The sequence below is a fragment of the Bradyrhizobium embrapense genome (genome assembly GCF_001189235.2).
Lineage (GTDB): Bacteria > Pseudomonadota > Alphaproteobacteria > Rhizobiales > Xanthobacteraceae > Bradyrhizobium > Bradyrhizobium embrapense.
In genome coordinates, this window is the sequence record NZ_LFIP02000003.1 from 793,174 (window position 1) to 908,516 (window position 115,343).

98 protein-coding genes (2 of these 98 only partly in view) are annotated in these 115,343 nt (G+C 64.0%); 68 read left to right on the forward strand and 30 right to left on the reverse strand.

The window, feature by feature from the left end; translation table 11 throughout:
* From AKN83_RS17770 to AKN83_RS17885, 24 genes are all read left to right on the forward strand, one after another.
* Positions 1–52 carry the final stretch of an NAD-dependent epimerase/dehydratase family protein gene (locus AKN83_RS17770; protein WP_050403612.1) on the forward strand. 944 nt of this gene lie to the left of the window's left edge, so the window shows 52 of its 996 coding nt (coding positions 945–996); its start codon lies off the left edge, out of view; it ends in the stop codon at positions 50–52.
* A 73-nt stretch (positions 53–125) separates the two neighbouring features.
* Positions 126–1,997 carry an asparagine synthase (glutamine-hydrolyzing) gene (asnB, locus tag AKN83_RS17775; protein WP_050403611.1) on the forward strand — a complete coding sequence of 624 codons (1,872 nt, stop codon included), beginning with the start codon at positions 126–128 and terminating at the stop codon, positions 1,995–1,997.
* Between the two features lie 56 nt (positions 1,998–2,053).
* Complete coding sequence (locus AKN83_RS17780; protein ID WP_050403610.1) at positions 2,054–2,887, forward strand: ABC transporter permease; 834 nt, start codon at positions 2,054–2,056, stop codon at positions 2,885–2,887.
* On the forward strand, positions 2,871–4,193 hold the full coding sequence (locus tag AKN83_RS17785; protein ID WP_083992104.1) for an ABC transporter ATP-binding protein: 1,323 nt from the start codon (positions 2,871–2,873) through the stop codon (positions 4,191–4,193). The genes AKN83_RS17780 and AKN83_RS17785 overlap by 17 nt, the downstream gene beginning before the upstream one ends.
* Positions 4,190–5,029: a class I SAM-dependent methyltransferase gene (locus tag AKN83_RS17790; RefSeq protein ID WP_083992105.1), complete on the forward strand. Its 840-nt coding sequence runs from the start codon at positions 4,190–4,192 to the stop codon at positions 5,027–5,029. Before AKN83_RS17785 ends, AKN83_RS17790 begins: the two co-directional genes overlap by 4 nt.
* Positions 5,026–7,545: a lipid II:glycine glycyltransferase FemX gene (locus AKN83_RS17795; RefSeq protein ID WP_050403607.1), complete on the forward strand. Its 2,520-nt coding sequence runs from the start codon at positions 5,026–5,028 to the stop codon at positions 7,543–7,545. Before AKN83_RS17790 ends, AKN83_RS17795 begins: the two co-directional genes overlap by 4 nt.
* Positions 7,527–8,216, forward strand: a complete 690-nt coding sequence (locus tag AKN83_RS17800; RefSeq protein ID WP_050403606.1) for an LbetaH domain-containing protein — start codon at positions 7,527–7,529, stop codon at positions 8,214–8,216. Before AKN83_RS17795 ends, AKN83_RS17800 begins: the two co-directional genes overlap by 19 nt.
* Positions 8,217–8,300: 84 nt before the next feature.
* Complete coding sequence (locus AKN83_RS17805) at positions 8,301–8,543, forward strand: acyl carrier protein (RefSeq protein ID WP_021080477.1); 243 nt, start codon at positions 8,301–8,303, stop codon at positions 8,541–8,543.
* Positions 8,544–8,554: 11 nt separating this feature from the next.
* Positions 8,555–9,010 carry a MaoC/PaaZ C-terminal domain-containing protein gene (locus tag AKN83_RS38365; protein ID WP_172803568.1) on the forward strand — a complete coding sequence of 152 codons (456 nt, stop codon included), beginning with the start codon at positions 8,555–8,557 and terminating at the stop codon, positions 9,008–9,010.
* Entirely contained in the window at positions 8,995–10,383 is a 1,389-nt protein-coding gene (locus tag AKN83_RS17815; RefSeq protein WP_050403604.1) for an ANL family adenylate-forming protein, read from the forward strand. The genes AKN83_RS38365 and AKN83_RS17815 overlap by 16 nt, the downstream gene beginning before the upstream one ends.
* A gap of 24 nt (positions 10,384–10,407) precedes the next feature.
* Positions 10,408–11,139 carry an SDR family NAD(P)-dependent oxidoreductase gene (locus AKN83_RS17820; RefSeq protein ID WP_063695420.1) on the forward strand — a complete coding sequence of 244 codons (732 nt, stop codon included), beginning with the start codon at positions 10,408–10,410 and terminating at the stop codon, positions 11,137–11,139.
* A 5-nt stretch (positions 11,140–11,144) separates the two neighbouring features.
* A complete protein-coding gene (locus tag AKN83_RS17825; protein ID WP_050403602.1) occupies positions 11,145–11,744 on the forward strand; it encodes a hypothetical protein in 600 nt (199 codons plus the stop codon).
* 59 nt (positions 11,745–11,803) lie between these two features.
* A complete protein-coding gene (locus tag AKN83_RS17830) occupies positions 11,804–12,937 on the forward strand; it encodes a DegT/DnrJ/EryC1/StrS family aminotransferase (protein WP_050403601.1) in 1,134 nt (377 codons plus the stop codon).
* 159 nt (positions 12,938–13,096) lie between these two features.
* Positions 13,097–14,419 carry a glycosyltransferase gene (locus tag AKN83_RS17835; RefSeq protein ID WP_050403600.1) on the forward strand — a complete coding sequence of 441 codons (1,323 nt, stop codon included), beginning with the start codon at positions 13,097–13,099 and terminating at the stop codon, positions 14,417–14,419.
* A gap of 78 nt (positions 14,420–14,497) precedes the next feature.
* Positions 14,498–16,444, forward strand: coding sequence for a glycosyltransferase (locus AKN83_RS17840; protein WP_050403599.1), 1,947 nt, complete (start codon positions 14,498–14,500; stop codon positions 16,442–16,444).
* Between the two features lie 47 nt (positions 16,445–16,491).
* Positions 16,492–17,910 (forward strand): glycosyltransferase family 4 protein, encoded by a 1,419-nt coding sequence (locus tag AKN83_RS17845; RefSeq protein WP_050403598.1) that lies wholly within the window; start codon positions 16,492–16,494, stop codon positions 17,908–17,910.
* A 56-nt stretch (positions 17,911–17,966) separates the two neighbouring features.
* A complete protein-coding gene (locus tag AKN83_RS40585) occupies positions 17,967–19,361 on the forward strand; it encodes a glycosyltransferase (protein ID WP_172803569.1) in 1,395 nt (464 codons plus the stop codon).
* 25 nt (positions 19,362–19,386) lie between these two features.
* Entirely contained in the window at positions 19,387–20,934 is a 1,548-nt protein-coding gene (locus tag AKN83_RS17855; protein ID WP_050403596.1) for a glycosyltransferase family 4 protein, read from the forward strand.
* Positions 20,935–20,946: 12 nt separating this feature from the next.
* Positions 20,947–22,125, forward strand: coding sequence for a glycosyltransferase (locus AKN83_RS17860; protein WP_050403595.1), 1,179 nt, complete (start codon positions 20,947–20,949; stop codon positions 22,123–22,125).
* Between the two features lie 5 nt (positions 22,126–22,130).
* Positions 22,131–23,993, forward strand: a complete 1,863-nt coding sequence (gene asnB, locus AKN83_RS17865; protein WP_083992110.1) for an asparagine synthase (glutamine-hydrolyzing) — start codon at positions 22,131–22,133, stop codon at positions 23,991–23,993.
* 62 nt (positions 23,994–24,055) lie between these two features.
* Positions 24,056–25,141, forward strand: coding sequence for a class I SAM-dependent methyltransferase (locus tag AKN83_RS17870; RefSeq protein WP_050403593.1), 1,086 nt, complete (start codon positions 24,056–24,058; stop codon positions 25,139–25,141).
* A 7-nt stretch (positions 25,142–25,148) separates the two neighbouring features.
* Positions 25,149–26,060 carry an NAD-dependent epimerase/dehydratase family protein gene (locus AKN83_RS17875; protein WP_050403592.1) on the forward strand — a complete coding sequence of 304 codons (912 nt, stop codon included), beginning with the start codon at positions 25,149–25,151 and terminating at the stop codon, positions 26,058–26,060.
* A gap of 8 nt (positions 26,061–26,068) precedes the next feature.
* Positions 26,069–27,118 (forward strand): non-hydrolyzing UDP-N-acetylglucosamine 2-epimerase, encoded by a 1,050-nt coding sequence (gene wecB, locus AKN83_RS17880; RefSeq protein ID WP_172803571.1) that lies wholly within the window; start codon positions 26,069–26,071, stop codon positions 27,116–27,118.
* Positions 27,119–27,374: 256 nt separating this feature from the next.
* The gene (locus tag AKN83_RS17885; protein WP_050403591.1) at positions 27,375–28,679 is read left to right on the forward strand and encodes a nucleotide sugar dehydrogenase; all 1,305 of its coding nucleotides are present in this window, start codon (positions 27,375–27,377) and stop codon (positions 28,677–28,679) included.
* Here the strand turns inward: AKN83_RS17885 and AKN83_RS17890 are convergent.
* Entirely contained in the window at positions 28,676–30,037 is a 1,362-nt protein-coding gene (locus tag AKN83_RS17890; protein WP_083992112.1) for a hypothetical protein, read from the reverse strand. The two genes, AKN83_RS17885 and AKN83_RS17890, sit on opposite strands and share 4 nt — an antisense overlap.
* A 399-nt stretch (positions 30,038–30,436) precedes the next feature.
* Here AKN83_RS17890 and AKN83_RS17895 point away from each other — a divergent pair, with 399 nt between their 5' ends.
* From AKN83_RS17895 to AKN83_RS17905, 3 genes are read left to right on the forward strand one after another with little or no spacing between them, the layout of a single operon-like run.
* A complete protein-coding gene (locus AKN83_RS17895) occupies positions 30,437–31,498 on the forward strand; it encodes a Gfo/Idh/MocA family protein (RefSeq protein WP_050403589.1) in 1,062 nt (353 codons plus the stop codon).
* The gene (locus AKN83_RS17900) at positions 31,495–31,962 is read left to right on the forward strand and encodes an acyltransferase (RefSeq protein ID WP_050403588.1); all 468 of its coding nucleotides are present in this window, start codon (positions 31,495–31,497) and stop codon (positions 31,960–31,962) included. The genes AKN83_RS17895 and AKN83_RS17900 overlap by 4 nt, the downstream gene beginning before the upstream one ends.
* 10 nt (positions 31,963–31,972) lie before the next feature.
* The gene (locus AKN83_RS17905; protein ID WP_050403587.1) at positions 31,973–33,070 is read left to right on the forward strand and encodes a DegT/DnrJ/EryC1/StrS family aminotransferase; all 1,098 of its coding nucleotides are present in this window, start codon (positions 31,973–31,975) and stop codon (positions 33,068–33,070) included.
* Between the two features lie 32 nt (positions 33,071–33,102).
* Here AKN83_RS17905 and AKN83_RS17910 read toward each other — a convergent pair whose 3' ends face one another.
* The gene (locus AKN83_RS17910) at positions 33,103–33,633 is read right to left on the reverse strand and encodes an HAD family hydrolase (RefSeq protein ID WP_050403586.1); all 531 of its coding nucleotides are present in this window, start codon (positions 33,631–33,633) and stop codon (positions 33,103–33,105) included.
* 95 nt (positions 33,634–33,728) lie between these two features.
* A complete protein-coding gene (locus AKN83_RS17915; protein WP_050403585.1) occupies positions 33,729–34,952 on the reverse strand; it encodes a phenylacetate--CoA ligase family protein in 1,224 nt (407 codons plus the stop codon).
* Between the two features lie 95 nt (positions 34,953–35,047).
* Between AKN83_RS17915 and AKN83_RS17920 the strand changes: the two genes are divergently transcribed.
* Complete coding sequence (locus AKN83_RS17920) at positions 35,048–36,196, forward strand: AGE family epimerase/isomerase (RefSeq protein ID WP_050403584.1); 1,149 nt, start codon at positions 35,048–35,050, stop codon at positions 36,194–36,196.
* Positions 36,197–36,261: 65 nt separating this feature from the next.
* On the opposite strand, the gene AKN83_RS17925 is transcribed toward AKN83_RS17920, so the two are convergent.
* The 4 genes from AKN83_RS17925 to AKN83_RS17940 all read right to left on the reverse strand — a co-directional run bounded on the left by AKN83_RS17925 (position 36,262) and on the right by AKN83_RS17940 (position 40,569).
* Entirely contained in the window at positions 36,262–37,101 is an 840-nt protein-coding gene (locus AKN83_RS17925; RefSeq protein ID WP_050403667.1) for an ABC transporter ATP-binding protein, read from the reverse strand.
* Positions 37,102–37,264: 163 nt separating this feature from the next.
* Positions 37,265–38,548, reverse strand: a complete 1,284-nt coding sequence (locus AKN83_RS17930; protein ID WP_050403583.1) for an ABC transporter substrate-binding protein — start codon at positions 38,546–38,548, stop codon at positions 37,265–37,267.
* A gap of 50 nt (positions 38,549–38,598) precedes the next feature.
* Entirely contained in the window at positions 38,599–39,672 is a 1,074-nt protein-coding gene (locus AKN83_RS17935) for a branched-chain amino acid ABC transporter permease (RefSeq protein ID WP_050403582.1), read from the reverse strand.
* Positions 39,673–39,675: 3 nt separating this feature from the next.
* Positions 39,676–40,569, reverse strand: coding sequence for a branched-chain amino acid ABC transporter permease (locus AKN83_RS17940; protein WP_050403581.1), 894 nt, complete (start codon positions 40,567–40,569; stop codon positions 39,676–39,678).
* Positions 40,570–40,652: 83 nt separating this feature from the next.
* Between AKN83_RS17940 and AKN83_RS17945 the strand changes: the two genes are divergently transcribed.
* Positions 40,653–41,018, forward strand: coding sequence for an endonuclease domain-containing protein (locus AKN83_RS17945; protein WP_050403580.1), 366 nt, complete (start codon positions 40,653–40,655; stop codon positions 41,016–41,018).
* Between the two features lie 62 nt (positions 41,019–41,080).
* Here AKN83_RS17945 and AKN83_RS17950 read toward each other — a convergent pair whose 3' ends face one another.
* Together AKN83_RS17950 and AKN83_RS17955 are read right to left on the reverse strand one after the other, a co-directional pair.
* Positions 41,081–43,009, reverse strand: coding sequence for a long-chain fatty acid--CoA ligase (locus AKN83_RS17950; RefSeq protein WP_050403579.1), 1,929 nt, complete (start codon positions 43,007–43,009; stop codon positions 41,081–41,083).
* Complete coding sequence (locus tag AKN83_RS17955) at positions 43,006–43,827, reverse strand: ABC transporter ATP-binding protein (RefSeq protein WP_063695393.1); 822 nt, start codon at positions 43,825–43,827, stop codon at positions 43,006–43,008. The genes AKN83_RS17950 and AKN83_RS17955 overlap by 4 nt, the downstream gene beginning before the upstream one ends.
* A gap of 402 nt (positions 43,828–44,229) precedes the next feature.
* Here AKN83_RS17955 and AKN83_RS17960 point away from each other — a divergent pair, with 402 nt between their 5' ends.
* The 3 genes from AKN83_RS17960 to fcl all read left to right on the forward strand — a co-directional run bounded on the left by AKN83_RS17960 (position 44,230) and on the right by fcl (position 47,173).
* Positions 44,230–44,904, forward strand: a complete 675-nt coding sequence (locus AKN83_RS17960) for a Crp/Fnr family transcriptional regulator (RefSeq protein ID WP_050403578.1) — start codon at positions 44,230–44,232, stop codon at positions 44,902–44,904.
* Between the two features lie 231 nt (positions 44,905–45,135).
* Complete coding sequence (gene gmd / locus AKN83_RS17965) at positions 45,136–46,236, forward strand: GDP-mannose 4,6-dehydratase (protein ID WP_063695394.1); 1,101 nt, start codon at positions 45,136–45,138, stop codon at positions 46,234–46,236.
* The gene (fcl, locus tag AKN83_RS17970; protein ID WP_063695395.1) at positions 46,217–47,173 is read left to right on the forward strand and encodes a GDP-L-fucose synthase; all 957 of its coding nucleotides are present in this window, start codon (positions 46,217–46,219) and stop codon (positions 47,171–47,173) included. The genes gmd and fcl overlap by 20 nt, the downstream gene beginning before the upstream one ends.
* A 176-nt stretch (positions 47,174–47,349) precedes the next feature.
* Here fcl and AKN83_RS17975 read toward each other — a convergent pair whose 3' ends face one another.
* Positions 47,350–48,192 carry a uroporphyrinogen-III synthase gene (locus AKN83_RS17975; protein WP_050403577.1) on the reverse strand — a complete coding sequence of 281 codons (843 nt, stop codon included), beginning with the start codon at positions 48,190–48,192 and terminating at the stop codon, positions 47,350–47,352.
* Positions 48,193–48,327: 135 nt separating this feature from the next.
* Here AKN83_RS17975 and purU point away from each other — a divergent pair, with 135 nt between their 5' ends.
* Positions 48,328–49,191 carry a formyltetrahydrofolate deformylase gene (purU, locus tag AKN83_RS17980; RefSeq protein WP_050403576.1) on the forward strand — a complete coding sequence of 288 codons (864 nt, stop codon included), beginning with the start codon at positions 48,328–48,330 and terminating at the stop codon, positions 49,189–49,191.
* 54 nt (positions 49,192–49,245) lie between these two features.
* Here the strand turns inward: purU and AKN83_RS17985 are convergent, their stop codons facing one another.
* Complete coding sequence (locus tag AKN83_RS17985) at positions 49,246–49,524, reverse strand: hypothetical protein (protein ID WP_050403666.1); 279 nt, start codon at positions 49,522–49,524, stop codon at positions 49,246–49,248.
* Positions 49,525–49,897: 373 nt separating this feature from the next.
* Here AKN83_RS17985 and AKN83_RS17990 point away from each other — a divergent pair, with 373 nt between their 5' ends.
* The 6 genes from AKN83_RS17990 to AKN83_RS18015 all read left to right on the forward strand — a co-directional run bounded on the left by AKN83_RS17990 (position 49,898) and on the right by AKN83_RS18015 (position 55,687).
* Positions 49,898–51,079 (forward strand): ABC transporter substrate-binding protein, encoded by a 1,182-nt coding sequence (locus tag AKN83_RS17990; protein WP_050403575.1) that lies wholly within the window; start codon positions 49,898–49,900, stop codon positions 51,077–51,079.
* Between the two features lie 103 nt (positions 51,080–51,182).
* Complete coding sequence (locus AKN83_RS17995) at positions 51,183–52,052, forward strand: branched-chain amino acid ABC transporter permease (protein WP_050403574.1); 870 nt, start codon at positions 51,183–51,185, stop codon at positions 52,050–52,052.
* Between the two features lie 7 nt (positions 52,053–52,059).
* On the forward strand, positions 52,060–53,091 hold the full coding sequence (locus tag AKN83_RS18000; RefSeq protein WP_050403573.1) for a branched-chain amino acid ABC transporter permease: 1,032 nt from the start codon (positions 52,060–52,062) through the stop codon (positions 53,089–53,091).
* The gene (locus AKN83_RS18005; protein ID WP_050403572.1) at positions 53,088–53,840 is read left to right on the forward strand and encodes an ABC transporter ATP-binding protein; all 753 of its coding nucleotides are present in this window, start codon (positions 53,088–53,090) and stop codon (positions 53,838–53,840) included. The genes AKN83_RS18000 and AKN83_RS18005 overlap by 4 nt, the downstream gene beginning before the upstream one ends.
* Complete coding sequence (locus AKN83_RS18010) at positions 53,833–54,549, forward strand: ABC transporter ATP-binding protein (RefSeq protein ID WP_050403571.1); 717 nt, start codon at positions 53,833–53,835, stop codon at positions 54,547–54,549. Before AKN83_RS18005 ends, AKN83_RS18010 begins: the two co-directional genes overlap by 8 nt.
* Positions 54,550–54,568: 19 nt before the next feature.
* Complete coding sequence (locus AKN83_RS18015; protein ID WP_050403570.1) at positions 54,569–55,687, forward strand: cobalamin-independent methionine synthase II family protein; 1,119 nt, start codon at positions 54,569–54,571, stop codon at positions 55,685–55,687.
* A gap of 109 nt (positions 55,688–55,796) precedes the next feature.
* Here AKN83_RS18015 and AKN83_RS18020 read toward each other — a convergent pair whose 3' ends face one another.
* Positions 55,797–57,512 carry a caspase family protein gene (locus AKN83_RS18020; protein WP_050403569.1) on the reverse strand — a complete coding sequence of 572 codons (1,716 nt, stop codon included), beginning with the start codon at positions 57,510–57,512 and terminating at the stop codon, positions 55,797–55,799.
* Between the two features lie 196 nt (positions 57,513–57,708).
* On the opposite strand from AKN83_RS18020, the gene AKN83_RS18025 reads away from it, so the two are divergent.
* The 3 genes from AKN83_RS18025 to ahcY all read left to right on the forward strand — a co-directional run bounded on the left by AKN83_RS18025 (position 57,709) and on the right by ahcY (position 61,952).
* Positions 57,709–59,064, forward strand: a complete 1,356-nt coding sequence (locus AKN83_RS18025; protein ID WP_050403568.1) for a hypothetical protein — start codon at positions 57,709–57,711, stop codon at positions 59,062–59,064.
* Between the two features lie 60 nt (positions 59,065–59,124).
* The gene (gene metK, locus AKN83_RS18030) at positions 59,125–60,321 is read left to right on the forward strand and encodes a methionine adenosyltransferase (RefSeq protein WP_050403567.1); all 1,197 of its coding nucleotides are present in this window, start codon (positions 59,125–59,127) and stop codon (positions 60,319–60,321) included.
* 203 nt (positions 60,322–60,524) lie between these two features.
* The gene (gene ahcY / locus AKN83_RS18035) at positions 60,525–61,952 is read left to right on the forward strand and encodes an adenosylhomocysteinase (protein ID WP_050403566.1); all 1,428 of its coding nucleotides are present in this window, start codon (positions 60,525–60,527) and stop codon (positions 61,950–61,952) included.
* A 120-nt stretch (positions 61,953–62,072) separates the two neighbouring features.
* On the opposite strand, the gene AKN83_RS18040 is transcribed toward ahcY, so the two are convergent.
* The 3 genes from AKN83_RS18040 to AKN83_RS18050 form a co-directional block, all read right to left on the reverse strand.
* Positions 62,073–62,867, reverse strand: a complete 795-nt coding sequence (locus AKN83_RS18040; RefSeq protein ID WP_050403565.1) for an IclR family transcriptional regulator — start codon at positions 62,865–62,867, stop codon at positions 62,073–62,075.
* 172 nt (positions 62,868–63,039) lie between these two features.
* Entirely contained in the window at positions 63,040–64,767 is a 1,728-nt protein-coding gene (locus AKN83_RS18045) for an FAD-dependent oxidoreductase (RefSeq protein ID WP_050403564.1), read from the reverse strand.
* A 10-nt stretch (positions 64,768–64,777) separates the two neighbouring features.
* Positions 64,778–65,980 (reverse strand): ABC transporter substrate-binding protein, encoded by a 1,203-nt coding sequence (locus AKN83_RS18050; RefSeq protein WP_430641562.1) that lies wholly within the window; start codon positions 65,978–65,980, stop codon positions 64,778–64,780.
* A 355-nt stretch (positions 65,981–66,335) separates the two neighbouring features.
* Here AKN83_RS18050 and AKN83_RS18055 point away from each other — a divergent pair, with 355 nt between their 5' ends.
* Entirely contained in the window at positions 66,336–67,265 is a 930-nt protein-coding gene (locus tag AKN83_RS18055; protein WP_050403563.1) for an aspartyl/asparaginyl beta-hydroxylase domain-containing protein, read from the forward strand.
* A gap of 87 nt (positions 67,266–67,352) precedes the next feature.
* On the opposite strand, the gene AKN83_RS40590 is transcribed toward AKN83_RS18055, so the two are convergent.
* Both AKN83_RS40590 and AKN83_RS18060 read right to left on the reverse strand, forming a co-directional pair.
* Positions 67,353–67,508 (reverse strand): hypothetical protein, encoded by a 156-nt coding sequence (locus tag AKN83_RS40590; RefSeq protein WP_167350189.1) that lies wholly within the window; start codon positions 67,506–67,508, stop codon positions 67,353–67,355.
* Between the two features lie 264 nt (positions 67,509–67,772).
* Positions 67,773–69,110 (reverse strand): MFS transporter, encoded by a 1,338-nt coding sequence (locus AKN83_RS18060; protein WP_172803572.1) that lies wholly within the window; start codon positions 69,108–69,110, stop codon positions 67,773–67,775.
* A 261-nt stretch (positions 69,111–69,371) separates the two neighbouring features.
* On the opposite strand from AKN83_RS18060, the gene AKN83_RS18065 reads away from it, so the two are divergent.
* The gene (locus tag AKN83_RS18065; RefSeq protein WP_050403562.1) at positions 69,372–71,075 is read left to right on the forward strand and encodes an NAD-dependent malic enzyme; all 1,704 of its coding nucleotides are present in this window, start codon (positions 69,372–69,374) and stop codon (positions 71,073–71,075) included.
* A gap of 36 nt (positions 71,076–71,111) precedes the next feature.
* Here the strand turns inward: AKN83_RS18065 and AKN83_RS18070 are convergent, their stop codons facing one another.
* Positions 71,112–71,381: a hypothetical protein gene (locus tag AKN83_RS18070; protein ID WP_244522012.1), complete on the reverse strand. Its 270-nt coding sequence runs from the start codon at positions 71,379–71,381 to the stop codon at positions 71,112–71,114.
* A gap of 204 nt (positions 71,382–71,585) precedes the next feature.
* Between AKN83_RS18070 and AKN83_RS38375 the strand changes: the two genes are divergently transcribed.
* A complete protein-coding gene (locus AKN83_RS38375; protein WP_083992114.1) occupies positions 71,586–71,819 on the forward strand; it encodes a hypothetical protein in 234 nt (77 codons plus the stop codon).
* A 180-nt stretch (positions 71,820–71,999) separates the two neighbouring features.
* The gene (locus tag AKN83_RS18075; protein WP_050403560.1) at positions 72,000–72,266 is read left to right on the forward strand and encodes a hypothetical protein; all 267 of its coding nucleotides are present in this window, start codon (positions 72,000–72,002) and stop codon (positions 72,264–72,266) included.
* A 60-nt stretch (positions 72,267–72,326) separates the two neighbouring features.
* Here the strand turns inward: AKN83_RS18075 and AKN83_RS18080 are convergent, their stop codons facing one another.
* From AKN83_RS18080 to galE, 3 genes are all read right to left on the reverse strand, one after another.
* A complete protein-coding gene (locus AKN83_RS18080; protein WP_050403559.1) occupies positions 72,327–73,028 on the reverse strand; it encodes a fumarylacetoacetate hydrolase family protein in 702 nt (233 codons plus the stop codon).
* Between the two features lie 36 nt (positions 73,029–73,064).
* Entirely contained in the window at positions 73,065–74,876 is a 1,812-nt protein-coding gene (locus AKN83_RS18085) for an ABC transporter ATP-binding protein (RefSeq protein ID WP_050403558.1), read from the reverse strand.
* Positions 74,877–74,973: 97 nt separating this feature from the next.
* Positions 74,974–75,987: a UDP-glucose 4-epimerase GalE gene (gene galE / locus AKN83_RS18090; protein ID WP_050403557.1), complete on the reverse strand. Its 1,014-nt coding sequence runs from the start codon at positions 75,985–75,987 to the stop codon at positions 74,974–74,976.
* 131 nt (positions 75,988–76,118) lie between these two features.
* On the opposite strand from galE, the gene AKN83_RS18095 reads away from it, so the two are divergent.
* Positions 76,119–77,165 (forward strand): glycosyltransferase family 4 protein, encoded by a 1,047-nt coding sequence (locus tag AKN83_RS18095; RefSeq protein WP_050403556.1) that lies wholly within the window; start codon positions 76,119–76,121, stop codon positions 77,163–77,165.
* Here the strand turns inward: AKN83_RS18095 and waaF are convergent.
* A complete protein-coding gene (waaF, locus tag AKN83_RS18100) occupies positions 77,147–78,211 on the reverse strand; it encodes a lipopolysaccharide heptosyltransferase II (RefSeq protein ID WP_050403555.1) in 1,065 nt (354 codons plus the stop codon). The genes AKN83_RS18095 and waaF overlap by 19 nt on opposite strands.
* Before the next feature lie 135 nt (positions 78,212–78,346).
* Between waaF and rfaD the strand changes: the two genes are divergently transcribed.
* From rfaD to AKN83_RS18130, 6 genes are all read left to right on the forward strand, one after another.
* Positions 78,347–79,327: an ADP-glyceromanno-heptose 6-epimerase gene (gene rfaD, locus AKN83_RS18105; RefSeq protein WP_050403554.1), complete on the forward strand. Its 981-nt coding sequence runs from the start codon at positions 78,347–78,349 to the stop codon at positions 79,325–79,327.
* An 18-nt stretch (positions 79,328–79,345) separates the two neighbouring features.
* Positions 79,346–80,818, forward strand: a complete 1,473-nt coding sequence (rfaE1, locus tag AKN83_RS18110) for a D-glycero-beta-D-manno-heptose-7-phosphate kinase (protein WP_050403553.1) — start codon at positions 79,346–79,348, stop codon at positions 80,816–80,818.
* An 8-nt stretch (positions 80,819–80,826) separates the two neighbouring features.
* On the forward strand, positions 80,827–82,107 hold the full coding sequence (locus tag AKN83_RS18115) for an O-antigen ligase family protein (protein WP_050403552.1): 1,281 nt from the start codon (positions 80,827–80,829) through the stop codon (positions 82,105–82,107).
* Between the two features lie 83 nt (positions 82,108–82,190).
* Positions 82,191–84,104 carry a nucleoside-diphosphate sugar epimerase/dehydratase gene (locus tag AKN83_RS18120; protein ID WP_050403551.1) on the forward strand — a complete coding sequence of 638 codons (1,914 nt, stop codon included), beginning with the start codon at positions 82,191–82,193 and terminating at the stop codon, positions 84,102–84,104.
* A gap of 49 nt (positions 84,105–84,153) precedes the next feature.
* On the forward strand, positions 84,154–85,368 hold the full coding sequence (locus AKN83_RS18125) for a glycosyltransferase family 4 protein (protein ID WP_050403550.1): 1,215 nt from the start codon (positions 84,154–84,156) through the stop codon (positions 85,366–85,368).
* Entirely contained in the window at positions 85,365–86,306 is a 942-nt protein-coding gene (locus AKN83_RS18130) for an NAD-dependent epimerase/dehydratase family protein (protein ID WP_050403549.1), read from the forward strand. The genes AKN83_RS18125 and AKN83_RS18130 overlap by 4 nt, the downstream gene beginning before the upstream one ends.
* A gap of 51 nt (positions 86,307–86,357) precedes the next feature.
* Here the strand turns inward: AKN83_RS18130 and AKN83_RS18135 are convergent, their stop codons facing one another.
* Both AKN83_RS18135 and AKN83_RS18140 read right to left on the reverse strand, forming a co-directional pair.
* Positions 86,358–87,368 (reverse strand): MraY family glycosyltransferase, encoded by a 1,011-nt coding sequence (locus AKN83_RS18135; RefSeq protein ID WP_050403548.1) that lies wholly within the window; start codon positions 87,366–87,368, stop codon positions 86,358–86,360.
* Positions 87,369–87,378: 10 nt separating this feature from the next.
* Positions 87,379–88,344: a lysylphosphatidylglycerol synthase transmembrane domain-containing protein gene (locus AKN83_RS18140; RefSeq protein WP_050403547.1), complete on the reverse strand. Its 966-nt coding sequence runs from the start codon at positions 88,342–88,344 to the stop codon at positions 87,379–87,381.
* Between the two features lie 334 nt (positions 88,345–88,678).
* Here AKN83_RS18140 and AKN83_RS18145 point away from each other — a divergent pair, with 334 nt between their 5' ends.
* The 6 genes from AKN83_RS18145 (at position 88,679) to AKN83_RS18170 (ending at position 97,177) form a co-directional block, all read left to right on the forward strand.
* Positions 88,679–90,091, forward strand: coding sequence for a mannose-1-phosphate guanylyltransferase/mannose-6-phosphate isomerase (locus AKN83_RS18145; RefSeq protein WP_050403546.1), 1,413 nt, complete (start codon positions 88,679–88,681; stop codon positions 90,089–90,091).
* A gap of 249 nt (positions 90,092–90,340) precedes the next feature.
* Positions 90,341–91,357 carry a Gfo/Idh/MocA family protein gene (locus AKN83_RS18150; protein ID WP_050403545.1) on the forward strand — a complete coding sequence of 339 codons (1,017 nt, stop codon included), beginning with the start codon at positions 90,341–90,343 and terminating at the stop codon, positions 91,355–91,357.
* 50 nt (positions 91,358–91,407) lie between these two features.
* Positions 91,408–92,559 (forward strand): DegT/DnrJ/EryC1/StrS family aminotransferase, encoded by a 1,152-nt coding sequence (locus AKN83_RS18155; protein ID WP_050403544.1) that lies wholly within the window; start codon positions 91,408–91,410, stop codon positions 92,557–92,559.
* A 100-nt stretch (positions 92,560–92,659) separates the two neighbouring features.
* Positions 92,660–94,189 (forward strand): murein biosynthesis integral membrane protein MurJ, encoded by a 1,530-nt coding sequence (gene murJ / locus AKN83_RS18160; RefSeq protein WP_050403543.1) that lies wholly within the window; start codon positions 92,660–92,662, stop codon positions 94,187–94,189.
* Between the two features lie 128 nt (positions 94,190–94,317).
* Positions 94,318–96,627 (forward strand): xanthine dehydrogenase family protein molybdopterin-binding subunit, encoded by a 2,310-nt coding sequence (locus AKN83_RS18165; protein WP_050403663.1) that lies wholly within the window; start codon positions 94,318–94,320, stop codon positions 96,625–96,627.
* Between the two features lie 103 nt (positions 96,628–96,730).
* Positions 96,731–97,177: a c-type cytochrome gene (locus AKN83_RS18170; RefSeq protein ID WP_050403542.1), complete on the forward strand. Its 447-nt coding sequence runs from the start codon at positions 96,731–96,733 to the stop codon at positions 97,175–97,177.
* Between the two features lie 82 nt (positions 97,178–97,259).
* On the opposite strand, the gene AKN83_RS18175 is transcribed toward AKN83_RS18170, so the two are convergent.
* Positions 97,260–97,682 (reverse strand): CHRD domain-containing protein, encoded by a 423-nt coding sequence (locus tag AKN83_RS18175; protein ID WP_050403541.1) that lies wholly within the window; start codon positions 97,680–97,682, stop codon positions 97,260–97,262.
* Positions 97,683–97,848: 166 nt separating this feature from the next.
* On the opposite strand from AKN83_RS18175, the gene AKN83_RS18180 reads away from it, so the two are divergent.
* The gene (locus tag AKN83_RS18180) at positions 97,849–98,778 is read left to right on the forward strand and encodes a c-type cytochrome (RefSeq protein ID WP_050403540.1); all 930 of its coding nucleotides are present in this window, start codon (positions 97,849–97,851) and stop codon (positions 98,776–98,778) included.
* Between the two features lie 8 nt (positions 98,779–98,786).
* Here the strand turns inward: AKN83_RS18180 and AKN83_RS18185 are convergent, their stop codons facing one another.
* A complete protein-coding gene (locus tag AKN83_RS18185; RefSeq protein ID WP_016845986.1) occupies positions 98,787–99,032 on the reverse strand; it encodes an Lrp/AsnC ligand binding domain-containing protein in 246 nt (81 codons plus the stop codon).
* Between the two features lie 181 nt (positions 99,033–99,213).
* On the opposite strand from AKN83_RS18185, the gene thiD reads away from it, so the two are divergent.
* From thiD to AKN83_RS18205, 4 genes are all read left to right on the forward strand, one after another.
* Positions 99,214–100,011, forward strand: a complete 798-nt coding sequence (gene thiD / locus AKN83_RS18190; RefSeq protein ID WP_050403539.1) for a bifunctional hydroxymethylpyrimidine kinase/phosphomethylpyrimidine kinase — start codon at positions 99,214–99,216, stop codon at positions 100,009–100,011.
* Positions 100,012–100,322: 311 nt separating this feature from the next.
* A complete protein-coding gene (locus tag AKN83_RS18195; RefSeq protein WP_050403538.1) occupies positions 100,323–101,135 on the forward strand; it encodes a UDP-2,3-diacylglucosamine diphosphatase in 813 nt (270 codons plus the stop codon).
* The gene (locus AKN83_RS18200; protein WP_050403537.1) at positions 101,132–102,223 is read left to right on the forward strand and encodes a glycosyltransferase family 4 protein; all 1,092 of its coding nucleotides are present in this window, start codon (positions 101,132–101,134) and stop codon (positions 102,221–102,223) included. Before AKN83_RS18195 ends, AKN83_RS18200 begins: the two co-directional genes overlap by 4 nt.
* A gap of 42 nt (positions 102,224–102,265) precedes the next feature.
* A complete protein-coding gene (locus AKN83_RS18205; RefSeq protein ID WP_050403536.1) occupies positions 102,266–103,255 on the forward strand; it encodes a threonine/serine dehydratase family protein in 990 nt (329 codons plus the stop codon).
* A 73-nt stretch (positions 103,256–103,328) separates the two neighbouring features.
* On the opposite strand, the gene AKN83_RS18210 is transcribed toward AKN83_RS18205, so the two are convergent.
* Together AKN83_RS18210 and AKN83_RS18215 are read right to left on the reverse strand one after the other, a co-directional pair.
* On the reverse strand, positions 103,329–104,888 hold the full coding sequence (locus AKN83_RS18210; RefSeq protein WP_430641563.1) for a caspase family protein: 1,560 nt from the start codon (positions 104,886–104,888) through the stop codon (positions 103,329–103,331).
* A 138-nt stretch (positions 104,889–105,026) separates the two neighbouring features.
* Positions 105,027–106,316 carry a hypothetical protein gene (locus AKN83_RS18215; RefSeq protein WP_050403535.1) on the reverse strand — a complete coding sequence of 430 codons (1,290 nt, stop codon included), beginning with the start codon at positions 106,314–106,316 and terminating at the stop codon, positions 105,027–105,029.
* A gap of 75 nt (positions 106,317–106,391) precedes the next feature.
* On the opposite strand from AKN83_RS18215, the gene AKN83_RS18220 reads away from it, so the two are divergent.
* Positions 106,392–107,564 carry an MFS transporter gene (locus AKN83_RS18220; protein ID WP_050403534.1) on the forward strand — a complete coding sequence of 391 codons (1,173 nt, stop codon included), beginning with the start codon at positions 106,392–106,394 and terminating at the stop codon, positions 107,562–107,564.
* 96 nt (positions 107,565–107,660) lie between these two features.
* Here AKN83_RS18220 and dgcA read toward each other — a convergent pair whose 3' ends face one another.
* Complete coding sequence (gene dgcA, locus AKN83_RS18225; protein ID WP_050403533.1) at positions 107,661–108,662, reverse strand: N-acetyl-D-Glu racemase DgcA; 1,002 nt, start codon at positions 108,660–108,662, stop codon at positions 107,661–107,663.
* Between the two features lie 141 nt (positions 108,663–108,803).
* Here dgcA and AKN83_RS18230 point away from each other — a divergent pair, with 141 nt between their 5' ends.
* From AKN83_RS18230 to AKN83_RS18240, 3 genes are all read left to right on the forward strand, one after another.
* Entirely contained in the window at positions 108,804–109,937 is a 1,134-nt protein-coding gene (locus AKN83_RS18230) for an MlaE family ABC transporter permease (protein ID WP_050403532.1), read from the forward strand.
* A gap of 2 nt (positions 109,938–109,939) precedes the next feature.
* Positions 109,940–110,707, forward strand: coding sequence for an ABC transporter ATP-binding protein (locus tag AKN83_RS18235; RefSeq protein WP_050403531.1), 768 nt, complete (start codon positions 109,940–109,942; stop codon positions 110,705–110,707).
* Positions 110,708–110,827: 120 nt separating this feature from the next.
* Complete coding sequence (locus AKN83_RS18240; protein WP_063695396.1) at positions 110,828–111,700, forward strand: MlaD family protein; 873 nt, start codon at positions 110,828–110,830, stop codon at positions 111,698–111,700.
* A gap of 265 nt (positions 111,701–111,965) precedes the next feature.
* Here AKN83_RS18240 and AKN83_RS18245 read toward each other — a convergent pair whose 3' ends face one another.
* On the reverse strand, positions 111,966–115,343 hold the 3' portion of the coding sequence (locus AKN83_RS18245) for an apolipoprotein A-IV repeat region-like domain-containing protein (protein WP_063695397.1). Its footprint extends 2,556 nt past the window's final position; 3,378 of the gene's 5,934 nt are visible here — the last part of the coding sequence; the start codon falls outside the window, past its right edge; the stop codon is at positions 111,966–111,968.

The following is a 115,343-nucleotide window of genomic DNA, read 5'->3' on the forward strand; positions in this document are numbered from 1 at the left end:
CAGAAGCCATATCGATCAGGTCGATCAGCGTCGTGCCAAGGCTCAGATCTAAAAAGAGGCCCAGATCTGAAAGGCTCAGATCTGAGCTCGCATCCGACATCATGGAATAGATCGGCCAGAATCACATGTGTGGCATAGCCGGAATCCTGCACCGCGACGGGCGGCCCGCTTCAATCACCACGTTGACGGCAATGACCGACATCGTTGCCCATCGCGGGCCGGACGGCGAGGGCCATTACTGCAACGGTCCCGTTGGGCTCGGTCATCGCCGGCTGTCGATCATCGATCTGACCGACGCATCGCGGCAGCCGATGGAGACGCGCGACGGCCGGTTTGTGCTGACCTACAATGGTGAGATCTATAACTTCAAGGAATTGAAGGTCGAGCTTTCGGCCAAGGGCCATGTCTTCAACTCCTCGGGCGACAGCGAGGTATTGCTGCATGCCTTCGCTGAGTGGGGCATCGATGCACTTCTCAAGTTCAACGGCATGTTCGCCTTTGCGATCTGGGACAATCGCGAGCGGAAGCTCACGCTGGCCCGGGATCGCTTCGGCGTGAAGCCGCTCTACTACGCCGAGCTTGGGCAGACCTTCGTCTTCGCCTCCGAGCACAAGGCTTTTCGGGCGTGTTCGGAGTACAAGCCGCGCGTCGACATCGCCGGGCTGTCGGAGTATCTCAGCTTTCAAAACTTCTTCGCCGAGCGGACGCTGTTTGCCGGTGTGAAGTTGTTGCCGGCGGGCTGCTATCTGCAAATTTCGCAGGACAGCAGGGCGGTCGAGCCGGTGCAGTACTGGGATTTTCATTTCGAGGAGCCCGAATACGCCGTCGACGAGAACGAGGCGACCGACGAGCTCGATCGCCTGTTCAGGCAGGCGGTCAACCGGCAGCTCGTGAGCGACGTCGAGGTCGGCTGCTATCTTTCCGGCGGCATGGATTCCGGCTCCATTACCGCGCTTGCATCGAGCCAACTGCCGTTCATGCGGACGTTTACGGTCGGCTTCGATCTCAATTCGGCCTCGGGCGTCGAGCTTGGATACGACGAGCGGACGAAGGCCGAGCATATGTCGTACCTGTTCAAGACCGAGCACTACGAGATGGTCTTGAAGGCCGGCGACATGGAGCGTGCACTGCCCCGGCTTGCATGGCATCTGGAAGAGCCGCGGGTCGGCCAGTCCTACCCCAATTTCTACGCGGCGAAACTCGCATCGAAATTCGGCAAGGTGGTCCTGACCGGGACCGGGGGAGACGAACTTTTCGCCGGATACCCCTGGCGTTACTACCGCGCCGTCGTGAACGATGACTTCGATCACTACATCGAGAAGTACTTCGGTTTCTGGCAGCGCATGGTTCCGAGCGGCACGATGCCGAGCCTGCTGGGGCCGGTATGGGATGAAGCCAGGCAGACCTCGCCGATCGATATCTTCAGGGGCGTGTTCAAGGAGCACGCCTCGGAGCTGCGGCGGCCCGAGGACTACGTCAATCACTCGCTCTACTTCGAGGCCAAGACGTTCCTGAACGGCCTGCTTGTCGTCGAGGACAAGCTGGCGATGGCGCATGGGCTCGAGAGCCGAGTGCCGTTTCTCGACAATGATCTTGTCGATTTCGCCATGAAGCTGCCCGCCAAGATGAAGCTCGGCAATCTGACCGAGGTGGTCAGCCTCAATGAAAACGAGCCCGGCGGTAAGGCGCAGCGGTATTACGAGCGCACCAAGGACGGCAAGCTGATCTTGCGGAAGATGATGAGCCGGCATATTCCCGACGAAGTCGCGGAGCGCGAGAAGCAGGGCTTCTCCGCGCCGGACGCCAGCTGGTTCAAGGGCGAGAGCATCGAGTACGTCAAGCGGAGGCTCTTCAGCAACACAGCCCGCATCTACGACCTGGTCGACCGAAAGACCGTTCGCTCGCTAGTCGACGAACATCTGGAGGGGCGGCAAAACCGGCGGCTGCTGATCTGGTCCTTGCTCAATCTCGAGCAGATCATGGAAAGCAGCTTTTAAGCACGCACAATGGGAGCGCGCTGAAGATGAATAGTCTCTTTCCGACGGCAAGATGGGTGCGGGTCGGCCTGTCACCATACCGCAACTCCCAGGCCCTGTGGATCACGATCAATCAGATCCGACGCTATCGCGAGCTGTTGCGCGAGATGGTCGATCGTGACCTGAGCGCTGCGCATGCCCGGCACGGATTTGGCGCCTTGTGGGTCTTCATCCACCCGCTGGTTGTCGTTGGAACATACCTGCTCATATTTGGCTTCGTGCTCGGCAGCAAGCTGTCGATCACCGCGGATTTTCCGGGAGACTACTCTGCCTACATCCTCGCAAGCCTGGTGCCGTGGCTGATGTTGCAGGCTGCGCTGGTGCGTGGGCCCGGAGCGCTGATCGGCAGCGCGAATCTCGTCAAGCAGGTCGTGTTTCCGATCGAGCTGCTTCCGATCGCGGCAACCATTGCCGCGACGATCCCCCATCTGCCGGCCCTCGGGCTCGTCATTCTCTACAAGGCCTATGTGGGGGGCCTCAGCTGGATGCTGCTGCTGCTGCCGGTCGTATTTGCCATCCACGCAATTCTGGCGATCGGATTGAGCTTCGCGCTGTCCGCAATCACTCCGTTCTTCCGCGATCTGCGCGAGATCGTTACGGTCTTCACCTCGATTGCGATGTATCTGATGCCGACGGTGTACCTTCCCGACTGGATGCCGCGTGCCCTTCGTCCATTGATCTATTCGAATCCGTTCAGTTACGTCGTCTGGGTCTACCAGGACGTTCTCTTCTTCGGTTCGTTCAGACATCCGTATGCCTGGGCGGTGACCATCGTGTTCGCACTGCTGAGTCTGGGGCTCGGATATCGCATGTTTGAAAAGCTGAAACCGTACTATGGCAATGCTCTCTGACAATCTGGACGCCGGCGAACTGATTCCGCTTGCCGGGTCATTGGAGCCGCAGTGCGCCATTCGGGTCACCGACCTGGGTAAGGCCTATCGGCTCTATACGCAGCCGCTGGATTTCCTGAAGGAGATCATCACCGGAAAGCCCCGGCACCATGAACACTGGGCGATCCAGAACGTTTCGTTTGAAGTGTTGCGCGGTCGCGTGGTCGGCATCATCGGGCCGAACGGCGCGGGAAAGAGCACCCTCCTGAAGATTATTGCCGGACTGCTGGATGCCTCGACCGGACGGGTCGAAGTGGCGGGGCGGTTGTCCGCGATCTTGGAATTGGGGACCGGCTTTCATCCGGATGTGTCGGGTCGCGACAATATCGTCCTCGGCGGCATGTGCCTGGGTATGACGCGAGCCGAAATCGAGGCGAAGGTTCCCTGGATCATCGATTTCAGCGAGCTTGCCGATGTGATCGATCAACCGTTCCGGACCTACTCGAGCGGCATGCAGGCGCGGCTCACATTTGCGACAGCGATCAGCGTCGATCCCGAGATATTCATCGTCGATGAGGCGCTCGCGGCGGGTGATACTGCCTTTGTCAACAAGTGCATGAAGCGGGTTCGTCAGATCTGCGAAAGCGGCGCCACGGTGCTGTTCGTCTCGCACTCGAGCGGGTTGATCAGTGAACTGTGTGACGAGGCGATCTGGATCGACAAGGGGCGGGTGCTGATGCACGGAAATGCCCAGCGCGTCAGCAAGGCGTATGAGCAGAGTGTCTGGGATATCGAGGAGGCGCGCAATCTCAAGGAAACCAAGAAGCTGAGCCAGGCGATTGAAAGCACGGCTGAAACCGGGAAATACGAACTTGGCGGCGGCACCCTGCAGATCACGTCCGCCGAGGTGATCGACGTCGAGGGCAAGCCGCTCGGCGTTGTCAAGAATGGGGAACCGCTTCGGATACGAATTTTGTGGTCGGGAACAACGGAGCACAAGCAAATCTATGCCAGCTTGCGGATAGACAGTGGCCGTATGCAAGCTGTCGCGGGAATCGAAGGGTATGACGGCGGCATGTTTCTAGACGCAGACGGCTATCTACCGGAGCGCGGGAGTATCGTCTACGAGATACCAGAACTCGCTCTTGGGGAGGGCCAGTATTTTGTTTCCGTGAGCCTGTGTCGTCACATGCTGCCGAAGGGGGCAGAGGCCATTCTACATTATGTCGAAAAGGCCGCTCAGTTCTCGGTTTCGCGGAATTCCCTGTGGCACTTTAACTACATCTACGATCCGAAATTCACGTGCCGGATAGAGAGTGACCTATGACCGAAGATCGTTGGCGAGAGAGATTGGAAGCGTTCTTCGAACTCAGGGCGAGTTCGATCGATGAGAAGCCGACCCTCGACGATCTTTGCTATATAGCCGGCCGCAACCCGCGGCTGTGGGCCGACGGCAGGCTCCTCGACGATCTCAGACACGATATGCTCGGTCTGATGAACGTGGACGGGGGGGCGTCGGTTCTTGAAGTCGGCTGCGCGGCCGGGTTTCTGGCGAAGGTGGTGGCCCCCAGCGTCAACGAATACGTAGGAGTTGATCTCGCTGAGGCGCCACTTGCCGTTGCAAGGCGCCTCGAGCTGAAGAATGCGAGCTTCGAGAGGGCGAGCGGCGAACGTCTCCATTTCTCCGATCGGCGGTTCGACGCGGCCTTTTGCTATGATGTTTTCTCGAATTTTCCGTCATTTGCAGCGGGAGAGCCAATCATTGCGGAAATGCTCCGGGTGGTGAAGCCGCAAGGCCGGGTTCTGATCGGATCGATTCCAGACCGTGAAAGAGCGGAAGAACTGCAGGTCGTCGCTAGGAATCTCACGACGAAGTTCGAGCAGGAATTTGGACCCGAAGCGGAACGGGCGCCGTTGGGAACGATTCGGAAGTACGAACAAAGGTCGGGCCGCGCAGCGAAGATCGCCAACCTGCTGGGATTGAGCAAGTTGTCGGCCCCGATTCCGATCGAGATCAAGCCCGAGATCGTCTCCTACTATTTCGACCGCAAGGATTTTATCGCGCTGGGGCGTCGCCTCGGCGTCGAGACGAGAATTGTCGATATCCATCCGCTGAATCCCTATTTCGGCACACGTTTCAACGCAGTGTTTGAATCGCGATGAGGGTCGTCAGGTTTCGCGAACTCGATCGTTGTGACTGGGATCGTTTGGCGCTGCAATCGCCCCAGGCCTGGCTCACACATCGATCCGCCTGGATCGAGATCGAGGAGCGCTTCTTTGTGTCCGCGAACCTGTCATTCGCCCTCGAAGAGAACTCGCAGCTCGTCGGCATCCAGCCCTTGTTTATCAATGAGCGCGCCGGAATGGCATTTGGCGAGCGCTTGTTGCACTCGGGGATTCATCGCCATACCGGGCTTGCGCTCGATCTCGATGTCGACGCGGGCGTCGCGAAGGCCGCACGTCAGGCTGCGATGCAGGAGATAATTGCGATCGGCGACTTATATGACGTCGATCGCATTCAGTTGAACTACCACAATCTCGCGCCGGCAAATCGCCATTCCGGGAGAGAAGCCGTTCCGTTCTGGGTCAGCGAGTTTGGTTTCCAACTCGGTGTTGCGTTTGGGCCGTCGGGAATGTTGCCTTGTCCCGGTTCTTCGACCCTGAACGCCGATCAGTTGGTCGATCTCGCCCCAACCGTTGAAGAGTTGTTCGCGCGATTGGACAACACCTGCCGCACTGCGGTCCGGAAAGCGGAGAAATCAAATCTGCAATTCGAGATATCGAGCGATGCCTCATGTCTCGAAGCCTACATGGATATTGCGCACGCATCGGCCACAAGAACCGGCGAAGCTCTACCCCCACTCGAGTACTACAGAGATATCTTCAAGTCGTTTGCTGCTGACGGTGGTGTTCACGTTGCTTTTGTCAGGCACGATGCGAAGCCAATTGCGGGCCTGATCTTGTTGGCCGACAAGAAGGCAGTCAGTTTTCTCGCCGGTGTTTCCCTGCCCGACGCGATGAAGCTGAGGCCCAACAATTTTCTGCACTGGAATGCAATGACGTGGGCCAAGCATTCGGGTTTCGAGGTGTACCGGTTTGGACCCTGGTTTCCGGAGGTGCCACGCGACTGGCCGATCTCCAAGGTCTCCCTTTTCAAGACCAAATTTGGATCGAGAAGCCTGCCAATCGTCCAGGGTAGCTTGTTCCGCCGGCCAGAACTCTACACGCCGAGCCATCCGAACCCGCTGAACGAGGTTGGACGGCTGCCGTTGCGACCGACTGTTTCGGGACAAGCCGGAGCGTCGTTCATTGCGCAACATCTCCAAATGTTCGGGTTCGAGCGGGCCTCCTCCATGCAGGATGGCGAGCCCCTGGTGCTTCTTCGCCCGGGCCACGCCGACGTGTCCTTGGCGGAGGGCGCTCTTGGACGAGGCGGTTGCGTGATCGCCGTTCTTCCTAGTGTGCAGTTTGGAAATGCGTTCGGTGTGGAAACGCAGCCAAAAACAAGCGCCTCACCTCAAATGTTCCACGCAGCGTTTGCAGGTTCAAAACCTTGGTCACGACTGCGAACGTTGCATTCGTATATGCACTTCAAGCCCAAAGGTAATGTTACGACGATCGTGGCGAGCCAGCGCCAGGAGGCGATCTGGCTTCAGCGCCGGCCCGGGAATGGCGGTTCGATCATTTTCATTGGAACGGATCTCGCTTCCGACCTCGTCCGTTATCGGCAAGGCGATCCTGCGGCTGCGAGCAATCGACCGACGAATGCCATGTGGGGCATTGCCGGCGAACGGCCGAACTACTTGTTTGAAGATCAGCTTTCGGGCGAAAATCTCGACGAGCGGCCAGCCGACTGGTGGTGCGAGGCGCTGGCCGATGCCGTGCACCGGTTGTGCGGCTTGGCGAGATCGCCAATGTTGCCGAATGGAGCGGCGGGCGCCATCGTTGTGACGGGGGACGACGACCAGGCGGCACTTCATTGCTACGCGCAGCAGGCGGAAGCACTCGGCTCGCTGCCGGTCACGTATTTTCTTCATCCGCTTACCAAGCACGACAGCGATACGCTGAACCAGCTTAAGGCAGGTCGGCGCCTGGAGCTCGGTCTGCATCCGGACGCGCTCGATCAGCCGGACAAATACTCAGAACTATTTGCCGCACAGGTGGGCTGGTTCCGACAACTTACGGGCCACGATCCCCGTACGGTGCGAAACCACGGGTTCCTCAACGATGGTTACTGGGGGCACGCGTCGACCTGGATCGCCCATGGTACCGCTGGCAGTTCCAATTTGCCGGGGCTCGACGGCCGCGTTATCAACGGCTCGCTTTTGCCCGCGCGTTTGGTGCTCAACGGTGAGTTGACGGACCACTGGAGCGTCCTGACCGCCATTGGCGACGGAGTTGTGTTCGTACAGGGGGTGGACAGTGTTCAGTCGGCCAAATGTATCACGGACCTCGCGAAGCGCATCAAGGACAGCGGCGTTCCCGGCGTGATCGTCGTCAATCTCCATCCCGAGAATATTGAGAAGACGCGAAGCATGCACGAAGCGGTCCTTGATGTTGTGCGCGACGGCTTCGTGCCATTGACGATGAGTGAATGCTTTGAATGGTTCGAACGCCGACAACAGCCAGAGGTTCAACAGCAGAAACGACCGCTCTTTCAATGGCGGAGAAGACATTGAGTACAGTTCGTCGACGCTTGGTCGTGCTTGGGGGGCCCGGAGACGGGCTTGTTGTCGCAGAGGCCATTCACCAGGCTGCTGCTGCAGGGCAGCAGGTTGAGCTTGTCGGCTTCCTCAATGATGCGCTGCCATTAGGGACGACTTTGCAAAATGTCCCGGTCCTTGGACGTTTCGAAGACTGGCGGCAACTCGATTCCGGCCTGCTGTTCTGTCCGGCGGTTCAAAAGGTGAAGGATATGCCGGCCCGGGTGGGCAGGATCGAAAGCCTTGGAATTCCGGATGGGCGTTGGGGGACCATCATTCATCCGCGGGCTGTGGTGGCATCCGATGTTGAAGTCGGGGTCGGCGCCTTCGTGGCCTCCTGCGTCACGGTTCAACCCGGATCCCGGATAGGGCGATTTGCCAGCCTTCGCGCCGGCGCGGTTCTCGGCCACCATAGCGTCGTCGATGATCACGCCTACGTCGGGCCAAATGCGACGATGTGTGGGCGAACCGTCGTGTCATACGGTGCGCATCTCGGCCCTGGGGCCGTCTTGCTCGATAATCGCACTCTCGGACCATTCTCTGTCGCAGGAATTTCGTCCGCGGTTACCAAGGACGTGCCGGAATACTGGGTGGTGTTCGGAAATCCGGCCGTCCGGGTCGGTACGATTCAAAAACGTAAGAGATAAGCAGTTACCTGACCCGCGTCATGTTTGGATCAAGGATAGGAACATGATCGCTCTCGCCAACCATCTCGTATCGAGGGAGGATGTATGACGGACGTTCGCGCCAAGATAGTTGAAATCATCAACGGAATAACGCGGCCTGCAAAGATCGGCAATTCCGACCCCGAGAAGTCGTTGCTTGCCGAGGGACTCCTGGACTCTCTCGATTTTGCCAGCGTGCTGATGGCGATTGAGGACGAGTTCGACCTCGTTCTGCAGGATGCCGACGTGGAGGACCTGAATTCGATCAACAAGCTGGTCCAATTCGTTTCGGTCCACGCGACGGCCTAGGTAGGTTGGCTGTGCCGCGATCGCCACAACTTGTTCTCGTCACCGACGAAACTGCAGGCAGAGCCCTGACGATCGACGACATCGTGGTTGGCGATGCAGTCGAGCAGCAGTTTGCATTCAATCGTCCAGCGCGCGATGCCTTTGCGATCGTTGCAAACGATCGCGCGCCTGTTCATGACGACGAACGGTTTGCTCACAGCAAGGGATTCGGCGGTCCTATCATTCAGGGGTTCTGCGTTGCCTCGCGGTTCTCTCGGCTGATCGGAATGTATCTGCCGGGCGAGCACGCAATTCTGCAAGGCGTCAATATCACTTTCCGGCAACCTACTTATGAAGGGCAAGCTGTCCGTTTCCGCGTGTGCGTAACGCGAGTGCTTCGGCCCATGCGGGTCATCAAGCTGAGTCTTCTGACGACATCGGATAGCGGCGACCATCTGGAAGGCGAGGCGCAATGTCTGATACGGTAGCGAAGAGCGCGTCGTCTGTGGCGTCTCTCCTGGAGCGCATGGAGAGCCGTCGAGACACTCCGGCATTGGCGATTGGGAAGTCAGAAATCTCGACCGGTCATTTGCTTGCGGCAATGTCGGCTTGGGAGGCGGATATCGTGGCTGCGGGAATCGCGCCCGGCGATATCTGCGCTTTCGAGGGGGAATATGGCGTCGAATCGATCAGTCTGATCCTAGCGTTGTTGAAGCTCAAGACGGTTCTCGTGCCCTTCAGCCTCGGTGTGCGCGAGGAGCGCGGGCGATTGTCGTCGCTGGCCCGAGTGAAGTGGTTCATTGATCCGCTCACACGAGAAGTCGTGCGACAGGATGAGTTGGAAGGCGATGATCATCCGCTGATTGAAGACCTCAGGGCCCAAGAGCATCCAGGTCTTATCGTATTTACGTCCGGATCGTCCGGCACTCCCAAAGCGATCCTTCATGACGTCGAGCGTGTCGCCTCGAAGTTTATAAAGCCGCGCAAGTCCTGGCGGATGCTGTTGATGCTGCTGATCGATCATTTCGGGGGGGTGAACACGCTTCTTGCCTGCCTGTTCGACGGTGGCGTCGGGATATGCGTCGGCAACCGGTCTCCGGAGGCGGTGTGCCGGGCAGTATCGGATGGGCGGGCCGAATTGCTTCCGACAACGCCAACGTTCTTGGGCGTGCTGATCGGCTCGGGTCTTTGGAGAAAGTACGATCTCTCGTCGATTCGTTTGATTACATACGGCGCCGAGCCGATGCCACCCGCTACACTTCGGCGGGTGAGGGAGGTCTTTCCAAATGCCGTTCTCAAGCAGACCTATGGCCTGTCCGAGCTCGGTGTCCTCCGCTCCTCGTCACCCGACCCCGAATCTCTATGGATAAGGATTGGGGGGGATGGTTTTGAGACGCGCGTGATTGACGGTGAACTTCACGTTCGATCGGCGTCGTCCATGCTCGGATACCTGAATGCGCCAAGTCCGGTGAGCGCCGATGGTTGGATGAGCACCGGCGATCTCGTCGAGGAAAACGACAGCGGATTGGTGCGCTTTATCGGCCGCAAGACCGAGGTTATCAATGTTGGCGGGCAGAAGGTCTTCCCGCTCGAGGTCGAAGACGTGATCCTCGAACTGGAGGACGTTGTGGAGGTCGCCGTTCATGGAGTGCCTCATACCCTGCTGGGCAACGCAGTCGTCGCGCGGGTAGCCCTTCAGCGGCCGGAAAGTACAAGTGAGGCGGTTCAGAAAATCCGCGATCACTGTCGAAGCCGTCTGCAAAAATACAAGGTTCCAATTCGGTTTGAGATCGTCGACCACTCTTCCCTGACGACGATGCGGTCGAAAAAGGCTCGAACCCGCCCGATGCCGAAGAACTGATTTGATGTGCACGAGAGTTTCCAGATGAATGACAAGCGCAGCATTTTGGTGAGTGGCGGAAGTCGCGGCCTCGGCTTGGCGCTCGTGAAGGCCTTCCTCGCGGATGGGCACCGGGTAGCATCTTTTAGCCGTCGGCAATCGAGCGAAGTGGTTGCGCTCCTTAACGACTATCCGGATCAGTTCATCTTCTCCGAGTGCGATATGTCGGAGACCAATCGCTTCAGGGAACTTATTCGGAACTTTGAGAAATGCATCGGGCGGCTTTCAGGTCTGGTCAACAACGCAGGGATCGTGGCGGAGGAACTTCTGGCGCGGCAGGATATCGGCGATATCGAAAGGCTGCTGGCTGTCAATCTGGCAGGACCGCTGCATCTTACCCGGGCTGCGATCCGCGGCATGATGATCAGTGGCGGCGGAGCGGTCGTAAACATCAGTTCGATCGTCAGCGTCAGCGGATATAAGGGCACGGTTGCTTATTCCGCCACGAAAGGCGGAATCAATGCAATGACCCGCGCTCTTGCCAGAGAGCTGGGTGGCCGCGGAATAAGGGTAAACACCGTGGCGCCTGGCTATATGGAGACGGATCTTGTTGCCGACATGGATCCTTCGAAATTGAAGCAGATCGTGAGGCGAACGCCGCTGGGCAGAGCAGGGACAGTCGACGATGTCGTCGGGATAGTTCGCTTCCTGATGAGTGAAGAGGCCAGGTTCATCACCGGGCAGACCATCGTCGTCGATGGCGGCTTGACGGCCTGAGCGAAATGCAGACGCTTCTCTTTGAACCAGCCGCCGCATTTCGGGGATCGCGCGATTATGTGCACTCCACCGATATTTACGAAGAGATCCTGGCCGGTGCCCGATACCACGGCATCCCCCTGGATTGTGGTTTCGACCTGAGAATTCCTCGTAAGATCGGCTGCCGCCCGGTCTATTCCTTTATCAAGGATGGAGGCGCGGATACGGCAGACGCGGCAGCTATCGCCCTGCTTCCGGGATCTCCCTGGCAAGTGAAGATCACCGAGACAGCAGAGCCGGTTCTCGCGCGGAAGAGCTATGATGAGCAGAAGATCTTCAACGCGTCCCGGATTGCCGGAAGCCGGATATCGCTCGCGGAACCGGTTGGGATGAGGCCTGTCGAAGTTGCTACGGCTCTTTCGGTAAACTTTCACAAGTCCAGCTTTCCGCCGAATCCCGGCACGCGCTGGCTTTTGGCGCGGCTCGAGTTGTCTCGATTGTTTCGAGACGAGGAGTCTGACGAACTTGCTATCGAGCTTGAACGCAGGGTCGGCAAGAAGATGACCCGATCTCGTATTGTCTCGGCAGACGGTGCGATCGGAACCCTGACATTCATCCTGGCATAGTGGATGAAGATGCGTATCGACGCAGTCCTCCATGTGCTGCATCTAGCTGAGGCACCAAATTGAATATCACCGAGCCGAGCTTTGACGAGACCGAGATCGCCATCCTGCGCGAATGTCTCAATTCGAAATGGGTGACGCAGGGGCCATTGACCGAGCGGTTTGAGAAGTTGCTCGCTGAGAAGCACGAGGTAAAGCATGCCCTGGCGTGCACGTCGTGCACCGCGGCGCTTCATCTGGCGACTCTGGCGCTGAAGCTTGGAGCCGGGGACGAAGTGATTGTTCCCGCCTTTACGTGGGTCACAAGCGCGCACTCGGCTGAATACGTCGGGGCGAAGCCGGTCTTCGTCGATATCGATCTGTCGACCTACAATATCGATCCCGAGAAATTGAAGGCGGCTATCACGCCGCGCACGAAGGCGATCGTTGCGGTCCACCTGTTCGGTCTCGCCGCCCCGATGGATGAGATCAGGGCCATCGCGGAACCGCGCGGCATCGCCATCATCGAGGACGCCGCCTGTGCGATCGGAACGACATACAAAGGCAGGCCAGTCGGCGCGATCGGCGATATCGGCTGCTTTTCCTTTCACCCGCGCAAGGCCGTTACGACGGGAGAAGGAGGGGCGGTAACGACCAATCGCGATGATCTTGCTGCACGCGTGCGGTCGCAACGTAATCATGGCGCGACCGGAGCTCCAGATCCTTCGATCGAGCCCCATGGTCCATGGACGATGGCGACGTTTGACAATTTGGGCTTCAATTTGCGCTTGTCCGACATCCAGGCAGCCGTCGGTGTGGCGCAAATGGGCAAGCTCGACCGGCTGCTGGCGGAACGCAGGCGTCTCGGGCACCGCTATTCCGAGTTGCTCGGTGGAATCAATTCGATCGTGCGACCGCTCGGCGGGGACATCGACGGGCATGCATTTCAATCCTACGTTATTCGTGTCGGTGACGGAGATCGCGCGCGCCGCAACGCAGTGATGGCAACGCTCGCTGCCGCAGGAGTTCAAACCCGACCGGGCACGCATGCGGTGCACCGGCTAGGTTACTACAGGAACAAATATGGCCTGCGGCCCGAACAGTTTCCGAATGCGGCGCTTGCGGAGGACACGACGATCACGTTGCCCATTTTTCCGAACATGACGGAGGAAGATCAGCGTCTCGTGGTTGATTGCATCAGTCGCGTTTGCGCCTGAGGCAAGTGCGGAGCTGCATCGGTGTTTTCGAAGTTGCGTCGGTCTGCTTGCTGCCTGTATGAGGGTACGCATTTCCCCAGTCTCTCCCGGCTCGCCCGCAAGAATCACAAATTCGGGGTGGCTATCTCTGCGCTTGCGCCAGCACGATCCAGAGGGCGCGTGGATCAGGCGATCGTCGAAAACGTAAACCGGGTTGCTGATGAGAAAGACTACACGCTTCTCACCACGCTGCTGGATGCGTTGCGGCCATTTCTGAATCCCGATCAGTCTCCCGACGCGCGCGATTTTTGGGACGCGCTCACGGCTGATTGTCGCGTGCTGGCCGAGCAGCGCTTGCTGAAAGGTGAGATGAATTCTCTTTGGGGGGTCACGCCGATCGTTAACCTGCGGGAGTGCGTTGCTGCAGACCGCGCTTTAGGTTCAAACGCCCACTCGCTCGTATTCACCACGTACCATATTTCCTCGAATTTTGATTTCGTGTGCTCGGAAGTTCAGGCGCGCCTCGTAGCCGAACGTGGCGAAGACTGGTTTCTGTTTCGATGGCTCATGCTGATTTGGGCCCTCGTCAACTTTGATATTTTTCATCTCTACAATGATCGCGGCATCATCGAACCGGCCGGCGGCTATGGAAGTCGCCGCTTTGGAATTGCGGTGCGCGAGATGGAGATCTATCGCCGAGCAGGGAAGCGGCTCTACACCTACGCATACGGAGCCGACCATAGAACGCGCGAGAAAACCCTGGCTCTTGGAAAATGGAACTTCTGCTCCGAATGTCCTGATCCGGGTGTCTATTGTGTCTGCGACGATGCCGGCGGCGCTGCCATGCTCAAGGTCATCAGAGAATACTCGACAGCCGTGGTGGCGCACGGGCTGGCCATGAAGCTCATTCCTGGCGCGCGAAATGTGCCGTATCTGACGGTCGATGTGAGTAAGTTCTCTCCCCGGCGATCCTGGTCGCAAAGCGATGGAAAGCTGGTTGTGGGTCACTTTCCGAACCACGGCTATTTCAAGGGGACGAAGTATCTCGAAGGCGCAATCCAGGCCCTGCAGACTGACGGTCATGCCGTCGAGCTGCTGCTGCTGAGCGGAAAGCCGCACCATGAAATACTGGAGGCGATGCAGAAGATCGACATTCTTGTCGACCAACTCATCAGCGGATCCTTCGGCTTGACTGCCGTTGAAGCAATGGCATCGGGCTGTCCTGTCGTCTGCTATCTGCACGATGGGGTGGCGGTCGCCGATCGCGAAAGCTGCCCGGTCATTGAAGCAAATCCGGATACGATCAAGGACGTCCTGCATCAGCTGATTTCGGACCGGACGCGACTTTCCAAAGCCGGAGCCGCGGGCCCTGAATATGTCCGGAAGAACTACTCGGTCGAGGCGCTTGGCACGCATTTGGCGGATCTGTATTTGGAGACCGCAGACCTGCCAAAGGCGCTGAATGCAAGACTCGCCGAACGCGCGAAGTCGCTGAACTCGTGATGCCGTCAAAGCGATCCCTGCGGGAAAACTGGAACGGGGCTTGCAGGCTCGTTGCTCGTGCGCGGAGCGCCTAAACCAGTGTCGATCCCGTACGTCGAAGCCGGCCTCGATAGCCAGGTGAAGCAAAGCGACTCAACGCAGGCGATTGAGGCGGAAAACGCACGCGCGTTGCGCTTGATCGACGACTTCCAGCAAAAAATGGGCCGGCCGCTTCGCGTTCTTCACATCGGCAACATCGCCAACAACGCCTACAACAACGCCAGCATTCAGCGGAAGCTCGGCATCCACGCCGACGTGCTGTGCTACAACTACTACCACATCATGGGGTGCCCGGAGTGGGAGGATGGCGCGCTGCAGGAGGGGTCCTCGGCGCTTGGGCAGGATCATTTCAGGCCGGATTGGTGGGCGACAAGCCTGAAGGGATGGAAGCGGCCCGGTTGGTTTGTTCAGGGCCCATCCGCGCTTTGCATCGAATACCTTCGCGCCAGGAACGCGGGTTGGCGATCCACGGCATATTTGAAATGGTTGGAACTGGAATTGACCGCTCTTCAGGACGCTCGTTCCGGCGACAACAAAGGCTTCCTCGCCAAATATGTTCCTCGGCATCTGAGATTCCTGCTCTGGCTCGGCGGACCGGGGCGGTCATGGTATCGGAACAGGCAACCTCTCAGTCTGTACAGAATTTGGCTTGGAACGTTGGTCGCAAACGGCGTGCTCGGACGTGAATCCAGCACGGGTCAATTCAAGACCAACTGGCTCGACAGACTCTCGGCTGCTGCGTGGTTGAAGATTGCGCGACGGGGTCCGCAAGCTGATACGGAGGCGCGCTCCGCCCTCAGTGCGTTACGGGAGGATGTCCGCTGGCTGCGCACCGGCGGAATTCGGGAGAGGTCGTCGTCGCTTGCCCGCTCGCTGACCCTCAGCTTCCTGGCGCTGCTGGAGCGCGTCATGCGCAAGTTCATTCCGGTCTCGGAAACCGGCTGCGTTGCGCGATCGATGTCGGATTCCGTCACCCGAGCAAAGGAAATCGAGACGCTGCTGGACGAGATCCGGAGCGACCCTGCCGAGCTCGACGGTCAGTCACTCAGCTATCGTGAGGAATATGTAACGAAACATCCAAGACCCTTCGAAGACATCCTTCTGTACTATGACGTCATCCAGGGATATGCGATCGACGGCCTGATACCGATGATGAATGGCGTCAAGAATTTCTGCTGCTATGAGCATGGAACGCTGCGCGAGATTCCGTTCGAGAACAATCTGACCGGGTTGATCTGTCGGATCTCGTTTCAGCGCGCGCCCGCAGTGTTCGTCACAAATTCGGACGTCTTGCCTTCGGTCGAGCGATTGGGACTGAAGCAGGACAGGGTATTCTATCTCCCGCACGCGTTTGATAATCACAAGCTGTGCGCATTCCGCGACGCGCAACGGGAATTAAGTCCCCCGGCAGGCGGGCCTGTCATTTTCTTCAGTCCCTCTCGTCACCACTGGAAGCGGGGAAATTCATCCTGGCTGAAGGGCAACGACGTGATCATCCGCGCCGCGGCCGAAGTCGCGCGCGAAACGAGAAGCTTCAAGCTCGTATTCGTCGAATGGGGTCAAGAGGTCGCAGACAGTAAGGATTTGATCCGGGAACTCGGCCTGTCCGAACTGGTTGAATGGATCCCGACCATGTCCAAACGGGAGCTCTGGCAGCGCTACTGCGTCTCGCATGCGGTGGTTGACCAGTTCATTGTCCCAGCTCTCGGCGGTGTCGGGTTCGAGACAATGGCGTTGGGCGTCCGGTTGATTTCAGCCATCGACCAGCAACAGACGGCCACGTTTTTCGGTCGGGAGCCGCCGTTGCTCGCGGCCGGTAACGTCGCGGAATGCGCTGCGCGAATGCGGGAGGTCATCCAGGACCCTCTCGATGCCCAAGGTCGAGGCCAGGCTGCCTCTCAATGGATGTCGACCTACCATTCCGCGGAAAGAATAGTTGCTCTCCAGTGCAAGGCGTATAGCAATTTGCTGGTGGGTCAGTGGTGATGCCGCTTTCCGCAGCACCGATGCAGATTTCCTAGAGTTGCCATAGAATGATGCTTAAGCAGATCTCATCCTTCATCAAGCAGTATCCTCCCGCTTTTCGCGCCTTGCGGCCGGCATTCTATTTCCTTTATGGCCGGTGGAATGCGCTGGTCTCAGAGCTTGTGGTCCGTCGCGCGCAGTTCGCGCAGGCTCGAATCCCGAAGATGTCGGCTGCGGGTGATGCCACGTCGCGCAATAGGCAGATTGGCAGATCTGCCTCTGGTCGCGAAGTGGTGATGCTTGTCGTCTCCGATCTGCGCGTGGACCCAAGGGTTGAACGAGAAGCCCGTGCCCTCGGCGCCGCCGGATATGACGTGACGGTGATCTGTCCCGAGCCCACGAAGGGGGCAGGAGCAACCTTCAATCTCGATTGGGGACCACGCGTTCATATTCAGCATGCCGATTGGACGGCTGCGACGTTCATGAGCGAGCAGCCGGGCTACTTTGCGGAACAGCTTTACCTGGAGGCGGTGAAGCGGAAGCCGTTTGCGTTCCATGCACATGATCTCTCCACCGCCTACGCCGCGATGGCGGCGGCAAAGTACCGAGGCGCGCACCTTGTGGTCGACTTCCACGAGTGGTTTTCGGAGAACGTTCATTGGGATACGAAGCAGTCCGCCTGGGCGCCGTATCCGTCCGAGTGGAAGCGGGCGCTTCAGGAGTTGGAAGTTCGTTGTCTGAACGAGGCGTCCGCCACGATCACCGTATGTGACTCGATTGCGGATGCGATGGAGGCCGAACTCGGCGGTAGCCGTCCCGTCGTGGTCCGCAATATTCCCGATATCGCGGTCACGCCGTCACGCGAGTATCCGCCGCTGAAACAGCAACTGGGGCTGCCGGAATCGACATTCGTTCTGCTGTGGCAGGGAGGAACCGGCCCGACGCGCCTGATCGAGCCGATTATTGAAGCCCTTGCCTATGCACCTGATTGTGTTTTCGTCATTCGGGGTCCGTCTCTGGATCTGTTTGGCCCCAATTATCTGGAATTGGCGCAGCGCAGCGGCGTGGAGGGCAGAGTCGTGCTTGCTCCGCCGGTGCCATCGAAGGACGTCGTTGCGGCCGCCCGCGGGGCGGATGCCGGGATCTGGACGTTGCCGGCCTTGTGCCGCAACTTCACCTTTGCACTCCCCAACAAGATTTTTGAGTACCTCGCCGCCGATCTTCCCGTCCTCGTTGCGCACTACGCCGAGGCGAAGCGTCTTGTCGTCGAGAACGAGGTCGGGTTGACATTCGATCCCTACAATCCGCGTTCCATCGCGGAATCGATCAACCGCATGGTCCAGGATAAGGAGCTCCGCGCGGCCTTCACCGACAATACGCGGAAGACTCTCGCAAGGCTGGATGCAAAGTCGGAGTGGCAGAAGGTCGTCTCGCTCTACGACAGCTTTTCTCCAAGAAAGCCGCCGCAACGCGGACCCGCGCAATGAGAGATCGACTGAGATCGCTCGCGCGGCTCGTGCTGCCGTGGAGCGTTCGAAGGTGGATGCTCACGACCTGGTCGATTGCCAGATCGCCGGGTGGGTGGACAATCGTCCGCCGCAAGCTGCAGGCGCTGCCGCGGAGGCTTCTCAGCCTGCTCGCTACGGCACTTTCGATCGTCATTCTAAAGCTCGCGATTGGCATCGCTCCAGCACTTGGAGCCCTGCGCCTGCGGCGCGGAGAGCCCAGGAGCTTGTGGGGCGTAACGCCGATCCTGACCCTGCAGCTCAAGGCCAGGGCGGATCGGGAGCTTGGCTTTCGATCGACCTCTCTTGTCTACGTGACCTACGTCATCACGTCTCGCTTCGATCTGAATCTGCAACGGCCTTACGTTCTGGCGCTGCGGTTCGGCCTGGGGCTCGCGTTCCAGCGTTTGGTGCTCGCATGGGCCCTGGTTCGGTACGATGTGTTTCACTTCTTCGCCGACCGCGGGTTGCTCGATTCGACCGAGCGTTTGCAGATCAATTCCGAGGAGCTTGCCGCTCTGCGGCGGGCCGGCAAGCGGGTCTATGTTTATGCCTACGGTGCCGATGTTCGTACCAGGCTTGCGACCCTGGCCCTCGGCAAATGGAATTTCTGCGTCGACTGCGCGGAGCCACCCAAATATTGCACCTGTCACGACGCGGAGGCTCAACGCTATGTCTCCGAATTGACCAGGTCCGTCACCGCTCTCGTCTCGCTCGGCGACATGCTGACCTACATGCCCACGGCAAAACATATCAACTATTGGCCGTTGGATCTGGATCGGTTCAATGCAGTTCGCCCGGATACCCCGCCTTCCGGTCCCCTCCGCATTGCTCACGCGCCAAATCACACGCACTTCAAGGGCTCGAAGTACCTGGAGCGGACGATACACAGGCTGAAGGGGCAGGGATACGACATCGAATATTGCAAGATACAAGGCGTTTCCAACAGCGAGGTTCTCGCGCTGTTCGCCCAATCCGACATCGTGGCCGATCAGTTCATCGGCGGGGCTTACGGCTACACCGCGCTCGAGGCGATGGCGCTCGGCAAGCCGGTCCTGAGCTTCGTGAGAAGTCCGGATCTGGTTGAAGCGCCGGAGGAATGCCCGATCATCAACGCAACCCCGGATGAACTTGAGCAGGCGTTGCTGTGGATCATCCGCAATCGGGATAGCCTTCGTAAGATCGGCGAGCAGGGCCGGCGCTATGTCGAGCGTTGGCACGGCATATCGGCAATCGCGGCCCGGCTTGGACAGCTATATCGGGACACTGCAGACTTTCCGCCTCATGTCGTCGATCGCATTCGGAACCAGCAGGAGCAAGAGGAAGCCCGACGCAACGCTATTCCTCTCGTTGGGAACTGGCAGCATCCTTTTCAGATTGCGATGCAGCCTGCTCCGGAAAGTCTCAGTGCGATCGCCGGAACGGCTCCATGATGACCGGACCGCAAGGGCATCTCCGGTGACGTCGGTCGACACCTCAGGCGTGATCGCGCGCTCGCCGCAGCCACAGGGCCTGGATTGGCACCGGCGTTTCCGGGAACAGCATGGGCGCGCGCTGCGCGTGCTGCACCTCGGCAACATCGCGAACAACGCGTTCAACAATGCCAGGATCCAGCGCCAGCACGGCATCGACGCTTATGTCATCGCCTACGAGAACTACCACATCATGGCCTCCCCGGAATGGGAGGAGGCGACGTTCGAGGGAGATCTCGGAGATCCATTCTTTCCGGAGTGGACCAGGGTTGATCTTGGAGGCTACCAGCGACCGAGTTGGTTTGCCTCCGGACCGCTGAATTTGTGTTGCGCCATGATTGGTGCTGAGGTTGGCGGGCAGCCGGACCAGGCCGACGAATTTCGACGCTCGCTGGATCGAGCCCGGCAGTCCGTGTGTTCGCAGAAGGCGTCTGCCCGCCTGATCCGCCTTGGCCAGAAAATAAAGCGGAGGATTCGTCGATCCCCCGCAATGGCGCGCGACATCTTCATGCGGCGCGTTCTGGCACGGGACGATCCGGAGCAGAAGCGGCTTGTTGATATCTGGCGGCAAGGGAGCGCGCCGGGTTCTCCGCCAAGCGCCGCGGACTTCGGCAGCTATCGGGCCCGACTCGCGCCGCTCTTGAGCCTGCTGGATCGGTTTGACGTCATCCAGGCCTACGCAACCGATGGAGCCTGGCCGCTGCTCGCCCGGCGCTCCTATTTTGGATATGAGCATGGAACGTTGCGGGCAATTCCGTTCCAGGACGACGGCCTCGGGCGGCTCACCGCCACCGTGTTCCTCGGAGCCGACCACGTCTTCGTCACCAACATCGATTGTGTGCCTGCCGCTCGGCGGCTTGGGGTGCCGCCGGATCGGATCACTCCGCTTCCGCATGCGTTCGACGATACCAAGCTCGTCGAATTCGGGGCCAGGCATAACGCGGTAATGCCGCCCGACGACCAGGTCGTTGTCTTTCATCCGACCCGGCACGACTGGCGGGACTCGGACCCAAGCCTGGTGAAGGGCAATGACCGGCTGATCCGGGCCTTTGCGAGCGTTGCCCAGCAAGCGCCGGCGCTGCGGCTTGCGATGATCGCCTGGGGACGCGACCTTGACGCCTCGCGGGAACTCATTCGGAGCCTGGGTCTCGACGACAAGGTGCAGTGGCTCGCGCCGATGCGCAAACCGGAATTGTGGAGGACATATCTCCGCAGCCACGCCGTGCTGGATCAGTTCGTTCTGCCATCTTTCGGTGGAATTACTTTTGAAGCGCTGGCGCTTGGCAGGCGCGTCATCACGAACGTGGATTCGGGAATGGCAAAGGAATTCTTTTCCGAAGCGCCTCCCATTCTGTCGGCATCGACCGAGAGTGAGATCGCCGAGGCGCTTCGCAGGATCGTGGCGGATCAGGACGACCGACATGGCATCGGTGCCGCTGGAGCAGCCTGGATCGGGCAGTATCACTCCGCGGGGAGAATCGTCGAGTTGCAGTTGGCGGCGTATCGACGGCAGATCGAATCTGTTCGCGACTGATTCATCACAGTGATGCATGACAACGACGCGCACGGATCGTCACATTCGCTCAGCAAGATGAAAATCCTTCACGGCCCCTTCAATATCGGCAATCAGCCCTGGTCACTCTCGCGTGCCGAGCGCAGGCGCGGAAACAAGAGCGACCTGGTCGTTCGAAGCGGGACCTGGTTTCGATACCCGGCCGACAAGGTTCTGTATGACGATACGGCAACCGACTTTCAGAAAGTGGCCCGAAGCGCGTGGTTCGGGTTGTCGGCGCTGCTGCGCTACGACGTGCTGCACTACTATTTTGGAACGACGTTCCTGTATCCAGGCTATGCGTTCGCGGGTGTAGGCCGGATGGGGCCGCTGCTCAATCGGCTCGTGACGATCGATCTCCAGCTTGCCAGGGGATTGGGCAAGAAGAGGTTCATGACCCTGCAGGGATGCGACGCGCGGCTGGCGGGCGAGGGCAACCGGCGAAACAAGTGGACCATGTGCGCGAGCGGGCGCTGCGGCGCCTATGAAGCCTGCGTCTATTCGCTGGATGCGCGCCGGTCCCGCCTGATCGATCGCGTGCTTCCGCTGTTTGACCGTGTCTTCTACCTCAATCCGGAATTGGGGCACGTCGTTCCGGGAGGGCAGTTCCTGCCCTACGCCAATGTGGAGATCGGTCATTTCTCGCCCGAGTATCCCCGCGCAGAAGGCAAGCCGAGAATTGTCCACGCGCCGAGCGATCCGAGTATCAAGGGCACTCAGATGATCCTCGATGCGCTGGAGCGCCTGAAGTCCCGGTTCGACTTCGAACTGATCCTGGTTGAAAAGAAAACGCATGAGGAGGCGATGGCCATCTACAGGTCCGCCGATCTTGCCATTGACCAGGTGCTTGCGGGTTGGTACGGCGGCTTTGCCGTCGAGATGATGGCGATGGGAAAGCCGGTGGTGTGCTATGTCAGGGAAAACGACCTGCAGTTCATCCCGCCGGCCATGCGGGATGATCTTGCGATCCTGAACGTCGATCCCGAGCGGCTCACGGAAGATCTTGCGGCCATTCTCGAGCGTCGCGCCGAGTGGACTGAGCTTGGGAAGCGGGCTCGCCGCTATGTCGAGCGATGGCATGATCCTGATCATATTGCCGGGGCGATGATCGCTGCCTACCGCAGCCCTGACAGCAAGTTCGTGCTGGCGCCCGCCGGCGCCGAGGTCGAGTAGAGTCAATGTGTGGCATTGCTGGCATTCTGCATTTTGGCGCCTGTCCGGACGCGAACGCCCGGATCCGGAATATGGCGGCCAGTATCGAGCACCGCGGTCCTGATGACAGTGGATTCCATGTGACGGCAGACGTCGCATTGGGCTTCCGCAGGCTTGCGATTGTCGACCTGGCCACGGGCAACCAGCCCATGAGCAACGAGGACGCAACCGTATGGGTGGTCTTCAATGGCGAGATCTACAATCACCGCGAGCTGAGGAAGGAGCTCGAGGCCGCCGGGCATGTTTTTGCGACGGACCATTCGGACACCGAGGTTCTGGTCCACGGCTGGGAGCAGTGGAAGGACAGGCTGTTCAACAGGCTGAACGGCATGTTCGCCTGCGCCATCTGGGACGAAAGCCAGCGTGAGCTGATAATCGCCCGCGACCGATACGGGATCAAACCGGTCTACGTCGCGGAGTTGCCCGGCAAGGGTCTCGTGTTCGGCTCGGAGGTGCGCGCGCTGTATGCCAGCGGATTGCTGAACAAGCAATTCGATGCGTCAGCGACGCTGGAGTACTTCACGCTGATGAACAATTGGGGAGGGCGCACGCCGTTCCGGGGCGTCCGCCTCCTCAAGCCTGGTACGTTCGAGCGCATGACGGCGAGCGGGAGCTCGAGCGGCACCTATTGGGCTGCCTCCTACAATCGCAAATACGCACCTGGTCTGGCGCGGGCTTCGGGCGAATTCGGCGAAATATTGCAGGGGGCGCTGCGCAGGCAGTTGGCCGCGGATGTGCCCGTCATGGCCTACCTGTCGGGCGGCATCGACAGTTCGGCGATCACGGCGGGTGCGCATCAGATCGATCCGGTCGTCCGCGCCTATTCGTGCATCTTCGATCTCGAGAATGTCGGTGTCGACAAATTCGTCGACGAGCGCGAGTTTTCTCGGGCGGTTGCAAAGCAGCTCAACATCGAGCGTGTCGAGCTCATGGTGCCGCAGGATGCCCTGGCCCGTCATCTCGATGCGACGGTCGGAGCGATCGAATATCCCCGCATGGGAATGGCCTATGTCAACTATCTGATCGCGCAACGCGTCGCCCAGGACGCCAAGGTCGTGCTGTCGGGTACGGGCGGCGACGAAGTCACCGGAGGCTATGTCGGCAGATACGCCATCGTGCCGCGGGCGGCTCCGGCCTCCCTGATGCAGCGTGTCATGCAGCGTTTTCGTGCCGCGGCGGGAGGTCAGGCCGCCTCACCGGATCCCTTTGCGCTCTACCGGGCAAGCCTTAACGTCCCGGTGTCGGCCGAGAAGATCGGCGATGCCTTTACGCCGGAATTTCTGCGAGCGGCAGGCGGTTTTGATCCGATCGCCGCGATCGGGGACGCGATCGAGGCGGTGCCGTCGCGGGACCGCTGGGACGCCGTCATGCACGTCGATCTGACCACCTATCTTCCAGGTCTTCTATCTCTGGAAGACAAGCTGTCGATGGCGCATTCCCTCGAGACCAGGGTACCGCTTCTGGATAACGAACTGGTCGACTATCTCCTCGGCGTGGATTGGGGCCTGCTGTCCGACGGCAGCACGGGCAAGATCCTGTTTCGCGAAGCCGTCCGGCCGCTGGTCCCCGACACGATCTACCGGAAGCCGAAGATGGGGTTTGGTCCTCCGGACGCCTCTTGGTACAGAGGGATTCTGCGCGCATGGATCGAGGAGCAACTCCCGGAATCCCGCATCAGGCAGCGAGGTGTATTCCAGCACGACTTTGTACGCCGGATTCTGGACGAGCATTTCGAGCAAAAGGCAAACCATGTCGCGCTGATCTGGTGCTTGCTCAGCTTTGAGTCCTGGTGCAAGCAGCATGGTGCCTATGGCGGCGCCCTCCATTAGTTGCAGTTGTAGGAGCTAGTTTTATGCGAACCGTTGCGTCTTCACGTCTCCGTCCGAACGGAATGGAGCTTCGGCTTGAGGCTTTCACGCAACAGGATGGCCAGGTCATCGAAGGCGTCCTTCGGACGCCCGATGCATCGCTGTGGTATCCGATTCTGCACGGGGTTCCCTGCTTCCTGAGCGGCCCGATGCAGCCCGACCTGACCGATTTCTGCTCGCGATACGGTTTGCCGAAGCCGACGACCGCGCAGAGCCGGCCGGAAGCCTTCGAGCAGGCCAAGACAAATCAGACCTTCTCGGACAAGTGGCGCCGCTTCAAGCAGTATGGGCTGGAACCCGAGCACAAGGAATTCCTGTTCGGCTGGTACTGCAAGAAGTTCGGGCTGCCCGATCTGGATGCCTTGAAGGCGTTCTACCGGTCCAAGCAGCACGTGCTCGAGGTCGGTCCGGGGTCGGGCTTCAACACGAGGTTCATCGCCGAGAACTGTCCGGGCGAGGTGTTCGCGCTCGACGTGTCTGATGCGGCGTTGACGACGTTCGAGAACACCCGCCATCTCGAGAACTGCTCGGTCGTCCAGGCCGATTTGATGGAAGCGCCGTTCCCCGACGACACGTTCGACTTCATCATCGCGGACGGGGTGCTGCATCACACGCCCAACACCAGGGCGGCGGTGGAGGCCCTGTACCGCAAAGTCAGGCCCGGCGGCCAGTTCTTCTTCTATGTCTACCGGAAGATGGGCGCCGTGCGCGTTTTCGCCGACGACCACGTTCGCCAGAATTTCATGCCGCTCTCCGCGGAGGAATGCTATGCGGCATGCGAGGGGATCACGGAGCTCGGCCGGGAGCTGTCGCGGCTGAACGCCACGATCACGCTTGAGAAGCCGATTCCGGTGCTCGGGATTCCCGCAGGCACGCACAACGTCCAGCGATTGCTGTACTATAACTTCCTGAAATGCTTCTGGAACGAGGCGTTCGACTATGAAACAAACAACATGGTCAACTTCGATTGGTATCATCCGCACAACGCCTGGCAGCACAGCGACGACGAGGTTGCGGGCTGGATGAAGGAACTCGGAGTCAAGGACTACGCCTTCAACGACTCCAATCCGAACGGGATTTCAGTCTTGCTGACGAAGCCAACGGTCTGACACGGGCATGCGGATATTATTGACGGGCTGTAGCGGTTTCGTCGGCTCTGCTCTCGGCCCTCGGCTGGCGGCCGAGGGGCACGAGCTGTTCTGCGTCTGCCGGCCGCGCACGTCGGTCGCCTTCGGCACGAAGGTGGTTTGGGATGGAGCGGCGTCGATCGAGGACTCCGGTTTTCCCAAGACGATCGATGCCGTTGTTCATGCCGCTCAGTCGCGTCGCTATCGCGATTTCCCTGCGGACTCGTGCGAGATGTTTGACGTCAACGTCGGCATGACAATGCGGTTGCTGGATTGGGCGGCGCGGGCGGCGGCCAGGCACTTTTGCCTGCTTTCGTCGGGCGCGGTCTACGAGCCGTTCGCGGGAACGCTGAGAGAGGATGCCGGCCTTGCGCCTCCCGGTTTCCTCGGCGCGAGCAAGTTTGCTTCTGAAGTCATTGCGAAGCCGTTCTCCGGCGTCTTCTCCTTGAACATTCTGAGGTTGTTCTTTCCGTATGGTCCGGGCCAGCGCGATCGACTCATTCCGCAGCTGATACGCAGGATCCAGGACGGAGCGGCGATCCAGCTCTCCGGCGGCACGGAGGGGATCCGCCTCGCGCCAACCTTCATCGACGACATCGTCGATGTCATCCTTGCGAGTATTGCGTCGTCATGGACGGATACGCTCAACGTGGCGGCCTCCGAGATGCTCTCGATCCGGCAGATCTCGAACACGATAGGTCAGCAGCTCGGCGTCGAGCCGAAGTTCGAAATCGTGAACCCGAACACTCCTTCTGTTGACATCGTCCCTGATCTGAGCCGGCTTGCATCTCGCTTGGACGTGCGGCGCTTCGTGCAGTTCAAGGAAGGGATTGAAAAGACGATCTCCGCGAGCCCTGTCAACACAGCGGATCATCGTCTGGCTCAGTCCCAACACCGCTAGTAGAATCCATGACGCTGAAGATCCTGACCATCGTTGGTGCCCGACCGCAGTTCATCAAAGCCGCGGCCGTCAGCCGTGCGATCCGGGAGACCGACGGGCTCACGGAAGTGATGGTGCATACCGGGCAGCATTTCGACCCGAACATGTCCGATGTCTTCTTCGAGGAGCTCGACATTCCGAGGCCGCGACATCATCTCGATATCAATGGCGGCGGCCATGGCGATATGACGGGACGTATGCTGATGGCGATCGAGCCGATCCTGCTCGAGGAAAAGCCCGACTGGGTCGTCGTCTACGGCGACACCAATTCGACGCTGGCCGGTGCTCTCGCGGCGTCGAAGCTGCATATTCCGGTCGCGCATGTCGAGGCGGGCCTTCGATCGTTCAATCGCCGCATGCCGGAGGAGATCAACCGGGTCGTGACGGACCATCTCTCCGCGCTGCAACTCTGTCCGACGACGGCCGCCGTCACCAATCTGGCCGCTGAAGGCGTGACGGCAGGTGTCCATCACGTCGGGGACGTGATGTATGATGCGACCCTGTTCGTGACCGACAAGGCCGAGAAGAGCTCGGCGATTTTGAGCAATCTCGGGCTGGCCCCAAAGGCGTATGCGCTCGCGACGATCCATCGCGCCGAGAACACCGGTGATCGGCAGCAGCTTCTCGCGGTCGTGCAGTTCCTGCAGGATCAGTCGCGCAAATTTCCCGTTGTCCTGCCGCTGCACCCACGCACCCGGCAGGCTGCGCTGGCGATGGGGGTCGATCTGGACGGCCTGAAGGTCATCGATCCAGTGGGTTACCTCGATATGGCGAAGCTTCTGCACAGCGCCCTTGAAGTCTATACGGACTCGGGAGGGGTGCAGAAGGAGGCCTATTTCCATCGCGTGCCGTGCATCACGTTGCGTGACGAGACCGAGTGGACCGAGACCATCACGCACGGCTGGAACCGGCTCTGGAGGCAGTCGTCGCAGGCCGCTCGGCGCGATATCGACGAGTATGGCACTGGCCGCGCTGCCTACCATGTCGCGCGGCTGCTGAGCTCGGGCGGTCCGCGCTAGCCTCGCCGTCGGGAATTCCGTCCGGAACTGCCGCCAGCTGTGGACGCAAAGGCGCGGTCTCCGGCGCGCCCCGACGGACGCGGCGGCAGGGTGCCGCGATGGCAAGTGAAGGTCCCGTTTGCTTCGTGCCGCGACGCTTGAGGCGGCCTCCCGCATGGCTTCCAGGGTTGTGGCTTTGCCGCTATGGCGCTATCAGAGGCCCCAGTTAGATGGTTTTCAGGCCGATTATCCGTAACAACCCCGTACGAGTGATGAAATGAATTCCGAATTGATCGCGAAGCTCAATGAGAGAACGGCCAAGATCGGCATCGTCGGTTTGGGCTATGTCGGCCTGCCTCTGATGCTTCGCTATTGCGAGGTCGGCTACAAGGTGATCGGCTTTGATATCGACCAGACCAAGGTCGACGCGCTTCGCGCCGGCCGCTCCTATATCGAGCACATCTCGAGCGCCAGCATCAAGAATGCGACGGAGCTTGGGTTCGAGCCGACGACCGATTTCTCGCGTGCGCGCGAGGTCGATGCGCTGATCCTGTGCGTGCCGACGCCGCTCAACAAGTACCGCGAGCCCGATCTCAGCTTCGTGCTGAACACCACGGAGTCGCTGCTGCCGTACCTCCACCAGGGAATGGTGCTGTCGCTGGAGAGCACCACCTATCCCGGTACGACCGAGGAGGAGCTGAAGCCGCGCATCGAAAAGTGCGGCTTCACCGTCGGCAAGGACGTGTTTCTCGTCTTCTCGCCGGAACGCGAGGACCCCGGCAATCAGAATTTCACGACGCGTTCGATTCCGAAGGTCTGCGGTGGCTGTACGCCGGCATGCCTCGAGGCCGGCGTCGCGCTCTATCGTCAGGTGATCGACAAGGTCGTTCCGGTGAGCTCGACCCAGGCCGCCGAGCTGACGAAGCTCTTGGAGAACATCCATCGCTCGGTCAACATCGGCCTCGTCAACGAGATGAAGATGGTTGCCGACAAGATGGGCATCGACATTCATGAGGTGATCCGCGCGGCGGCAACCAAGCCGTTCGGATTCGTTCCGTACTACCCCGGTCCCGGCATCGGCGGTCACTGCATTCCGATCGACCCGTTCTATCTGACCTGGAAGGCGCGGGAATACGGCATGCACACGCGCTTCATCGAACTCGCCGGAGAGATCAATTCCTCGATGCCCGATTACGTGGTGTCGAAGATCTCGCTGGCACTCAATCAGAGGCACAAGTCGATCAGCGGCAGCTCGATCCTGGTTCTCGGCATCGCCTACAAGAAGAATGTCGACGACGTCCGCGAATCACCGTCGGTGGCGTTGATGGAACGGCTTCGCGATCTCGGCGCCAAGGTGTCCTACAGCGATCCGCACGTCCCCGCATTCCCGAAGATGCGGGCGCATTCGTTCGATCTGTCGAGTGTCGCGCTCACTGAGGACAATCTGCGACGCTTCGATTGCGTCCTGCTTGCGACCGATCACGACAAGTTCGACTATCAACTGCTCGGCGCGCATGCGCCGCTGCTCGTCGATTGTCGCGGAAAGTTTCCTCGGCCGGCGGACAATATCATTCGCGCCTAGGCAGCTTCAGCATTTGGCCGGTGGTCGCCTAGTGCGACTGCCGGGGCCGCCGTCTGGTCGAAGGCCGACCGCGGTGCAATGTACCAGAGCAGGAAGAGCAGCCCGGTGCCGTTGGTGAGCAGGGCTGTCGAAAGCGGTACGTTAAGGAGGACTTGCGGGAGAAGCCCGGCCGATAGCAGCACGAATTGCGGCGGCAAGCCGGACGAGAGGCGATTGCCGAGAGCAATGATAAGGCCGCAGCCCAGTGCGGACACCGGAGCGAGCACGAGGCCGACCGATGCGATGCCTTCGGTGGCAAACAGCGAAGCGTTGAAAGCACCGAGATCGTAGGACTTCGCCATGACGGCCCATATCGGCTCGTCGTAGGCGCACGCGACCACCAGCTTCACCGCGTTGATCTGGCAGAAATGGGTCAGCGGATGTGCCGAGAAGTAGTTGTTGTAGATTTCGAGGGCGAGCGACGGGATCGCAACCATCCTGGTGTTGACGGTGCCGAAATAGACCAGTCCGGGGGTGAGTGGGAACATATCGGTCTTGACCAGGACGAACAGGATCAAGCCAGCCAGGACGGGCAGGAAAAACGACAGGATCGTCGCAACTCTGGCCTCGGCCAGCTTGCAGACGAGCGCCACAAACAGCAGCCAGACCGGCGCAAACAGCGCCATCTTGGTCAGCATGATCGGGTAGAACAGAAGCATCAGGACGAGCGTGATCCCAGCCTGCCAGAACCGCTTGCTGGTGACGAAGCAGGCAAAGGCGAGCGGCAGCAGGGCGTTTGAGGCGATCCAGACCGCGTAACGCAGGACCCCCGGCAACGCGACCTCCGCGCGATATTTGTACATCTCGCTGAGCGCGACCAGTTTGTGGTTGTAGAGCGCGCCGATACCGATGATCGCGGCCGAGGCGATCAGGATCGCCGAAGGCATCAGGTGAAAGGCGCGTGCCGGCATGACGACAGCCTGCCGCACCGGCGAGGTGATAAACAGCGTGGGAACAAGGAACGCGAGTGCCGACAGCACGATCGAGACGAGCCCCAGGCGGTGATCATAGTCGAGCAGCGAGAACTCGATCAGCCAGAGATATCCCAGCACCATGATGTAGAAGTAGAAGCCGACGAGATAGCCGAAGCTGAACCGGCTGACAGCGAACAGGATGACAACGGGACTGAACACCAAAACGTTCAGGATTGCAGACGTCAGGTGCGCTTTGTCGAAGCCGACGACGCCTGGAAAGGAATCCGTGATCGTGATGCAGTACAGCGAGATGCAGCAAACCGTGACATGGGCGTAGGCGAGCAGGGCGAGCCTGGCTTGGCGCCAGCGCAAATCCGGCTCCGGCCACATCACGCGACGGTTCATTCTCATCTGCTGCCGTACCGGACTTTGCATTTGGACTGTCTCGTTGGTGATCGTTGTATTCGGGCAGGCTAGGCCCGAACAATCGCCACACAATGACGCCTCCTGAACCCACGACATGGCACGGTCCCGTTAAGACGACAAGGATGGGCTGCTGTTTCATGCTGCTTTTCCTGCTCGGCGATGCAATTGCTGCCTCGAGCTCCGGCGCGTTGCCGCTGCGGGAGCGGCGTTGCCTTCAGCAACAAATCCGCCGGTCGTGCTGTCCGACCCAGCCAAGGCCTTGCCTTATCCCACGTTTTCTGGGTAATGGACGCTATGCTGCGGCTCGCAAGGCCGCTGTTCCCTCGGCTTTTCGGCTGGCCGCAATGGCCGGTCACGAGACAAGACAGGGCCTGTTGCATGATCAGATTTGGCCTGCTCGGGTGCGGGCGTATCGCCAAGCGCCATTCCGATCTCCTGGGTGGCAATCACATCGCGGGAGCAAGCCTGGTTGCGGTCTGCGATCCGCTTCGTGCGCGTGCCGATGCGATTGCCGGGAGGTTCGCCGTTCCCGCCCATTACGACATGCACGAGTTCCTGGCGCGCAAGGATATCGACGCCGTTGCCGTGCTGACCCCGAGCGGGCTGCATCCCGCGCATGTGATCGCCTGTGCCAGGGCCGGCAAGCACGTCGTGGTCGAGAAGCCGATGGCGCTGCGGCTGCAGGACGCCGACGACATGATCCGGGCCTGCGACGAGGCCGGCGTCAAGATGTTCATCGTCAAGCAGAACCGCTTCAACGTGCCGGTAGTCAAGGCGCGCGAGGCGCTCGATGCCGGTCGCTTCGGCAAGCTCATCCTCGGGACTGTGCGGGTGCGGTGGTGCCGCGACCAGGCCTATTACGACCAGGACGATTGGCGCGGCACCTGGGCCTATGACGGGGGCGTGCTGACCAACCAGGCGAGCCACCATGTCGATATGCTGGAATGGTTCTTCGGCGACGTGGTGAGCGTGCATGCGCGCGCGACGACGGCGCTGGCCAACATCGAAACCGAGGACACCGCCGTCGCGACGCTGAAGTTCCGAAACGGAGCGCTCGGGATCATCGAGGCGACCACCGCGGCGCGCCCGACCGATCTCGAGGGCTCGCTGTCGATCCTGGGCGAAAAGGGCACGGTCGAGATTTCCGGTTTCGCGGTCAACCAGATCCGGCACTGGCGCTTCGTCAACGAGCTGCCGTCGGACAAGGACGTCGTGGAGAAGTTCTCGGTCAACCCGCCCAACGTCTACGGCTTCGGCCATCAGGCCTATTATCATCACGTGGTCGATTGCCTGGAGAACCAGCGCGCGGCGCTGGTCGACGGGCTCGAGGGCCGCAAGAGCCTGGAGCTGATCTCGGCCCTCTATGAGTCGATCGAGACCGGAGAAGAAGTCGCGCTGCGCTTCACACCGCGGCTGAGCCGGCTGGGTGTCGTTTCGTGAATCAGCCGGAAGTGCATCAGGCCGGCGTGCGCGACGTCGCGTTCGGCGAACGCGTCAAGATCGTCGAGCCCTGCAATCTCTACGGCTGCACGGTCGGCGACGACTGCTTCATCGGGCCTTTCACCGAAATCCAGAAGGGCGTGGTGGTCGGAGCGCGCACCCGCGTGCAATCGCATGCCTTCGTCTGCGAGCTCGTCACCATCGGCGAGGACTGTTTCGTCGGGCACGGCGTGATGTTCGTCAACGACACGTTCGCAACCGGCGGCCCGGCGCGCGGCCGCAAGGAGCTGTGGCGCGAGACCGTGATCGGCAACCGGGTGTCGATCGGCTCTAACGCCACGATCATGCCGGTCAGGATCACTGATGACGTCGTCATCGGCGCAGGGTCTGTCGTGACCAAGGACATCACGACATCAGGCACCTATGCCGGCAATCCGGCGCGCCGGCTGCTGGCGAGCCAATAGGGGAATATCGATGCCGGTGCCGTATGCCGATCTGCAACTGCAGTACCAGTCGATCAAGGACGAGATCGATGCGGCGATCGCCGGCGTGATCCGCGACAACGCCTTCATTCGCGGCAGCTATGTCGACGCCTTCGAACGCGAGTTTGCCGCGGCTGCCGAGGTCGCTCACTGCGTGTCCTGCGCCAACGGCACCGATGCGCTTTATCTTGCGATGCGGGCGCTGAAGGTGAAGCCGGGCGATGAGGTGATCACGACGGCGCATTCCTGGATATCGACTGCGGCGATGATCACCCATTCCGGCGCCACCGTCGTGTTCTGCGACACCGATGATGCGACATTCACGATCGATCCGGCAACGATCGAGGCCGCGATCACGCCGCGCACCGTCGGCATTATCCCGGTGCATTTGTACGGCCAGCCCGCAGACATGGACGCGATCATGGCGATCGCGCAGAAGCACAAGCTCTGGGTGATCGAGGACTGCGCCCAGGCCCATCTCGCGCGCTACAAGGGCCGCATGGTCGGCACGTTCGGCGAGGCCGCGACCTATTCATTCTATCCCGGCAAGAATCTCGGCGCGATGGGTGATGCCGGCGCGGTCGTCACCAACGATGCGGCGCTCGCCGAGCGAATGGCGATGCTGGCGCGCCATGGCGGGCTGGTGAAGCACCAGCACCACATCGAGGGCGTCAACAGCCGGCTCGACGGGATGCAGGCTGCGATCCTCTCGGCCAAGCTGCCGCATCTCACCGCCTGGACAGAGGCCCGCCAGGCCGCAGCCGAGGTCTACGATGCCGGCCTCAACCAGATCGAAGACGTCGTCGTGCCCGAGGTGGCGCCGGCGCGCAGCCACGTCTACCACCTTTACACGATCAGGCATCCGCGCCGCGACGCGCTCGCCGCGCACCTCAACGCCAATGGCGTGCAGACCGCGATCAACTACCCGACCGCGCTGCCATTCCTGCCGGCCTACGCCCGGTTTGGCCACCGGCCGGAGCAATTCCCCAACGCCCATCGCGATCAGGGCCAGATTCTCTCAATCCCGATGTTCGCCGAGATCACGCGTCAGCAGCAGGACGAGGTGATCGATCTGGTCCGCAAGTTCTGATCGCCATGGCCGCCTCGCGCCGGGCGCCGGGCTCAGCTTCGCTGCAGCAGCGGCTTCAGGAACACTTCCAGATTGGGGCCTGAGAACAGATAGCCCCTTACGCCCGCCGCGCGCGCGGCTTCGAGATCGGTTGGCTGATCGCCGATCAAAAAGCTTCGTTCAACGTCGACCGGAAAGCGCTCCAGCAGATCGGTGATCATGCCCGGCGACGGTTTGCGTCGGGGGCTGACCTGCCGGTATCGCTCAACGGACCCTTCAGGATGGAACGGGCAATACTCGAAGGCGTCGATATGCGCGCCGATCTTGCCGAGCTCGGCCGCCATCCAGTCGTGAAGCTGCTGGACGTGCGCCTCCTCATAGAGGCCTCTTGCGACACCTGACTGGTTGGTCACGACGAACGCAAGATAGCCCATGTCGTTGGCGGCCTTCACCGCCTCGCGCGCCCCGTCGATCCAGATCAGCCTGTGACTCTCGAACAGATAGCCGATATCCTGGTTCAGGACGCCGTCCCGATCGAAGAAAACCGCCGGCCGTCGCGGCTCACTTCCGGAAGCGCTATTCATGAGGTGATGATCCCGTCTCCGCGAGGCATGAACCAGCTCAATAGTTCACAATGCCGCGCGCGACAACGTGGATTGGACCACACGGGGTGGTCGGCTCATCGTTCGTCGGCGATCACCTTGCCGTCGTTCGGCAGTGCGCCGGCGCCGACCAGCTCGACGACGCCGCCGAGCTTGGTCACGGCACGCAGCGTGGCCGCAACCTCGTCCTGCAGGGTGCCGGCCGGAGAAGTGCATTCGGCTTTCAGCGTCATCGCGTCAGCCTCGCCAGCGCGCGTGACCACGAGGCGCAGCCGTCCGAGTGCGGGATGACGCTTGCCGATTTCCGCGATCTGCTCCGGGCGCACGAACATGCCCTTGACCTTGGTGGTTTGGTCGGCGCGGCCCATCCAGCCCTTGATGCGCATGTTGGTGCGCCCGCACGGGCTCGCGCCCGGCAGGGCCGCGGTCAAATCGCCGAGCGCGAGGCGGATCCAGGGATGATGCGGATCGAGCGAGGTCACCACGATCTCGCCGACGTCCCCCGGCGCGACAGGATCCCCGGTGCCGGGCTTGACGATCTCCAGGATCAGCTCCTCATTGACCGTCATCCCCTCGCGCGCCGGCGTCTCGAATGCGATCAGGCCGAGATCGGCGGTGCCGAAGGCCTGGTAGGCCTCGACGCCGCGCGCCTTCATCTCCTCCTGCAACGATTGCGGAAATGCCGCGCCTGAGACCAGCGCGCGCTTGATCGAGGACACGTCGCGGCCGCCCGCGGCGGCGGCGTCGAGCAGTATCTTCAGGAAATCGGGTGTGCCGCTATAGCCGACCGGCCGATAGGCCTCGATCAGCTCGAATTGCTGCTCGGTATTCCCTGGGCCAGCCGGGATCACGGCACAACCGAGTGCCCGCGCCGAGGCGTCGAAGATGAAGCCGCCGGGGGTCAGGTGATAGCTGAAGGTGTTCAGCACCACGTCCCCCTCGCGAAAGCCCGCCGCAAACAGCGCCCGCGCCCCGCGCCAGGGGTCGGCCTGGCGGCCTTCCGGCTCGAAGATCGGTCCGGGCGAGGTGAACAGCCGCGCAAACGCGCCGGGCTTCTCGGCCACGAACCCGCCGAACGGCGGGGCGGCCTTGTGCAAGGCCGGCAGCTCCGATTTGCGCAGGACCGGCAGCCCCGCCAGCGCTTGCCGGCTGGAGATGGAGGCGGGATCGATGCCCCTCAGCAAATTGGCATAGGCGGGCGCTGCCATCGCCTTGCGCAGCACGTCCGGCAGCCGGGCGAACAGGGCGGCCTCGCGCTCGGCCGGATCGCGCGTTTCAAGGGCGTCGTAATGGTCGGTCATGGCAGGTCCTTGGGAGGATTTGCGCAGGTGGCGTGCCGGTCCGCCCGTGCTATCAGACGGTGACCGCTGATATTGGGATGGTTCCAGGGAGCACGATGGCTGAGGCAGAGAGCGTTGCGGCGGACGGGGCCGCCGACGTCGTCGGGAGGTTGAAGCGCCGCATCATCGACCACGCCTTGCCGCTGTGGTCGACGGTCGGCTGGGACGGCACGGCCGGCGGCTTTGTCGACCGGCTGCATCAGGATGGGACAGCCGACAACGCCGCGCCGCGCCGGATCATGGTGCAGGCGCGCCAGATCTACTGCTACGCCAAGGCGGCCCAGATGGGCTGGTATCCCGAGGGGCGCGCGATCGCGCTGAAGGGGCTGGACTACCTGCTGGCCAAGGCCAAGGCGCCGGACGGCCGGCCGGGCTTCGTGTTCAGCCTGACGCCGGACGGCGGCGTGCATGACCCGCTGCGTGACACCTACGGCCATGCCTTCGTGCTGCTCGCGCTGGCGACCGCCTATGGTCTTGACCAGGATGCCCAGATCCGCGCCGAGATCGACGCGCTGCTGTCGTTCCTCGACACCCAGCTGCGCTCGCCCCATGGCGGTTTCCACGAAGGCCTGCCGCCGTCGATGCCGCGCCGGCAGAATCCGCAAATGCATCTCTTCGAGGCGATGATCGCCTGCTTCGACGCAACCCACGATTTGTCGTTCCAGAACCGCGCCGGCGATTTCTTCGCCCTGTTCCTCGCTAACCTGTACGACAAGCAGATGCACACGCTCGGCGAATATTTCGAGGAGGACTGGTCGAAGATCCCGCCGGTCAGCGTCGAGCCCGGCCACCTCGCGGAATGGGTCTGGCTGCTGAAGGGGTTTGAACGGATCACCGGCTGCCCCACCGGACGCCCGCGCGGCGAGCTCCTGGCCTCCGCGCTGCGCTATCGCGACGCCACCGGCTGCCTGATCGACGAGGGCGATACCGAGGGCAACATCCGCCGTCACACGAGGCGGCTGTGGCCGCAGAGCGAGCTGGCCAAGGCCTGGATCGCGCAGGCGGAGTCGGGCGAAGCCGGCGCTGCGGACGAGGCCCGCGCGGCGCTGGTGCTGCTGGAGCGGCACTATTTCAGCCATCCTGTGCGAGGGGGCTGGTACGACCAGTTCGACCGCGAGGGCAGATCGCTGGTCACCACGATCCCGGCGTCGTCTTTCTACCATGTGCTCTGCGCGGTCACTGAAGCCGAGCAGGTGCTCGGATAGAACCGCCTTCCTGTTCTGACGCGTTTTCTGCACACGCAACTCCGCCCGAAAACGCCCCGATATCCTCACAGCCAGCGCTTGCGCCGCTTGAAGCTCTTCAGGTTCTTGAAGCTCTTGCGCTGGTCGCCGGCGCCGCCGAGGTAGAACTCCTTGACGTCCTCATTGTCGCGCAGCTCGTCGGCGGAGCCGTCGAGCACCACCTTGCCCTGTTCCATGATGTAGCCGTGGCTCGCGACCGACAGCGCGGCGCGGGCGTTCTGCTCGACCAGGAGGATCGTGACGCCAAGATCGCGGTTGATCTCCTTGATGATCGCGAACACTTCCTTGACCAGCAGCGGCGACAGCCCCATCGAGGGCTCGTCCATCAGGATCATCTTCGGGCGCGCCATCAGCGCGCGGCCGATCGCGAGCATCTGCTGCTCGCCGCCGGAGAGATAGCCGGCAAGGCCGGTGCGCTCCTTGAGGCGCGGGAAATATTTGAACACCATGTCGATATCATCAGAGACCTCACCGTCGCGGCGCGTGAAGGCGCCGAGCCGCAAATTCTCCAGCGAGGTCATGTCGGCGACGATGCGTCGGCCTTCCATCACCTGGAAGATGCCGCGGCGGACGATCTTGTCCGGGTCGATGCCGTTGATGCGCTGGCCCTCGAACAGGATCTCGCCGCGGGTGACTTCGCCGTCCTCGGTCTTGAGCAGGCCGGAGATCGCCTTCAGCGTGGTCGACTTGCCGGCGCCGTTGGCGCCGAGCAGCGCCACGATCGCGCCCTTCGGCACTTCGAGGCTGAGGCCGCGCAGCACCAGGATGACGTCGTCATAGACGACCTCGATGTTGTTGACGCTGAGCAGCGGCGGCGGCGGGACTGCCGTCGGTGCTGGCCGTGTTGCTTCGACGCTTTGGGTCATGATCCGCATCACTCTCCGTTGTCGTCACCCGCGTTTGCGCAACGGCGCACTCGAGCGGGTGACCCAGTATTCCAGAGACGTTCGAAGCCAACGGAGAGGCCGCGGCGTACTGGATCCCCCGCTTTCGCGGGGGATGACGGACTTGTTTGTGGCGATTGTCTCCTCACCAGCCGAACCATTCCGGCTTGCGCGGCAGTTCGACGGTCTTCACCTTCTCGAGCTTGATCGTGCCCTTGGCCATCAGGTCGTTGATGTCGCCATCGGTCGCGCCGGAAACCTTGGCGCGATAGAGATCGACCTTGGTCGTCGGGCGATGATCCTTCTCGGTCCAGTTCGACGGATTGCAGACGCCGTCCATGCCAGCCGGCACCCAGTCCTTCTTCTGGTAGAAGCCCTTGGCGACGTTCTCGCCGGTGGCGCCGCCGTTCTTGGCGGCCCAATCCAGCGCTTCCTTCATGTAGAGCGCGCTGCAGACCGCGGCGATGTAGTGCACCGGCCGATAGACCTTGCCCGACGGATCGGACATCTTCGAGATCTCCATCACTGTCTTCATGCCGGGCGCATTGCCGCCCCAGCCGACCGCCGTGCGCAGCGGGAAGATCACGCCGTCGGCGGCATCGCCCGCGGTCTTGGCCGCGTTCTCGTCCATGCCCCAGACGTTAGAGAGGAACTGGACGTCGACGCCGGCGGTCTTGCAGGCCTTCATGACCGAGATGTTCGAGGCTGCGGTGTTGCCGAGATAGGCGTAGTTGGCGCCGGAGCTCTTCAGGCTGAGGCACTGCGCCGAGTAGTCGCCGGGCGACAGCGCGAACACCAGAGGCGGCAGCACCTCGAACCCGAGCTCGGTCGCGAGCGCTTCACCGGCGGCCTTCGGCGCGTTCGGATAGGGATGGTTGGCGCCCATGTGGACGAATTTGGGCTTGCCGGGCTTGCCCTTGGCCTTCCAGTCCTCGGCCGCCCAGGTCAGCTCGGCGCGCAGCGCGTCCGAGTAGCTCGGGCCGTAGAAGAAGTTGTACGGCGCGGGCTTGGCCTTGCCGCTGGTGCCTTCGGGATCGGTCAGCGCGGCCGCATAGGAGCCCGACATGTCGGGGATCTTGTCCTGCGCCAGGAAGCCGGTCAGCGCCTCGGTATCCGCCGTGCCCCAGCCCATGATCGCCGCGACCTTGCCGTCGGGCGCCGACCATTTCTTGTACAGCGCGATCGCGCGCGGCACCTGATAGCCATAGTCGTTGCTGTCGGCATTGATCTGCTTGCCGCCGACGCCGCCGTTTTTATTGACCCAGGCGAAGGTATCGACGACGCCCTGGCCATAGGGCGTGCCGACGTCCGAGGTGCCGCCCGAGAGGTCCTGCAGATGGCCGATGGCGATCTGCGCCTGCGCGGTGGCGGCCGCGCCGCTGACCAGCAGCGCGAGGGAGACCGAGCTCAAAAGGGATCTAATCGTCATTGTTGTTTCCTCCTTTTATTCGTTGAACCGAATTTGAGTTGTTCCAAGCGTCAGTGCGAGAACGGATATAGCTTCCAGTAGGCCTTGATCTGCCGCCAGCGATGCGCGAGCCCATCCGGCTCGAACATCAAAAAGCCGATGATGATCAGGCCGATCGCGATCTCGCGCAGGAATGTGATGTTGTTGTTGAGCTGCAGCGCCTTGTCGATGGCGCCGCCCTTCAGCCAGGCGCTCAGCCATTCCATCGATTCCGGGAGCAGCACCACGAAGGCCGTTCCCATCAGCGTGCCCATCACCGAGCCGGTGCCGCCAATGATGACCATGGCGAGGAACAGTACCGAGCGCTCGATGCCGAAGCCTTCCTGCGAAACCACGAGCTGATAATGCGCGTAGAGCGCGCCGGCGATGCCGGCAAAGAACGCGGCAAGCCCGAACGACAGCGTCCGATACTTGGTCAGGTTGATGCCCATGATCTCCGCGGAGAGATAGTGGTCGCGGATCGCGACCAGTGCACGGCCGTCGCGGGTGCGCATCAGATTGGTGACCAGCAGATAGCTGATCACCATGTAGGCGAGCACGACGTAGAAATACTGCCGGTCGCCGCGCAGAGTGTAGCCGAAGATCGAGAACGGATTGGCGCTGGCCGGCACCGAGCCGCCGGAGAACCATTCGGCGCGCGAGAAGAAGTCGAGCAGGATGTACTGCGCGGCGAGCGTTGCGATGACGAGGTAGAGTCCCTTCAGCCGCGCTGCCGGCACGCCGAACACCAGGCCGACCAGCGCCGTGATCACGCCGGCGAGGGGGATCGCGAAGAACACCGGGATCGGCGCGTTGTTGGAGATGTAGGCCGAGGTGAAGGCGCCGAACAGGAAGAAGGCGGCATGGCCGATCGAGATCTGACCGGTGAAGCCGACCAGGACGTTGAGGCCGAGCGCCGCGATCGCGAAGATGCCGATCTGGATCGCGATCGAGAGCAGGTAGTTGGACAGCAGCAGCGGCGCGAAGCAAGCGAGCGCGATGCCGGCAATCGCGAAGTTGCGGCTGGTCGCGGTCGGGAAGATCGTGGTGTCGGCCGCGTAGCTGGTGCGGAAATCGCCGGAAGGAATGAGTGTGCTTGTCGCCATGGATCAGACCCGCTCGATGTCCTTGGTGCCGAACAGCCCGTACGGCTTGATCATCAGGATGATGATCAGGACGTAGAACGGCGCGATCTCATACAGATTGCCCCAGTGCAGATACTCGCTGTCGATATACTGGGCGACGTTTTCCAACAGCCCGATGATGATGCCGCCGAGCACGGCGCCGCCGACCGAGTCGAGCCCGCCGAGGATCGCGGCCGGAAACACCTTGATGCCGTAGGCGGAGAGGCCGGACGACACGCCGTTGACCACGGCGACCACGACGCCGGCGACGGCCGAGACCGTGGCCGAGATCGCCCACGCCATCGCGAATACGCTCTTCACGGAAATGCCGAGCGACTGCGCGACCTGCTGGTTGAAAGCGGTAGCGCGCATCGCCAGGCCATACTTGGAGGCGCGGAAGAACCAGGCCATGCCGACCATCATGGCGAGCGAGACCACGAGGCTCATGACGTAAACGGTCTGGATCTGCAGTCCGAACAGGCTGACCGCCTGGCTCTGGAATACGCGCGGGAACGGCTGCGGATTGACGCCGAAGATCCACTTCAGCGCGGCCTGGAACACGGTCGAGAGGCCGATCGTCACCATGATTACGGAGATGATCGGTTCGCCGATCATCGGCCGCAGGATCACGACCTGGATCGCGATGCCGAAGATGAACATGAACACCAGCGTGATCGGCATGCCGATCCAGAACGGCACCTGGTACTTCGTCAGCAGCGCCCAGCACACCCAGGCACCGACCAGCAGCAATTCGCCTTGCGCGAAATTCACGACCTGCGTCGCCTTGTAGATCAGCACGAACGACATCGCGACCACGCCGTAAAGCGTGCCGACCACGAGGCCGTTGACGATCAGCTGGATCAGGAACTGGGTGTTCATGGGAGTCCGTGCTATCTTCGCCTCGCCCCGCTTGCGGGGAGAGGCCGGCGTGCGGAGCACGACGGGTGAGGGGGAGTCTCCGCATGCGCGGTGCGAGCGAGATCAAAACCGAACGCGCTAGGAAGTTGCGAAACGTCTCGACAGATGCTGAAGGGACACTCTGGTACCGGCTTCGTGCCCGCAGGCTGAATGGCTACAAGTTCGTAAGACAAGAACCGATTGGGCCCTACACCGTCGACTTTATCTGTCGAGAGCGCCGTCTCATCATTGAAGTGGACGGCGGGCAACACGCCGACAGCCAACCGGATGCTCTTCGCGACAAATGGCTCGTCGACCACAACTATCGCGTTCTCCGGTTCTGGAATAACGAGATCTCGGGCAATTTGGCGGGGGTCCTCGAAACGATTGTCACCGTCCTCGCGGAGGCTCCCCCTCACCCGGATCGCTGACGCGATCCGACCTCTCCCCGCAAGCGGGGCGAGGTGAAAGCGAGTGCGCGCCGTTGGGTGAGTCATTCCGCGGCCTCCGAGATGGTGGCGCGGCCGAGGTCGACGACCTCGAGCGTGGTGCGGACGCGCTGCGTGGTGCCGTCCTGGAAGCGGATCACGGTGTCGACCGGGATGCTGGCCTTGCCGCGGTAGATCGCCTCGATGATGTCGGAGTATTTCTCGTTGATCACGCCGCGGCGGACCTTTCGGGTCCGCGTCAGCTCGCCGTCGTCGGCATCGAGCTCCTTGTAGAGCAGCAGGAAGCGCGAGATGCGCTGCGCCGGCGGCAGGGTGGCGTTGACGGTCTCGACCTCTTTCTTCAAGAGCGCGTAGACCTCCGGCCGTGAGGACAGGTCGGTATAGGTCGTGAACGAGATCCGGTTCTTCTCCGCCCATTTCGAGATGATCGAGTAGCGGATGCAGATCATCGCCGCGAGCGCGTCGCGGCCGGCGCCGAGCACGACGGCCTCGGCGACATAGGGCGAGAACTTCAGCTTGTTCTCGATATATTGCGGCGAGAAGCGTTCGCCGCGCGAGGTCTCGGCGAGATCTTTGATGCGGTCGATGACGACGAGCTGCCGGTTGTCGTTGTAGTAGCCAGCGTCGCCCGAGTGCATCCAGCCGTCCTTGATGTCGGCGACGGATGCCTCGGGGTTCTTGTAGTAGCCGTGGAACATGTTGGGGTGCCGCACCACGATCTCGCCGACGCCGTTGACGTCGGGATTGTCGATGCGGATCTCGATGTTGTCGGCCATCGGAACGCCCGTGGTATCGGGATCGACCTTGCCTTCGGGATGCAGCGTGTAGGCGCCGAGCAGCTCGGTCTGGCCATACAGCGTGCGCAGCGGCACGCCCATCGCCTGGAAGAACTTGAAGGTATCCGGCCCGAGGGCCGCGCCGCCGGTTGCCGCCGAGCGCAGCCGTGTGAAGCCGAGCCGGTCGCGCAGCGCACGGAACAGGAGCTGGTCGGCGAAAACAGAGCGCTTGCCCTCGGCGAGCGCCGCAAGCCCGGTCTTCATGCCGAGATCGTAGAGCCGCTGCTTGAACGGCGAGGCATCCATCACCCCGGCGCGGACGTCGGCCGCGATCGATTCCCAGACCCGCGGCGCGAACAGCACGAAGGTCGGTGCGATCTCGCGGAAATCGTGCATCATGGTGTCGGGCTCTTCGACGAAGTTGACCTTCATCCGCGAGAGCAGCGCTTTGCCGAGCGCGTAGATCTGCTCCATGATCCAGGGCAGCGGCAGCACCGAGACATATTCGTCGTCCGGCCCTTTCGGATCGAAGGCGAGATAGGTCGCGCAGTGCCGCAGCACGCGTCCGGCCGAGAGCATCGCCAGCTTCGGATTGGCTGTCGTGCCCGAGGTCGTGCAGAGGATCGCGACGTCGTCGCCTTTCGTGGCGTCGACCAGCCTCTCGTAGAGCCCGGGCTCGCGCGCCGCGCGATCGCGGCCCAGCGCGACGAGCTTGCTCGCCTCCATCAGCCGCGGATCGTCGTATTTCCGCATGCCGCGCGGATCGGAATAGACGATGTGCTTCAGGTGAGGCGCCCGGCCGGCGAGGCCGAGCAGCTTGTCGACCTGTTCCTCGTCCTCGGCGAACACCAGCTTGGCCTCGCCGTAGGTCAGCAGATAGGAAGCTTCCTCGTCGAGCACGTCGCGGTAGAGGCCGAGGCTCATCGCGCCGATCGCGTGGCTCGCGATCTCGGCGGCGACCCAGTCCGGCCGGTTGTCGCCGATGATGCCGATCACGTCGCCGCGGCCGAGCCCGAGCTCGACCATGCCGAGCGCGAAATCATGGGTGCGGGTCTGGTAATCGTTCCAGGTGAATTCGCGCCACAGCCCGAGATCCTTCTCGCGCAGCGCGATCTCGCCGCCGTGCTCCCTGGCGTTGAGGCGTAGCATCTTGGGAAAGGTGTCGGCCTGCGCGGCGCGACCGGCATAGTCGATCATGCCGCGCTCTCCCGCACCGTCGGCCTGTCGTCGGGATCGACCAGCGCCTCGTCCTCTTCGCCGAGATAGGCGCGCTTGACGTGGGGATCGGCGAGCACGGCGGCCGGATCGCCCTCGGCGATCTTGCGGCCGAAATCCAGCACCATGACGCGGTGGGAGATGTCCATCACGACGCCCATGTCGTGCTCGATCATCATCACGGTCATGCCGAACTCTTCGTTGAGATCGACGATGTAGCGCGCCATGTCTTCCTTCTCTTCGAAGTTCATGCCGGCCATCGGTTCGTCGAGCAGGATCAGCTGCGGCTCCAGCGCCATCGCGCGGGCGAGCTCGACGCGCTTGCGCAAGCCGTAGGGCAGGGTGCCGGCGGTCGCCTTGCGCACCGACTGCAGATCGAGGAAGTCGATGATCTCCTCGACCTTGCGGCGGTGCTCGAGCTCCTCGCGGCGCGCGCCGGTCAGCCAGTACAGCGATCCCGTGATGAAGTTGTTCTTCAAGAGGTGATGGCGGCCGACCATGATGTTGTCGAGCACGCTCATATGGTGGAACAGCGCCAGATTCTGGAAGGTCCGGCCGATGCCGAGGCGGGGTCGCGCGTTCGGGGTGAGGCCGGTGATGTCCTGGCCGCGATAGAACAGCTGGCCCTCGGTCGGCCGGTAGCGGCCGGAGATGCAGTTGACGATCGAGGTCTTGCCGGCGCCGTTCGGGCCGATGATGGAGAACAGCTCGCCCTCGTTGACACCGAAGCTCACTTCGGTCAGCGCGCGGACGCCACCAAAGCGCAATGAGACTCCGCGCACCTCGAGACTGTTGGCCACCCTGTTCCCTCCAGATACGGGCGCTTTGGCGCGCTCTTTATCTTCGCTTCGATCTTGCATTTCGATCTTACATGGGCCGCCGGAGGGAAACCATCCGACTAATGAAGCCGGCGTTCGGGAGCAGCGCTCGCCCCGATCGCCTGCGTCATGCGCGGTAACGCCGCACCCGCCTGCAAGCCCGTCCCTCGCGTCATCCGTGGTCAGCGATCCATCCAGGCGCTGCGCGCGGCGTTACGCGAGGTGGCTCTGAATACGAGAAAGCGATAGGTTGAATTGTCATGTGCCCGACATTTGGTCAGGAATTTTTGTTGGCACTGCAAGAAGCGGGTTCCTGGCTTCACGCGCGGCGTTGCTGCGGTGCAATATTTTGCCAGTATCTTGGGGTGGGATGCCGTCGCTAGAATGATTGCTGCCGATTACCTGAAGCGCATCGCGGCCTGGTCGCGCGAGCTGAGCGAGCACGAAATCGAAATCGCACGCGCCGGCATTTCCGAGAAGTCCTACCGCGCCAACGAATTCATCTTCATGCGCGGCGACAATTTCCAGTACTGGACCGGCATCGTCACCGGGCTGGCGCGCATGGGCATCGTCTCGCGCGGCGGCAAGGCCGCGAGCTTCGCGGGCCTTACCGCCGGCGCCTGGTTCGGCGAGGGTACCGTGCTCAAAAACGAGCTGCGGCGCTACGACGTGGTCGCGCTGCGCGACACCAGGCTGGCGATGATGGATCGCCGGACTTTCGTTTGGCTGTTCGAGAACAGCGTCGGCTTCAACCGCTTCCTGGTCGGACAGCTCAACGAGCGGCTCGGCCAGTTCATCGCGCTGCTCGAATACGGCCGCACGCTGGATGCCACCGCGCGGCTGGCGCGCTCGATCGCCTCGCTGTTCAATCCGATTCTCTACCCCGAGCTCACCTTGCACCTGGAGATCACCCAGGAGGAGATCGGGGCGCTGTCGGGTATCTCCCGGCAGAACGCCAACCAGTGCCTGAAACGGCTCGAGCGCGAGGGCCTGCTGCTGCTCGAATATGGCGGGGTGACGATCATCGAGCTCGACCGGCTGCGCCACTATGGGGAGTGACCGGCGCTGCGCCGAACGACGCCACTTTTCGAGGTTCTAAAGCGCGATGAGATCGATCGCGCTTTAGCTTCTTGTTTGGGCATGATCTTTTCGGAAAACCGCTACACACTTTTCCAGGTCATGCCTTAAAGTCCTGATTTCAAACGATTATGCCATTAGACTTGCGGCAGGCCGGATGCTACAGACCGGCCTCGTCGGGACCGCGCGGTTTTCGCGCTCTCTGGAGATGACATGGCGGTTAAGGATTCGGTGGCTCAGGACTCAAAGCGGCGCGTTGCGCTGATTACCGGCATCACCGGGCAGGACGGTGCGTATCTCGCCGAATATCTGCTCGGCCTCGGCTATACCGTGCACGGTATCAAGCGCCGCTCGTCCTCGTTCAACACGGCGCGCGTCGACCATCTTTACCAGGATCCGCACGCCGGCAACGTGCCGTTCCTGATGCACTACGGCGACATGACCGATTCGACCAATCTGATCCGACTGGTGCAGCAGATCCGGCCGACCGAGGTCTACAACCTCGCCGCCCAGAGCCACGTCCAGGTCAGTTTCGAGAGCCCGGAATACACCGCCAACGCCGACGCCATCGGCGTGCTGCGTCTGCTGGAGGCGATCCGCATCCTCGGCATGGAAAAGGAGACCCGGTTCTACCAGGCCTCGACCTCGGAACTGTACGGGCTGGTGCAGGAGGTGCCGCAGAAGGAGACCACGCCGTTCTATCCGCGTTCGCCCTATGCCGTCGCCAAGCTGTACGGCTACTGGATCACGGTCAACTACCGGGAAGCCTACGGCATGTTCGCCAGCAACGGCATCCTGTTCAACCATGAGAGTCCGATCCGCGGCGAAACCTTCGTGACGCGCAAGATCACCCGCGCCGTCGCCCGCATCGAGGTCGGCCTGGAGAACAAGCTCTATCTCGGTAACCTCGATGCCAAGCGTGACTGGGGTCACGCCCGCGATTATGTCGAGGGCATGCACAAAATCCTGCAGGTGGACGAGCCCGGCGATTTCGTGCTCGCGACCGGCGAGACGCGCTCGGTCCGCGAATTCGTCGAGCTGGCATTCGCCGAGGTCGGCCGCAGCATCGAATGGCGCGGCAAGGGCGTTGAGGAGATCGGCGTCGACAAGGCGACCGGCAACACCCTGGTGCAGATCGACCCGGTCTATTTCCGTCCGACCGAGGTCGATCTTCTGATCGGCGACGCCAGCAAGGCGCGCGCCAAGCTCGGCTGGGCGCCAAAGACGCCGTTCGCGCAACTGGTGAAGGAAATGGTCGCCAGCGATCTCGTCGAGGCCAGGCAGGATGCGGCCCATGGCAAGCACGGCGTTTGAACTGAAGGGCAAGACGGTCTTCGTCGCCGGCCATCGCGGCATGGTCGGCTCTGCGCTGATGCGCCGGCTGGCGCGCGAAGGGGCCGATCTCTTGACGGTGTCGCGCGGAGAGGTCGATTTGCGTGACCAAGCCGCGGTCAACACCTGGTTTGCCGCGAAGCGGCCGCAGGCGGTGTTCCTCGCCGCCGCCAAGGTCGGCGGCATCGTCGCCAACAACACGCTGCGCGCCGAATTCCTCTACGACAATCTGGCGATCTCGACCAACGTGATCCAGGCGGCCCATGCCAATGGGTGCGAGAAGCTGATGTTCTTCGGCTCCTCCTGCATCTATCCGCGCCTCGCGCCGCAGCCGCTGCGCGAGGATTCGATGTTGACCGGCCCGCTGGAGCCGACCAACGAGCCCTATGCGATCGCCAAGATCGCCGGCATCAAGATGGCCGAGGCCTATCGCAGCCAGTACGGCGCCGATTTCATCAGCGTGATGCCGACGAATCTCTACGGTCCCGGCGACAATTATCACCCCGAATACAGCCACGTCGTCGCCGCGCTGATCCGCCGCTTCCACGAGGCCAAGGTCTCCGGCGCGGGCAATGTCGCGGTGTGGGGCACCGGCACGCCGCGCCGTGAATTCCTCTACGTCGACGACCTCGCCGACGCCTGCATCCATTTGATGAAGACCTATTCGTCACCGGAACTGGTCAATATCGGCACCGGCGAAGACATCACCATCGCCGAGTTCGCCCGCGTGGTCGCTGCTACCGTCGACTATCGCGGCGAGATCAGCTTCGATACCTCGCGGCCCGACGGCACGCCGCGCAAGCTGCTCGACGTCGGCCGGCTTGCCAAGCTCGGCTGGCGCGCCGCGACTTCGCTCGAGGATGGCATCAAGCTCGCCTACCAGGCCTATCTGAACGAGACCAGGCAGGCGGCGGAGTAGGACGCCTCAGCGTCGTCATTGCGAGCCAGCAGGTCGGCGCGATGCGCCGCCCGACGACAGGCTCCGCGAAGCAATCGATTTGTCCGCTCGGGGAGAGAATGGATTGCTTCGCCGCTTCAGCGTAAAATTGCTTTGCAATATTGTCGCGAACTCTTCGCAATGACGGTTTCTTGCGACTAACGCGCCGCCGCGCGCGGCGGATTTTTCGAAAGCGCGGCCGCCATCGCCGATATCAGCGGCCGCATGAAGAAGGCGTCTTCCGCCGGATAGATATCGGTGCGCAGCCCATGGGACTTGAGTTCGTCCGATACCGCCGGTCCGACGGACGCGATCGGCGTACGCTCGAATCCCTGACGTAACCTGTCCTCGCAGCCGCGCGCCCGTGCCACCTCGATGAGGCGGCGGACCTGGCCGAGATTGGTCAGTGCGATCGCATCGATGCGGCCCTGCGCCATCTCCTCGATCGCAGTGACGATGTTGCCGTCGGCGGCTTGCGCGTCATAGACATAGGGCAGCACCGTATCGACTTCGGCGCCCTGCGCCTTGATCGCGCCGATCAGCGTGGCGTGATCCTTGTCCGGATAGAGCTGCAAGCCGAGCCGATGGCCGCTCAGGTCGAGCTTCGCCAGCATCTCGGCGACGCCTTCCGAGGTCGGCTTCTCGGTCGTCATTTGCGGCTCGAGGCCGATCTCGCGCAGCGCGCGGCCGGGCTTGGGACCGCGGGCGAATTTGCGCGCCTTGCCGAGGCCGCCGACAAACTCCGCCTCGACCCCGATCCGGCGCACCACCTTCATCAGCCGGCGCAGGCCTTCGCCGGTCATCAGCACGAGGTCGTCGAGCGGCCGTTCGATGGCGCGGCGAATCCAGGCCTCGATCGGTGCCGGATCCGACGCATCATGGATGGTGAACATCGGGCATTGCAGCACGTCGGCGCCCTGCTCGGCGAGCAGGCGGGAAAACTGCGCTTCCTCGCGCGTTTCGAGGATCAGGATGCGGTAGCCGTTCAACCGGTCAGCCATGATGGTCCTTAACTCATATTGCCGTCATTTGTTCGATTTGACCCCCGTGCCGGGATTGGCGCAAGGCCGCCTGCGGTGTAGACGGAGGCCGAAAATGACCGTTCCACACATCTGCTCAAGCTTTGGTCAATTGGCATGCCCGACCATCAATTCGTTCTGACCCTGTCCTGTCCCGACCGGCCGGGGATCGTCTCTGCGGTTTCGACCTTCCTTGCGCATAATGGGCAGAACATCCTGGACGCCCAGCAATTCGACGACATCGAGACCGGCAAGTTCTTCATGCGCGTGGTGTTCACTGCCGCCGATCTTGCGGTCGGGCTGCCGGCGCTGCAGACCGGTTTTGCCGCGATCGCTGAGCGTTTCGGCATGGAATGGCAGATGCGCGATCGCGCCAGCCGCCGCCGGGTGATGCTGCTGGTGTCAAAGTCCGATCACTGCCTGGTCGACATCCTCTATCGCTGGCGCACCGGCGAGCTCGAGATGATCCCGACCGCGATCGTCTCCAACCATCCGCGCGAAGTCTACGGTTCGGTCGATTTCGGCGATATCCCGTTCCATCACCTGCCGGTGACCAAAGAGACCAAGCGGCAGCAGGAAGACGCGGTCTGGAAGCTCGCCCAAGACACCAAAACCGACCTCGTGGTGCTCGCCCGCTACATGCAGATCCTGTCCGACGAGATGTCGGCGCGGCTGTCGGGTCGCTGCATCAACATCCATCATTCCTTCCTGCCGGGCTTCAAGGGCGCCAAGCCCTACCACCAGGCGCATGAGCGCGGCGTCAAGCTGATCGGCGCCACCGCGCATTATGTCACCAGCGATCTCGACGAGGGGCCGATCATCGACCAGGACGTCGAGCGCATCAGCCATCGCGACACGCCCGAGGATCTCGTGCGCAAGGGCCGCGACATCGAGCGCCGCGTGCTGGCGCGGGCGATCCGCTACCATCTCGCCGACCGCGTCATCCTCAACGGGCGCAAGACCGTGGTGTTCGTGGACTGATCCGCAGTTTCACGCGTCGCCCATAACGCGCTGCAGGCGCGAAGGGCCCGATGCTCAATGGGCAGCGCTCTGCGCCGGCGCTGCCGGCTTGGCGTCGTCGCCACGCTCCGCCGCCGGCATCAGGCGCTTGCGTTCCCGCTCCTGCATGAACTTGTCGTATTCCGGGGTGCCCGGCCGCGGTGGCGCGTCTGCCGGCAGACCACCGGCCCAGGCCGGAATGTAGTCGGCCATGCCGGCCGAAACCTTCTGGTTCACTGTGCCGCATCCTCCGAGCGCGCAGGTCGCGAGCGCGAGGGCAGTCAGGACAGGGATGTGGCGTGTGAAGATCGGCATTGGCGGCAGCATACAGCCCTGAACTTTATGGATGATGATGTTGGGCGCGACCGTTCGGCTGCAATTGTGCTTGTTTGTTGACAGTGGCGCTTGATTTGCACGATCGTACAAATGAATCGAGCCTACAGCGGCTGAGCGCGCGAGCGGTTCATGTTGGGGCGTTGAGTTTCGGAGAATAGTTCTGGTATCCTGATACTTGTTTCTGCCGCTGGGCCAAATCGAGGCGCGCGACACACGTCCATCGTCCGATTGACAGAGGGCGCGGGGAAACGCCTTGTCGCGTGACGGCTCGGCCGTGACAGGCTTGGGTCAAGATAAGGCAAGGGCCGGGCACTCGGCTCGACGCAGAACAATGGAAGGGGGAGGGACGTCGATGTTGAATCGTCGCAAGATGTTGCTGTGGGGCGCCGCCGCGGCCGTGCTTCCGGGTTGGTGCGCCAGCATGCCGGCGTGGGCGGACGACGCCGTCAAGATCGGCTTGATCCTGCCGATGACCGGTGGGCAGGCCTCGACCGGCAAGCAGATCGATAATGCCATCAAGCTCTACATGCAGCAGAAGGGCGACACCGTCGGCGGCAAGAAGATCGAGATCATCCTGAAGGACGACGCCGCGGTGCCCGACAACACCAAACGGCTCGCGCAGGAACTGATCGTCAACGACAAGGTCAACTTCATCGCCGGCTTCGGCGTGACGCCCGCGGCGCTCGCCGCGGCGCCGCTGGCGACGCAGGCCAAGATCCCGGAAGTCGTAATGGCCGCCGGCACCTCGATCATCACCGAGCGCTCGCCCTATATCGTGCGCACCAGCTTCACGCTGGCGCAGTCCTCCACCATCATCGGCGACTGGGCGGTCAAGAACGGCATCAAGAAGGTCGCGACGCTGACCTCCGACTATGCGCCGGGCAATGACGCGCTGACCTTCTTCAAGCAGCACTTCACCGCCGGTGGCGGCGAGATCGTGGAAGAGGTCAAGGTCCCGCTCGCCAATCCCGACTTCGCACCGTTCCTGCAACGCATGAAGGATGCCAAGCCCGACGCGATGTTCGTGTTCGTGCCGGCCGGGCAGGGCGGCAACTTCATGAAGCAATATGCCGAGCGTGGGCTCGACAAGAGCGGCATCAAGGTGATCGGCCCCGGCGACGTGATGGACGACGACCTGCTCAACAACATGGGCGATGCCGCGCTCGGCGCGGTGACCGCGCATCTCTATTCGGCAGCGCATCCGTCTCAGATGAACAAGGAGTTCGTCGCCGCCTACAAGAAGGCGTTCGGCAATCGCCCGGGCTTCATGGCGGTCAGCGGCTATGACGGCATCCATCTGATCTACGAGGCGCTGAAGAAGACGGGTGGCGCGACCGACGGCGACAGACTGATCGAGGCGATGAAGGGTATGACGTGGGAGAGCCCGCGCGGTCCGATCTCGATCGATCCGGAAACCCGCGACATCGTGCAGAATATCTATATCCGCAAGGTCGAGAAGGTCGACGGCGAGCTCTACAATGTCGAGTTCGCGACCTTCGAGGCCGTCAAGGACTCCGGCAAGACCAAGAAGTGACGCGCGAAAGCTCCGCTCGCTGCACGTCATGGCCGGGATGAGGCCGGCCATGACGATCCTGTTGACGTGGTGTCGTCTGCGCCCTCTCGCTTAAGCTGACTTCATGGCCTCTATCCTCACCAATCTGTTCGACGGCGTCGCCTACGGCATGCTGCTGTTCGTGCTGGCCTGCGGGCTCGCGGTGACGCTCGGGCTGATGAACTTCGTCAACCTCGCGCACGGCGCCTTCGCGATGGCCGGCGGCTATATCTGCGCCGTGCTGGTCAATCAGTCCGGCTGGCCGTTCTTTGCGGCGCTGCCGCTCGCCTTTGTCGGGAGCGCCGTGATCGGCATCGCGCTGGAGCGCACGCTGTACCGCCATCTCTATAGCCGCAGCCATCTCGACCAGGTGCTGTTCTCGATCGGCTTGGTGTTCATGTCGGTCGCGGCGGTCGACTACATCATGGGATCGTCGCGGGTCTTCATCAAATTGCCGGCGGCGCTGGAGGGGCAGATCGATCTGTTCGGCGTCGGCATCGGGCGTTACCGGCTGATGATCGTCGCGATCTGCGGCCTGCTCACGCTGGCGCTGCAGCTGATCCTCGCCAAGACGCGGTTCGGCAGCCGCCTGCGGGCAGCGGTCGACGACCCGCGCGCCGCGATCGGGCTCGGCATCAACGTGCCGCAAGTGTTCGCCTTCACGTTCGCCTTTGGCTGCGGCCTCGCCGGTCTCGGCGGCGCGCTGAGCGCGGAGATCCTCGGGCTCGATCCGTACTTCCCGCTGAAATTCATGATCTACTTCCTGATCGTGGTGACGGTCGGCGGCTCGTCCTCGATCACTGGGCCGTTCCTGGCATCGCTGCTGCTTGGCATCGCCGACGTCGCCGGCAAATATTACGTGCCGAAGGTCGGCCCCTTCGTGATCTACACGGTGATGATCGTGATCCTGCTCTGGCGCCCGAACGGCCTGTTCGGCCGCACCGCGGCGCGGTGAGGCTGATATGACCGCGTTGTCCGACGTCTCCACCCACGCGATGGCCAGCGCGCGCTGGCGGATCAGCGAGGTCGCCTTCTGGGTGCTGGCGCTGGCTTGTGCGTTCCTGTTCCCGTCGCGCTATCTGATCATGACCGATATCGTGCGGCTCGGCCTGTTCGCGGTCTCGCTCGATCTGATTCTCGGCTACGCCGGCATCGTCTCGCTCGGCCACGCGGCCTTCTTCGGCGTCGGCGCCTATTCGGCCGGCCTGCTGGCGCTGCATGGCATCATCAACGAGCCCGTCATCGCGCTGGTCGTCGCCGGTCTCGTTGCGGCGGTGCTCGGCTTCCTGACCAGTTTCCTGGTGATCCGCGGTGTCGACCTGACCCGGTTGATGGTCACGCTCGGCATCGCGCTGCTGCTGGAAGCGCTCGCCGAACGCTTCTCCGACATCACCGGCGGCACCGACGGCCTGCAGGGTATCGAGATGCAGCCGATCCTCGGGCGGTTCGCCTTCGACATGTTCGGCAAGACCGGGCTCTTCTACTCGCTGATCGTGCTGTTCATCCTGTTCCTGTTGGCCCGCCGCGTGGTGCATTCGCCGTTCGGCCTGTCGCTGCGCGCGATCAGGAACAATCCGCTGCGCGCGGCCGCGATCGGCATACCGGTCAACCGCCGCCTGATCGCGGTCTATACGCTGGCCGCCTTCTATGCCGGAATCGCCGGCGCGCTGTTCACCCAGACCACGGCGCTGGCCTCGCTCGACGTGTTTTCCTTCGAGCGCTCCGCCGATTTGATGCTGGTGCTGGTGATCGGCGGCACCGGCTATCTCTATGGCGGGTTGATCGGCGCGGTCGTGTTCAAGATGCTGCAGGAGCTGTTTCAGAGCATCACTCCGCAATACTGGCTGTTCTGGATCGGCCTCGTGCTGGTCATGATCGTGATGGTCGGCCGCGCGCGCATCCACCGCTGGGTGCTGTTCGTGCCGAACCTGATCATCCGACAATGCGCCGGCCGCAAGGCCGCCGTCACCGTGCCCGAGGGCGACGCGCCATGACGATCGCGCTCGAAACCCGCGGCCTCGAAAAGTCCTTCGGCGGGCTTCGCGTCACCCGCGACCTCTCGCTGAAGGTGGTGCAGGGCGCCCGCCACGCGCTGATCGGGCCGAACGGCGCCGGCAAAACCACCGTCATCAATCAGCTGACCGGGGTACTGACGCCGAACGGCGGGCGCATCCTGCTCGAAGGCTACGACATCACCGGCCTCTCCGTGCACAAGCGGGTGCTGCGCGGGCTGTCGCGCACCTTCCAGATCAACCAGCTCTATGCCGACCTGACCCCGCTCGAAACCATCGGGCTTGCGGTCTCCGAACGAATGGGCCGCGGCGGCGACTGGTGGCGGCGGATGGGAACGCGCAACGACGTCAATGCCGAGATCTCCGAGATCCTGTCGCGCTTCCATCTACTCGACGTGATGACCGAGCTCACCTCGACATTGCCCTACGGCAAGCAGCGCCTGCTCGAGATCGCGGTTGCGATCGCCGCCAGGCCGCGGGTGCTGTTGCTCGATGAGCCCGCCGCCGGTGTGCCCGAGAGCGAACGCCACGACATCCTGGCGGCGGTTGCGGCGCTGCCGCGCGAGGTCACGGTGCTGCTGATCGAACACGACATGGATCTGGTGTTCTCCTTCGCCGACCGCATCTCGGTGCTGGTCAATGGCGGCCTGCTCACCGAAGGCGCGCCCGACGAGGTGGCACGCGATCCGCAGGTGAGGGCGGTCTATCTCGGCGAGACGACCGATGTCTGACTTGCTCTCCATCCAGGGCCTGCGCGCCGGATATGGCGAGGCGGTAGTGCTGCCCGACATGTCGCTGGCGCTTGCCGAGGGCCAGGTGTTGGCGCTGCTCGGCCGCAACGGCACCGGCAAGACCACGCTGATCAATTCGATTGTCGGCATCGTCAGGCGCCTCAGTGGCAGCATCGCGCTTGCGGACCAAGACATCACGGCGCTGCGGCCCGACCAGCGCGCCCGCGCCGGGATCGGCTGGGTGCCCCAGGAGCGCAACATCTTCCGCTCGCTGACGGTGGAGGAGAACATGACCGCGGTGGCGCAGCCCGGGCCGTGGACGGTCGAGCGGGTGTACGAGATGTTTCCCCGCCTGAAGGAGCGGCGCAGCAATTTCGGCAACCAGCTGTCCGGTGGCGAGCAGCAGATGCTGGCGATCGGTCGCGCGCTGACGCTGAACCCGAAGGTGCTGCTGCTCGACGAGCCGACCGAAGGCCTTGCGCCGATCATCGTTGAGGAATTGTTAAAGGCGATCGGAACCGTCACCCGCTCAGGTGGCATCTGCTCGATCATCGTCGAGCAGAATGCCCAAAAGATTCTCGGGCTCGCCGACCGCGTTGTGATATTGGAACGCGGGACGATCGTGCATGATGCCGCAAGCAGCGCGCTGAAGGCCGATCCCTCCGTCCTCGAGCGCCATCTCGGCGTCGCCGGGACCAAAAAACACTGACGCTCTCAGGGAGTTCACCATGCAGCGAACCAAGCCACCGTTCCGCGCCGACGAGGTCGGCAGCCTGTTGCGTCCGCCGAAGATCAAGGAAGCGCGCGCCAGGCTGGAGAAGGGCGAGATCTCGGCCGACGAGCTGCGCAGGATCGAGGACATGGAGATCGAGAAGGTCGTGCACAAGCAGGCCTCGGTCGGCCTCAAGCTTGCGACCGACGGCGAATTCCGCCGCTCCTGGTGGCACTTCGATTTCCTCAGCCATCTGACCGGCTGCGAGCTGTTCCACCCCGACATGGGCATCCAGTTCGCGGGCGTGCAGACCCGGCACGACGCCATCAGGGTGATCGGCAAGCTGGACTTCTCCGATCATCACCCGATGCTCGATCACTTCAGGTTCCTGAAGAAAAACGCCGACCAGGCGCATGTCACCCCGAAGATGACGATCCCGTCGCCGGCGGTGCTGCACTTCCGCGGTGGCCGCAAGCTGATCTCGAAGGAGGTCTATCCAGATCTCGAGGAGTTCTATCAGGACCTCGGCAAGACCTATCGCAAGGCGGTGAAAGCGTTCTACGACGCCGGTTGCCGCTACCTGCAATTCGACGACACGGTGTGGGCCTATCTGTGCTCGCCGGAGGAATTGCAGAAGTCGCGCGACCGCGGCGACAATCCCGACGGCCTGCAGGAGATCTATGCCCGCATCATCAATTACGCGATCGCCGATCGTCCGTCCGACATGGTGATCACGACGCATGTCTGCCGCGGCAATTTCCGCTCGACCTGGATTTCCTCCGGCGGTTACGAGCCGGTCGCCGAGACCATGCTGGCCGGCACCAATTACGACGGCTATTTCCTCGAATATGATTCCGATCGTGCCGGCGGCTTCGAGCCGCTGCGCTTCCTGCCCAAGGGCAACAAGGTCGTGGTGGTCGGCGTCATCACCTCGAAGTTCGGTGAGCTCGAGAAGAAGGACGACATCAAGCGGCGGCTGGAGGAGGCATCCAAGTTCGCCCCGATCGAGCAGCTCGCGGTGTCGCCGCAATGCGGCTTCGCCTCGACCGAGGAGGGCAATATCCTCTCCGAGGAAGAGCAGTGGGCCAAGCTCAGGCTCGCGGTCGAGGTCGCAAATGAGGTGTGGGGGAAATAGCCTCCGCTGTATCCTCGTGTCATTGCGAGGAGCGACAGCGACGAAGCAATCCACCCTTGCTTTTGTGGAGGCATGGATTGCTTCGCTTCGCTCGCAATGACAGAGGGGTTCACCTCTCCGCCAGATAGACCTCGCCGAGCAGCGAGGAGTTCGACCACGGCACCTGCTTGCCCTTGGTCGCGGCGACGACTTCGGCGCGGACTCGCGTCAGCATCTGCTGCACTTCGAGGCCGGGCGTGCCGACGTGGCGCGACAGTGCGGCCGAGAACGGGCTGTTGGCGCCTTCGCCGTCGAGCGCGACCTGGCCCGGCGCGGTCGCGAACGCGATCAGCGTGCCGGCGCCGAGCGTCGAGCCCGATCCGAGCGAGGCAGGCGCGGCAAGGCCTGAGCCGGCCTCGATGCCGCGGCTCGGGCCGGCAGATGCCACCTGCGGCGCCATCGGATTGTTGCGGCAGGCATCCAGGATCAAAATGTTGGTGCGGATCTGGTCGTCGAGGCCGGCCATGATGGTGTCCATGTCGACCATCGCGTCGGTCATGCGACCGCCCGCCTTGAATTCGATATCGACCGGCACGAGGTAGTTGCGACCATCGACCTGCACGCCGTGGCCGGCGTAGTAGACCACGGCGATCTGCGACCGCGCCGCCTCGCGCAGGAAATCATGGATCGTCGTCTGCATCGCGTCGCGATCGAGATCGAGCCCTTCGGAGACGGTGAAGCCGATGTCGCGCAGGCTCCTTGCGATGGCGTGGGCGTCGTTCGGCGGGTTGGGCAGCGCCTTGACATGCGCATAGGCGCCGTTACCGATCACCAGCGCGACGCGTCGGGCGGTGGCTGCGGCCTGCACGCGTGCCGTGGGCGCGGTGGGCGCCGGCGGTGCGGGCGCAGGGCTGCTCTCGGCGGCAGGTGCCGCCGCGGTCTTGCGCGGCGCTGCGTCGGCTTCCTTGAGCAGTGCAAGCCGCACCTTGGCGGTGGCCTGGTTGGCCTTGCTACCGGCATCGGAGGCCACGCCTTCGAGCACTGAGGCGTAATCTTCCTTGGCGTGCGCAGCGTCGCCCTTGGCCTCATAGGCGAGGCCGCGCTGGGTGTAGGCCGAGATCAGCACGCTGCCGGGCGGCGTCATGATGTTGGCGGGCGCCTTCGCCTTCGCGAGCCGGATCGCTTCGGTCGTGTCCGCAATCGCGCGCGCGATCTCGCCCTTGGCGCGCCAGATCACGGCGCGGCTGATCAGCGGCTGCGGCAGCGACGGATCTATCCGGACCGCTTCGTTGATGTCGGCGAGCGCGCCGTCGAGATCGCCGAGCGCCTGCTTCGATGAGCCGCGGTTCTGATAGGAGAACGCCGACTTCGGACCGGTCCTGATCGCGGCGTCGTAGTCGGCGATGGCCTTGGCGTATTCGCCCTTGCCGCGATAGGCATTGCCGCGGTTGTGATAGATGATGCCGCTCGGCGGCCCCATGCGCAGGGCGTCGTTGAAGTCGGCAATCGCGATGTCGTATTCGCCCTTGTCGTAATAGGCCGAGCCGCGCAGATTGTAGACGGCGGTGCTGGGCTTGAGGCGCAGCGCCTCGGTGGCGTCAGCGATCACCTGCGCGTAGTTGCCTTTCTTGTTCCAGCCCACCGCGCGCCAGAAATAGATGGTCGCGAGCTTCTCGCCGGAAAACACCTTCAACGCGATGATCTTGGTGCAGGCGTCGATCATCTGGTCGGCCGGCGTGGTGTCGGTCGTGCAGAGTGGGCCGAGCTGGGCGCGGGCCTGAGCAGAGCAGGGCGCCGACCACAGGAAGGCTGCGAGCAGACAGGGGATCAGGAGCAGGCGGCGCATCGGTCATCCAGAGGTGGGCCGTCACGATGATCGGTGACAGCACGCCGATCCAAAAGGCGGTTCCAGGAGGTTGTCCATGACTGTTTGGTGATCGGCCGTGGAGGGGGTTCAACAGGTGGGAAAATGGTGGTAAGACCTTGCAGCACACTACTTCTGCCCACTCCTGTCCCACTCGAACAGCTGCCCACTCGGCGTGATGAAGAACGACGAAATCCTCAGTCAGATCACGGATTTCTGCCGCCACTCCGACATGGCGGAGACGACGTTCGGCCGCCGTGCCGTCAATGACGGCAAGCTGGTGCACCGGCTGCGCGAGGGCAAGCGCATCACCATCGATACGCTCGATCGCATCAATGCCTTTATCGCCACCTCGACGCCGGGCGGCGTGGCGCCGCCGCGTGGCCTCGTGGTGCCGCCGGAAAAGCGCGATCCGAGGGGCAATTTCCGCTTCTTCGAGAACCGCCAGCGCTATCTGTTGTTCGTGCACACCTGCAGCGAGAAGCGCGTGATCGCCGATCGCGTCGCGTTGGAGCTGGCCGCGATCCACCCGCGGCCGCCGGCGCTGCGGGTGTTCGATGCCGGGATGGGCGACGGCACGGTGCTGGCGCGGGTCCTGCGTGCCATGCATGGCCGCTTCCCACATATGCCGTTCTATGTCGCCGGCAAGGAACTGAGCCTGGAGGACGTCCGCCTCACCCTCGACAAGGTCCCCGACCGACTGTTCGAGCACCCGGCGAGCGTCTTCGTCTTCACCAACATGTATTACGCCGAGGCGCCCTGGCTGACGCCGAAGAACTCCGCGGCGGCCGCCAGCATGATCTGGCACGAGGTCGCCCTTCGGGGCGCGTCCTCGGGCGAATTCGAGGCCCAGATCGCGGAACTCGGCCCCTTCCTGGAGCAGAACTGGCGCGCCAACCTCAGCCCCGGCAATGCGATGCCGATCTATGAGCGGCCGGTGGCGCTGGTGCTGTACCGCGACGATCACCGCTTCCTGCTCGATTCCATCATTCCCCGCGCCGGCCGGACCGAGGCCAATTTCGACCTCGTGATCGCCTCGCAGCCCTATCGCGCCAAATCCTCGGTGAATTTCCGCGCCAAGCGGATCATCGCGCCGCTCGCCCGCGCGCTGCGCGGCGGTGGACGGCTGATAGGAATCCACTCCCACGGAAGCGATCCCGGACTTGAAATCATTCAAGCCGTCTGGCCCGGAGAAAATCCTTTCGCCGTCAGCCGTCATGAGATACTGCGCGCGGTGAAATACGAGTTGGGCTCGGCCGGCCGCGAGCTAAATTTCAACGCCTACGCCGATAACCGATCGATCTTCCGATATGATATGGAAGCGCTGCCCAATGAGGTGACCGGCTCGATCGGAACCTCGACGGCCTTCGCCGCGTGGAATGCAGCCGTGTATGTCGCGCAGATCGAAGATGAGCGGCTGACTGAAACGACCGAAAACGGACGAGCTCTCGAGGCCACACGCGAGGTTCTCCGCAAGCACAACGGGCTGTGGTTCTACGACGAATCCTACGTCATCTCGCGGCGACGAGAGTGACATTCCGGGGACATATTCACCAACCAACGTCGGACTTCGACGAAACAAGGGGTTTGCTTGATGCGCGCGTCTTATCTCTTCACCAGCGAGTCGGTCTCGGAAGGCCATCCGGACAAGGTCTGCGATCGCATCTCGGATGAGATCGTCGATCTGTTCTATCGCGAGGGACCGAAGGCGGGCATCGACCCGTGGCAGATCCGCGCGGCGTGCGAAACGCTCGCGACCACCAACAAGGTGGTGATCGCCGGCGAAACCCGCGGGCCGGCTTCGGTCACCAACGAGCAGATCGAGGGCGTGGTTCGCTCCGCGATCAAGGACATCGGCTACGAGCAGGACGGCTTCCACTGGAAGACCTGCGACATCGAGATTCTGCTGCATCCGCAGTCGGCCGATATCGCGCAAGGCGTCGACGCGCTGCAGCCGGGCGAGGTCAAGGAAGAGGGGGCCGGCGACCAAGGCATCATGTTCGGTTACGCCACCAACGAGACGCCGGACCTGATGCCGGCGCCGATCTTCTACGCCCACAAGATCCTGCGGCTGATCTCCGAAGCGCGCCACTCCGGCAAGGAGAAAGTGCTCGGACCGGACTCCAAGAGCCAGGTCACCGTGCAGTACGAGAACGGCAAGCCGGTCGGCGTCCGCGAGATCGTGGTGTCGCATCAGCATCTGGTCGAGGACCTCTCGTCGAAGCAAATCCGCGACATCGTCGAGCCGTATGTGCGCGAGGCGCTGCCGAAGGAATGGATCAACGGCAAGACGATCTGGCACATCAACCCGACCGGCAAATTCTTCATCGGCGGTCCCGATGGCGACTCCGGCCTGACCGGCCGCAAGATCATCGTCGACACCTATGGCGGTGCGGCTCCGCATGGCGGCGGCGCATTCTCCGGCAAGGATCCGACCAAGGTCGACCGCTCGGCCGCCTACGCCGCGCGCTATGTCGCCAAGAACATCGTCGCGGCCGGTCTTGCCGACCGCTGCACGCTGCAGCTCGCCTACGCGATCGGCGTGGCGCGCCCGCTGTCGATCTACATCGACACCCACGGCACCGGTAAAGTGTCGGAGGATGAGCTCGAGAAGGCCGCAGCAAAGGCGATGGATCTGACGCCGCGCGGCATCCGCACCCATCTCGATCTCAACCGCCCGATCTACGCGCGCACCTCGGCCTACGGCCATTTCGGCCGCACGCCGGACAATGAAGGCGGCTTCTCCTGGGAGAAGACCGATCTCGTCGAGCCGCTGAAGCGCGCGCTCTAACTTTCTTGCCTCGCCCCGCCTGCGGGGAGAGGTCGCCACGAAGGTGGCGGGTGAGGGGGAATCTCCGCGAATTCAGAGCGCGGATCGTGCCCCTCACCCCCGGCCTTCTCCCTGTAGAGGCGGGGAGAGGGAGAAGATCGTGCCACATCGCGCTCCGCCCGCTTTGTTGCTGACACGCTGAATTCACTCATTAGGAAACCGACATGAACGCCCCCACGAAGCCCGGCTTCACCGACTACATCGTCAAGGACATTGCGCTCGCCGATTTCGGCCGCAAGGAAATCTCTCTGGCCGAGACCGAGATGCCCGGTCTGATGGCCACCCGCGAGGAGTATGGCCCCAAGCAGCCGCTGAAGGGCGCACGCATCGCCGGCTCCCTGCACATGACGATCCAGACCGCCGTGCTGATCGAGACGCTGGCCGCGCTCGGCGCCGATATCCGCTGGGTCTCCTGCAACATCTACTCGACTCAGGATCACGCCGCTGCCGCGATCGCAGCCGCCGGCATTCCGGTGTTCGCCGTGAAGGGCGAGACGTTAACTGAATACTGGGACTACACCGCAAAGCTGTTCGACTGGCACGGCGGCGGCACGCCCAACATGATCCTTGATGACGGCGGCGACGCCACCATGCTGGTGCACGCCGGCTACCGGGCCGAGCAGGGCGATACCGCTTTCCTCGACAAGCCGACCTCCGAGGAAGAGGAGATCTTCTACGCGCTGGTCAAGCGTCTCCTGAAGGAGAAGCCGAAGGGCTACTTCGCCGAGATCGCCAAGAACATCAAGGGCGTCTCGGAAGAGACCACCACGGGCGTGCATCGCCTGTACGAGATGGCCAACAAGGGCACACTTTTGTTCCCGGCAATCAACGTCAATGACAGCGTCACCAAGTCGAAGTTCGACAACCTCTATGGCTGCCGCGAGTCGCTGGTCGACGGCATCCGCCGCGGCACCGACGTGATGCTGTCGGGCAAGGTCGCGATGGTCGCGGGCTTCGGCGACGTCGGCAAGGGCTCGGCCGCCTCACTGCGCCAGGCCGGCTGCCGCGTCATGGTCTCCGAGGTCGATCCGATCTGCGCGCTGCAGGCGGCGATGGAAGGCTATGAGGTCGTGACCATGGAGGACGCGGCGCCGCGCGCCGACATCTTCGTCACCGCCACCGGCAACAAGGACATCATCACCATCGAGCACATGCGCGCGATGAAGGATCGCGCCATCGTCTGCAACATCGGTCACTTCGACAACGAGATCCAGATCGCTTCGCTGCGCAATCTGAAGTGGACCAACATCAAGCCGCAGGTCGACGAGATCGAATTCCCCGACAAGCATCGCATCATCATGCTGTCGGAAGGACGCCTCGTGAACCTCGGCAATGCGATGGGCCACCCGTCCTTCGTGATGTCGGCGTCCTTCACCAACCAGACGCTGGCGCAGATCGAGCTGTTCGCCAACAACAAGGACGGCAAGTACGCCAAGAAGGTCTACGTGCTGCCGAAGACGCTCGACGAGAAGGTCGCGCGCCTGCACCTCGCCAAGATCGGCGTCAAGCTGACCGAGCTGCGCAAGGACCAGGCCGACTACATCGGCGTCAAGCAGGAAGGTCCGTACAAGTCGGATCACTACCGCTACTGAGCCGCGCTGACTGCGATCGATGAAGTGAAAAGCCCCGGCATCGTCCGGGGCTTTTTGCCGAGATGGCTCAGCGTGCCGTCATTGCCGACGGGCTCGCGACGCGGCGGCAAGGAGCCTGCATCACCCCGAAGCCCGCGCCGTGCCGTGCCCGAGTTGCCGCGAGATCTCGCCTGCACAATCGCGCAGCGCGGTCGCGATAGCGCTGTCCCAGCCGGCGTCGAACGTGCCCTCCGGTCCCATCGCGGTGATGACCAGGGCGACGTGGCCGGCGTGATCGAACACCGGCGCGGCGAAGGCGTTGACGCCGGGCAGGGGATCGCCGATCGCCCGTGCGAGCCCGTGGCTGCGCACCTCGGCAAGCATCTCGGTGGTCTTCGAATTGATTGTCTCTCGCTTCGGATTGTAGCCGACGCCGAGGCGATCGAGGCCGCTTTCGAGCGCGGTCCTGACGGCGTTCGGCGGCATGAAGGCGGCGAAGGCACGGCCGGTCGCGGTCTCGAGCAGCGCCACCACCGAGCCGACGCGCATGGCGATATGCACGGGATGGCTCGGCTCCTCGAGCCGCACCACCGTCGCGCCGTGGGTGCCCCAGACCGACAGCGACACCGCATGGTTGATGCTGTCGGCGAGCGCGGCGATCCGCGGCGTTGCGATTCGCACCGCGGATTGTCGGCGCAGGCTGATCAGGCCGAGCTCGAGCGCCAGCGCGCCGATCTCGTAACGGCCGGTGGTCTCGTCCTGCTCGATCAGGCCGATGCGGGAAAAGCTGACGAGATAGGGATGCGCCTTGGCCGGCGGCATGCCGGCCTCGCGGGCGAGATCGCGCAGCATCATCGGTTCGCCGCTGCGGGCGAGCGCCCGGAGCAATTCTCCGCCGACCTCGATCGACTGTATGCCGCGGCTTTCTCTCGTCATGTGGTCCTGTTCGTGTTCGTGCTTCTCGCAATTGGCAGGAAATCCGGCCCTTCGTGCTACCACCGTCATCCTAAGGTGCTCGCGAAGCGAGCCTCGAAGGATGCACGGCCACAGTCGGGGCCGCCCATCCTTCGAGACGCGCTGCGCGCTCCTCGGGATGACGGGACTTTTGTCATGCCGCGGTTCCTTCTCTCGCCGCGCCGGCGATGTGCTTGCCTGCGATGTAGCCGAAGGTCAGCGCGGGGCCGAGCGTGATGCCGGCGCCGGGATAGTTGCCGCCCATGATGCTCGCCATGTCGTTGCCGGCGGCGTAGAGGCCGGCAATCGGCTGGCCGTCGGCGTCGAGGGCGCGGGCATTGGCGTCGGTCCGGATCCCGGCATAGGTGCCGAGATCGCCGATCACCATCTTGATGGCGTAGAACGGCCCGTGCTGGATCGGCGCGATGCACGGATTGGGGCCGTGCAGGGCATCGCCCTGGTAGCGGTTGTAGGCGCGCGAGCCCTTGCCGAAAGCGGGGTCGCGGCCCTCCGCGGCGGTCGCGTTGAACGCCGCGACGGTTGCCTCGAGCGCTTTCGCGTCGATGCCGGCCTGCGCGGCAAGCTCGGACAGCGTCGCGCCGCGCTTGAGATAGCCGGTCTTCAGGTGATGGCCGAGCGGCATCGGGCGCGGCGGCACGCAGCCGAGGCCGTATTTGCGCAGCGTCTGGTGATCGCAGAGCAGGAAGGCCGCGATCTCCTCGCCAGGCTTCGCCGCCTTGATCATTTCCTGCACGAAGTCGTGGTAGGAATTGCCTTCATTGGCAAACCGCTTGCCGTCGCGCATGACAGCGATCACGCCGGGTTTGGCGCGGTCGATGAAATGCGGCATCACGCCCTTCGAGCCGTCCTTGCGCGTGGTGCCCGAGACCGGCACCCAGGCCGCGGCATTCGGCAGTGAGTCCTCGACACGGCCGCCTGCAGATTCCGCAAGGCGTAGGCCGTCGCCGGTGTTGCCGGTCGGACCCGGCGAGTAATGTTCCTTGCCGGTCGGCGCATGCGGAAACATCTTCTGCCGCCGCGCGACGTCATGCGGGAAGCCGCCGCAGGCGAGCACGACGCCGCGCTTCGCGTTGACGCGGATGGTGCGGCCTTCGCGCTCTATCACCGCGCCGCGCACCACGCCGTTCTCGACGATCAATTCGCGCACCGGCGAATTGAGCCAGAGCGGGATCTTCAGGTCGAAGGCGGATTTCGCCAGCCGGCCGGCCAGCGCGTTGCCGTTGGTCAGCGTCATGCCGCGGCCGTTGCGCATCACGTCGATCGCGTGCTTCGACAGCCGCTTGGCGACATAGGCCGCCGAAGTCAGCGACCGCGTCGCGCGCATGAAGTGGACGATCTCCTTGCCGGAGCCCAGCATCATGCCGAACACGGTGAGCTCGGGCAGGGGGCTGCCGAGGTTCTTGATGGCCTCGCCGAGCTCGTGGCCGTCGAACGGCCGCGTCACCATCGAGCGGCCGCCCTGCGCGCCCCCGGGCGCCTCCGCATGATAGTCCGGGAAGGTCAGCGGCATGTCGAAGCGCACGGCGGTCTTGGTGGTGAAGAAGTCGACCGCCTTCGGCCCTTCGGTGAGGAACGCATCGACACGCGCGGCGTCGAAGCTGTTGCCGGCCTCGTGGCGCAGGTAGGTCCTGGCCTGATCGGGGCTCTCCTCGATGCCCCAGGCCTTCGCCAGCGAGGTGCCGGGAATCCACAGCCAGCCACCGGAACGCGCGGTGGTGCCGCCGAAGCGCGGCTCCTTCTCGACCACCAGGACCTTGAGGCCGTGATGGCCGGCGGTGACCGCCGCCGACAGCCCGGCGCAGCCGGAGCCGACGACGAGCGCGTCGCACTTGTACGCTTCTTGCGTTTCTTCGTTGGCCACGCGATCGATCCTATTTCTTGAGCAGCGGGCACTTGGACTCGGACACCGGGCGGAAGGCGTCCTCGCCCTTCACCGTCTTGATGATGTCGAGATAGTCCCACGGCTCCTTGGATTCCGAGGGCTTCTTCACCTTCGCCAGATACATGTCGCGGATGACGCGGCCGTCCTCGCGCAGCTTGCCGCCATGCACGAAGGTGTCCTCGATCGGCAGCTCGCGCATCTTGGCCATCACCGCTTTCGGATCATCGGTGCCGGCGGCCTGGATCGCCTTGAGATAATGCAGCACCGAGCCGTAGACGCCGGTCTGGATCATGGTCGGCATCACGTTGGCGCGGGCGAAGAACTTCTTCGACCAGGCGCGCGTCTTCTCGTCCATGTTCCAGTAGGATGCCGTCGTCATATAGGTGCCCTGCGCGGCGTTGAGCCCGATCGCATGCACGTCGGTGTCGAACATCAAAAGGCCCACCAACTTCTGGCCACCCTGCACGAGGCCGAACTCGCCGGACTGCTTGATCGAATTATCGGTATCCTGGCCGGCATTGGCGAATGCCACGACGTCCGCCTTCGAGCTCTGCGCCTGCAGCGCAAAGGAGGAGAAGTCGGCGGTGTTGGTCGGGTGCCGGACGCTGCCGAGCACCTTGCCGCCCATCTCGTTGATGAAGCGGGTGGCATCCTTCTCGAGCTGCTGGCCGAACGCATAGTCCGCGGTGACGAAGAACCAGGACTTGCCGCCCTCCGCGATCACTGCCGAGGCCGTCACCTTCGACAGCGCATAGGTGTCGTAGGCGAAGTGCACCGTGTTGGGGCTGCACAGCTCGTCGGTCAGCGAGCTGGCGCCGGGGCCGGACAACAGCGCAATCTTGTTGCGCTCGCGCACCATGTTGTGCACGGCAATCGCGATGCCGGAATTCGGGATGTCGACGACCGCGTCGACCTTGCCGTTGTCGAACCAGCCGCGCACGATCTGCACGCCGACATCGGTCTTCATCTGGTGGTCGGCGGAGACGATCTCGATTGGCTTGCCGAGCACGGTGGGGCCGAACTCCTCGACCGCCATCTTGGCCGCCTCGACCGAGCCTGGGCCGGAATTGTCGCGCCCCCAGCTCGAGAGGTCGGTCAGCACGCCGATGCGTACGACGTCATCGGACACCTGGGCATGAGCGGCCGTAGTCATTGCCGCGAGAATGGCTGCCGCCAAAACTTGTCTCATCATTCCTCCCTCTCGATGTCCGCATTCTCAGACGGACCATTTCGCGATTAGTAATTATCTAATCAGTTTGTCAATGGCGAATGATGGGTGTGTGATTGCGGCCACACGGTGGCCTGCTCGAATAAGGCGGTGCTTCACATTTGGTGAGCAGACGCTTACATGGCTGAACCGGGATGGCACGGCAGCAGGGCTTTGGCTCGCGCCAGAACTCGCGGCAGTGTCAAGTCACGATGAAACAGGGGAATTTTCGCGGACGGCGTTGCGCTTCGCCGCCCAGGGCTAAGCCGCCCATTGAGGGTTCAGGCTGCTACGGGGCGGTGCATAAAGAGCATCGGGGGGCCGCGATCATAGACGGATCATGTTGAGACAGCTCTTCGCGCCGCAGCTCGTTATTCTCTACGTGCTGGCGGCCTCTACACTCTACGTCCACTTCCGTGGCAAGCAGCGGCTGCGCTTCGCTCGCCAACTCGGCGATCACTCGACCTACCTCGCTCCCTACAATGTGCTGATGTATGCGGGCTCCGCGGTGCCGAACACGCCGGTGATCCCGGTCGAGCAGTTTCCCGAGCTCAAGAAGCTCTCCGACAATTGGCAGACAATTCGCGACGAGGCCACGCGCCTGTTCGACGAGGGCTTCATCCGCGCCGCGGCCAAGAACAACGACTGGGGCTTCTATTCTTTCTTCAAGAGCGGCTGGAAGCGCTTCTATCTGAAATGGTACGACGACTTCCTGCCGTCGGCGCGCACGCTGTGCCCGAAGACGGTGGAGCTGTTGAATTCGATCCCGAACGTGCACGGCGCGATGTTCGCGATGCTGCCGCCCGGCGGCAAGTTAGGGGCGCATCGCGATCCCTTCGCGGGCTCGCTGCGCTATCACCTTGGCCTGGTGACGCCGAACTCGAAGGAGTGCCGAATCCTGGTCGACGGCGTCGAATGCGTCTGGCGCGACGGCGAGGCCTTCATGTTCGACGAGACTTTCATCCACAGCGCCGAGAACAAGACCGACGTCAACCGCATCATCCTGTTCTGCGACGTCGAGCGCCCGATGAAGTACGGCTTCATGACCAGGATCAATCGCTGGGTCAGCCACAACATCGTCAAGGCGTCGGCGACCCAGAACGTCGACGGCGAGCATGTCGGCGCGCTGAACAAGGTGTTCGGCAAGCTCTACGAGATCCATCTCGCCAGCCGCAAGGTCAAGGAATGGAATCGGAACGTGTACTACACGCTGAAGTATTCCGTGACGGCGCTTATCCTCGGCCTGATCGTAATGTCGGCGCTGCGGTGATTGCGGCGGCCGCACCGCGTTGAACGCAAAAGCCCCGGAGCCGACCGGGGCTTTTCTCTGGCGGGCGAGCTGTCAAGCGCAACGACATCAGTCGCGTTCGAATACCTTGGCACCGGGGTAGACCCGCCTGGCGTAGGCCACGACCCACTCGCGGTCCTGGGTCTCCAGGAACGGAGTTCGGATCTTGCACGACCCGACGATGAGGTGCCACAGGCCATCCAGCTTTTGAATGTTGACGATCATTTGAGTGTTCCCCGCAGAACCCGCGTTCCAGTTGGCATTGCGTCTCGCGATCGTCTAGCGACTCTCCCTTCGGAGCAGTGATCCCGATCACGGAACTCCAATGCGCCCGTTGGAGCAGCTGCGAATTTAAGAATCGCTCGCCACCGCTCAACTGTACGCGCGTCAGCACAGGGTGCGACAAGGAATGAGGGCAGCATACCAAGGTATGTTGTGGACGCGTTGAGCCTCGGCCTGACCGTGATGTTTCCGCTGCCTCGCTTGGAATTACGGTTCCCGATTGGCGCCGACGCCGAGTGAACCGAGCGTGTCGGAAGCGGCATCCATATCGGCGGCAGTGATTGGTTGGTCGACGATGAACAGATAGCATCCCGCCGAGACGACGCCGATCAAGGCGCCGACGACGAGCGCCGGCACGAACGAACCGGTCTTCTGCACGATCAGGCCGGTCACGGTCGGCGCCAGCGCGCCGCCGAGATATCCGCCGAAATTCTGCACTGAGCCGATCGAGGCGGTGCAGTTGGTCGGGACCGCGACCGAACTCAAGGCCCAGGCGCAGGTGCTGGTCACATAGACCAGAAACAGCGAGATCGAGATGAAGGCGATCGCCAGCGCGTTGCTCTCGACATAGGCGGCAGCCACCGTGCAGGCGGCCGTTCCAAGCAGTGCGATCGCGGCCGGGTAGCGCCGGCTCCTGAGCGGCTCGACACCGCGGCGGACCAGGATGTCGGCGATGTATCCGCCGACGACGCCACCGACGACACCGCAGGCGAACGGCACCGCGGCGGCCCATCCGGTGTATTTCACGCTCATGTGGCGTTCAATCTCGAGATAACCCGGCAGCCAGGCGGTGTAGATCCAGGTCAAATAGATGCAGCCGAAATAGCCGAAGATCATGCCCCAGATGGTGCGGAAGCGGAACAGCAGCGACCAGTCGCGGAACGTAACCTTGGTGCGCCGGCCGGGCGGATCGCCTTGTGTCCGGTAGGCGTTCTCGTGCGGCGTGAGCGCGACCTGCTCGGGGTTGCGATAGAGCCCATACCAGCAGACGGCGACGACGAGGCCGGCGATGCCCATGATCACGAACATTGCGCGCCAGCCGAATGTCAGCATCAGATAGGTCAGCAGCGGCACGGCAATCGCCGTGCCGAGCGATGACGCGCAATTGAACACGCCGGTCGCAAGCCCCCGGTCGCGCTGATTGAACCAGTCGCGGACCACGCGCGCGCCGGTCGGAAATTGCGGGGCCTCGCCAATCCCGAGCAGGACGCGGGCCCCGAAGAACTGGCCGAAATTCTGCACCAGGCCGCCGACGAGCTGCGCGAACGACCACAGTCCGAGGCCCATGGCGAGAAGAAGGCGCGGACCCAGCCGGTCGACCATCGCACCGGTGGGGAGCTGCGAGAATGCATAGGCCCAGAGGAACGCGGAAAGCAGATAGCCCATGTCCGCGATGGACAATCCGAGTTCCTCGCGGATCAGCGGATTGGCAACTGCGAGGGTCGCGCGATCGATGTAATTGACGACCCCTGCAACGACCAGCAGAGCCAGCGCGACGCGCTGAATCGATTTCAGACGTGGCGTCGCAAGCTCGATTCCCGACATGATTCGTTTTTCCTCACCAATGATTTTGCCGGACAGTATCGGCGCGCGTGGTGTCGAACCAGAACGGAAGTTGCCAAGCCTGCGTTGCGGTTTCGACATGGACCGGGCGTCGGCCCTGGCGTCATCGCGCTATCACCAACGGCTGCGAGGCAATCAATCCGGCCTCACGGCCCGAAGAATTTGGCGGGCGGGGGCGGGTTCCGGTCGCTCGCACCGAAGTGCTACAGTCCTGACCGGGATTCCGTATCGAAAGGCTTTCTCATGCCCGAGACCACTGGAGCTTTCGCCACAACTGCGCTGAGCGGCTACGAGCTGTTGGCCGATCCGCAGTTGAACAAGGGCACGGCGTTCTCCGAGGCCGAGCGCGAGGCGTTCGACCTGCACGGCCTGCTGCCACCCAATATCCTGACGCTGGATGAGCAGGTCTCGCGCCGCCTCGAGGCGCTGCGCGGCTACGAAACCGACATCGAGCGCTATGCCTTTCTGCGCGAACTGCAGGACACCAACGAGACGCTGTTCTACGCGCTCCTGGTGGGCAACCTCGAAGAGCTGCTGCCGATCGTCTACACGCCGACCGTCGGCGAGGGCTGCCAGAAATTCAGCCGGCTGTTTCGCAAGCCGCGCGGGCTGTTCCTCAGCATTCCGCACCAGCACCGCATCGACCGCATTTTCGCCCATCCGCGCTTCGACCATGTCGAGGCGATCGTCGTTACCGACGGCGAGCGCATCCTCGGCCTCGGCGACCAGGGCGCCGGCGGCATGGGCATCCCGATCGGCAAGCTCGCGCTCTACACCGGTTGCGGCGGCCTGCATCCGGCGACCACGCTGCCGATCATGCTCGATGTCGGCACCGACAATCCAGACTGCCTGGCCGATCCGCTCTATATCGGCTGGCGCAACGAGCGCGTCCGCGGCCAGCAATATGACGACTTCATCGAGGCGTTCGTCTCCGCGGTGGTGAAGCGCTGGCCGCGCGTCCTGCTGCAATGGGAGGATTTTGCCAAGAACAACGCGACGCGGATGCTGGAGCGCTATCGCGACCGGCTGCTGACCTTCAACGACGACATTCAGGGCACCGCGGCGGTCGCGACCGGCGCCTTGCTCTCGGCCATCAACGTCACCGGCGTGTCGCTGACCGAGCAGCGCGTCGCGGTGTTCGGCGCTGGCTCCGCCGGCTGCGGCATCGCCAGCCTGATCCGCGCGGCGATGATCGATGCCGGTCTGTCCGAGAGCGAGGCGGCGGAGCGCTTCTTCATGGTCGACCGCGACGGGCTGCTGCTTGAGGGCATGAGCGGGCTCGCCCCGTTCCAGCTGCCTTTCGTGCAGAGCAGGCAGGCGATCGCGGGCTGGCAGCTCAGCCATCCCGACAAGATCGCGCTGCTCGACGTCGTGCGCAACGCGAGGCCCACCGTGCTGATCGGCGTCTCCGGCCAGGCCGGAGCGTTTTCCGAGCCGATCGTCCGCGCAATGGCCGGCTGCAACCAGCGGCCGGTGATCTTCCCGCTGTCGAATCCGACCTCGCGGGAGGAGGCGACGCCTTCCGATATCGAAGCCTGGACCGAGGGACGGGCGCTGATCGGCGTCGGCAGCCCGTTCCCGCCGATTGTGCGCGACGGCGCGCGCTTCAAGGTCGACCAGACCAACAACTCCTACATTTTCCCGGGTGTCGGCGTCGGCTCGCTCGCAGTCGGCGCCAGCCGGATCAGCGACGGTATGTTCATGGCCGCAGCCAAGGCGCTGGCCAGCGTCTCGCCGGCCCGCAACAACACGAAGCACAATCTGCTGCCGCCGGTCAGCGCGCTGCGCGATGTGTCGCTGACGGTGGCGCTGGCGGTCGCGTTGCAGGCGCACAAGGAAGGGCTCGCCAAGGACATCCCGATCGATCAGGTCGAGGCGCGCATAAAGGCCAAGGTCTGGACGCCGCGCTATGTGCCGTATCGGCGCACGGCAGCAGGCGCTCCCTGATCGCGGATGCAGGTCGTATTCTGCAGCGCGCTTATCCTAGCAGCCGCGGCAAATGCCCTTGATCTTGCGATCGACGATCGCGTCTTCCGGATCGATGATCTGCTGCGGCGACGCAGTCGCTGCCGGAAGGTCGGCGGCGCGCGGCTGGCGATGACCGACCGGCGCCAACCATGGCCGCGTCGCGGTTTCGTTTGACGCGTAGACGCCAGGCTCCCGCACTGCCGCTTGCGCGGAGGAGGCCGTCATTGCCGCGGACAGAGTTGCAGCCAGGCCAAGTGCTCTGCCAAGTCGCCGAAGTTCGCTCATGAGAATCTCCATACGGTCATCGCCGCGTTGGCGCGGCCTTGATGAAATGGAGTGCTACTCGCGTCCCGGTATTCCCGGTCCGTCCGATGTGATCGGGCGCTCGCGGTTCGGTGATCGCGCGTGAGGAAATAATTTCCCGGCATCCACAGTCATTGGTCACAGGAGCCGAGCTTTATCGGCTTCATCCACGTGCGGAGAAACCCAATGACCAAATTGACCTTCGTGACGCTTGCCCTGGTTGCGGCAGCCGCGTACTCGGCTCAGGCGTCTGCCGCCAGCAACCATGCTGCGGCGCGGCGCGCCCATGCTTCGATGGCTACCACCACGGCGACACCGGTCAGCAGCAAGACCACCGATTGCGTTCGCGCCCCGAACGTCGGATCGTTCGCAACCGCGCCTTTCACCGAGCCGCCCTGCATGCCCGGCACGATGCGATGATAGCGTAAAGCGGAAAGCCCTGGACGTCTGGTCCTGGGTTTTCCGGGGCGGTGCGATGTCGCCGGGAAGCGGCCGCGGAATGGGCGTGACCCACCTCACAGCCAGGCCAGTGCGATCGTGCGAAGCGTGCGGCGTCGGAGCTGGCGCATGGTGCCCGGCCCGAGTTGAAGGAGACGTCGCATGACACGCAATTCGCTCGTAGCTTTCGCTGCCGTTGTCGCGTTCGGCGTAACCGCGCTGAGCTCCGCACAGGCGGGTGGGCTTCACATGACGCCACCGAAGTCAGTCGGCGCGAAGCTGCCTCCGGGCGGTTCGGGCGGCCCGCACCGCCAGCCGGTCGATCCGCAGCCCTCGCTCGGATCGGGCTACAGCGGCGACAGTGCGGGTGGCAGCGGTGGTGGCGGATATTTCGGCGATCCCAATCATCCCGGCCACGAGCAATTCTGAAAAGGCAACGGCCCCGAATTCGGTTCGGGGCCGCGGTCTGCTGGTGGATTAGATCCGGAGTTACTCCGGCTTGCCGATCGTCACGGCGAGCGTGCCGACGCCGTCGACGCCACATTCGAGCTTGTCGCCGACCTGGAGCTGCGAGACGCCGGCCGGTGTGCCGGTCATGATGATGTCGCCGGCGGCGAGCTTTACCTGCTGTGAGAGCTGCCAGATGATTTCAGGCACGTTCCAGATCAATTCGGTGAGGTCGCCCTTCTGCGCTTCCTTGCCGTTGACTGTAAGCCAGATCTTGCCGCTTGAGGGGTGGCCGATCTTTGAAGCCGGCTGGATCGCGGAGCAGGGCGCCGAATAGTCGAACGACTTGCCGATCTCCCAGGGCCGCTCCTTCTTGCGCGAGGCGATCTGCAGGTCGCGGCGGGTCAGGTCGATGCCGACGGCATAGCCGTAGACATTCTCGAGCGCCTTGTCGGCGGGAATGTTGAGCCCGCCGCTCTTCATCGCCACCACCAGCTCGACCTCGTGATGCAGGTCCTTGGTCAGCGGCGGATAGGGGATCGTCGCACCGTCCGGCACCAGCATGTCGGCATGCTTGGCGAAGAAGAACGGCGGCGCGCGCTCGTCATTGCCCATCTCCCTGATATGCTCGAGGTAGTTGCGGCCGACGCACCAGATGCGGCGGACCGGATAGACGCCGGATTCGCCGACGACGGGGAGCGAGGGCTGCGGGGGAAGCGGAATGACGGTGGAGGCGGCGTTCATGCGGATCTCGCTGCTCTTGAGGTGAATTTCAGTGGTCTAGCCGGTGGCGCTGATCGGCGCCAGTGCCAGCGGCGACGGGTCGTGGTGGTGCTGCAGGCGGAAGAACGAGGCGTAGCGGCCACCGCGGCGCAGCAGCTCCTCGTGACGCCCGCGCTCGACGATCTTGCCGCCCTCGACCACCAGGATCGCATCGGCGTGCATGATGGTGTGCAGGCGGTGCGCGATCACGATCGTAGTGCGGCCCTGGCACAGGTGCTCGATAGCCTCCTGCACCTGCTTCTCCGACTCCGAGTCGAGCGCGGCGGTGGCCTCGTCGAGCAGGATGATCGGTGCGTTCTTGATCAGCGCACGGGCGACCGCGATGCGCTGGCGCTGTCCGCCGGACAGTTGCGTGCCATGCTCGCCGACCGGCGTGTCGTAGCCGAGCGGGAAGCTCATGATGAAGTCGTGCGCGCAGGCGGCCTTGGCGGCGTCGACGATCTCGGCCTCGGTGGCGCCCGGCTTGCCGAAAGCGATGTTGGCGCGGATGGCGTCACGGAACAGATAGACGTCCTGGCCGACATAGGCGGTCTGCTGGCGCAGCGACTTGCGCGAGACCGACAGGATCGACTGCCCATCGATCAGGATGTCGCCCTCGAGCGTCTCGTAGAAGCGCAACAGCAAAGCAAGCACCGTCGATTTGCCGCCGCCGGACGGACCGACCAGCGCGGTCACCTTGCCGGGCTCGGCGACGAAGCTCATGCGGTCCAGCACCGGCTCACCGGGCCGATAGGCAAAGCTGACGTCGCGCAGTTCGATCCGCGCTTCGGAGAGTTTCAGCGCAGACTTGTCGTCGTCGGCCTGCTCGCTTGCGGGACTGTCGACGACCTCGAGCAGCATCCGTGCGCCGACCAGCTGGCTGTTGAGGTCGATGTTGAGCCGCGCCAGGCGCTTGGCCGGCTCGGTCGCCATCAGGAAGGCGGTCAGGAAGGTGAAGAACTGGCCGGGCGTCGAACCGAGCGCGACCACGCTGTAGCCGCCATACATCAGGCAGCCGGCGACCGCGAAGCCGCCGAGCATCTCCATCAGCGGGTTGGAGCGGTTGGCGACATGCGCCATCTTGTTGGCATTGCGCTCGACGGTCGCGATGTTCTCGTCGATCCGCTGCTGCATGGTGCCTTCCAGCGTGAACGCCTTCACGGTGCGGATGCCCTGCAGTGATTCCTGCATGGTCTCCATGATGTCGGCGGTGCCGGTGAACTGGTTGTAGGCGAGTCCCTTGATCCGCTTCACCAGCTTGCGCAGCACCAGCATCGCCGGTGGCACTGCCACGAGCCCGATGAACGACATCAGCGGGTCCTGCCAGACCATGACGGCGACCATGCTTATCAGCATCAGCAAGTCGCGGCCGATCGCATTGACCAGCATGTTGAGCACGTCGGTGATCGACTTGGCGCCGGCGGTGAGCCGCGCCAGGAATTCCGACGAGTGCCGCTGTGAGAAGAAGCCGATGCTTTCGCTCATCAGCTTGGCGAACAATTGCCGCTGGTTCCGCGCCAGGATGGCGTTGCTGATCTTCGACAGGATCACCATGTGGCCGTAGGTCGCCACGCCCTTGATGAACAGCAGCAGCACCGTGATCCCGGCAAACATCGCGATGCCGGGGATGTTCTTGTCGACATAGGCCTGGTTGATCACCTGGCCGAGCACGTAGGTGGCGCCGGCCGTCGAGCCGGCCGCAACGGCCATCAGGGCGAACGCCGTCAGATAGCGCCGCCAGTAGGTGATCCCCTGTTCCGTGACCAGGCGGCGAATCAGGATCGCCGCGCCATAGGGATCGTCGGTAATTTTCTTTGGAAACTGAGCCATCCGCGTTCCATTGACGGCGGGCTGCGCCGGCCGTCAGGGTTGCGGACCTCCTTGCCCGCTTGGCGGGGCTTTTTCAAGCACAATAACGGCTTGATTTTTAGGCCGATTCTGCCTGTCGCGCGGCGCCCCCGCGCTCCTGGAACAGCTTCTCCTCCCAGTCCAGCGCATGGCTCGCGATGGTCTCGAGATCGTCATACCGCGGGGTCCAGTCGAGCAGCGAGCGGATCCGGGTGGTATCGGCCACCATGGTCATGATGTCGCCAGGCCGGCGCGCGGCATAGGCGACCGCAAAATTGCGCATCGAGACCCGGCGCACCGCCTCGATGGTCTCGAGCACGGAATAGCCGCGGCCGTAACCGCAGTTCATCGTCGCCGATTGGCCGCCGCCGCGCAGATAGGACAGCGCAGAGCGATGCGCCTCGACGAGGTCGCTGACATGGATGAAGTCACGCACGCAGCTGCCGTCCTGGGTCGGATAGTCGGTGCCGAACACGTCGATCTTGGCGCGCTGGCCGGTCGCGGCCTCGACCGCGATCTTGAGCAGATGGGTGGCGCCGATGGTGGCAAGGCCGACGCGGCCCTTAGGATCGGCGCCGGCGACGTTGAAGTAGCGCAGCACGACGTAACTCATGCCATGCGCCGAGGCGACGTCGTGCAGCATGATTTCGGTCATCAGCTTCGACGAGCCGTAGGGCGACAGTGGACGCGTCGGCGCGATCTCCGGCACCGGCACCTGGTCCGGATTGCCGTAGACCGCGGCGGTCGAGGAGAAGATGAAACGGTTGACGCCGCCCTTCACCGCAGCATTGAGCAGGCTGCGCGTCGTCATGGTGTTGTTGCGGTAGTAGCCGAGCGGATCGCGCATGGAATCCGGCACCACGACGGAACCTGCGAAATGGATGATGCTGTCGATGCCGTGCTGAGCGATCACGCCCTCGACGAGGTTCTCGTCGCCGGCATCGCCAATGAACAGCGGAACAGCTTCGGGCAGGAACGCTGAGAAGCCGGTGGAGAGATTGTCGACGACGACGACGCTCTCGCCGGCATCGACCAGCGCATGAACCATGTGACTTCCGATATAGCCAGCACCGCCGGTCACTAGCACGGTCATGGATAGAGCTCTCCCGATATCTTTAACGGATGATGCTAGCGGGAGTGCGGTGAAGAGGGGGTTTCGACGCGGCCGAACTGGCCACTATGCTTAATGTTGCGTATAGGAACTGGCACGAAACGGAGACTTGCGTGCCGATCGAGAACACAGCTGCCGGCGAGCTTGAGCTCATCGTGCCCAATCTGCACCGACGCTATTCGGGTGTCACCGCGACCAACCGTATGGTCGCGCCGAAGCTTGCCAAGATGTTTCGCGCAGCCTGGCTGGGCTCGCATCGGCCCGATGGCATCGACGCGATCGGATTTTCCGATCTGATGCGGCTGCGGCGGCGCGCGCGGCCTGTGATCTGGCACGCGCGGCGCAATGATGAGATGATCGCAGGCCTTTTGCTGCGCGCGTTCGGCTGGCCGCTGAAACTGCTGTTCACCTCAGCCGCGCAGCGCCATCACACCTGGCTGACGCGCTGGCTGATCCGCAACCAGGATGCGATCATCGCCACCAGTCCGCTGTCGGCATCCTATCTGAAGCGCGAGGCCACGGTGGTAATGCACGGCGTCGACACCGATCGCTATGCGCCGCCAGCCGATCGCGCTGCCGCCTTTGCCGAGAGCGGGTTGCCGGGACGCTATGCGATCGGCTGCTTCGGACGGGTGCGCGCGCAGAAGGGCAGTGACGTCTTCGTCGAGGCGATGTGCAGGCTGCTGCCGAGCTATCCCGATTTCACCGCCGTCATCGTCGGCGCCGTGGTGCCGGAGCAACTGGCCTTTGCCAGCGAGCTGAAGCGGAAGATCGAGGCCGCCGGCCTGCAATCGCGCATCATCATCACCGGCGAATTACCGATCGAGGATGTCGTGCGCTGGTATCAGCGGCTGACGGTCTACGCCTTCACCTCGCGCAACGAAGGTTTCGGCCTGACCCTGATCGAGGCGATGTCGGCCGGCGCGGCGCTGGTGGCTGCGCGCGCGGGCGCCGCCGAGTTCGTGGTCGATGACGGCACCACCGGCGTGCTGACGCCGCCGGGCGATGTCGACGCGCTGGTGGCGGCGCTTGAACCCCTGATGCGCGATCCGGCCGCGGCCGCGGCGATGGGGGCGCGGGCGCGCCAACGAGTTGTGGATAAGTTCAGCCTCGATGCGGAGGCGAGCGCGATCGCTGCGGTCTATCGCGCCCTGATCTGAGCCAGTACGCGCTCGGCGATATCGACGACCTCTTCGGCCGCGATGTCGCGCATGCAGCGATGGTCGTTCATGGTGCAGACCGTGCGCTGGCACGGCTGGCACGGCAGCTTGCTCTTGCTCTGCCGCACCGTGGCGGCGAGATCATTGAGGGGAGCCCACAGATAGGGGTCAGTCGGGCCGAAAATGCCCATGGTGGGGGTGCCGATCGCGGCCGCGATGTGCATCAGCCCGGAGTCGTTGGCGATAGCGACGCTGGCCGCGGCCATCGCCAGCACCCCGTTGCGCAGATCGGTGCCGGTGAGATCGCGGACCCGCGCACCGCCGGCGGCTGCGATTTCCTGCGCCAGCGCCTTTTCGCCGGGGCCGCCGACCACCCAGACGTCGAAGCCATGCTCGGCGAACAGCCGCGCGGCTTCCGGGTAATAGGTCCAGCGCTTGGAGGCGCCGACCGAGCCGGGCCCGAGCGCGACGGCGCGGCCGGTGCCGAGACCGTTGGCTTGCCGCCATCGCCCGATCTCGTCGGCAGAAACCCGGAGTTGCGGCACCGGCCATTCGAGCGGACGGGGAGCGCCGTCAGGCAGCGCCAGCACGGCGTTCTTGTCGATGAAGCGCGGCAGCTTCTTTTCGCCCCAACGCATCGCATTGATCAGGCCGAACCGCGCCTCGCCGAAGAAGCCGACCCGCTCGGGGATCCCCGCCAGCGCCGGCGCAATGGCGGACTTCCACGTGCGCGGCATCACCAGCGCGGTGGCATAGTTCCGCTTCCGAAGCTCGGCTGCCAGCGCCCGCTGCTGAGCCAGCGCCAGCCGGCTGCGCGGCAGGTCGAACACGAGCCCGGCGCGGACGCCGGGCATATAATCGACCAGGGGCGCGCAAAGACTGGACGTCAGAAGGTCGACCGGCCGGTTGGGCCAGCGCTTGCGGAGCACCCTGACCACGGTGTGGCCGCGCACGAAATCGCCAATCCAAACATAGGGCACGATGAGGATCGGTCTGGTATCCTCGGTATCCTGGGTTTCGATGTCAGATATTGAATCAATATTCATTTTTAAGCGGGCCAAAGCCGGTTCGGCGCGGCCAAGTCGGTAACCGGTTCGCGATGTGAGGTAAAGCCGTCGTTGCCTGTGGCGCGGGAGTGGGGCAAAGCTGGCGGCTGCAAAGGAATCTGGCGGGATTTCATCATGTTTCTGGTAACCGGGGGCGCCGGTTTTATCGGATCGAACGTCGTGGCCGCGTTGAATGACGCCGGGCGCAGCGACGTCGCGGTCTGCGACATCCTTGGCAGCGATGGCAAGTGGCGGAACCTGGCCAAGCGCCAGATCGCCGATTTTGTGCCGCCAGCCGAGTTGATGGCCTGGCTGCAGGGCCGGCGGCTGGATGGCGTCCTCCATCTCGGCGCGATCTCGGAGACCACAGCGACCGACGGTGATCTGGTGATCGAGACCAATTTCCGTCTTTCGATGCGCTTGCTCGACTGGTGCACTGCGACCGGAACCCCGCTGATCTATGCCTCGTCGGCGGCCACCTATGGCGACGGCGAGCAGGGTTTTGACGACGATGGTTCGGTGGAGGCGTTGAAACGTCTGCGGCCGATGAACCTGTATGGCTGGAGCAAGAACCTGTTCGATCTCGCCGTCGCCGAGCGCGCTGCGAAAGGCGACGCTCTGCCGCCGCAGTGGGCGGGTCTGAAATTCTTCAACGTGTTCGGCCCCAACGAATATCACAAGGGCTCGATGATGAGCGTGCTGGCGCGCCGCTTCGACGACATCAGGGCAGGCCGCGTCGTGCAGTTGTTCAAGTCGCATCGCGAGGGTATCGCCGATGGCGATCAGCGCCGCGACTTCATCTATGTCGACGACGTCGTGCGGGTGATGATGTGGCTGGTCGCGACGCCGCGGGTCTCCGGCCTGTTCAATGTCGGCACCGGCAAGGCGCGCAGCTTCAAGGACCTGATCGTCTCGGCCTATGGCGCGCTCGGCCTGCAGCCGAACATCCAGTATGTCGACATGCCCGAGCAGATTCGCGGCAGTTACCAGTATTTCACCCAGAGCGTCGTCGATCGTCTCGGACGCGCCGGATACAATGGCGGTTTTACGCAGTTGGAAGACGCGGTCGGAGCCTATGTGAACGGCTTTCTCGATCGCGCGGATCGCTATCGCTAGAGCGGATGACGGTGACTGATGTTCGATTTTGAAGCGATCTCGCGTGCAATGTCCGGCCAGACCGTGCTCTGCGTCGGCGACCTCATGCTCGACGAGTTCGTGTATGGCGAGGTGTCGCGGATCTCGCCGGAGGCGCCGGCGCCGGTGATCGCGGTGAGGCGCAGCGAGAGCAATATCGGCGGCGCCGGCAACGTCGCGCGGAACATCGCCGCGCTCGGCGGCCGCTGCATCTTCGTCGGCCTGATCGGCGAGGATGCCGCCGGCACGGTGCTATCAGAGGCGCTCGCGAAGGAGGCCGGCATCGAGACCGTGCTGGTGCGCGACGCCGCCCGCCCGACCACGCGCAAGGTGCGCTTCGTCTCCGAACAATTCTCGACCCATATGCTGCGCTCCGATTGGGAACTGGCTGCGCCCGCTGCGCCGGTCATCGAACAGCAGCTGATCGATGCGATCCTGCCGCGCCTTGCGCGCGCCGACATCGTGTTGCTGTCCGATTACGCCAAGGGCGTGCTGACCGCGCGCGTGATCCGCAACGTGATCGACGCCGCGCGCCAGGCGGGCAAGCGCGTGATCGTCGATCCGAAGAGCGCCAATCTCGCGATCTATCGCGGCGCGAGCGTGTTGACGCCGAACCGGAAGGAATTCGCCGAGGCAACCCGCAGCCGTGCCGACAGCCAGGACAGCATCGCGCAGGCCGCTCCCGATGCGATGGTCCTCGCCGATTGCGAGGCGATGCTGGTGACGCAGGGCGAGCGCGGCATGACGCTGGTGACGCGGGAGGACGGTTCGATCCACGTGCCGGCGCTGCCAGTCAAGGTGCGCGACGTCTCCGGCGCCGGCGATACCGTTGCTGCGGCGCTGGCGCTTGCGTTGGCTGCTGGTGCCGACTGGGACGGCGCGCTGCGGATCGCGAGTGCCGCAGCTGCGGTCGCGGTCGGCAAGACCGGGACCGCGATCGTCAAGTCCGCCGAATTGCGGCGAAGGATCCTGCCGCACGCGTCGCTGGCGGCCGAGGAGAAGATCGTCCCGGCCCGCGGCGATATCGACGCATATCTCGAGGAATGGCGCAGGCAGGATCTGCGGATCGGCTTCACCAACGGCTGCTTCGACATCCTGCATCCCGGCCACGTCAAGGTGCTGACCGCCGCGCGCGGCGCCTGCGACCGCCTGATCGTCGGATTGAACAGCGACGCCTCGGTGAAGCGTTTGAAGGGCGAGGGGCGTCCGGTGCAGAACGAGCGCGCCCGGGCCGAGGTGCTGGCGGCGCTGGAAGCCGTCGACCTCGTCGCAATCTTCGAGGAGGACACGCCGATCGATCTGATCGCGAAGGTGCGGCCGAGCGTGCTGGTCAAGGGCGGCGACTATACCCGCGAGCAGGTGGTCGGCCACGAGATCGTCGAGGCCGCCGGCGGCGAGGTGGTGCTGGTCGAGATTCTGCAGGGCCACAGCACGACGTCGCTGGTTGCGCGGGCCCGTGAGGGCAAGGCGTGAGCGCGAGCATGGCATCCCCGGCAGGCGCCGCGGCGTGCCCGGCCTGGCGCGATCCGGCACGCTGGCAGACCACGACCGACGTGGTCGCGGTCCTGATTGCGGTGTCGCTGCCGTGGTCGACCTCGCTGGTCGGCATCTTCGGCGTGGTGCTGCTGATCACGATTGCGCCGACCATCGACCTGCGGGCGTTCTGGACGCTGTTGAAGCGGCCGATCTGCGTGGCGCCGATCGCGCTGTTTTGCCTCGCGCTCGCCGGCACGCTCTGGTCGGACGCCGCCTGGGGCGCCAGATTGTACGCGGTCGGACCGACCGCAAAGCTGCTGGTGCTTCCGGTCCTGCTCTATCACTTCCAGCGCTCGACCCGTGGGACATGGGTGTTCGTGGCCTTCCTCGTCTCCTGCACGCTGCTGATGCTGATGTCGTGGCTGGTGCTTGCCTATCCCCACCTCGCGTTGCGGGCGCCGGCCCCCGGCGAGCAGGGCGTCTTCGTCAAGAACTACATCGACCAGAGCCAGGAATTCACGCTGTGCGCGGTCGCGCTGGCGTATCCGATCGTCATGCTGCTGCGGGCCAATCGCATCCTGCCGGCCGCGTTGCTGGTCGGGATCGCGCTCAGCCTGTTTGCCAACATGGCGCTCGTGGTGGTGTCGCGGACCGCGCTGGTGACCGTTCCCATCATGTTCGCGGTCTTTGCGCTGCTGCATCTGCGCTGGCGCAGCATCGTACTGATCCTGTGTGCGGCCGGCGCGTTGTCCGTGGCCGCGTGGTATGCCTCGCCACAACTGCGCGCGACGGCCGATTCATTCCAGCGCGACTACAAGCTCTACATGGAGCGCAACGAGCCGACGTCGCTTGGTTTGCGGCTCGAATTCTGGCGCAAGTCGCTCGGCTTCTTCGCCGAGGCCCCCGTCATCGGCCATGGCACCGGCTCGACGCGGGGCCTGTTCGAGCGCGTCGCGACCGGCGGTGTGACTCAGGCTTCCGGTGAAGTGATCGGAAACCCCCACAATCAAACGTTGAACGTCGCGGTGCAGTGGGGCATTGTAGGTGTAGCGATACTGTACGCGATGTGGCTGCTGCACTTGTTGCTGTTCCGCGGCGACAGCCTCGTCAACTGGATCGGGCTTCTCGTCGTGGTACAGAATATCTCAAGTTCGTTGTTTAATTCACACATCTTCGACTTTCATGAAGGCTGGATGTACGTGCTGGGCGTCGGCGTTGCGGGCGGTATGGCGTTGAAGGGGCGATTGGGGACGGATATGGAACCCGAGCCTCCGATCCGTCCATGATCGCTGGCAAGGGCCCCGCAGATACGCTACAGCCTGCCCATGTCCCGTCGCGAACTCCCAGTTGCCAGCAACACGTCCGTTAGATGACGCGCCTTTCACAATTCACCTCGCGCAACTTCCTGATCCTGGCACATGACGCGCTCGCTACGACGTTCGCGTTGCTGGCGAGCTTTTATCTGCGCTTCGAGGGCAGCCTGCTTACCGATCGGCTGCCGCATTTGCTGCGCATTCTGCCCTGGTTCGTGCTGTTCAGCGTCGTGGTCAGCTATTTCTCGAATCTGACCACGGCGAAATGGCGCTTCACCTCGCTGCCGGACGCGGTGAACATCCTGCGGGTCGCAGCGGTGCTGACGCTCGCGCTGGTCGTGGTGGACTACGTCTACTTCTTCACCGGGGCGAATTCGCCAAGTCCGGTGTTCCTCGGCCGGGTCACGATCATCCTGTTCTTCTTCCTCGAGGTGTTCGCGTTGAGCGCGCTGCGCCTCGGCTATCGCTACTTCCGCTATTCGCGCACGCGTCTTCATGCCCGATCCGACAATGCCGCGTCGGCGCTGCTGGTCGGGCGCACGGCCGATGCCGAAGTCGTCCTGCGCGGCATCGAGAACGGCGCCATCAAGCGGCTTTGGCCGGTCGGCGTGCTCTCGCCGTCGGCCGCGGACCGCGGCCAGATGATCCGCAACATTCCCGTGGTCGGCGGCGTCGATGATATCGAAGCCGTGATTCGGGATTTCGAAAGCCGCCAGCGGCCGATCACGCGCGTGGTCATGACGCCCTCGGCCTTCGAGCCGGATGCGCATCCGGAAAGCGTGCTGATGCGCGCCAAGCGGCTCGGTGTGATGGTCAGCCGCCTGCCGTCGCTGGAGGGCGGCGATACGCCACGGCTCACCAATGTCGCGGTCGAAGACTTGCTGCTGCGCCCGAGCCAGAAGATCGACTATGCGCGGCTAGAGACGCTGGTGAAGGGCAAGTCCGTCATCGTGACCGGCGGCGGCGGCTCGATCGGCGCGGAGATCTGCGAGAGGGTCGCGACCTTCGGCGCGGCGCGCCTCCTGGTCGTCGAGAATTCGGAGCCGGCACTCTATGCAGTCACCGAGGCGCTGTCCGCGCGTGATGCCGGCCCCGAGATCGAGGGCCGGATCGCGGACATCAGGGATCGCGAGCGCATCACGCGCCTGATGAGCGAGTTCAAGCCCGACATCGTGTTCCATGCCGCGGCGCTCAAGCACGTGCCGATCCTGGAGCGCGACTGGAGCGAAGGGGTCAAGACCAACATCTTTGGATCGGTGAACGTCGCCGACGCGGCGCGTGCGGCGGGCGCGAGCGCCATGGTGATGATCTCGACCGACAAGGCGATCGAGCCGGTGTCGATGCTGGGCCTGACCAAGCGGTTCGCCGAGATGTACTGTCAGGCGATGGACCATGACCTGATGACCGAGGCCAAGGGCAAGCCGCACATGCGGCTGATCTCGGTGCGGTTCGGCAACGTGCTGGCGTCCAACGGATCCGTGGTGCCGAAGTTCAAGGCCCAGATCGAGTCCGGTGGACCGATCACGGTGACCCATCCGGACATGGTCCGTTATTTCATGACGATCCGCGAAGCCTGCGATCTCGTGATCACCGCCGCGACGCACGCCATGACGCCTGCGCGGCCTGACGTCTCGGTCTATGTGCTGAACATGGGGCAGCCGGTGAAGATCGTCGATCTCGCCGAGCGGATGATCCGCCTGTCGGGCCTGCAACCGGGCGTCGACGTCGAGATCGTGTTCAGCGGCATCCGTCCCGGCGAGCGGCTGAACGAGATCCTGTTCGCAAGCCAGGAGCCGACGCTCGAGATCGGCGTCGCCGGCGTGATGGCCGCCAAGCCGAACCAGCCGCCGATGTCGACGCTGCGCAAGTGGCTCGCGGCGCTGGAAGATGCGATCGACAGAGATGACCGTGTGACCATCCGTGCCGTCCTGCAGGACGCCGTGCCCGAGTTCGGATCGAATGCCGCCTGACCGCGCCGTCCTGCGGGGCGATCGGGCAGGACCGTCTCGAAAGCCATTGATGCCCAGTGCACGAAAAGTCGTGGTCGCCAGCCAGCATTATCCGCCGGACCACAGCACGACCGCCGCGATCATGTCCGCGATCGCTGAACGGATCGCGCAGGAAGCGGACGTGGTGGTAGTCTCCGGGATACCGGGCTCGGCGCGGGCGCCGGCGCCGGGGCGGCCCGTCGTCGTCGAGATCAGGAACCGGTTGCCAGGCAAGGCGGCGCTGCTCAAGCGCGCGCTGGCCGAGACGCTGTTCACGGTGCGGATGTTCTTTGCGTTGTTGTCGCGGCTCAAGCGGGGCGATGTGGCGCTGACGGTGACGGCTCCGTTCGCGCTTCCCTATGCGGTTGCTGCCGCGGCAAGGTTGAAGGGGGCGAAGTCGGCGTTGATCCTGCACGACCTGTTTCCGGACGTTCTCGTGATGGCCGGGCTGCTGCGGCCGACCTCGCTGGTTGCCCGGGCGATGCGCGCGATCAACGCGCTGATGTTTCGTGCCCTGAGCATCGTCATCGTCATCGGCCGCGACGCCGAGAAGCTGTTGTTGCGCTATCGCGGAATGACACCCGACAAGATCAGGTTCATCCCGAACTGGGCCACGCTCGCCCCCGGCAATCGCCCCGTCAGCCCCGATAATCCGTTTCGCAAGGCGATCGCTGCCCGCTTCGTCGTCGGCCTGTCCGGCAATCTTGGTTTCACCCACGATCCGGATATCGTCTTCGAGGCCGCGCGGCTGCTCCGCGACGAACGCGATATCCATTTCCTGCTCTCGGGATGGGGCATGGGCTTTGCACGGCTGAAGGAGCTGCAGGCCGAGGCGCAGCTCACCAACGTCACGCTGGTCGAGCGCGTCGCGGACAGCGAGCTCGATGCGCTGCTCTCCAGTGCGGACGTCTGGCTCATCCCCTATCGCAAGGACGTCGCCGGCGTATCGGTGCCGAGCCGGTTCTATAACCTGCTCGCCGCTGGCCGGCCGGTCATCCTGGTGTCCGAGCCCGAGGCCGAGGCCGCGCTCACCGTCAGCGAGAACCGGCTGGGCTGGGTCGTCACGCCGGGAAGGCCCGATCAACTCGCCGAAGCCATCAGGCTGGCGTCGCAATCGCAGGACTCCGAGATGGCCGGGCGCGCCGTCGCGACCGCACGGACCTTCAGTCCCGAGCGGGCGCTGTCGGGTTATGCCGCGCTGGTTGCGGAGCTGTTATCCAATCACGATGTGGAGCGGACAGCATGAATGATCGCCGCCCGACGGTTCTGGTCACGGGTGCGAGTGGCTTTGTCGGTCGCCATGTGGTGCCCGAGCTGGAGCAGAACGGCTGGATGGTGCGACGCGCGGTGCGCACCTCGCCGCTAGACGCAAACGACGTGGCGATCGGCTCGCTCAGTCCCGTCACCGATTGGCGTGCCGCGCTCGATGGCGTGGACGCCGTCGTTCATCTTGCCGCTCGCGTTCACCAGCAGTCCGATGAACAGGCGATCGAGCTCTACCGCAACGTCAATATCGAGGGCACGCTGCATCTGGCGCGTTCGGCGGTCGCGGCGGGTGTTCGGGACTTCATTTTTGTCAGCACGATCCTGGTGCACGGGCGCAGCAACTACGGGCGCCCGCCGTTTCGCGAGGACGACGTCCTGACGCCCCGCGGCCTCTACGGAAACTCGAAGGCGGCCGCCGAAGTAGGGCTGAAGGGGATCGTGCCGGGCAGCGGCATGAGGGTGACCGTGATCAGGCCGCCGCTGATCTACGGCGCCGGTGCGAAAGGAAACTTCGCCCTGCTCAAGCGTGCGGTGATCAATCGCATGCCGCTTCCGCTCGCCTTCGTGAAGAATCGCCGGGCGTTCCTGTCGGCGGAAAACCTGGCGTCGTTCATCCTGTACCGGTTGTCGCGACCGGGAAATGAATTCGATGTGTTTCTGGTGGCCGACCGCGAGCAGGTCTCGACCCGGGAGTTCGTCGAGCGCCTCGCCCGCGCGGCAGAAACCTCGCCGCGTCTGTTCTGGCTGCCGTCGCCGCTCCTGAAGGTGTCGCTCACGTTGGGCGGCCGCAAGGAAGCCTATGACAGCCTGTTCGCCTCGCTTGAGCTCGATCTGTCCAAGGTCGCAAGCACCGGATGGCAGCAGCCGATCAGCCTCGACGAGGGGCTGCGGCGCGCGCTGCGCCGAACCGATATCTAGATTTTGTTTTGGCGCGTTTTCTTCACGCGAACCGGTAACGCTCCGGCCCGATCAGAACGGTCGCGAGAACCGGCGCAGTTGCCAGCCGACGGCGAGCGCGCCGGCCAGCAACAGGACGATGTCTGCTGCGAGGGAATTGAGGGCGACCGAAGCGAATGCCAGCAGCGCCAGCACCACGTTGAGTGCAAAGATCTCGCCGACGACGCGCCATACGGTGAATCCGTTGTCGGTCGCGCGCTGATAGAAATGTGAGCGGTGCGCGGACCAGAACGGCTCGCGCCGCGCGATGCGGCGAAACAGCGTTACTGTCGCATCGGCCAGATAATACAGCGGCAGTAGCAGGGCGGCGGCAAATTGCTGATGCAATGCAAGCTCGAGCAGGCACCAGCCCAGCAGCAAGCCGATCGGCAGGCTGCCGACATCGCCGAGGAATATCCTTGCCACCGGCCGGTTGAACGGCGCGAAGCCGAGCAGCGCGCCGCACAGCGCTGCCGCGACCAGCGCGCAAGCAGCGGGAACGTGGCCGAAGCTGCCGAGCAGGGCGACGGCCACCGTGATCGGCACGGCCTCGGCCGCCGTCATCAGGTCGAGCCCGTCCATGAAGTTGACGAGGTTCACGAACCAGAGGCCGGCGATCAGCAGCAGACCGCGTTCGAGCCAGAACGGGCAGGCCGGAACGAGCCCGAGATCGGCCGGCGCCGAAAACACCAAGGCTGCAACGGCCGCCGCCTGCAGCAACAGCCGCGGGACGACGGGCAGCGACCGGATGTCGTCGGCAAAGCCCACCACCGCGATGAACAGGCAGGCCGCGAACACCGTGATCGGTATCGTCAGGTCCGGCGATCCGGCCATTGCGATGACGATCCCGCCCGCCAGCAGCGTGGCTGCGATCACCGCGATGCCGGCGCCCTGCGGCGTTGGAATGCGGTGCGACGAGCGCGCGTTCGGCTTCGCCAGCGCGACGCGCAGCAGCAGTGGCCGCGTCGCCCGGATCAGGACGGCCGAGATCGATGCGGCCAGCACCGCCGCGATCAGTGACAGGAGGGTTTCGAAACTGCTCATTCCGGCCCGTTTATTGCGATCCCGGGACTTCGATCGGCTCGGCGCCCTTGGCCGCCTTTTCCGGGCTCAGGATCCACACCAGGCCGCCGAACACACCGACCACGAACGACACCGCGCCGAACAGCAGCGAGATGTTGACGCCCTCATTCGCGATCAGGCCGGCGTAGCCGAAGGCGAGCGCCATCGTCGCCTCGCGCACGCCCCAGCCCGCGATCGAGATCGGCATCATCGTGATCAGCATCACCGGCGGCAACAGCTGGAAGATCTGGCCGAAGGTGACCGGGGCCGCGATCGATTTCACCACGCACCAGCCGATCACGACGGTCACCACGTGAATGGCGATCGAAAGGGTCGCGACCCGCCATCCGTGCTCGCGGCTGAACAGCACCCGGTTCGCGATGACCGCGCAGGCGTGGATGTGGTGCGTTGCCCACCACTGCTTCAGCCAGGGCCACGGCAACAGGCCGATCACGAGGAAACCAAAGCCGGCCGCAAGCGCGGCGAGGTCGAGCAGCAGCAACGCCAGCCAGCCATTTGTATCGGCGATCAGCCGATAGCTCCAGGGCAGGGTGGCCGCGATGACGACGGCAAGCGCGATCAGTCCGACCGCGCGATCGACGAAGATCGAATAGGTGGCCGCGCGCCAGCCCGCACCGGCGCGCGCGACAAGCCAGAGCCGCACGGCGTCGCCGCCGATCGAGGACGGCAGTGTCTGGTTGAAGAAGGTGCCGATCACGTTGAAGCGCATCGCCTGTGCGGTTTCCAGCGGTGCGCCGCATTCGACGCTGATCTCGCGCCACCGCAACACCCCGAGGAAGATCTGCAGAAAAGTGACCGCGATCGCGAGGCCGAGCCAGCCGAGGCTCTCGGCCTGGATGCGGGAGGCGAGGTCATACAGGTTGACCTTGCGCAGCGAGAAATACAGCAGCGCAGCCGAGATCAGGATCTTGACGGTCGAAAGCAGGATTCGGCGCATTTCCGTTCGCGCTGCCAGGTTTTCAGAATGTGTCAAAAACAGCGCAAAACGCTTTCGCGCGCCCAAATTCGCCGCCTTGGTATGGTTTCCGCGCCGATCTGGCAATACCCGTGCCGACCCTATTGCGGCCCGCTCGACGGGGCGGCTAAAGAGGCCGGGCTGGGAGGAACAGCACTCAGCTGGGCTTACAATACGGGTAAAATCCGACCAGACGTGCGGGGGCACGCGTGATACTGCTCGGATCGTGCTTTGGAGGTAACCCGGCCGCCCGCTGCGGCTGCCCGGGAAAAATCTTAGTGTGTCGTCCGCGGGCACGACAGGACTTGAGGTATTGATGGACCGGCGAATAATCCCCCTGATCATGTGCGGCGGCGCAGGCACGCGGCTTTGGCCGGCATCGCGCGAGGTGCATCCGAAGCAGTTCCTGTCGCTGTTCGGGGCGCGCTCGACCTTCCAGGAGACCCTGCTGCGCGTTTCGGACCCGACCTTGTTCGAACGTCCCATCGTGATCACCAACGAGGCCTATCGCTTCATGGTGCTGGAGCAGCTGGCCGAGATCGGCCGCGAGGCCGATGTACTGCTGGAGCCGATGCGCCGCGAATCCGGGCCTGCGATCGCGGCCGGTGCGGCATTCGCGCAGAGCCGGGACGGCGAAGCGATCGTGCTGGCGCTCGCCGCCGACCATCTGGTGCGGGATACGCCGGCCTTCGTCGCGGCGTGCCGCGGCGGACTGGTGGCGGCCGAAGCCGGCCGCATCGTGACCTTCGGCGTCAAGCCGGAACGGCCCGCCACCGAATACGGCTACATCAGCCCGGGCGAGGTGGTCGCCGGCGAGGTGCGCGCGGTGGCAAAATTCGTCGAGAAGCCGGATGCCGCGACCGCGGCAGGCTATATCGATGCGGGCTATCTCTGGAACAGCGGCAACTTCATGTTCCGCGCCGGCGTGCTGCTCGACGAGTATCGCAAGGTCGATGCCGGCAGCATCGCGGCGGTGGAGCAATCGGTCGCGACCGCGACGCGCGATCTCGGCTTCGTCAAGCTCGATGCGTCGGCGTTCGGCGCGGCAAAGGCGATCTCGATCGATTACGCCGTGATGGAGAAGACCGCGCATGCCGCGGTGGTGCCGGTGGCGTGCGGCTGGTCCGACATCGGCTCGTGGCGCCAGGTCTGGGAGCTCTCCGACAAGGACAGTCTCGGCAACGCGGCGCGCGGCGCGGCGGTGTTCGAGGACTCCCGCAATTGCAACGTCTCGACCGACCGGGCGCTGGTCGCGCTCGAAGGCGTCGACGACCTCGTCGTGGTCGCGACCCAGGATGCCGTGCTGGTGTCGCGCCAGAAGGATGCCAACGGGCTGAAGCGGCTGGTTGCGAAATTGAAGGTGGCGGCGCCCGGGGTGACCGAGAACCACATCAAGGTGCATCGCCCCTGGGGCTCCTATCAGTCGGTCGACAATGGCGACCGCCACCAGGTCAAGCGCATCATCGTCAAGCCGGGCGGGCGGCTGTCCTTGCAGAAGCATCATCACCGCTCCGAGCACTGGATCGTGGTGCGTGGTACCGCCCAGGTCACCGTCAACGAACTGGTCAAGACGGTGCATGAGAACGAGTCGATCTACATCCCGATCGGCGCGGTGCACCGGCTGGAGAATCCCGGCAAGATTCAGCTCGAGTTGATCGAGGTGCAGACCGGCAGCTATTTCGGCGAGGACGACATCATCCGCATCGAGGACGACTACCGGCGCAGCTGAGGCGCGCCGGTTCCCGCGCCGATCGCCCGGCGCGGGACGATGTAACTCTTTGAATCAAAACGTGTCCGGATTTCGTCCTTGGCAATCGCCACATTTGTGACGCCGTGCTATAGCGGCTGCCAACGAAGCGGGGTGATTTGCGCCAGAGGCGCAGATCGGGATGAGGGGCCTTGGTCTTACTCCCTCGGAGCCGGGATGGCTCCCTGAGGAGCCGGGACAACCGCCAGAACGCTACTTGGGGTCTACGATATGAATGCAAAAGTGTCCGCAGCCGGCGCGAGGGCCGATATCGGCCGCGCCTTGCGCGTCGGCGTGATCGGCGCCGGCGTGATGGGCAGCAACCATGCCCGCGTGCTGGCCGGACTGCCCGGCGTCCTGCTGATCGGCATCGTCGATCCGCTGCCGGAGCACCGCACGCGCGCCATCGACCTGGTCGGTTGCCGCGCCTTCGAGAGCCTCGATCAGCTGCTTGCCGAAGGCATCGATGCGGTGACGATCGCAGCCCCCACCCACCTGCATCACGAGATCGCGCTCGCCTGCATCGCCCGCAACATCCACATCCTGGTCGAGAAGCCGGTCGCATCCACGGTCGAAGAGGGCCGTGAGATCGTCGCGGCCGCCGAGCGAGCCGGCGTCACGCTGATGGTCGGTCATGTCGAACGTTTCAACCCGGCGGTCGCCGCGATCAAGCAGGCGATCTCGGGCGAGGATATCCTGTCGATCGGCATCACCCGGGTCGGCCCGTTCCCGCCGCGGATGTCCAATGTCGGCGTCGTGATCGACCTTGCCGTGCACGACATCGACCTGATCCGCTGGTTCACCGAGTCCGACATCGTCGAGGTGCAGCCGCAGCTCTCGAGTGCGGTCGCCGAACGCGAGGACATCGCGCTGCTGCAATTCCGCACGGCATCCGGCGTGCTCGCCCACATCAACACCAACTGGTTGACGCCGTTCAAGGCGCGCAACGTGACGGTCGCGACCCGCGGCAAGTACGTGATGGGCGACCTGCTGACGCGCCAGGTCACCGAATGTTTCGGCTTCAAGCCGGACGGCAGCTATTCGATGCGCCATTTGCCGGTCGGTCACGACGAGCCGCTGCGCGCCGAGCTGATCGCCTTCCTCGATGCCGTACGCAGCGGCAAGCTGCCGGCAGTGTCCGGCGACGAAGGCGTCGCGAGCCTCGAGATCGCGATCCGCTGCCTGGAATCGCCCGCGCGGCCGGCCGCCTCGACGATGCGCAAGGGACCCCGCCGCATCGCCGGCTGATTGCCTCCACTGGCTGATTGTCATCCATTCAACACGTGCAAAGAGCTTCCATGAACCAGCATATGCAGCTTGAGCCCATTCCCTTCATCGATATCGCCGCGCAGCGCCGGCGGCTTGGCAAGTCGATCGATGATGCGGTCGCGCGCGTGCTCGACCATTGCCAGTTCATCAACGGCCCGGAAGTCACCGCGCTGGAGAAGGCGCTGGCGGACTATACCGGCGCCAAGCATGTGGTGAGTTGCGCCAGCGGCACCGATGCGCTGCTGATGGTCCTGATGGCGAAGAATGTCGGGCCGGGCGATGCGGTGCTGTGCCCGACCTTCACCTTCTGCGCGACCGGCGAAGTCGTGACGCTGACCGGCGCGACGCCGGTGTTCGTCGATGTCGATGAGGAGACCTTCAACATCGACGTCAATTCGCTGAAGCGCGGCATTGCGACGGCGCGCGCCCGCGGGCTGAAGCCGGTTGCAGTGATCCCGGTCGACCTGTTCGGCCAGAGCGCCGATCACGACGCGATTGGTGCGGTCGCCGAGGCCGAGGGCCTTTTTGTGTTGGATGATGCCGCGCAGGGCTTTGGCGCAACCTACAAGAACCGCAAGCTCGGCACCTTCGGGCTCGCGACCGGAACCAGCTTCTTCCCGGCCAAGCCGCTCGGCTGTTTCGGCGACGGCGGCGCGGTCTTCACCGACGACGAGGAACTCGCGCGCACGCTGCGCAGCATCCGCGTCCACGGCCAGGGCTCGGACAAATACGACAACGTGCGGCTCGGCCTCACGGCGAGGCTCGACACCATGCAGGCGGCGATCCTGCTCGAGAAGCTGAAGATATTCGACGACGAGATCGCGGCGCGCAACAAGGTCGCGGAACGCTATTCGCGGGCGCTCGGCAACCTCGTCGCGGTGCCGCGCGTGGCTCCGGGCTGCACCTCGGTGTGGGCGCAGTACACCATCCGTCTGACCAACGGCATCGATCGTGACGCCTTCGCAGCCACCTTGAAGGCGCAGGGCGTGCCGACCATGATCTACTATCCGAAGTCGGTCCATCAGCAGACCGCCTACAGCCACTATCCGGTCGCCGACGGCGGCCTGCCGGTCAGCGAGCGCCTGTCGAAGGACGTCATCGCTCTGCCGATGCACCCCTATCTCGACGAGGCGGCGCAGGACCGCGTCATTGCGGCTGTGCGCAGCGCGCTACAGGCATGATCCCGAAAAGTGGCTCCCGGTTTCGGGCAGGATCATGCTTAAATCGTTGACGGCCTGATACGTCATTTTGACGTAGGGTGATGATGCGCTAGAAGCAGCCATGCTTGGGCGCATCTTCACCGTCGGCGGCTATACCCTGCTATCGCGGGTCACCGGGTTCGCACGCGACATCATGCTCGCGGCGATCCTCGGCGCCGGGCCGGTCGCCGACGCCTTCTTCGTGGCATTGCGGCTGCCCAATCATTTCCGCGCGATCTTTGCCGAGGGTGCCTTCAACGCCGCCTTCGTGCCGGCCTACGCCCACGTCCATGGCGAGCGCGGCGAGGCGTCGGCGCGGCTGTTCGCCGACCGCATCTTCACGCTGCTGTTTGCCTCGCAGGTGGTCCTGCTGGTCGTGGCGATGGCGTTCATGCCGCAGGCGATGAGCATTCTCGCGCCGGGCTTCACCGACGACGCATCCCAGCGCAAGCTGGCGATCGAACTGACGCGGATCACGTTTCCCTATCTTTTGCTGATCACGCTGGTGACGCTCTATGGCGGCATGCTCAACGTGATGCATCGCTTCGCCAGCGCCGCCGCGGCGCCGATCTTCCTCAACCTCGCCATGATGATGACGCTGGCGCTGGCGGCGTTCTTCCCCAGCGCCGGCCATGCCGCGGCCTGGGGCGTCCTGATCTCGGGCTTCCTGCAGTTTGCCCTGCTCGCCGGCGACCTCGCCCGTCACGGCGGCCTGCCGCGATTCGCGCCGCTGAGGCTCGACGAGGACGTCCGCGCCTTCTTCCGCGCGCTGGGGCCGGCGACCCTGGGCTCGATGGGAACACAGGTCGCGCTGTTCGCCGACACCATTATCGCGACGTTCCTCCCCGCCGGCGCACTGTCGGCGCTGTATTACGCCGACCGTCTCAATCAACTGCCGATCGGCGTGATCGGGATCGCGATCGGCACCGTGCTGCTGCCGGAGATGTCGCGGCGCCTGACCGCCGACGATCACACCGGCGCCATGGCCGCGCAGCGCCGCGCCTTCGATTTCACGCTGCTGTTCTCGGTGCCGTTCGTGGCGGCGTTCCTGACGGTCGCCGATCCGATCATGCGTGCGATGTTCGCCCGCGGCGCGTTCTCGAAGGCCGATGCTGCCAGCGCCGGCGCCACGCTCGCGGCCTATGCGGTCGGCCTCATTCCCTTCGTGATGATTCGCAGCGCGGTTGCGACCTTCTACGCCCGCAAGGATACCGCAACCCCTGTCAAGGCGGCGCTGACCGGGGTCGCGGTCAATGTCGCGCTGAAGATCGCGCTGGTCGGCTCACTGGCGCAGGTGGGCTTAGCGCTCGCGACCGCGGTCGGAGCCTGGGTCAATCTGCTGCTGGTGCTGATGTTTGCCATCCGCCGCGGCTATCTCGCGTTCGATCGCGCACTGATTCGCTCGTTCGGCACTTTCGCGCTGTGCGGCGTGCTGCTCGGGCTCGCGCTGTGGCTGACCTCGCATTTCGCCTATGTATGGTTCGCGCCGATGCAGCACTTCCGCGATGAAATGATCCTGCTGCTGCTGGTTGCGGTCGGCATCTTCGTCTACGCCCTCTCGATCCTCACGCTGTTCGGCCGCGGCTGGCTGTTCGCGCTGCGCCGCGTATAGTTTTACCTTTCAAATCAAATGCATAGGAGCAGACCGCGGGATAGCGCCGGGTGCGGCGGAAAGCGGTTTGCGCTTCGCCGACAACCACGCCAATATGCGCAAAACACACCAAGGCAATTGGAGAGATGATGGCAGCTCCCATCAAGTTCGGCGTCGGACAAAGTGTACGGCGCAAGGAGGATGACGCTCTGATTCGCGGCAAGGGCCGCTATACCGACGACGTCGCACCGTCTCCCGCATTGCACGCGCTGATGCTGCGCTCGCCGCATGCGCACGCGACCTACACGATCGATGTTGGCAAGGCCCGCGGCATGCCCGGCGTGGCGCTGATCCTGACCGCGGCCGATGTCGCCGAGCTCGGCGGCCTGCCGTGCCTGTTCAATCTCGAAACCGATCCGTTCACCGCACCGCCTTACCCTATCCTCGCCAAGGACGAGGTGCGCCATGTCGGCGACGCCATCGCCTTCGTGGTCGCCGATACCGTCGACCATGCCCGCGACGCGATCGAGGCGATTGACGTCAAATGGACGCCGCTGCCGGCGGCGGTGGGTCTCGTCAATGCGGTGAAGAAGGGCGCGCCGCAGGTGTGGCCGGACAAGCCCGGCAACGTGCTGTTCGACGTCTCGATCGGCGACAAGAAGGCCGCGGAAGACGCGTTCGCCAAGGCGCATGCGGTGGCCGAGATCACCATCGTCAATCCGCGCGTCATCACCAATTTCATGGAGACGCGCGCCGCCGTCGCCGAGTACGACGCCAAGAGGGATCATCTGACGCTGACGATCGGCAGCCAGGGCAGCCATCGCCTGCGCGAGATCCTCTGCGACATGATCCTGAAGATGCCGAAGGAGAACATGCGGGTGATCTGCCCGGATGTCGGCGGCGGCTTCGGCACTAAGCTGTTTCCGTATCGCGAATATGCGCTGATCTCGGTCGCGGCGCGCAAGCTCAAGAAGTCCGTCAAATGGACCGCCGAGCGTTCCGACCATTTCATGGGCGACGCGCAGGGCCGCGACAATCTCACCACCGCGAAGATGGCGCTCGCCGAGGACGGCAAGTTCCTCGGCATGGATGTCGACCTGATGGGCGACATGGGCGCCTATCTGTCGACGTTTGCGCCCTACATCCCGCATGGCGGCGCCGGCATGCTGCCGGGTCTCTATGACATCAAGGCCTTCCACTGCCGCGTCCGTACCGTGTTCACCAACACGGTGCCGGTCGACGCCTATCGCGGCGCGGGTCGTCCGGAGGCCGCCTATGTCATCGAGCGGCTGGTGGACGCTGCCGCGCGAAAGCTCGGCATGACGCCGGACGCCATCCGGCGGAAGAATTTCATTCCGCCGAAGTCGCTGCCCTATACCACCGCGACCGGCAAGGTCTACGACTCCGGCGACTTCGTCGCGCACATGAAGCGCGCGATGGAGATCGCCAACTGGAAGGACTTTCCGAAGCGCGCCAAGGCCGCCAAGAAGGACGGCCTGGTGCGGGGCATCGGCATGGCGAGCTATGTCGAGGTCTGCGGCACCATGGGCGAGGAGACCGCCAATGTCGCGCTCGATCCCAACGGCGACATCTCGATCCTGATCGGCACGCAGTCGAGCGGGCAAGGCCACCAGACCGCGTATGCGCAGATCGTCGCCGAGCAGTTCGGCGTGCCGCCGGAGCGCGTCCATGTGCTGCAGGGCGACACCGACAAGATCGCGACCGGCCTCGGCACCGGCGGCTCGGCATCGATCCCGTCCGGCGGCGTCAGCGTGCAGCGCGCGACGCATGAGCTCGGCAACAAGCTGAAGGAGCTTGCGGCGCAGGCGCTGGAAGCCGGCACCGGCGACCTCGAGATCGCCGATGGCCGCGTCCGCATCGCCGGCACCGACCGCTCGGTCAGCTTTGCCGATCTCGCCAAGCGTCCCGGCGGCGATACCTCGAAGATGAATGCGAGCGCGACCTTCGCCAGCGCCGACGGCACTTATCCGAACGGCACGCACCTCGCCGAAGTCGAGATCGATCCCGCCACCGGCATCATCAAGATCGTCAGTTACGTCATCGTCGACGATTTCGGCGTCACGCTCAATCCGCTGATGCTCGCGGGCCAGGTGCATGGCGGCGCGATGCAGGGCATCGGGCAGGCGCTGATGGAGCAGGCGGTCTACAGCCCGACCGACGGTCAGCTCGTCACCGGCACATTCATGGACTATGCGATGCCGCGCGCCGCCGACGGGCCGTCCTTCGTGTTCGAGACCCACAACGTGCCGTGCACGACCAACCCGCTCGGCGTGAAGGGTGCCGGCGAGGCCGGCGCGATCGGCTCGTGTCCGGCGGTCGTCAACGCGATCGTCGAGGGGCTGCATCGCGAATACGGCATCGACCACATCGACATGCCGGCCACGCCGGAGCGGGTCTGGATCGCGATCCGCGAGGCGCAGCGCCGCCATAATCTCTGATAAAATTGTCGCAGGCGGAATGAAGATTCCGCCTGCGGTGTTTGCAAACAAGGCCGGCCGCGTTCCCGCGGACCGGACAGAGCAGGATTGAGGGGTTTTGCGGATGAAGCGGTTTGTCGTCGTTGCAACGATGCTGGCGTTGAGTGCGGGGGCGGTGGTGGCCGACCAGGACCAAGTCAAGGTGACCCAGGCCCAGATGAAGGAAACCGGCAAGAACGCCGGTGCGCTCGGCGCCATCATCAAGGGCGAGAAGCCCTACGACCAGGCAACGGTCGACGCTGCGCTGGCCAAGTTCGAGGACACCGCCAAGAAGCTGCCGGCGCTTTTTCCTGAAAGCAGCAAGGGCCTCAAGACGGAAGGCGATTACTCCGCCGGGCCGAAGATCTGGGAAGACAAGGCCGGCTTCGAGCAGCACATCGCGAGCTATGCCAAGGCGGTCTCCGATGCCAAGGGCAAGATCAAGGATGTCGACACGCTGAAGGCCGAGCTGACCGTGATCGGCAAGCAGTGCGGCGGCTGCCACGAGACCTATCGCCTCAAGAAGGGCTGATCGCCATTTCGATCAACGAAAAGGGCGGACGCTGCAAGGCGTCCGCCCTTTTTTGTGCCGGCCGTTTCTTGTTGGTGTGACTCTACTTGGTGACCTGTCCGCGGATCTCTCCGCCCGGGTTGGCTGCGGTGTGGACGTTGACATAATACTTGCCGGCGAGGAGATCGGCGGCCTGCGCGTCGGTCAACGTCGCGCTACCCTCGACCGGGCTCGACGTCGCGTTCGGGATCGCAACCGCGACACCGGAATTCTTGCCGGCCTCGGCCGGGCCGTGGAAATGCGCGGCGGTCGCCGGGCCCGACAGGCCGGAATAAGTCAGTTTCCAGCTCAGCTTCTTGGTGGCGGCATCGTAGTCGATGTCGGCGGTGCCGGTCCCGGCGCTGGCGTTCGCCGGCACTTCGGACTTGCCGTCCAGCTTGGCCTGCAGCTTCTCGGCAAAGGCCGGACCGGCGAGGGCGATAGCGGCGCCCAGCGTCAGCGTGGCAAGCAAGGTCTTGTTTGGCATGGTTCTCTCCCCTTTGACGTCACACGGTGGTTGCAAATCTTCAAACCGCGGCTCTCCGGATTTATTCCAAAAATCATCGTGAGTGCGGCAAATTTGATGCGAGCTTGTACGACGGGTTGCCATCATACTGGCCAGTGAACTGACGCGACGAATGACGGATCGGTGAATGTTGCGACGAATTCTCCTCCTGGCCGTTTTGGCCGGCTTGATCGGCTTCGGTGTGTTCTGGTGGCTGACGATCCCCCTGACCGTGGCCGCGAGCGCGCTGCCCGCCTACCAGCCCAACCTGGCCAACGGGCTCACAACGTTCAATGCCGGAGGATGTTCCTCCTGCCACGCCGTGCCGAAGCAGGACGACCGCACGAGGCTCGGCGGCGGGCTCGCGATACCGTCGCCGTTCGGCACCTTCTATGCGCCGAACATCTCGCCCGACCCGAACGACGGCATCGGCCGCTGGAGCGAGGCTGATTTCGTCACCGCTGTCATGAAGGGCACCTCGCCGTCGGGGACGCACTATTTTCCGGCGTTTCCCTACACGTCGTATCAGCACGCCAGGGTCAACGACGTGCGCGACCTGTTCGCCTATTTGAAGACCTTGCCGCCGGTTGCCGGCAAGGTGCGCGACCACGATGTGCGGTTTCCCTTCAACATCAGGCGCAATGTCGGGGTCTGGAAATTCCTGTTCATGGACGGCAAGCCGTTCATCGCGGACGCGAGCCGCTCGGCGCATTGGTATCGCGGCGCCTATCTCGTCAACAGCTTCGGCCATTGCGCCGAATGCCACAGCCCGCGCAACTTCCTCGGCGGCATCATCACTTCGCAGCGCTTCGCCGGTGGCCCGAATCCGGAGGGCGAAGGTTGGGTGCCGAACATCACGCCGCGGGGGATCGCGGACTGGAGCGCGAAGGACATCGCCTATTTCCTCGAGAGCGGCCAGACGCCGGATGGCGATAGCGCTGGCGGATCGATGGTGCGCGTGATCCGGAACACCTCGCAGCTCTCGTCGAGCGATCGCGACGCGATCGCCGAGTACATCAAGTCGCTGCCGCCGGTCGAGGGACCGCCGAAGCCGGTGAAGAAGGAGAGGCAGTCCTAAGGCGTGTCCTACTTCGCGCCGAACGCCTTGAAGGTGATGATGGTGAGCGTGTCCTGGATGCCCGGGATCACCTGAACCTTCTCGTTGATGAAATGGCCGATGTCGGTGTCGTGGTCGACGTAGAACTTGACCAGGAGATCGTAATTGCCCGCGGTAGAATAGATCTCTGACGCAATCTCGGCTTCCGCCAGCGCGTTGGCGACGGTGTAGGACTGGCCGAGCTTGCATTTGATCTGGACGAAGAAAGGAACCATCAAAGTCGTCTCCGGGGATTTCCGTGACTATAGGCCCAAAACGGGCCGCCAAAGCAAGGGTCAAGGCAGCTCCAACCTGCGGTAAAGTCAGGCGAACTTGCTGCCGATGGGCTGCCGGGTTAGGACAGGCCATGATCTTGTTCGTGACGGTCTCATTCGTCTCAACCGCCGGTGCCGCACCATGACGCCGGTCGCGCTCACCATCGCCGGCTCGGATTCCTCGGGCGGGGCGGGCATCCAGGCTGACCTGAAGAGCTTTGCCGCGCTCGGGGTCTATGGCGCCTCGGCGATCACGGCGCTGACCGCGCAGAACACCACGGGGGTCAGCGGCATCCATCCGGTGCCGGCTTCGTTCGTCACCGCGCAGATCGATGCCGTGTTCTCCGATCTTAACGTCGGCGCGGTCAAGATCGGCATGGTGGCGCAGGCCGAGACCATCGTTGCGATCGCGGGCGCGCTGCAGCGCTGGGCGCCGCGCCACATCGTGCTCGATCCGGTGATGGTCGCGACCTCGGGCGACCGGCTGCTCGCAGCCGAGGCGGTCGATGCGCTGAAGACCATGTTGTTTCCGCTGGCCTCGCTGATCACGCCGAACCTGCCGGAGGTGGCGGCGCTGCTGAACGAGCCGGTCGCCTCGAGCGAGGCCGACGTCGAAGGGCAGGGCCGGCAATTGCTGGCGATGGGATGTCGCGCGGTGCTAGTGAAGGGCGGCCATGGGCACGGCACTGAGAGCATAGACTATCTGATTGACGGCGAGCGCAGCATCGCGCTCGCAGCGCCGCGCATCGCCACCGCCAACACGCATGGCACAGGTTGCTCGCTGTCATCGGCGATCGCAGCAGGGCTCGCGAAGGGTGAGGCGATGGAGACCGCTGTCCGCAATGCCAAGGCCTGGATCACGGATGCGATCGCCGCCGCCGATCGCTTCGCCGTCGGCCACGGCCACGGGCCGGTGCATCACTTCCACAAATATTATTGAGGCTCTTGTAGCCCGGATGGAGCGCAGCGAAATCCGGGCTGCACGTTCCGCGGACGCAACACCCCGGATTGCGCTTCGCTTCATCCGGGCTACGCATTCAACGCCGTTTCGAATGCGTGTTGTTCCCCGCGATATGCGCGCAACACAACGCCTGTTCTGCACAGCCGCCGCCGCCCATGTCGCCAGATTGTCGCACGCCGCTGTTATCCGCAGGGGAGGGGCGTGCTGCTGATTCTCGTTAGCTTTTTGTGGGGCCTTGGGTCGCGGGGATCGTCATCGCCTTGTCACAGGAAGCTGTTAGGTGCACAGGCATGGGAAGTGACTCCTTGAGTGAAGAAAGCCCCGAGCGGCGCTTTCGCACTTTGTTTATCTCCGATGTCCATCTCGGAGCCCGCGGTTCGCAAGCCGACCGCCTGCTGGACTTCCTCCGCTCTCACGATGCCGACACGATTTACCTCGTTGGTGATATCGTCGATGGCTGGGCGCTGAAGTCGAACTGGTACTGGCCGCAGACCCACAACGATTTCGTGCAGAAGATGCTGCGCAAGGCGCGCAAGGGCGCCAAGGTGATCTACGTCCCGGGCAACCACGACGAGTTCCTGCGCAAATATTACGGTACGCATTTCGGCGGCATCGACGTGGTGGAGAATACCGTTCACACCGGCGCGGACGGCAAGCGCTACCTCGTGATCCACGGCGACATCTTCGATCTCGTGGTGCAAAACGCGCGCTGGCTCGCCCATCTCGGCGACAAGGCCTACGACTTCGCGATCCAAATGAATCGCTTCGTCAACTTCTTCCGCAAGATGTTCGGCGTGCCGTACTGGTCGCTGTCGCAATGGGCCAAGCTCAAGGTCAAGAAGGCGGTGAACTATATCGGCGCGTTCGAGGCGACGTTGGCCGGCGAGGCGCGGCGTCACGGCTGCGACGGCGTGATCTGCGGCCACATCCACTACGCGACGATTCATGACGAGCACGGCATCCGCTACATGAATTGCGGCGACTGGGTCGAGAGCTGCACCGCGCTCGCCGAGCACGAGGACGGCCATTTCGAGATCATCACCTGGACCGACCCGGTGCGCCGGATCGCGCCAGTTCCGCGAGTGACGGCACGCGCTGCATGACGCATATCCTGGTCGCGACCGATGCGTGGCATCCCCAGGTCAACGGGGTTGTCCGCACGCTGACCATGATGGCACAGGCGGCGCAATCGCTCGGCGTCGAGGTGAGATTCCTGACGCCGGACGAGTTCCGCACCTTCGCGATGCCGAGCTATCGCGATTTGAGGCTGGCACTGCCGTACAGGGCCAAGGTCGCGAGCCTGATCGACGCGGCCAAGCCCGACAGCATCCATATCGCGACCGAAGGTCCAATCGGGCTGTCGGTCCGCCGCTATTGCCGCAAGCGCGGCCTGCCGTTCACGACGAGTTTCCACACCCGCTTTCCCGAATACGTCTCGGCACGGACGCCAGTCCCGGAAGCCTGGGTGTGGCGCGCGCTGCGCTGGTTCCACAAGCCGAGCCGGGCGGTGATGGCGGCGACCCCGGCGCTGGCTGCAGAGCTGCGCCAGCGCGGCTTCCGCAACGTGGTGCTATGGTCGCGCGGCGTCGATACCGCGCTGTTCCACCCGCGCGACGTCGACCTCTGCCTGCCGCAGCCGGTCTATCTCAGCGTCGGCCGGGTGGCGGTGGAGAAGAATCTCGAAGCGTTCCTGGATCTCGATCTACCCGGCACCAAGGTGGTGGTCGGCGACGGCCCGGCACGCGCGGCGCTGGAGCGGAGATATCCGGAAGTCGTGTTCCTCGGCGCCCGCCATGGGGAAGAATTGGCCGAAATCTATGCCGCGGCCGATGTGTTCGTTTTCCCGAGCCGCACCGATACGTTCGGTTTGGTGCTGCTTGAAGCCCTCGCCAGCGGCCTGCCGGTTGCCGCTTTTCCGGTCACCGGTCCTCGCGACGTGATCGGCGCGGCGCCGGTCGGTGTCCTCGACGAGGATTTGCGCCACGCTTGCCTGGAGGCGCTCAGCATCCCGCGGCAGGCCTGCGTCGATTTCGCCGCGCTCCACACCTGGCAGGCGTCAGCCCGGGTGTTCATCGACCGCTGCATGAACGTCCGCCCCGCGGCGCCCGACGGCGAGGGGGAGGTGTTCGAATTCGGTGCCGAGGAGCACCATTTGGCGGCCCTGCCGGCTCCTCATCCCACCTCACGCTAAAGCGTCTTGCCGGGTTGCCCGCGGCCGCGATAGAAATTACGGATGACGGACACCCCTCTCAATCCACCCGTCGCTGCTGCGGACATCGATGCCGCCGCAAGGGTGGTCGCGCCGTTCGCGGTGCGCACGCCGCTACTGACTTTCCCCGTTCTCAACGAACGCGTCGGCACCCAGGTCTTCCTCAAGCCCGAGATGCTGCAGCGAACCGGATCGTTCAAGTTCCGCGGCGCCTTCAACAAGCTCGCCTCGATCCCGCAGGACAAGCGGAGCGGCGGCGTCGTCGCGTTCTCCTCGGGCAACCACGCCCAGGGCGTTGCCGCGGCGGCAAAGATCCTCAACATGCAGGCGACCATCGTGATGCCTGCGGACTCCCCGCTCACCAAGCGCGAGCGGACCAAGTCTTATGGCGCCGAGGTCGTGCTCTACGATCGCGATCGCGACGACCGTGCGGCGATCGCGAGCGGTATCGCCAGCAAGCGTGGCGCGACGTTGGTGCCTCCCTATGACGATCCTCTGGTGATCGCGGGCCAGGGCACCGCCGGCCGCGAGATCGCCGAGGATATGGCGGCGCTCGGGCTGACGCCCGATATCGTCGTGGCGCCCGCATCAGGCGGCGGCTTGATCGCGGGCGTCGCCACCGCGGTGAAGGCAAAATATCCGCAGGCCCAGGTGATCGTCGCCGAGCCTGCGGGCTATGACGATCACGCCCTGTCGCTCAAGGTCGGCCATCGCGAGGCGCATCCGGTCGCCGCGCGCACCATCTGCGACGCGCTGATGGCGATGATGCCGGGCGAACTCACCTTCGCGATCAACAGCAAGCTGCTGGCGAATGGCGTCAGCGCGTCCGATGACGAGGTCGGCGCCGCCGTCGCCTTTGCCTATCGCGAGCTGAAGCTCGTGGTCGAGCCCGGCGGCGCGATCGGGCTCGCCGCGCTGCTGGCGGGGCGGATCGATGCCAAGGGCAAGAACGTCGTCATCGTGCTCTCCGGCGGCAATGTCGACGCCGACCTGTTCGCGAAGCTGGTCGCCTGACACCGGTATCTGAAACGAAGCGGGGGCAGGGCGGTACGCGCGCTGCCCCTGTTTCGTTGTGGCGTGCGGCCGATCAGTGCCTGAAGCCACCACGGTTGCCGCCACCCATTGCGCCAAAATGTGAGCCGGACGGACTTGGGTGGAACGAAGCACGGCTGCCGCTTGAACTCGTCCGGTTGCCCTGCATGCTTTGCCGCTCGGCGCGGAAGTGCTGCCTGCTGGCGTCTTTCATGGTTGCGTTCGACGTGGCCTTGCCGGCATTCGCGACGGGCAGGCCCGCAACCTTGCCTTTGCCGATTGAGCTCGGCATGCCGACCGGCTTCGCGCCGGATGCGGGCATGGTCACGATCTTGCCGACGGCCCCTTGCACGCCGGCATTGAGCGGCTGGAAGGTCTGACGATTCGACAGCCGCGTGAACTGCATCAGCGGGATTGCTTTCGGCTGCACCTGCAGCTTCAACGCCGACTGCGCGTAGGGGCTGCCAGCGAAATTGTCGTGGAAGGTCTTGTAGGCGAACGGCGTGTTGGCAAGCACCGCCTTGTGCCAGGCCGCGACCTGCAGCCAGTTCGTCAGCAGGAAGCGGATGCGCTCGCACAGCGGATCGCGCGGATAGAGCCGGATGAATTCCTCGTAGTAGTCCGGCCGGCCCTCCGACAGCACGAAGTCATAGGCCTGGCGCACCGAGCGGTTCGGCAGGTTCGATGCCATCTGCACGACCGGGCCATTCGCCGGCGCACGCGCTGACGCCATGGCGGTATCGCCGAAGAAATAGAAATCGGAGGTCAGCGACGAGCTTTCCCACGGTGTCTGCCGGCCGTCGGTCACGGAGTTGACGTCGAGGCGGATGCGCTTGAACAGCTGCTCGATCGGCAGATTGGGCTCGCGCGCCAGGCGCAGGAAGGCGTTGGTGTAGGGGCTGTGGCCGTTGCTGCCGTCCTGCGCTTCCATGCCGGGCGCGGTCGAATAGCCGACGATCGAGCCGCTCGGCGCGTCGACCACGGCAAGGCCGCGGCCGGCGTCGTTGACGTTGGGAAATGGATTGTTGCGGCAGGCATCGAGCACCACGATACGCATCCGGCTCGGGATGCTCTCAAGCGTGCCCATCACGTCGACGAGGCGCACCGCATTGCCGTCGAGGTCGGACGGCGTTGCGATCCTGGCATCGACCGGAATCAGGTAGTTCTCGCCGGCGAGCTGCACGCCGTGGCCGGCGTAGTAGATCATCGCGACCGTGCCGGGGCCGCGCGCCGCGACCTTGTCGGAGAAATCCTGCAACACCTTCACCATGTCGCTTTGCCTGAGATCGGTCGCGGCGATCACCTCGAAGCCGGCCGCGTTCAACAGCTCGGCCATCGACTGCGCGTCATTGCCGGGATTGGCGAGCTTTGGCGCATTCTCGTAGTTGGCATTGCCGATCACCAGCGCGACGCGCTGCTCGGGGCCGCGCAGCACGCCCGGCACCGCCGCCGCTGATGTCGCGGGCGAAGCCGCTTGGTCGATGGATTGTGCCGGCGTTTGCGCCGCATTGCCGACGGTGATGCCGCCGGTCTCGGCAGACGCTGTGCCCGATAGAGCGAGACTGAACAGGCCGAGCAATGCGGCGGATATCATGATGGATCTCAGGCGGACCATCGCGCGCTCCCAAAAGCTGGTCCCGGTGCGGGACCGGTCGCGGCAAGGCTAGGCGCGGAGGCGCCCGTCGTACGTGAGCTGGGTCACGCTGCGCGGGTGGTCAGTGGGAGAGGGATGCGCCGCGCGCCCGCGTCGGGCCTACGAGAAGAACGCGATCTTCTCGGCCTGGCTCATGCGGCGGATCGGCGCGAGCGGATCGTTGGCTGCGACGTTCGGCTTCTTCAGGAGGCCGCTGGCGATGATGGTCGAGCCGAGTGAGACTTCCGCCACGGGAGCTGGAGCCTCGACGGTGGTCGGGAGAGGCGGTGGTGCGGCCGCCGGCGCCGCGTCGATCAGAGCTGCAGCCATCGGCTGGGGCTCGACCTTGACCTCGACCGTCGGCTCGGGCGACGGTGCAGGCTCGGGCTGAATGGCCGGCGCATCCATTTCGGGCTCGGCCGCCATCGCCTCGGCGACGCGCAGCTCCTCGGCGGCGCGCATTTCTTCGGCGATCGCTTCTTCGTCGATCGGATCGGGCGCGCCCATCTCCATCGCGATGAGGTCGAGCACCGCTTCGTCCTGGGCGTCAGCGGCCGCCTCGGTGACACGCGCGAGTTCTGCGGCCTCGGCTTCGGCCAGCGCGGCCTCCGCCTTGAGCCATGCTTCGTTCGGCTCCGGCATGGCGGCCGCGGCAACCTCAACACTCGGCGTTGCGGCAGGCTTCGTGGCTTCGTCGGGCAGCGCTGCAGCGGCCTCTTGAGACGGAGCCGGTGGCGCAGCGGCGACAGTCGCGTCGGGCGCAGCGCTCTCGGCCACCGGCGGCGGGGAGGGCGCAGCAGCGGACGCTTCTGCAACCGGTGCTTCGGCAGCAGCAGGTTCAGCCGCTTGTGTCGTCTGCTTGTCCGGATCGAATTCGCCGAGCCGTCGGGCCAGCGCCGCGAAGGCGGCGTCCAGCACGGCCTTGGCGTCCTTCATCGAGACCTCGGCGGCGCCGGCTTCGATCGCGCTGGCCTGCGAATCGATGATGTCGCAGATCCGGCCGTCATTGCCGATCTCGCGCAGCCGCCAGGAGATTTCCCTGATCACCCGCACGCCCTTGCGCACCGGCGCGAGGTTCTGATCGAAGCTGATGCTGTCGAGCGCCGCGCTGGCGGAGGCCTGGGCGGCCTCGATCGCGCCGCGCAGGGCGCCCAGCGCCTGCGCCAGCTGCTCGTCCCTGATCGCCGCTGCGGCGGCCTGGCGCTGCGCGCTGAGGCTTTCCTCGATCCGCGCCACGGCGTCGAGCACCATGCTTGTATCGGCATTGCGGTTGCGCTTGGCGTATTCGCCGAGGAACCAGCGGCCCCGCGAGGTCTCCATGAAGGCCGCGCTGATCGCGGCATAGTCCTCCTCGCTCGGCAGGGCCGCGCGGGCGGATATCGGCGACAGGGCGAATGCTTCTTCGGCCATCACAATCTCTCCGCGCAAATCACTGCGCGTTGGGTTAACGATCACCACGATATCGCGCGAATCGCAATTGAATTGATGTCTTCCGAATCACAAATCCCCATCGCAGCAAAAGTTGCGTCGCGGCGATTCGCGCGCAGCCTCGCGGCATTCTATGCCACGACGTTCGGGATGACCGGGGTCCATTTGCCGTTCTTCACGGTGTGGCTGAAGGCGATCGGGGTCGATGCCACCTGGATCGGCTTCATCACCGCGGTGCCGCCGGTGACGCGCTTCACCGTGCTGCCGCTGGTCACGGCCACGGCGGAGCGGCGCCAGATGCTGCGCGGTGCGATGATCACCACGGGATTCGCGACCGCGGTGGGCTTTGCCGTGATCGGCACCCAGCACCAGCCGTTGGTGCTGCTCGCGGTCTATGCGCTGACCTGCTGCGTCTGGACGCCGATGGTGCCGCTCACCGACGCCTACGCGCTGCGCGGCGTCAGGCAATTCGGCCTGAGCTATGGACCGTTGCGGCTGTGGGGCTCGGCGGCCTTCGCGGTCTGCGCGCTGATCAGCGGGTTCCTGCTGCGCTATGTCGCGGAGGTCGATCTGATCTGGATCATCACCGCCGTGACCGTGCTCGGCGCCTTGGTCGGGCTGACCTTGCGGCCGCTGGGCCGGCCGGCGGCAGCTCATGCGCCGACCGCGGGCGCGCCAAAACTGCTGCGCGATCCCAGCTTCCTCGCGATCATCGTGTCCTCGGCGCTGATCCAGGGCAGCCATGGCGCCTATTACATCTTCGCATCGATCGCCTGGCAGCAGGCCGGTTTCAGCGGCCTGACCATCGCGGCCCTCTGGGTGCTCGGCGTGATCGCCGAGATCGTGCTGTTCGCGGCCTCGCCGCGCTTCACGCTGCCGTCGGCTGTGCTGGTGATGATCGCGGCCGCCAGCGCCGTGGCGCGCTGGGCGATCACCGCGCAGGATCCGCCGCTTGCAGTGCTTGCGGTGGTCCAGCTCGGACACGGCTTAAGCTTCGGCCTGACCCAGGTCGGCATCATGGGGCTGATGGTGCATCACGTGCCGCCTCATGTGATGGCGCGCGCGCAGGGTTATCTCACCGCCTGCGGCGGCATCGTCGCGAGCAGCACGGCGATCGTCAGCGGCATGGTCTATGCGCGCTTCGGGCTCGGCGTCTACGACATGATGGCGGCGATGGCGGCGACCGGCGGGCTGGTGATGTGGCTGGCGCGCAAACGACTAACCGACTAAAGCGCGATGCGATTAGGTTGAATCGTCACGCGCTTTAGCTTTTTGACTGAGCATGATCTTTTCGGAAAACCGCTTCGCACTTTTCCGGATCATGCTCTAGCCCCAGAGTGCGGCGTCGGGCGGATAGACCAGGCTGCCCTCGTAGCGCAGGCCCTCGTCGCGGTCCCTGGCCAGCAGCAGCGGGCCGTCGAGATCGACGAAGCGCGCGGCCTGCGCGATCAGCATCGCCGGCGCCATCGACAGCGAGGTCGCGACCATGCAGCCGATCATGATCTCGAAGCCGAGCGCGCGGGCGGCATCCGCCATCGCCAGCGCTTCGGTCAGCCCGCCGGTCTTGTCGAGCTTGATGTTGACGGCGTCGTAGCGGCCGCGCAGGCCTTCCAGCGAGGCGCGGTCATGCACGCTTTCGTCGGCGCAGACCGCAACCGGGCGCTTGATCCGCGCCAGCGCCTCGTCCTTGCCGGCCGGCAGCGGCTGCTCGATCAGCGTGACGCCGGCATCGGCGCAGGCTGCGAGATTGGCGGCGAGGTTGGCCTCGGTCCAGGCTTCGTTGGCATCGACGATCAGTTCGGTGGCCGGCGCGGCCCTGCGCACGGCGGCGATCCGCGCGGCGTCGCCATCGCCGCCGAGCTTGACCTTGAGCAGCGCGCGATGGCCGGCCTTCGCGGCGGCCTCCGCCATCGCCTCTGACGTTCCGAGCGAGATCGTATAGGCGGTGGTGCGCGGCTCCGGCGCAGGCCGGCCGAGCAGGTTCCAGATCCGCCTGCCGGCGCGTTTGGCCTCAAGGTCCGCCAGCGCGCAATCCAGCGCATTGCGGGCGGCACCGGCGGGCATGCGGGCCTGCACGGCGATCCGGTCCGTGCCATGGGCGAGCGGCTCCTGCATCGCCTGTATCGCCTGCAGCGTCGCCTCGGGCGTTTCGCCATAGCGCGGGTAGGGCACGCATTCGCCGCGGCCAATGAGGCCGCCCTGGCTCACCTCGGCGACCACGACGACAGCCTCGGTCTTGGCGCCGCGGCTGATCGTAAAGGCTCCGGCGATCGGCCAGCGCTCGATCCGGCTGTTCAGGGAAACAGCTCCTTGCGGGGTGGAAGTCATTTTAAAGTCTACTATTTCCTGAAGCCTAGCTTGCGGCGCGCAACCAACTATGGCTGGTTAGCGGCAGATTCGACAAGCCGATCCGGCATCGCCGGAAATCTGAGTGAGCGGCGGCCAGCCGGCTTGAGGGGTAGGCATAAGGTGAGCGGCGACCCGACACTGGAGCGGATAGCCCAAGGCGAAGGACTGGCGTTGTGCGCGGCGGGCAACTGGACGGCCCGCTTTGCCCCTGCGCTCGAGCGGATCGTCTCCGACGCCGAGAAGCTGCGCGGCAGCCGGCCGCACATCTTCATCGACGTGTCGCAGGTCGCGAGCCTCGACACGTTCGGCGCCTGGCTGATCGAGCGGCTGCGCCGCAGCCTCAGCGATGCCAGCGCCGAGGCGGAGATCGCGGGCCTTTCGGCCAATTATTCCAGCCTGGTCGACGAGGTCCGCCGCGTCGGCCCCGCGCCCAAGGCCGCGAGCGAATCGCTGCTGATATCGGGCATGCTCGAGCAGATCGGGCGCACCGTGGCCGGAATCGGCGGTACCGTCATCGGCCTCGTCGACATGCTCGGTGCGGTGCTGGCCGCGGCGGCCAAGGTGCTGATCCATCCGCGCAGCTTCCGCTTCACCTCGACGGTGCATCACCTCGAGCAGGTCTGTTTGCGCGCGGTGCCGATCGTGGTGCTGATCACCTTCCTGATCGGCTGCATCATCTCGCAGCAGGGCATCTTCCATTTCCGCAGGTTCGGCGCCGACATCTTCGTAGTCGACATGCTCGGCGTACTGGTGTTGCGCGAGATCGGCGTGCTGCTGGTCGCGATCATGGTCGCGGGCCGCTCCGGCTCGGCCTATACCGCCGAGCTCGGCTCGATGAAGATGCGCGAGGAGATCGACGCGCTGCGCACCATGGGCTTCGATCCGATCGAGGTCCTGATCCTGCCGCGCATGCTGGCGCTGGTGCTGGCGCTGCCGATCCTGGCCTTTCTCGGCGCGATGGCCGCGCTCTATGGCGGTGGCCTGGTGGCCTGGCTCTATGGCGGCGTCGATCCGGAAGCCTTCCTGCTTCGCCTTCGTGATGCCATATCGATCGACCATTTCATCGTCGGCATGGTCAAGGCGCCTGTCATGGCGGCGGTGATCGGCATTGTCGCCTGCGTCGAGGGGCTGGCGGTGCAGGGCTCGGCGGAGTCGCTCGGCCAGCACACCACCGCATCGGTGGTGAAGGGAATCTTCTTCGTGATCGTGATGGACGGCGTGTTCGCGATCTTCTTCGCCTCGATCGGGATGTGATCATGGCCGAGCAGGAGGACGCCATCATCCGGGTCCGCGACGTCACCGTTCAATTCGGCTCCACCCGCGTGCTCGACGGCCTCGACCTCGACGTCAAGCGCGGCGAGATCCTCGGCTTCGTCGGCCCGTCGGGCGCCGGCAAGTCGGTGCTGACGCGCACCATCATCGGCCTTGTGCCGAAGGTCTCCGGCCGCATCGAGGTGTTCGGCGTCGATCTCGATGCCGCGAACTCGTCGCAGCGCCGCGCCGTCGAGCGGCGCTGGGGCATCCTGTTCCAGCAGGGCGCGCTGTTCTCCTCGCTCACGGTGCGCCAGAACATCCAGTTTCCGGCGCGCGAATACCTGCGCGTCTCGCAGCGGCTGCTCGACGAGATCATGGTGGCGAAGCTGGTGATGGTCGGCCTGAAGCCCGAGGTCGCCGATCGCTACCCGTCGGAACTTTCCGGCGGCATGATCAAGCGTGTCGCGCTGGCGCGCGCACTCGCGCTCGATCCGGAGCTCGTGTTTCTCGACGAGCCGACCTCGGGCCTCGATCCGATCGGCGCCGGCGATTTCGACGAGCTGGTACGCACCCTGCAGCGCACTTTGGGGCTGACCGTTTTCATGGTAACCCACGACCTCGACAGTCTTTACACCGCGTGCGACCGGATCGCCGTTTTAGGGAACGGTAAGATCATTGCTGCAGGATCGATCGCCGACATGAAGGCATCGCAGCATCCATGGCTGCAGCAATATTTCAACGGCAAGCGCGCCCGTGCCGTTGTGGCCTAGCCCATGATCCCGAAATCTGGAGCCGATTTTCGGACGAGATCATGCGCCAACAGGAAATTCGACGGGCTCGAACGCAGCCTGGCTGCGCGCGGGCCCAAGAGTTATGAACGCGAGTAGGTGATGGAAACGCGGGCGAACTACGTCTTGATCGGGGCTTTCACGCTGGCGGTGATCGCCGCGGCGTTCGGCTTCGTGCTGTGGTTCCAGAGCCTGCACACCACCAAGCAGCGCAGTCCTCTGCGGGTGATCTTCGAGGGGCCGGCGTCCGGCCTGCGCAACGGCGGCAATGTCAATTTTAACGGTATCCGGATAGGGGAGGTCGTGTCGGTTAAGCTCGACAATCCGAGGCGCGTGGTCGCGCTGGCGATGATCGAGAACAACGCACCGCTGCGCAAGGACACCCTGGTCGGCCTCGAATTCCAGGGCCTGACCGGGGTCGCCGCGATCTCGCTGAAGGGCGGCGAGGAGGCCGCGCCGCCGGTGCCGCTGGACGAGGACGGCATCCCGGTTCTGACCGCCGACCCGAACGCGCTGCAGGACGTCACCGAGGCGATCCGCGCCACCCTGCAGAACGTCAACCGCATCGTCGCCGACAATCAGCAGTCGGTGAAGAATTCGCTGAAGAATCTCGAAGTCTTCACCCAGGCCTTGGCGCGCAATTCCGAGAAGATCGACAACGTCATGCTCAAGGTCGACGGCGTGATGGGCAAGGCCGACAATCTGATGCTGGGCCTCAATGCGATCGCCGGCGGCAACAACGGCAGCGAGCTGAACCTGATGGTGAAGTCGATCCGCGAGCTCGCCGACAACGTCGACAAGCGCACCAATCTCCTGATCAATGACGGCCGCCGCACGCTCGCCGACATCAGCCGCGCCGTGAACAATTTCGACCGCAACCCGAGCCGGGTGATCTTCGGCGGCAGCAACAACGCCGCGCCCGAGCCCGCGCCGGCGCCCGCCGCAGCACCAACCGGGCCGCGGCGCCGGCAATGATGGGCGGCGAATGGTGAGTGGCGAATAGCGAATAGGGTTCGCTGTCGGACACATCCGTCATTGCGAGGAGCGCAGCGACGAAGCAATCCATTGCTCCCGCAAGCGGCGAATTGGATTGGTTCGCTCCGCTCGCAATGACGGTGGCTGACGCGGTCGCGGTGCGTCGACACGTCGTTCGCGGATCCATTCACGCGAACCCAAGCAAAAACGGAGGCCGTTGGGCCTCCGTTTCCACTCACTATTCGCTATCAGCCATTCGCCAGCTTTACCCCAGCCGTCCCGCCGCGTGGGCGAGCAGGGTGTAGACCAGCCCGGTCTCCGAGGTCAGGTGGCCGGCCAGCTCCTGCTGGCCGCGGCCTTCGCGGGCGACTTCGTCGAGCAGGCGCTCGAACTCCGCGATGTAGCGGTCGACCGTCTGCTTGAAGCCGCGGTCGGCGCGGTACTTGCGGGCCACTTCATCGAAGGCCTTCTGGCCGGCCGGCGTGTAGAGGCGCTTGGAGAACGCCTTGTTCTCGCCGCGCTGGTAGCGATCCCACATCTCGGCCGCGAGGGTGCGGTCCATCAGCCGGCCGATGTCGAGCGAGAGCGATTCCAGCGGATTGGCGGCCGGCTGCGGTTGCTGCGGACGCGGGCGCTGTTGGGCATCGCGGCCCTGCGGGGCAGGCGGCGGAGCGTCGCTGCGGTTGAGCAGGTCGGACAGCCAGCCATCGCCGTTGTTGGGGCTGGCCGGGCTGACCGACGGAGCCTCGGTGCGGCGCGAGGTCGCCATGCCGAGATCAGGCGGCGGCAGGGTCGAGGCGCTGTTGCCGTTGTCCCGCACGCTGTCGCGCATGCGCACGTCGCCGCGGCCGCCGGCGGCAGCCATGATCGGCTCCTCGTGGCGGACGCTGGCGCGGCTGGTCGAAACCACGTCGAGCCCGCGGCCGTGATGGGCGACGATGCGGTTCAGCTCGGCGAGCGCCTCGATCTGGTCGACGATCACCTTGCGCATCTGCGCGGTGTTCTCTGCGGCCTCCTGCGGCATTTCCAGCACGCCGCGGCGCAGCTCGTTGCGGGTGGCCTCGAGCTCGCTGTGCATCTCGCTCGCCATCTGCTTCATCGCCGCGACCATCGCGGAGAACTTCTCCGTCGATTCCCTGAACATCGCATCCGTCTCGGCGTTGCTCTGCTGGTAGAGGTCGTTCATGGCGTCGACGGTCTGCTGACGCTCGTTCTCGGCGGCCAGGCGCACCGCCTCGAACTGCTTGCTGATCGCAGCCGAACCGGCACCCGCGGTCTCCGCCACCACGCGCGCGATGTCGCGGGCGCGTTCTTCGGCCGCGCTGAGCGATTCATCGAGCAGCCCGGTGAAGCGCGACAGCCGCTGGTCGAGATCGGTGGTGCGCAGGTCGATGGTGGTGACCAGCGATTCCAGCTCCGACTTGCGTTCGCTGACGGAGGTCGTGGTCGAACGGTTGGCCTGTTCGACCACGGCAGCCGCCTCGATCAGCGCCTTGCCATGGGTCTCGAACTGGCTCGACAGCGCGCTGAGATCTTCCAGCGCCTTGCCGGTCTTGCTGTTGAACACCGAGAGCTGGTCTTCCAGCGTCTGGGTCGCCACGCCGTTGCGCGAGGTGACGTCGTTCATGGCGGACACGAAGTCGGCGACGCGGGTCACCAGCGCGCGCTCCAGCGAGTTGAGGTTGTCGTGGGCGCCGGTCAGCACTTCCTGCAGCAGGATGTTGCCCTCGCGCAGCCGCTCGAACAGCGCGACCGTATCGGTGCGCAGGATCTTGCTGGTCTCCTGCATCTCCGTGACGGCCGAGATCGAGACCTGGCGCGACTGGTCGATCGCCGCGCGCGAGGCCTGCTCGAGCTCCTTGAGCGACTTCGCTACCGCGCCGGTCGCCTGGTCGCCGGCCGAGGTGATGTTGCGTGCGACATCGCTGCCGTGCGCCGCCATCGACTGCGAGAAGGCGAGGCCACGGGTTTCGATCGCCTTCAGCGCATCCGCGGTGGCGCGATCCATGTCGTTCGACAGCTGCGTGGTCTTGGCGGTCAATGCCTCGACCAGCGAGCCGCGGCGGCCGTCGACTATCTGCGACAGCCGCTCGGTCTGCTGCTGCACATAGGTGACGATCTCGTCGGTCTTGCTGGTCATCGCCGAGCCGAATGCGCTGGACGCGGACAGCACCGAGCGCTCGATGTCGGCGGAGGTCGTCTTGACCTTGGTCGAGACCTCGTTGGACATGTTGACAAGTGCGGCCTGGGCGTTCTGCGCAGAGGTCTGGATGTTGTCGGTGGTCTTGGCCGTGACCGAGCCCAGCGCGCGCTCGATGTCGGTCGAGAGCGTGCGGATCTGGGCGGCGGCATCGGCGGAGGTCGCCGCAAACGAGCTCTGGGCCTCGCGGGCGCTGCTCAGGATGGTCTGTGCGGTCTCCGCGCTGGCGGTGGTCAGCGAGCGCTCGATCTCGACGGAGATCGCGCGGATCTGGGTTGCGGCCTCGTTGGAGGTCGCCACGAACGAGTTCTGGGCATCGCGGGCACTGCCGAGGATCGACTGCGCGGTGTTGGTGCCGACCGACGTCAGGGTGCGCTCGACATCGGCTGCCAGTGACTTGACGTGGTTGGCTGCTTCCGTCGACGCCGTGACGAGGGTGTTCTGCGCCTCGCGAGCGCCGGCCGTCAGCACCTCGATGGTGCCGGAACCGGCCATCGACAGCGCGCGCTGGATATCGGCGGCAAGCGCCGTCACCTTGGTCGCAGACTCGGTCGAGGCGTTGACCAGCATGCTCTGGGCTTCGCGCGCGCCCGACGTGATCGATTCCGCAGTGGCGGAGCCGGCCATCGACAGCGAGCGCTCCATGTCGGCCGCAAGGGTGCGGACCAGATCGGCGGCCTCGGTGGAGGCACCGGCCAGCGTGCTCTGGGCCTCGCGGGCGGAGGCGACGATGGCTTCCGCGGTGGCGGAGCCGGCCATCGACAGCGAGCGCTCGATGTCGGCCGACAGGGTGCGGACCAGGTTGGTGGCGTCGGTCGACGCGCCGGCCAGCGTGCTCTGGGCCTCGCGGGCGGAAGCGACGACGGCCTCCGCGGTCGCGGTGCCGGCAGTCGAGAGCGAGTGCTGGATGTCGGCCGCGAGCGTGCGGACGAGGTTGGCGGCCTCGGTCGACGCGCCGGCCAGCGTGCTCTGGGCTTCGCGGGCGGAGGCGACCACGGCTTCCGCGGTCGCGGAACCGGCCATCGACAGCGAGCGCTCGACGTCGCTGGCGAGCGACTTGACCTGGCCGGTGACGTCGGCCGACGTCGCGATCAGGGTGGTCTGGGCCTCGCGGGCGCCAGTCATGATCGCTTCGGCGGCGGCAGAGCCGGACATCGACAGCGATTGCTCGACGTCGGCGGCCAGCGCCTTGACCTGGCTGGCGGCTTCGGCCGAGGCCGAGACCAGCGTGGTCTGGGCGTCGCGCGCGCCCGACAGCACCGAGGCTGCGGTGGCGCTGCCGGCGGCCTGCAGGGTGCGCTCGACGTCCTCCGACAGCGCCTTGATCTGCGAGGCGACGTCGCCGGATGCGGAGACCAGCGAGACCTGGGCGTCGCGGGCACTGGTGAGGATCGAGTTGGCGGCGCTGGTGCCGACGGCGGTCAGCACGCCCTCGACCTCGGC

What these genes read in the sequence shown, in the direction of transcription:
- AKN83_RS18175 (WP_050403541.1), bottom strand. Translation starts at nt 97,682, where the DNA reads ATGCCAAACAAGACCTTGCTTGCCACGCTGACGCTGGGCGCCGCTATC.
- purU (WP_050403576.1), top strand. Translation starts at nt 48,328, where the DNA reads ATGCCCGACCATCAATTCGTTCTGACCCTGTCCTGTCCCGACCGGCCG.
- asnB (WP_050403611.1), top strand. Translation starts at nt 126, where the DNA reads ATGTGTGGCATAGCCGGAATCCTGCACCGCGACGGGCGGCCCGCTTCA.
- AKN83_RS17815 (WP_050403604.1), top strand. Translation starts at nt 8,995, where the DNA reads ATGTCTGATACGGTAGCGAAGAGCGCGTCGTCTGTGGCGTCTCTCCTG.
- AKN83_RS18085 (WP_050403558.1), bottom strand. Translation starts at nt 74,876, where the DNA reads ATGGCTCAGTTTCCAAAGAAAATTACCGACGATCCCTATGGCGCGGCG.
- fcl (WP_063695395.1), top strand. Translation starts at nt 46,217, where the DNA reads ATGGCAAGCACGGCGTTTGAACTGAAGGGCAAGACGGTCTTCGTCGCC.
- AKN83_RS17825 (WP_050403602.1), top strand. Translation starts at nt 11,145, where the DNA reads ATGCAGACGCTTCTCTTTGAACCAGCCGCCGCATTTCGGGGATCGCGC.
- AKN83_RS17800 (WP_050403606.1), top strand. Translation starts at nt 7,527, where the DNA reads ATGGCGGAGAAGACATTGAGTACAGTTCGTCGACGCTTGGTCGTGCTT.
- AKN83_RS18195 (WP_050403538.1), top strand. Translation starts at nt 100,323, where the DNA reads ATGGGAAGTGACTCCTTGAGTGAAGAAAGCCCCGAGCGGCGCTTTCGC.
- waaF (WP_050403555.1), bottom strand. Translation starts at nt 78,211, where the DNA reads ATGAATATTGATTCAATATCTGACATCGAAACCCAGGATACCGAGGAT.
- AKN83_RS18200 (WP_050403537.1), top strand. Translation starts at nt 101,132, where the DNA reads ATGACGCATATCCTGGTCGCGACCGATGCGTGGCATCCCCAGGTCAAC.
- AKN83_RS18205 (WP_050403536.1), top strand. Translation starts at nt 102,266, where the DNA reads ATGACGGACACCCCTCTCAATCCACCCGTCGCTGCTGCGGACATCGAT.
- AKN83_RS40585 (WP_172803569.1), top strand. Translation starts at nt 17,967, where the DNA reads ATGCTCACGACCTGGTCGATTGCCAGATCGCCGGGTGGGTGGACAATC.
- AKN83_RS17935 (WP_050403582.1), bottom strand. Translation starts at nt 39,672, where the DNA reads ATGGCGACAAGCACACTCATTCCTTCCGGCGATTTCCGCACCAGCTAC.
- AKN83_RS17875 (WP_050403592.1), top strand. Translation starts at nt 25,149, where the DNA reads ATGCGGATATTATTGACGGGCTGTAGCGGTTTCGTCGGCTCTGCTCTC.
- asnB (WP_083992110.1), top strand. Translation starts at nt 22,131, where the DNA reads ATGTGTGGCATTGCTGGCATTCTGCATTTTGGCGCCTGTCCGGACGCG.
- AKN83_RS17920 (WP_050403584.1), top strand. Translation starts at nt 35,048, where the DNA reads ATGGCTGAGGCAGAGAGCGTTGCGGCGGACGGGGCCGCCGACGTCGTC.
- AKN83_RS18020 (WP_050403569.1), bottom strand. Translation starts at nt 57,512, where the DNA reads ATGCGCCGCCTGCTCCTGATCCCCTGTCTGCTCGCAGCCTTCCTGTGG.
- AKN83_RS17790 (WP_083992105.1), top strand. Translation starts at nt 4,190, where the DNA reads ATGACCGAAGATCGTTGGCGAGAGAGATTGGAAGCGTTCTTCGAACTC.
- AKN83_RS17930 (WP_050403583.1), bottom strand. Translation starts at nt 38,548, where the DNA reads ATGACGATTAGATCCCTTTTGAGCTCGGTCTCCCTCGCGCTGCTGGTC.
- AKN83_RS18155 (WP_050403544.1), top strand. Translation starts at nt 91,408, where the DNA reads ATGAACCAGCATATGCAGCTTGAGCCCATTCCCTTCATCGATATCGCC.
- AKN83_RS18120 (WP_050403551.1), top strand. Translation starts at nt 82,191, where the DNA reads ATGACGCGCCTTTCACAATTCACCTCGCGCAACTTCCTGATCCTGGCA.
- AKN83_RS18115 (WP_050403552.1), top strand. Translation starts at nt 80,827, where the DNA reads ATGGCATCCCCGGCAGGCGCCGCGGCGTGCCCGGCCTGGCGCGATCCG.
- AKN83_RS18025 (WP_050403568.1), top strand. Translation starts at nt 57,709, where the DNA reads ATGAAGAACGACGAAATCCTCAGTCAGATCACGGATTTCTGCCGCCAC.
- AKN83_RS18050 (WP_430641562.1), bottom strand. Translation starts at nt 65,980, where the DNA reads ATGATGAGACAAGTTTTGGCGGCAGCCATTCTCGCGGCAATGACTACG.
- AKN83_RS18145 (WP_050403546.1), top strand. Translation starts at nt 88,679, where the DNA reads ATGGACCGGCGAATAATCCCCCTGATCATGTGCGGCGGCGCAGGCACG.
- AKN83_RS17845 (WP_050403598.1), top strand. Translation starts at nt 16,492, where the DNA reads ATGATGCTTAAGCAGATCTCATCCTTCATCAAGCAGTATCCTCCCGCT.
- AKN83_RS17795 (WP_050403607.1), top strand. Translation starts at nt 5,026, where the DNA reads ATGAGGGTCGTCAGGTTTCGCGAACTCGATCGTTGTGACTGGGATCGT.
- AKN83_RS18235 (WP_050403531.1), top strand. Translation starts at nt 109,940, where the DNA reads ATGGCCGAGCAGGAGGACGCCATCATCCGGGTCCGCGACGTCACCGTT.
- AKN83_RS17985 (WP_050403666.1), bottom strand. Translation starts at nt 49,524, where the DNA reads ATGCCGATCTTCACACGCCACATCCCTGTCCTGACTGCCCTCGCGCTC.
- AKN83_RS17895 (WP_050403589.1), top strand. Translation starts at nt 30,437, where the DNA reads ATGATCAGATTTGGCCTGCTCGGGTGCGGGCGTATCGCCAAGCGCCAT.
- AKN83_RS18165 (WP_050403663.1), top strand. Translation starts at nt 94,318, where the DNA reads ATGGCAGCTCCCATCAAGTTCGGCGTCGGACAAAGTGTACGGCGCAAG.
- AKN83_RS18055 (WP_050403563.1), top strand. Translation starts at nt 66,336, where the DNA reads ATGTTGAGACAGCTCTTCGCGCCGCAGCTCGTTATTCTCTACGTGCTG.
- AKN83_RS17785 (WP_083992104.1), top strand. Translation starts at nt 2,871, where the DNA reads ATGGCAATGCTCTCTGACAATCTGGACGCCGGCGAACTGATTCCGCTT.
- AKN83_RS18060 (WP_172803572.1), bottom strand. Translation starts at nt 69,110, where the DNA reads ATGTCGGGAATCGAGCTTGCGACGCCACGTCTGAAATCGATTCAGCGC.
- rfaE1 (WP_050403553.1), top strand. Translation starts at nt 79,346, where the DNA reads ATGTTCGATTTTGAAGCGATCTCGCGTGCAATGTCCGGCCAGACCGTG.
- ahcY (WP_050403566.1), top strand. Translation starts at nt 60,525, where the DNA reads ATGAACGCCCCCACGAAGCCCGGCTTCACCGACTACATCGTCAAGGAC.
- AKN83_RS17860 (WP_050403595.1), top strand. Translation starts at nt 20,947, where the DNA reads ATGCATGACAACGACGCGCACGGATCGTCACATTCGCTCAGCAAGATG.
- AKN83_RS18130 (WP_050403549.1), top strand. Translation starts at nt 85,365, where the DNA reads ATGAATGATCGCCGCCCGACGGTTCTGGTCACGGGTGCGAGTGGCTTT.
- wecB (WP_172803571.1), top strand. Translation starts at nt 26,069, where the DNA reads ATGACGCTGAAGATCCTGACCATCGTTGGTGCCCGACCGCAGTTCATC.
- AKN83_RS17950 (WP_050403579.1), bottom strand. Translation starts at nt 43,009, where the DNA reads ATGATCGACTATGCCGGTCGCGCCGCGCAGGCCGACACCTTTCCCAAG.
- AKN83_RS18000 (WP_050403573.1), top strand. Translation starts at nt 52,060, where the DNA reads ATGACCGCGTTGTCCGACGTCTCCACCCACGCGATGGCCAGCGCGCGC.
- AKN83_RS17905 (WP_050403587.1), top strand. Translation starts at nt 31,973, where the DNA reads ATGCCGGTGCCGTATGCCGATCTGCAACTGCAGTACCAGTCGATCAAG.
- AKN83_RS18040 (WP_050403565.1), bottom strand. Translation starts at nt 62,867, where the DNA reads ATGACGAGAGAAAGCCGCGGCATACAGTCGATCGAGGTCGGCGGAGAA.
- AKN83_RS17820 (WP_063695420.1), top strand. Translation starts at nt 10,408, where the DNA reads ATGAATGACAAGCGCAGCATTTTGGTGAGTGGCGGAAGTCGCGGCCTC.
- AKN83_RS18220 (WP_050403534.1), top strand. Translation starts at nt 106,392, where the DNA reads ATGTCTTCCGAATCACAAATCCCCATCGCAGCAAAAGTTGCGTCGCGG.
- AKN83_RS18125 (WP_050403550.1), top strand. Translation starts at nt 84,154, where the DNA reads ATGCCCAGTGCACGAAAAGTCGTGGTCGCCAGCCAGCATTATCCGCCG.
- AKN83_RS18070 (WP_244522012.1), bottom strand. Translation starts at nt 71,381, where the DNA reads ATGAGCGAACTTCGGCGACTTGGCAGAGCACTTGGCCTGGCTGCAACT.
- AKN83_RS38375 (WP_083992114.1), top strand. Translation starts at nt 71,586, where the DNA reads ATGACCAAATTGACCTTCGTGACGCTTGCCCTGGTTGCGGCAGCCGCG.
- AKN83_RS17910 (WP_050403586.1), bottom strand. Translation starts at nt 33,633, where the DNA reads ATGAATAGCGCTTCCGGAAGTGAGCCGCGACGGCCGGCGGTTTTCTTC.
- AKN83_RS18075 (WP_050403560.1), top strand. Translation starts at nt 72,000, where the DNA reads ATGACACGCAATTCGCTCGTAGCTTTCGCTGCCGTTGTCGCGTTCGGC.
- AKN83_RS18215 (WP_050403535.1), bottom strand. Translation starts at nt 106,316, where the DNA reads ATGGCCGAAGAAGCATTCGCCCTGTCGCCGATATCCGCCCGCGCGGCC.
- AKN83_RS17915 (WP_050403585.1), bottom strand. Translation starts at nt 34,952, where the DNA reads ATGACCGACCATTACGACGCCCTTGAAACGCGCGATCCGGCCGAGCGC.
- murJ (WP_050403543.1), top strand. Translation starts at nt 92,660, where the DNA reads ATGCTTGGGCGCATCTTCACCGTCGGCGGCTATACCCTGCTATCGCGG.
- AKN83_RS18015 (WP_050403570.1), top strand. Translation starts at nt 54,569, where the DNA reads ATGCAGCGAACCAAGCCACCGTTCCGCGCCGACGAGGTCGGCAGCCTG.
- AKN83_RS17995 (WP_050403574.1), top strand. Translation starts at nt 51,183, where the DNA reads ATGGCCTCTATCCTCACCAATCTGTTCGACGGCGTCGCCTACGGCATG.
- AKN83_RS18080 (WP_050403559.1), bottom strand. Translation starts at nt 73,028, where the DNA reads ATGAACGCCGCCTCCACCGTCATTCCGCTTCCCCCGCAGCCCTCGCTC.
- AKN83_RS18180 (WP_050403540.1), top strand. Translation starts at nt 97,849, where the DNA reads ATGTTGCGACGAATTCTCCTCCTGGCCGTTTTGGCCGGCTTGATCGGC.
- metK (WP_050403567.1), top strand. Translation starts at nt 59,125, where the DNA reads ATGCGCGCGTCTTATCTCTTCACCAGCGAGTCGGTCTCGGAAGGCCAT.
- AKN83_RS40590 (WP_167350189.1), bottom strand. Translation starts at nt 67,508, where the DNA reads ATGATCGTCAACATTCAAAAGCTGGATGGCCTGTGGCACCTCATCGTC.
- AKN83_RS17870 (WP_050403593.1), top strand. Translation starts at nt 24,056, where the DNA reads ATGGAGCTTCGGCTTGAGGCTTTCACGCAACAGGATGGCCAGGTCATC.
- AKN83_RS17805 (WP_021080477.1), top strand. Translation starts at nt 8,301, where the DNA reads ATGACGGACGTTCGCGCCAAGATAGTTGAAATCATCAACGGAATAACG.
- AKN83_RS17885 (WP_050403591.1), top strand. Translation starts at nt 27,375, where the DNA reads ATGAATTCCGAATTGATCGCGAAGCTCAATGAGAGAACGGCCAAGATC.
- gmd (WP_063695394.1), top strand. Translation starts at nt 45,136, where the DNA reads ATGGCGGTTAAGGATTCGGTGGCTCAGGACTCAAAGCGGCGCGTTGCG.
- AKN83_RS17925 (WP_050403667.1), bottom strand. Translation starts at nt 37,101, where the DNA reads ATGACCCAAAGCGTCGAAGCAACACGGCCAGCACCGACGGCAGTCCCG.
- AKN83_RS18240 (WP_063695396.1), top strand. Translation starts at nt 110,828, where the DNA reads ATGGAAACGCGGGCGAACTACGTCTTGATCGGGGCTTTCACGCTGGCG.
- AKN83_RS18140 (WP_050403547.1), bottom strand. Translation starts at nt 88,344, where the DNA reads ATGCGCCGAATCCTGCTTTCGACCGTCAAGATCCTGATCTCGGCTGCG.
- AKN83_RS18005 (WP_050403572.1), top strand. Translation starts at nt 53,088, where the DNA reads ATGACGATCGCGCTCGAAACCCGCGGCCTCGAAAAGTCCTTCGGCGGG.
- AKN83_RS18170 (WP_050403542.1), top strand. Translation starts at nt 96,731, where the DNA reads ATGAAGCGGTTTGTCGTCGTTGCAACGATGCTGGCGTTGAGTGCGGGG.
- rfaD (WP_050403554.1), top strand. Translation starts at nt 78,347, where the DNA reads ATGTTTCTGGTAACCGGGGGCGCCGGTTTTATCGGATCGAACGTCGTG.
- AKN83_RS17890 (WP_083992112.1), bottom strand. Translation starts at nt 30,037, where the DNA reads ATGAACCGTCGCGTGATGTGGCCGGAGCCGGATTTGCGCTGGCGCCAA.
- galE (WP_050403557.1), bottom strand. Translation starts at nt 75,987, where the DNA reads ATGACCGTGCTAGTGACCGGCGGTGCTGGCTATATCGGAAGTCACATG.
- AKN83_RS18135 (WP_050403548.1), bottom strand. Translation starts at nt 87,368, where the DNA reads ATGAGCAGTTTCGAAACCCTCCTGTCACTGATCGCGGCGGTGCTGGCC.
- AKN83_RS18210 (WP_430641563.1), bottom strand. Translation starts at nt 104,888, where the DNA reads ATGGTCCGCCTGAGATCCATCATGATATCCGCCGCATTGCTCGGCCTG.
- AKN83_RS18065 (WP_050403562.1), top strand. Translation starts at nt 69,372, where the DNA reads ATGCCCGAGACCACTGGAGCTTTCGCCACAACTGCGCTGAGCGGCTAC.
- AKN83_RS17945 (WP_050403580.1), top strand. Translation starts at nt 40,653, where the DNA reads ATGCGCGGTGCGAGCGAGATCAAAACCGAACGCGCTAGGAAGTTGCGA.
- AKN83_RS18010 (WP_050403571.1), top strand. Translation starts at nt 53,833, where the DNA reads ATGTCTGACTTGCTCTCCATCCAGGGCCTGCGCGCCGGATATGGCGAG.
- AKN83_RS17940 (WP_050403581.1), bottom strand. Translation starts at nt 40,569, where the DNA reads ATGAACACCCAGTTCCTGATCCAGCTGATCGTCAACGGCCTCGTGGTC.
- AKN83_RS18150 (WP_050403545.1), top strand. Translation starts at nt 90,341, where the DNA reads ATGAATGCAAAAGTGTCCGCAGCCGGCGCGAGGGCCGATATCGGCCGC.
- AKN83_RS17975 (WP_050403577.1), bottom strand. Translation starts at nt 48,192, where the DNA reads ATGGCTGACCGGTTGAACGGCTACCGCATCCTGATCCTCGAAACGCGC.
- AKN83_RS17990 (WP_050403575.1), top strand. Translation starts at nt 49,898, where the DNA reads ATGTTGAATCGTCGCAAGATGTTGCTGTGGGGCGCCGCCGCGGCCGTG.
- AKN83_RS18185 (WP_016845986.1), bottom strand. Translation starts at nt 99,032, where the DNA reads ATGGTTCCTTTCTTCGTCCAGATCAAATGCAAGCTCGGCCAGTCCTAC.
- AKN83_RS17960 (WP_050403578.1), top strand. Translation starts at nt 44,230, where the DNA reads ATGATTGCTGCCGATTACCTGAAGCGCATCGCGGCCTGGTCGCGCGAG.
- dgcA (WP_050403533.1), bottom strand. Translation starts at nt 108,662, where the DNA reads ATGACTTCCACCCCGCAAGGAGCTGTTTCCCTGAACAGCCGGATCGAG.
- thiD (WP_050403539.1), top strand. Translation starts at nt 99,214, where the DNA reads ATGACGCCGGTCGCGCTCACCATCGCCGGCTCGGATTCCTCGGGCGGG.